This is a genomic window from Streptomyces sp. H27-H5, assembly GCF_026627505.1.
Classification (GTDB): domain Bacteria; phylum Actinomycetota; class Actinomycetes; order Streptomycetales; family Streptomycetaceae; genus Streptomyces.
On record NZ_JAPNLK010000001.1, the window covers coordinates 1 to 111,611 of the forward strand.

113 protein-coding genes and 2 pseudogenes (1 of these 115 running past the window's edge) are annotated in these 111,611 nt (G+C 72.9%); 47 read left to right on the plus strand and 68 right to left on the minus strand.

All coding sequences use genetic code 11. The annotated features are described in order from the left end of the window. Positions 1–127: 127 nt before the first annotated feature. A pseudogene (gene sbnA / locus OTB19_RS00005) lies at positions 128–1,030 on the plus strand (2,3-diaminopropionate biosynthesis protein SbnA); the annotation flags it as partial. A gap of 25 nt (positions 1,031–1,055) precedes the next feature. Here sbnA and OTB19_RS00010 read toward each other — a convergent pair. Further along, positions 1,056–2,255 carry a serine hydrolase domain-containing protein gene (locus tag OTB19_RS00010; protein ID WP_267795800.1) on the minus strand — a complete coding sequence of 400 codons (1,200 nt, stop codon included), beginning with the start codon at positions 2,253–2,255 and terminating at the stop codon, positions 1,056–1,058. Positions 2,256–2,411: 156 nt separating this feature from the next. On the opposite strand from OTB19_RS00010, the gene OTB19_RS00015 reads away from it, so the two are divergent. Next, a complete protein-coding gene (locus tag OTB19_RS00015; RefSeq protein WP_267795801.1) occupies positions 2,412–3,026 on the plus strand; it encodes a hypothetical protein in 615 nt (204 codons plus the stop codon). A 110-nt stretch (positions 3,027–3,136) separates the two neighbouring features. Then, positions 3,137–3,460: a DUF6225 family protein gene (locus OTB19_RS00020; protein ID WP_267795802.1), complete on the plus strand. Its 324-nt coding sequence runs from the start codon at positions 3,137–3,139 to the stop codon at positions 3,458–3,460. Positions 3,461–3,531: 71 nt separating this feature from the next. On the opposite strand, the gene OTB19_RS00025 is transcribed toward OTB19_RS00020, so the two are convergent. Together OTB19_RS00025 and OTB19_RS00030 are read right to left on the minus strand one after the other, a co-directional pair. Further along, positions 3,532–4,296: an SDR family NAD(P)-dependent oxidoreductase gene (locus OTB19_RS00025; protein ID WP_267795803.1), complete on the minus strand. Its 765-nt coding sequence runs from the start codon at positions 4,294–4,296 to the stop codon at positions 3,532–3,534. Between the two features lie 92 nt (positions 4,297–4,388). Continuing rightward, on the minus strand, positions 4,389–4,973 hold the full coding sequence (locus tag OTB19_RS00030) for a TetR/AcrR family transcriptional regulator (RefSeq protein ID WP_267795804.1): 585 nt from the start codon (positions 4,971–4,973) through the stop codon (positions 4,389–4,391). A 209-nt stretch (positions 4,974–5,182) separates the two neighbouring features. Here OTB19_RS00030 and OTB19_RS00035 point away from each other — a divergent pair, with 209 nt between their 5' ends. From OTB19_RS00035 to OTB19_RS00060, 6 genes are all read left to right on the plus strand, one after another. Next, a complete protein-coding gene (locus OTB19_RS00035) occupies positions 5,183–5,413 on the plus strand; it encodes a hypothetical protein (protein ID WP_267795805.1) in 231 nt (76 codons plus the stop codon). Further along, the gene (locus OTB19_RS00040) at positions 5,401–6,021 is read left to right on the plus strand and encodes a ribonuclease BN (RefSeq protein ID WP_267795806.1); all 621 of its coding nucleotides are present in this window, start codon (positions 5,401–5,403) and stop codon (positions 6,019–6,021) included. Before OTB19_RS00035 ends, OTB19_RS00040 begins: the two co-directional genes overlap by 13 nt. Continuing rightward, entirely contained in the window at positions 6,018–7,343 is a 1,326-nt protein-coding gene (locus OTB19_RS00045; protein ID WP_267795807.1) for a collagen-like triple helix repeat-containing protein, read from the plus strand. The genes OTB19_RS00040 and OTB19_RS00045 overlap by 4 nt, the downstream gene beginning before the upstream one ends. A gap of 168 nt (positions 7,344–7,511) precedes the next feature. Beyond that, positions 7,512–8,840 (plus strand): chloride channel protein, encoded by a 1,329-nt coding sequence (locus OTB19_RS00050; RefSeq protein ID WP_267795808.1) that lies wholly within the window; start codon positions 7,512–7,514, stop codon positions 8,838–8,840. A 350-nt stretch (positions 8,841–9,190) separates the two neighbouring features. Further along, entirely contained in the window at positions 9,191–9,817 is a 627-nt protein-coding gene (locus OTB19_RS00055; protein WP_267795809.1) for a TetR/AcrR family transcriptional regulator, read from the plus strand. Further along, entirely contained in the window at positions 9,814–10,581 is a 768-nt protein-coding gene (locus OTB19_RS00060) for an LmeA family phospholipid-binding protein (protein ID WP_267795810.1), read from the plus strand. The genes OTB19_RS00055 and OTB19_RS00060 overlap by 4 nt, the downstream gene beginning before the upstream one ends. A 69-nt stretch (positions 10,582–10,650) precedes the next feature. Here OTB19_RS00060 and OTB19_RS00065 read toward each other — a convergent pair whose 3' ends face one another. Next, entirely contained in the window at positions 10,651–11,181 is a 531-nt protein-coding gene (locus OTB19_RS00065; RefSeq protein WP_267795811.1) for a hypothetical protein, read from the minus strand. 401 nt (positions 11,182–11,582) lie between these two features. Between OTB19_RS00065 and OTB19_RS00070 the strand changes: the two genes are divergently transcribed. Next, positions 11,583–12,068, plus strand: coding sequence for a peroxiredoxin (locus tag OTB19_RS00070; protein WP_267795812.1), 486 nt, complete (start codon positions 11,583–11,585; stop codon positions 12,066–12,068). 111 nt (positions 12,069–12,179) lie between these two features. Here the strand turns inward: OTB19_RS00070 and OTB19_RS00075 are convergent, their stop codons facing one another. Continuing rightward, the gene (locus OTB19_RS00075) at positions 12,180–12,827 is read right to left on the minus strand and encodes a lysophospholipid acyltransferase family protein (RefSeq protein ID WP_267795981.1); all 648 of its coding nucleotides are present in this window, start codon (positions 12,825–12,827) and stop codon (positions 12,180–12,182) included. Positions 12,828–13,137: 310 nt separating this feature from the next. Between OTB19_RS00075 and OTB19_RS00080 the strand changes: the two genes are divergently transcribed. Together OTB19_RS00080 and OTB19_RS00085 are read left to right on the plus strand one after the other, a co-directional pair. After that, positions 13,138–13,602 carry an STAS domain-containing protein gene (locus OTB19_RS00080; RefSeq protein WP_267795813.1) on the plus strand — a complete coding sequence of 155 codons (465 nt, stop codon included), beginning with the start codon at positions 13,138–13,140 and terminating at the stop codon, positions 13,600–13,602. Next, entirely contained in the window at positions 13,599–13,757 is a 159-nt protein-coding gene (locus OTB19_RS00085) for a hypothetical protein (RefSeq protein WP_267795814.1), read from the plus strand. The genes OTB19_RS00080 and OTB19_RS00085 overlap by 4 nt, the downstream gene beginning before the upstream one ends. Positions 13,758–13,994: 237 nt before the next feature. On the opposite strand, the gene OTB19_RS00090 is transcribed toward OTB19_RS00085, so the two are convergent. From OTB19_RS00090 to OTB19_RS00105, 3 genes are all read right to left on the minus strand, one after another. Beyond that, the gene (locus tag OTB19_RS00090; RefSeq protein WP_267795815.1) at positions 13,995–14,264 is read right to left on the minus strand and encodes a hypothetical protein; all 270 of its coding nucleotides are present in this window, start codon (positions 14,262–14,264) and stop codon (positions 13,995–13,997) included. A gap of 648 nt (positions 14,265–14,912) precedes the next feature. After that, a complete protein-coding gene (locus OTB19_RS00100; RefSeq protein WP_267795816.1) occupies positions 14,913–15,173 on the minus strand; it encodes a hypothetical protein in 261 nt (86 codons plus the stop codon). Further along, positions 15,170–15,469, minus strand: coding sequence for a DUF6247 family protein (locus tag OTB19_RS00105; RefSeq protein ID WP_267795817.1), 300 nt, complete (start codon positions 15,467–15,469; stop codon positions 15,170–15,172). The genes OTB19_RS00100 and OTB19_RS00105 overlap by 4 nt, the downstream gene beginning before the upstream one ends. A gap of 264 nt (positions 15,470–15,733) precedes the next feature. Between OTB19_RS00105 and OTB19_RS00110 the strand changes: the two genes are divergently transcribed. Together OTB19_RS00110 and OTB19_RS00115 are read left to right on the plus strand one after the other, a co-directional pair. Further along, positions 15,734–16,510 carry an ATP-binding cassette domain-containing protein gene (locus OTB19_RS00110; RefSeq protein ID WP_267795818.1) on the plus strand — a complete coding sequence of 259 codons (777 nt, stop codon included), beginning with the start codon at positions 15,734–15,736 and terminating at the stop codon, positions 16,508–16,510. Positions 16,511–16,783: 273 nt separating this feature from the next. Then, positions 16,784–17,512, plus strand: coding sequence for a GAF domain-containing protein (locus tag OTB19_RS00115; RefSeq protein ID WP_267795819.1), 729 nt, complete (start codon positions 16,784–16,786; stop codon positions 17,510–17,512). 80 nt (positions 17,513–17,592) lie between these two features. On the opposite strand, the gene OTB19_RS00120 is transcribed toward OTB19_RS00115, so the two are convergent. Then, complete coding sequence (locus OTB19_RS00120; RefSeq protein ID WP_267795982.1) at positions 17,593–18,837, minus strand: serine hydrolase domain-containing protein; 1,245 nt, start codon at positions 18,835–18,837, stop codon at positions 17,593–17,595. A gap of 412 nt (positions 18,838–19,249) precedes the next feature. On the opposite strand from OTB19_RS00120, the gene OTB19_RS00125 reads away from it, so the two are divergent. Beyond that, positions 19,250–20,737 (plus strand): L,D-transpeptidase, encoded by a 1,488-nt coding sequence (locus OTB19_RS00125; RefSeq protein WP_267795820.1) that lies wholly within the window; start codon positions 19,250–19,252, stop codon positions 20,735–20,737. A gap of 47 nt (positions 20,738–20,784) precedes the next feature. Here OTB19_RS00125 and OTB19_RS00130 read toward each other — a convergent pair whose 3' ends face one another. Both OTB19_RS00130 and OTB19_RS00135 read right to left on the minus strand, forming a co-directional pair. Beyond that, on the minus strand, positions 20,785–21,102 hold the full coding sequence (locus tag OTB19_RS00130) for a UBP-type zinc finger domain-containing protein (RefSeq protein ID WP_267795821.1): 318 nt from the start codon (positions 21,100–21,102) through the stop codon (positions 20,785–20,787). Positions 21,103–21,145: 43 nt separating this feature from the next. Next, positions 21,146–22,027, minus strand: coding sequence for an oxygenase MpaB family protein (locus OTB19_RS00135; protein WP_267795822.1), 882 nt, complete (start codon positions 22,025–22,027; stop codon positions 21,146–21,148). 236 nt (positions 22,028–22,263) lie between these two features. On the opposite strand from OTB19_RS00135, the gene OTB19_RS00140 reads away from it, so the two are divergent. Continuing rightward, positions 22,264–23,517 carry an NAD(P)/FAD-dependent oxidoreductase gene (locus OTB19_RS00140; protein ID WP_267795823.1) on the plus strand — a complete coding sequence of 418 codons (1,254 nt, stop codon included), beginning with the start codon at positions 22,264–22,266 and terminating at the stop codon, positions 23,515–23,517. Between the two features lie 112 nt (positions 23,518–23,629). Here OTB19_RS00140 and bla read toward each other — a convergent pair whose 3' ends face one another. Further along, the gene (gene bla / locus OTB19_RS00145) at positions 23,630–24,565 is read right to left on the minus strand and encodes a class A beta-lactamase (protein WP_267795824.1); all 936 of its coding nucleotides are present in this window, start codon (positions 24,563–24,565) and stop codon (positions 23,630–23,632) included. Positions 24,566–24,829: 264 nt separating this feature from the next. On the opposite strand from bla, the gene OTB19_RS00150 reads away from it, so the two are divergent. Beyond that, a complete protein-coding gene (locus tag OTB19_RS00150) occupies positions 24,830–26,233 on the plus strand; it encodes an amidohydrolase family protein (protein WP_267795825.1) in 1,404 nt (467 codons plus the stop codon). A 94-nt stretch (positions 26,234–26,327) separates the two neighbouring features. On the opposite strand, the gene OTB19_RS00155 is transcribed toward OTB19_RS00150, so the two are convergent. From OTB19_RS00155 to OTB19_RS00185, 7 genes are all read right to left on the minus strand, one after another. Then, positions 26,328–26,660, minus strand: a complete 333-nt coding sequence (locus OTB19_RS00155; RefSeq protein WP_267795826.1) for a TcmI family type II polyketide cyclase — start codon at positions 26,658–26,660, stop codon at positions 26,328–26,330. Between the two features lie 20 nt (positions 26,661–26,680). Then, the gene (locus tag OTB19_RS00160) at positions 26,681–27,163 is read right to left on the minus strand and encodes an SRPBCC family protein (RefSeq protein ID WP_267795827.1); all 483 of its coding nucleotides are present in this window, start codon (positions 27,161–27,163) and stop codon (positions 26,681–26,683) included. Between the two features lies 1 nt (position 27,164). Next, a complete protein-coding gene (locus OTB19_RS00165) occupies positions 27,165–27,419 on the minus strand; it encodes an acyl carrier protein (RefSeq protein ID WP_267795828.1) in 255 nt (84 codons plus the stop codon). A gap of 57 nt (positions 27,420–27,476) precedes the next feature. After that, positions 27,477–28,727 (minus strand): ketosynthase chain-length factor, encoded by a 1,251-nt coding sequence (locus tag OTB19_RS00170; protein ID WP_267795829.1) that lies wholly within the window; start codon positions 28,725–28,727, stop codon positions 27,477–27,479. Next, the gene (locus OTB19_RS00175; protein WP_267795830.1) at positions 28,724–29,995 is read right to left on the minus strand and encodes a beta-ketoacyl-[acyl-carrier-protein] synthase family protein; all 1,272 of its coding nucleotides are present in this window, start codon (positions 29,993–29,995) and stop codon (positions 28,724–28,726) included. The genes OTB19_RS00170 and OTB19_RS00175 overlap by 4 nt, the downstream gene beginning before the upstream one ends. After that, on the minus strand, positions 29,992–30,438 hold the full coding sequence (locus OTB19_RS00180; RefSeq protein WP_267795831.1) for a cupin domain-containing protein: 447 nt from the start codon (positions 30,436–30,438) through the stop codon (positions 29,992–29,994). The genes OTB19_RS00175 and OTB19_RS00180 overlap by 4 nt, the downstream gene beginning before the upstream one ends. 97 nt (positions 30,439–30,535) lie before the next feature. After that, positions 30,536–31,636: a SchA/CurD-like domain-containing protein gene (locus tag OTB19_RS00185; RefSeq protein WP_267795832.1), complete on the minus strand. Its 1,101-nt coding sequence runs from the start codon at positions 31,634–31,636 to the stop codon at positions 30,536–30,538. Positions 31,637–31,931: 295 nt separating this feature from the next. Between OTB19_RS00185 and OTB19_RS00190 the strand changes: the two genes are divergently transcribed. Continuing rightward, positions 31,932–33,563 carry an FAD-dependent oxidoreductase gene (locus tag OTB19_RS00190; RefSeq protein WP_267795983.1) on the plus strand — a complete coding sequence of 544 codons (1,632 nt, stop codon included), beginning with the start codon at positions 31,932–31,934 and terminating at the stop codon, positions 33,561–33,563. 21 nt (positions 33,564–33,584) lie between these two features. Here OTB19_RS00190 and OTB19_RS00195 read toward each other — a convergent pair whose 3' ends face one another. Continuing rightward, positions 33,585–33,794: an acyl-CoA carboxylase subunit epsilon gene (locus OTB19_RS00195; RefSeq protein WP_267826426.1), complete on the minus strand. Its 210-nt coding sequence runs from the start codon at positions 33,792–33,794 to the stop codon at positions 33,585–33,587. Positions 33,795–33,964: 170 nt separating this feature from the next. Beyond that, a complete protein-coding gene (locus tag OTB19_RS00200; protein ID WP_267795834.1) occupies positions 33,965–35,491 on the minus strand; it encodes an MFS transporter in 1,527 nt (508 codons plus the stop codon). A gap of 156 nt (positions 35,492–35,647) precedes the next feature. Here OTB19_RS00200 and OTB19_RS00205 point away from each other — a divergent pair, with 156 nt between their 5' ends. From OTB19_RS00205 to OTB19_RS00215, 3 genes are all read left to right on the plus strand, one after another. Then, positions 35,648–36,784: an AI-2E family transporter gene (locus tag OTB19_RS00205; protein ID WP_267795835.1), complete on the plus strand. Its 1,137-nt coding sequence runs from the start codon at positions 35,648–35,650 to the stop codon at positions 36,782–36,784. A gap of 129 nt (positions 36,785–36,913) precedes the next feature. Then, positions 36,914–37,477 (plus strand): DoxX family protein, encoded by a 564-nt coding sequence (locus tag OTB19_RS00210; RefSeq protein WP_267795836.1) that lies wholly within the window; start codon positions 36,914–36,916, stop codon positions 37,475–37,477. Between the two features lie 100 nt (positions 37,478–37,577). Next, positions 37,578–37,916, plus strand: a complete 339-nt coding sequence (locus OTB19_RS00215) for a YciI family protein (protein ID WP_267795837.1) — start codon at positions 37,578–37,580, stop codon at positions 37,914–37,916. Between the two features lie 79 nt (positions 37,917–37,995). On the opposite strand, the gene OTB19_RS00220 is transcribed toward OTB19_RS00215, so the two are convergent. The 16 genes from OTB19_RS00220 to OTB19_RS00290 form a co-directional block, all read right to left on the minus strand. Continuing rightward, a complete protein-coding gene (locus tag OTB19_RS00220; protein ID WP_267795838.1) occupies positions 37,996–38,367 on the minus strand; it encodes a low affinity iron permease family protein in 372 nt (123 codons plus the stop codon). A gap of 54 nt (positions 38,368–38,421) precedes the next feature. Further along, the gene (hypE, locus tag OTB19_RS00225) at positions 38,422–39,411 is read right to left on the minus strand and encodes a hydrogenase expression/formation protein HypE (protein ID WP_324289497.1); all 990 of its coding nucleotides are present in this window, start codon (positions 39,409–39,411) and stop codon (positions 38,422–38,424) included. A gap of 67 nt (positions 39,412–39,478) precedes the next feature. Next, positions 39,479–40,633 (minus strand): hydrogenase formation protein HypD, encoded by a 1,155-nt coding sequence (gene hypD, locus OTB19_RS00230; protein WP_267795840.1) that lies wholly within the window; start codon positions 40,631–40,633, stop codon positions 39,479–39,481. Further along, complete coding sequence (locus tag OTB19_RS00235; protein WP_267795841.1) at positions 40,630–41,007, minus strand: HypC/HybG/HupF family hydrogenase formation chaperone; 378 nt, start codon at positions 41,005–41,007, stop codon at positions 40,630–40,632. Before OTB19_RS00235 ends, hypD begins: the two co-directional genes overlap by 4 nt. Then, positions 40,976–43,414, minus strand: coding sequence for a carbamoyltransferase HypF (gene hypF / locus OTB19_RS00240; RefSeq protein WP_267795842.1), 2,439 nt, complete (start codon positions 43,412–43,414; stop codon positions 40,976–40,978). The genes OTB19_RS00235 and hypF overlap by 32 nt, the downstream gene beginning before the upstream one ends. Then, positions 43,414–44,256 (minus strand): hydrogenase nickel incorporation protein HypB, encoded by an 843-nt coding sequence (gene hypB, locus OTB19_RS00245; protein ID WP_267795843.1) that lies wholly within the window; start codon positions 44,254–44,256, stop codon positions 43,414–43,416. Before hypB ends, hypF begins: the two co-directional genes overlap by 1 nt. A gap of 3 nt (positions 44,257–44,259) precedes the next feature. Beyond that, positions 44,260–44,661, minus strand: coding sequence for a hydrogenase maturation nickel metallochaperone HypA (gene hypA, locus OTB19_RS00250; RefSeq protein ID WP_267795844.1), 402 nt, complete (start codon positions 44,659–44,661; stop codon positions 44,260–44,262). A 127-nt stretch (positions 44,662–44,788) separates the two neighbouring features. Beyond that, positions 44,789–44,893, minus strand: coding sequence for a DUF6893 family small protein (locus tag OTB19_RS43540; RefSeq protein WP_371591520.1), 105 nt, complete (start codon positions 44,891–44,893; stop codon positions 44,789–44,791). Continuing rightward, positions 44,890–45,399: a hydrogenase maturation protease gene (locus tag OTB19_RS00255; RefSeq protein ID WP_267795845.1), complete on the minus strand. Its 510-nt coding sequence runs from the start codon at positions 45,397–45,399 to the stop codon at positions 44,890–44,892. The genes OTB19_RS43540 and OTB19_RS00255 overlap by 4 nt, the downstream gene beginning before the upstream one ends. Next, a complete protein-coding gene (locus tag OTB19_RS00260; RefSeq protein ID WP_267795846.1) occupies positions 45,396–46,901 on the minus strand; it encodes a hypothetical protein in 1,506 nt (501 codons plus the stop codon). The genes OTB19_RS00255 and OTB19_RS00260 overlap by 4 nt, the downstream gene beginning before the upstream one ends. Continuing rightward, positions 46,898–47,620: a DUF6084 family protein gene (locus tag OTB19_RS00265; protein ID WP_267795847.1), complete on the minus strand. Its 723-nt coding sequence runs from the start codon at positions 47,618–47,620 to the stop codon at positions 46,898–46,900. Before OTB19_RS00265 ends, OTB19_RS00260 begins: the two co-directional genes overlap by 4 nt. Further along, positions 47,617–48,285, minus strand: a complete 669-nt coding sequence (locus OTB19_RS00270; RefSeq protein ID WP_267795848.1) for a DUF5947 family protein — start codon at positions 48,283–48,285, stop codon at positions 47,617–47,619. Before OTB19_RS00270 ends, OTB19_RS00265 begins: the two co-directional genes overlap by 4 nt. Continuing rightward, positions 48,282–48,803, minus strand: a complete 522-nt coding sequence (locus OTB19_RS00275) for a hypothetical protein (RefSeq protein ID WP_267795849.1) — start codon at positions 48,801–48,803, stop codon at positions 48,282–48,284. Before OTB19_RS00275 ends, OTB19_RS00270 begins: the two co-directional genes overlap by 4 nt. Beyond that, positions 48,800–50,584 carry a nickel-dependent hydrogenase large subunit gene (locus OTB19_RS00280; RefSeq protein ID WP_266953004.1) on the minus strand — a complete coding sequence of 595 codons (1,785 nt, stop codon included), beginning with the start codon at positions 50,582–50,584 and terminating at the stop codon, positions 48,800–48,802. Before OTB19_RS00280 ends, OTB19_RS00275 begins: the two co-directional genes overlap by 4 nt. 110 nt (positions 50,585–50,694) lie before the next feature. After that, complete coding sequence (locus tag OTB19_RS00285) at positions 50,695–51,750, minus strand: hydrogenase expression protein HypE (protein WP_266953002.1); 1,056 nt, start codon at positions 51,748–51,750, stop codon at positions 50,695–50,697. Between the two features lie 64 nt (positions 51,751–51,814). Next, a complete protein-coding gene (locus OTB19_RS00290) occupies positions 51,815–53,587 on the minus strand; it encodes an enoyl-CoA hydratase-related protein (RefSeq protein WP_267795850.1) in 1,773 nt (590 codons plus the stop codon). A gap of 264 nt (positions 53,588–53,851) precedes the next feature. Between OTB19_RS00290 and OTB19_RS00295 the strand changes: the two genes are divergently transcribed. Next, positions 53,852–53,995: a hypothetical protein gene (locus OTB19_RS00295; protein WP_267795851.1), complete on the plus strand. Its 144-nt coding sequence runs from the start codon at positions 53,852–53,854 to the stop codon at positions 53,993–53,995. A gap of 65 nt (positions 53,996–54,060) precedes the next feature. On the opposite strand, the gene OTB19_RS00300 is transcribed toward OTB19_RS00295, so the two are convergent. Together OTB19_RS00300 and OTB19_RS00305 are read right to left on the minus strand one after the other, a co-directional pair. Further along, on the minus strand, positions 54,061–54,417 hold the full coding sequence (locus tag OTB19_RS00300) for a hypothetical protein (protein ID WP_267795852.1): 357 nt from the start codon (positions 54,415–54,417) through the stop codon (positions 54,061–54,063). A 77-nt stretch (positions 54,418–54,494) separates the two neighbouring features. Beyond that, the gene (locus OTB19_RS00305; RefSeq protein ID WP_267795853.1) at positions 54,495–55,985 is read right to left on the minus strand and encodes a glutamate synthase subunit beta; all 1,491 of its coding nucleotides are present in this window, start codon (positions 55,983–55,985) and stop codon (positions 54,495–54,497) included. 218 nt (positions 55,986–56,203) lie between these two features. On the opposite strand from OTB19_RS00305, the gene OTB19_RS00310 reads away from it, so the two are divergent. The 5 genes from OTB19_RS00310 to OTB19_RS00330 are packed head-to-tail and all read left to right on the plus strand — an operon-like array spanning position 56,204 to position 63,466. Then, entirely contained in the window at positions 56,204–57,688 is a 1,485-nt protein-coding gene (locus OTB19_RS00310) for an aldehyde dehydrogenase family protein (protein ID WP_267795854.1), read from the plus strand. Between the two features lie 14 nt (positions 57,689–57,702). Further along, positions 57,703–59,268, plus strand: coding sequence for a GMC family oxidoreductase (locus OTB19_RS00315; RefSeq protein ID WP_267795855.1), 1,566 nt, complete (start codon positions 57,703–57,705; stop codon positions 59,266–59,268). Continuing rightward, positions 59,265–60,374 (plus strand): quaternary amine ABC transporter ATP-binding protein, encoded by a 1,110-nt coding sequence (locus OTB19_RS00320; RefSeq protein ID WP_267795856.1) that lies wholly within the window; start codon positions 59,265–59,267, stop codon positions 60,372–60,374. The genes OTB19_RS00315 and OTB19_RS00320 overlap by 4 nt, the downstream gene beginning before the upstream one ends. A gap of 46 nt (positions 60,375–60,420) precedes the next feature. Beyond that, on the plus strand, positions 60,421–62,475 hold the full coding sequence (locus OTB19_RS00325; protein ID WP_267795857.1) for an ABC transporter permease subunit: 2,055 nt from the start codon (positions 60,421–60,423) through the stop codon (positions 62,473–62,475). Between the two features lies 1 nt (position 62,476). Continuing rightward, entirely contained in the window at positions 62,477–63,466 is a 990-nt protein-coding gene (locus OTB19_RS00330; protein ID WP_267795858.1) for an ABC transporter substrate-binding protein, read from the plus strand. Between the two features lie 77 nt (positions 63,467–63,543). Here OTB19_RS00330 and OTB19_RS00335 read toward each other — a convergent pair whose 3' ends face one another. The 7 genes from OTB19_RS00335 to OTB19_RS00370 form a co-directional block, all read right to left on the minus strand. Then, positions 63,544–63,795, minus strand: coding sequence for an EF-hand domain-containing protein (locus tag OTB19_RS00335; RefSeq protein WP_267795859.1), 252 nt, complete (start codon positions 63,793–63,795; stop codon positions 63,544–63,546). A gap of 150 nt (positions 63,796–63,945) precedes the next feature. After that, complete coding sequence (locus OTB19_RS00340) at positions 63,946–65,199, minus strand: hypothetical protein (RefSeq protein WP_324290490.1); 1,254 nt, start codon at positions 65,197–65,199, stop codon at positions 63,946–63,948. 89 nt (positions 65,200–65,288) lie between these two features. Then, positions 65,289–65,723, minus strand: coding sequence for a MerR family transcriptional regulator (locus tag OTB19_RS00345; RefSeq protein WP_267795860.1), 435 nt, complete (start codon positions 65,721–65,723; stop codon positions 65,289–65,291). Between the two features lie 277 nt (positions 65,724–66,000). Beyond that, positions 66,001–66,453 carry a hypothetical protein gene (locus OTB19_RS00350; protein ID WP_267795861.1) on the minus strand — a complete coding sequence of 151 codons (453 nt, stop codon included), beginning with the start codon at positions 66,451–66,453 and terminating at the stop codon, positions 66,001–66,003. 440 nt (positions 66,454–66,893) lie between these two features. Beyond that, positions 66,894–67,136 carry a hypothetical protein gene (locus tag OTB19_RS00355; protein WP_267795862.1) on the minus strand — a complete coding sequence of 81 codons (243 nt, stop codon included), beginning with the start codon at positions 67,134–67,136 and terminating at the stop codon, positions 66,894–66,896. A 421-nt stretch (positions 67,137–67,557) separates the two neighbouring features. Beyond that, entirely contained in the window at positions 67,558–69,051 is a 1,494-nt protein-coding gene (locus OTB19_RS00365; RefSeq protein WP_267795863.1) for a UDP-N-acetylmuramoyl-L-alanyl-D-glutamate--2,6-diaminopimelate ligase, read from the minus strand. Between the two features lie 356 nt (positions 69,052–69,407). Next, complete coding sequence (locus OTB19_RS00370) at positions 69,408–69,560, minus strand: hypothetical protein (protein ID WP_267795864.1); 153 nt, start codon at positions 69,558–69,560, stop codon at positions 69,408–69,410. 141 nt (positions 69,561–69,701) lie between these two features. Between OTB19_RS00370 and OTB19_RS00375 the strand changes: the two genes are divergently transcribed. Together OTB19_RS00375 and OTB19_RS00380 are read left to right on the plus strand one after the other, a co-directional pair. After that, positions 69,702–71,054: an MFS transporter gene (locus OTB19_RS00375; protein WP_267795865.1), complete on the plus strand. Its 1,353-nt coding sequence runs from the start codon at positions 69,702–69,704 to the stop codon at positions 71,052–71,054. Then, entirely contained in the window at positions 71,051–72,244 is a 1,194-nt protein-coding gene (locus OTB19_RS00380) for an anhydro-N-acetylmuramic acid kinase (RefSeq protein WP_267795866.1), read from the plus strand. The genes OTB19_RS00375 and OTB19_RS00380 overlap by 4 nt, the downstream gene beginning before the upstream one ends. 82 nt (positions 72,245–72,326) lie before the next feature. On the opposite strand, the gene OTB19_RS00385 is transcribed toward OTB19_RS00380, so the two are convergent. Beyond that, positions 72,327–73,793: an MFS transporter gene (locus OTB19_RS00385; protein WP_267795867.1), complete on the minus strand. Its 1,467-nt coding sequence runs from the start codon at positions 73,791–73,793 to the stop codon at positions 72,327–72,329. A 101-nt stretch (positions 73,794–73,894) separates the two neighbouring features. Between OTB19_RS00385 and OTB19_RS00390 the strand changes: the two genes are divergently transcribed. From OTB19_RS00390 to OTB19_RS00420, 7 genes are all read left to right on the plus strand, one after another. Beyond that, entirely contained in the window at positions 73,895–74,812 is a 918-nt protein-coding gene (locus OTB19_RS00390; RefSeq protein WP_267795868.1) for a helix-turn-helix transcriptional regulator, read from the plus strand. Between the two features lie 83 nt (positions 74,813–74,895). Further along, positions 74,896–75,963: a lipoate--protein ligase family protein gene (locus tag OTB19_RS00395; protein ID WP_267795869.1), complete on the plus strand. Its 1,068-nt coding sequence runs from the start codon at positions 74,896–74,898 to the stop codon at positions 75,961–75,963. Between the two features lie 79 nt (positions 75,964–76,042). Beyond that, positions 76,043–76,606 carry a YbaK/EbsC family protein gene (locus OTB19_RS00400; protein ID WP_267795870.1) on the plus strand — a complete coding sequence of 188 codons (564 nt, stop codon included), beginning with the start codon at positions 76,043–76,045 and terminating at the stop codon, positions 76,604–76,606. 202 nt (positions 76,607–76,808) lie between these two features. Then, a complete protein-coding gene (locus OTB19_RS00405; protein WP_267795871.1) occupies positions 76,809–77,981 on the plus strand; it encodes a GDSL-type esterase/lipase family protein in 1,173 nt (390 codons plus the stop codon). 40 nt (positions 77,982–78,021) lie between these two features. Next, positions 78,022–78,489 (plus strand): hypothetical protein, encoded by a 468-nt coding sequence (locus OTB19_RS00410; RefSeq protein WP_267795872.1) that lies wholly within the window; start codon positions 78,022–78,024, stop codon positions 78,487–78,489. After that, positions 78,486–78,731, plus strand: coding sequence for a helix-turn-helix transcriptional regulator (locus OTB19_RS00415; RefSeq protein ID WP_267795985.1), 246 nt, complete (start codon positions 78,486–78,488; stop codon positions 78,729–78,731). Before OTB19_RS00410 ends, OTB19_RS00415 begins: the two co-directional genes overlap by 4 nt. Continuing rightward, positions 78,728–79,699 carry an NAD(P)-dependent alcohol dehydrogenase gene (locus OTB19_RS00420; protein WP_267795873.1) on the plus strand — a complete coding sequence of 324 codons (972 nt, stop codon included), beginning with the start codon at positions 78,728–78,730 and terminating at the stop codon, positions 79,697–79,699. The genes OTB19_RS00415 and OTB19_RS00420 overlap by 4 nt, the downstream gene beginning before the upstream one ends. A 37-nt stretch (positions 79,700–79,736) precedes the next feature. Here the strand turns inward: OTB19_RS00420 and OTB19_RS00425 are convergent, their stop codons facing one another. The 5 genes and pseudogenes from OTB19_RS00425 to OTB19_RS00445 all read right to left on the minus strand — a co-directional run bounded on the left by OTB19_RS00425 (position 79,737) and on the right by OTB19_RS00445 (position 85,255). Next, the gene (locus OTB19_RS00425) at positions 79,737–80,603 is read right to left on the minus strand and encodes a S1 family peptidase (protein WP_267795874.1); all 867 of its coding nucleotides are present in this window, start codon (positions 80,601–80,603) and stop codon (positions 79,737–79,739) included. Positions 80,604–80,817: 214 nt separating this feature from the next. Continuing rightward, positions 80,818–82,263 carry a glyceraldehyde-3-phosphate dehydrogenase gene (locus OTB19_RS00430; RefSeq protein WP_267795875.1) on the minus strand — a complete coding sequence of 482 codons (1,446 nt, stop codon included), beginning with the start codon at positions 82,261–82,263 and terminating at the stop codon, positions 80,818–80,820. A 303-nt stretch (positions 82,264–82,566) separates the two neighbouring features. Further along, positions 82,567–83,127, minus strand: a pseudogene (locus OTB19_RS00435) (amidohydrolase family protein); the annotation flags it as partial. An 8-nt stretch (positions 83,128–83,135) separates the two neighbouring features. After that, on the minus strand, positions 83,136–84,092 hold the full coding sequence (locus OTB19_RS00440; protein ID WP_267795876.1) for an alpha/beta hydrolase: 957 nt from the start codon (positions 84,090–84,092) through the stop codon (positions 83,136–83,138). A 233-nt stretch (positions 84,093–84,325) separates the two neighbouring features. After that, complete coding sequence (locus OTB19_RS00445; protein WP_267795877.1) at positions 84,326–85,255, minus strand: isochorismatase family protein; 930 nt, start codon at positions 85,253–85,255, stop codon at positions 84,326–84,328. A 274-nt stretch (positions 85,256–85,529) separates the two neighbouring features. On the opposite strand from OTB19_RS00445, the gene OTB19_RS00450 reads away from it, so the two are divergent. Continuing rightward, positions 85,530–86,519, plus strand: coding sequence for a COX15/CtaA family protein (locus OTB19_RS00450; RefSeq protein ID WP_267795878.1), 990 nt, complete (start codon positions 85,530–85,532; stop codon positions 86,517–86,519). A 7-nt stretch (positions 86,520–86,526) separates the two neighbouring features. Here OTB19_RS00450 and OTB19_RS00455 read toward each other — a convergent pair whose 3' ends face one another. Further along, positions 86,527–86,772, minus strand: a complete 246-nt coding sequence (locus OTB19_RS00455) for a hypothetical protein (protein WP_267795879.1) — start codon at positions 86,770–86,772, stop codon at positions 86,527–86,529. 133 nt (positions 86,773–86,905) lie between these two features. Between OTB19_RS00455 and OTB19_RS00460 the strand changes: the two genes are divergently transcribed. Then, positions 86,906–87,472 (plus strand): YdeI/OmpD-associated family protein, encoded by a 567-nt coding sequence (locus OTB19_RS00460; RefSeq protein ID WP_267795880.1) that lies wholly within the window; start codon positions 86,906–86,908, stop codon positions 87,470–87,472. Here the strand turns inward: OTB19_RS00460 and OTB19_RS00465 are convergent. The 6 genes from OTB19_RS00465 to OTB19_RS00490 form a co-directional block, all read right to left on the minus strand. Beyond that, positions 87,469–89,325, minus strand: coding sequence for a galactose oxidase-like domain-containing protein (locus OTB19_RS00465; RefSeq protein ID WP_267795881.1), 1,857 nt, complete (start codon positions 89,323–89,325; stop codon positions 87,469–87,471). The two genes, OTB19_RS00460 and OTB19_RS00465, sit on opposite strands and share 4 nt — an antisense overlap. A gap of 202 nt (positions 89,326–89,527) precedes the next feature. Beyond that, entirely contained in the window at positions 89,528–90,340 is an 813-nt protein-coding gene (locus OTB19_RS00470) for a hypothetical protein (protein ID WP_267795882.1), read from the minus strand. After that, entirely contained in the window at positions 90,340–91,614 is a 1,275-nt protein-coding gene (locus tag OTB19_RS00475; protein ID WP_267795883.1) for a VWA domain-containing protein, read from the minus strand. Before OTB19_RS00475 ends, OTB19_RS00470 begins: the two co-directional genes overlap by 1 nt. A 122-nt stretch (positions 91,615–91,736) precedes the next feature. Beyond that, positions 91,737–92,132, minus strand: coding sequence for a GntR family transcriptional regulator (locus OTB19_RS00480; RefSeq protein WP_267795884.1), 396 nt, complete (start codon positions 92,130–92,132; stop codon positions 91,737–91,739). Positions 92,133–92,190: 58 nt separating this feature from the next. Then, positions 92,191–93,177 (minus strand): ABC transporter permease, encoded by a 987-nt coding sequence (locus tag OTB19_RS00485; protein ID WP_267795885.1) that lies wholly within the window; start codon positions 93,175–93,177, stop codon positions 92,191–92,193. After that, positions 93,174–94,121, minus strand: coding sequence for an ABC transporter ATP-binding protein (locus OTB19_RS00490; protein WP_267795886.1), 948 nt, complete (start codon positions 94,119–94,121; stop codon positions 93,174–93,176). Before OTB19_RS00490 ends, OTB19_RS00485 begins: the two co-directional genes overlap by 4 nt. A gap of 189 nt (positions 94,122–94,310) precedes the next feature. Here OTB19_RS00490 and OTB19_RS00495 point away from each other — a divergent pair, with 189 nt between their 5' ends. Genes OTB19_RS00495 through OTB19_RS00505 form a run of 3 tightly spaced genes read left to right on the plus strand, consistent with a single transcriptional unit; the run spans position 94,311 to position 96,582 of the window. Beyond that, a complete protein-coding gene (locus OTB19_RS00495; protein ID WP_267795887.1) occupies positions 94,311–94,946 on the plus strand; it encodes an ABC transporter ATP-binding protein in 636 nt (211 codons plus the stop codon). Further along, positions 94,943–95,809, plus strand: a complete 867-nt coding sequence (locus OTB19_RS00500; protein ID WP_267795888.1) for a metal ABC transporter permease — start codon at positions 94,943–94,945, stop codon at positions 95,807–95,809. Before OTB19_RS00495 ends, OTB19_RS00500 begins: the two co-directional genes overlap by 4 nt. Next, the gene (locus OTB19_RS00505) at positions 95,767–96,582 is read left to right on the plus strand and encodes a metal ABC transporter solute-binding protein, Zn/Mn family (protein WP_267795889.1); all 816 of its coding nucleotides are present in this window, start codon (positions 95,767–95,769) and stop codon (positions 96,580–96,582) included. Before OTB19_RS00500 ends, OTB19_RS00505 begins: the two co-directional genes overlap by 43 nt. Positions 96,583–96,728: 146 nt before the next feature. Here OTB19_RS00505 and OTB19_RS00510 read toward each other — a convergent pair whose 3' ends face one another. After that, positions 96,729–98,384, minus strand: coding sequence for an AMP-binding protein (locus OTB19_RS00510; RefSeq protein WP_267795890.1), 1,656 nt, complete (start codon positions 98,382–98,384; stop codon positions 96,729–96,731). Continuing rightward, positions 98,381–100,240 (minus strand): CoA transferase, encoded by a 1,860-nt coding sequence (locus OTB19_RS00515; RefSeq protein ID WP_267795891.1) that lies wholly within the window; start codon positions 100,238–100,240, stop codon positions 98,381–98,383. Before OTB19_RS00515 ends, OTB19_RS00510 begins: the two co-directional genes overlap by 4 nt. Positions 100,241–100,383: 143 nt before the next feature. Here OTB19_RS00515 and OTB19_RS00520 point away from each other — a divergent pair, with 143 nt between their 5' ends. Beyond that, positions 100,384–101,640, plus strand: a complete 1,257-nt coding sequence (locus OTB19_RS00520) for an acyl-CoA dehydrogenase family protein (protein ID WP_267795892.1) — start codon at positions 100,384–100,386, stop codon at positions 101,638–101,640. Between the two features lie 19 nt (positions 101,641–101,659). On the opposite strand, the gene OTB19_RS00525 is transcribed toward OTB19_RS00520, so the two are convergent. Further along, on the minus strand, positions 101,660–102,793 hold the full coding sequence (locus OTB19_RS00525) for a sugar ABC transporter permease (RefSeq protein WP_267795893.1): 1,134 nt from the start codon (positions 102,791–102,793) through the stop codon (positions 101,660–101,662). Next, a complete protein-coding gene (locus OTB19_RS00530; protein WP_267795894.1) occupies positions 102,790–104,004 on the minus strand; it encodes an MFS transporter in 1,215 nt (404 codons plus the stop codon). The genes OTB19_RS00525 and OTB19_RS00530 overlap by 4 nt, the downstream gene beginning before the upstream one ends. 234 nt (positions 104,005–104,238) lie before the next feature. Here OTB19_RS00530 and OTB19_RS00535 point away from each other — a divergent pair, with 234 nt between their 5' ends. The 4 genes from OTB19_RS00535 (at position 104,239) to OTB19_RS00550 (ending at position 107,364) form a co-directional block, all read left to right on the plus strand. Then, positions 104,239–104,919, plus strand: a complete 681-nt coding sequence (locus OTB19_RS00535) for a hypothetical protein (protein ID WP_324290491.1) — start codon at positions 104,239–104,241, stop codon at positions 104,917–104,919. Between the two features lie 144 nt (positions 104,920–105,063). Continuing rightward, positions 105,064–105,663, plus strand: a complete 600-nt coding sequence (locus OTB19_RS00540) for a sigma-70 family RNA polymerase sigma factor (RefSeq protein ID WP_267795896.1) — start codon at positions 105,064–105,066, stop codon at positions 105,661–105,663. A 273-nt stretch (positions 105,664–105,936) separates the two neighbouring features. Next, the gene (locus OTB19_RS00545) at positions 105,937–106,734 is read left to right on the plus strand and encodes a 3-hydroxybutyrate dehydrogenase (RefSeq protein ID WP_267795897.1); all 798 of its coding nucleotides are present in this window, start codon (positions 105,937–105,939) and stop codon (positions 106,732–106,734) included. A 243-nt stretch (positions 106,735–106,977) separates the two neighbouring features. Continuing rightward, a complete protein-coding gene (locus OTB19_RS00550) occupies positions 106,978–107,364 on the plus strand; it encodes a VOC family protein (RefSeq protein ID WP_267795898.1) in 387 nt (128 codons plus the stop codon). A 31-nt stretch (positions 107,365–107,395) separates the two neighbouring features. On the opposite strand, the gene OTB19_RS00555 is transcribed toward OTB19_RS00550, so the two are convergent. Both OTB19_RS00555 and OTB19_RS00560 read right to left on the minus strand, forming a co-directional pair. Then, positions 107,396–108,040 (minus strand): STAS domain-containing protein, encoded by a 645-nt coding sequence (locus tag OTB19_RS00555; RefSeq protein ID WP_267795899.1) that lies wholly within the window; start codon positions 108,038–108,040, stop codon positions 107,396–107,398. A gap of 341 nt (positions 108,041–108,381) precedes the next feature. Continuing rightward, complete coding sequence (locus tag OTB19_RS00560) at positions 108,382–108,675, minus strand: hypothetical protein (protein ID WP_267795900.1); 294 nt, start codon at positions 108,673–108,675, stop codon at positions 108,382–108,384. Positions 108,676–108,895: 220 nt separating this feature from the next. On the opposite strand from OTB19_RS00560, the gene OTB19_RS00565 reads away from it, so the two are divergent. Continuing rightward, entirely contained in the window at positions 108,896–109,129 is a 234-nt protein-coding gene (locus OTB19_RS00565; protein WP_267795901.1) for a hypothetical protein, read from the plus strand. 46 nt (positions 109,130–109,175) lie between these two features. Here the strand turns inward: OTB19_RS00565 and OTB19_RS00570 are convergent, their stop codons facing one another. From OTB19_RS00570 to OTB19_RS00580, 3 genes are all read right to left on the minus strand, one after another. After that, complete coding sequence (locus tag OTB19_RS00570; protein WP_267795902.1) at positions 109,176–110,366, minus strand: Gfo/Idh/MocA family protein; 1,191 nt, start codon at positions 110,364–110,366, stop codon at positions 109,176–109,178. 201 nt (positions 110,367–110,567) lie between these two features. Continuing rightward, positions 110,568–111,431: a class I SAM-dependent methyltransferase gene (locus OTB19_RS00575; RefSeq protein WP_267795903.1), complete on the minus strand. Its 864-nt coding sequence runs from the start codon at positions 111,429–111,431 to the stop codon at positions 110,568–110,570. Between the two features lie 168 nt (positions 111,432–111,599). Further along, positions 111,600–111,611 carry the end of a cytochrome P450 gene (locus OTB19_RS00580; RefSeq protein ID WP_267795904.1) on the minus strand. The gene runs 1,236 nt beyond the window's last position, so 12 of the gene's 1,248 nt are visible here — the last part of the coding sequence; its start codon lies beyond the right edge, outside the window — the gene reads right to left on this strand; the stop codon is at positions 111,600–111,602.

Consider the following 111,611-nt stretch of genomic DNA (forward strand, 5'->3'; position numbering starts at 1 on the left):
CGACCAGAAAGAACCTCGGAGAACCCGCCACCGGGACGGCCACCCGGGATACCGGCCTGCCCGAATCCGGAAACCCACCACAAAAGCAATCACACCGCGTGATCAAAGATCACGCGGTGGATCGAGGCTGAAGTGCGAGGGCTTCAACTTCGCCGGCTCGGTCAAATTGAAGGCCGCTGCCGAGATGGTGGAAACCGCCGAGCGAGAAGGAGTCCTGACCCCCGGTTCGACCCTCGTGGAGTCCTCGTCCGGAAACCTGGGCGTGGCGCTGAGCGTGATCGCGGCGAGCAAGGGTTACCGGTTCGTCTGTGTGACCGACTCGCGCTGCAATCTGGCGACCCGGTTGATGATGGAGGCGCTGGGCAGTGAGGTCCACGTCATCACCGGCCACGAGGACAACGGCAGCTTCCTCACGGCACGGCTCGACTACGTACGCCGGCTGTGCGCGGAGGACCCGCGGTACGTGTGGCTCAGCCAGTACACCAATCCGGCCAACTGGCGTGCCCACTACAACCGTACGGCTCCGGCCATCGCCCGCGCCTTCCCCCGGCTGGACGTCCTGTTCGTGGGGGCCGGAACCACCGGCACCCTCATGGGCTGTGCCCGCTGGTTCAGCCAGTGGCACCGTGCGGTGACCGTCGTCGCCGTGGACAGCGTCGGATCCGTGACGTTCGGCGGAGCGCCGGGGCGCCGCATGATCCCCGGCCTGGGCATGAGCGTTCGCCCTCCGCTGCTCGACGAGTCCTTCGTGGACGAGGCGGTGTGCGTCGAGGAGAAGGAAACCATCCGCACCTGCCGTCTCCTCGCCCGACGGGGTTTCCTGTTCGGCGGCTCGACCGGCACGGTGGTCGGCGGCGCGACGCAGTGGCTGGCCCGGCACGACACCACGGGCCTGACCGCGGTCGCCATCGCCCCGGACCTCGGCGAGCGCTACCTCGACACGATCTACCAGACCAACTGGGTGGAGGGCCTCTTCGGCGAGGACACGGGGCTCCAACTCCTCGGCCCCGACCCCCTCGACGCCCCGTAGAAGCCCCGGGCGGCACGTTCTCGTGTCAGTTGGCCTTGAGGGGGTGGGCGGGGGTGAGGGCTGCGGCGATGCGCTCGGCGATCTTCTCGGCCTGGTTGCCCTCGGGGCTCTTGGGGCCCTTCGTCGTCGAGACGGCGAGGGAGATCTGTTCGGCCGGCAGGTAGGCCTGGATCGCCGCGTAGCCCGAGAAGGACGGGTTCGTCAGGATCCAGCCGTTGATGACGAGGACGCCGAATCCGAAGTGTGTGGCGGGGGTGTTCGTCAGGCAGACCGTGGCCGGGCAGTCGGCCGTGGCGTGGCCCAGGCCGACCGTGCCCGGGTCGAGCTGGGTCTTGAAGGACTGCGCGGACAGCAGCGCGCCGGTGCCGAGGCCGCGGGCGGAGCGGGTCAGGTCGCAGATGTCGCCGGTGAGGACGGCGCCGCGGGCGGTGGTCCAGGACGGGTTCCAGAACGTGGATTCCTCGTACTTGCCGCGTTCGGAGGTGAAGGCGTGCAGGACGGGGGCCGGGATATCGGGGGTGTACTGGTTGCTGGTGTGGTTCAGGCCGAGCGGGCCGAAGACGCGTTCGGTGAGCAGTCGTTGCAACGGCATGCCGCTGATCTTCTCCAGTGCGGCGCCGAGGAGCTGGAAGTTGGCGTGGGAGTAGCTCCAGTTGGTGCCGGGCTTGTAGAGGAGGGGCTGTGAGGTGGCGTACGCGTTCACGTCGTTCGCCGTCCACTCGCGGAAGGGGGCGGCTTCGAGGGCGGCGAGGAACTTCGGGTCGGTGACGTAGTCGTGGAGGCCCGACGTGGAGGCGCCGAGCATCCGCAGGGTGATCTCCGAGCCGTGCGGAAGGTCGGGCAACCACCGGGAGACCGGATCGTCCAGTCCGACTCTGCCCTGCTCGACGAGTTGGAGCAGGACGGTCGCCATGTAGGCGATGCCCACGGATCCCGTGCGGAAGTGCATCGACGGGCGGGCGGGGACGCCCGTCATCGACTCGCCGAGGGCCGTGGTGAGCACGTCCTTGTCGCCGGAGGCGACGCTCAGGATCACCGAGTTCAGGTCGAACTCCCGCCGTGCCTGTTCGGCGATGTCGAGGACCTGGCGTGCTTGGCCCTGGGCGGGGCCCGGCGAGGCGGCGCAGCCCTGCGGCGCGGTGGGGACCGAGGTGGCGGTCCCGGCCGGAACGACCGCGGCGAGCAGGCCGGCGAGGGAGAGCAATACCGTCCGAGTACGCCTCATCCTCACAGTGTGGGCGCGCACCCGAACGGGCGCATTCCGCCTGGAAACGCCCTGGTCGCGCACGGTCCGCGAACGAATCGTACGGGCAGGGAGCGGCCGGCCGCCGCCTGGGGACCTGCCGTGCCGTCGCCCGGCGGATCCTGCGAGGGTGGGCGGGTGACGGAGATCGAGGGTGGCGGGCCGGGCCCGGTCGGGCAGGGTGGCGGGGACGGCCGGGGCGGGGGCGAACGGCTGTACGCGTACCGGGTGCGTGGACGTGAACGCGGCGCGGTGGTGCTGTGGGTCGGCGGGCGGGGCGACGCGCCCGACCGGGTGTTCGCGCTGCCGGCGGTCGGACACCGCTGTCTGCCGGTGTTCGTGACCGCCCGGCGGGCGAGGACGTACGCGGATCGGCGGGGGCGCGGGCTCGCCGCCCACGAGGTCGGTCTGCTGGACCTGGCCAGGGTCCAGCACTGGCTGGACGATCCGGTGGGTCGCGCGGTGCCGCCGGGTGCGGTGTTGGAGGCGTGGAACTTCTTCGAGGATCTGGCCCGCGGCCTGGCCGCCACCGCTCGACTGCCCCGGCAGGAGGCGACCCACGACAACGCCTACGAGAAGTTGTTCGCGGGCCAGTGCTCCACGTGGACCCCCGAAGAGGAACGGGCGGTACGGGAACTCCTGGCCGCCGGCGTGGACCTGTGGAACTCCTGCCCGGTGGTCGTGAACCCCCTCGCGACCCCCCGTACCCGGGCGGTCGTCCGGGGTGCGGCGGCCACTCCCGGGGCCGGGTGAGTCGTACGCCCGCCACCGTGGTGCGCCCGCCCGACCGGGAGGGCGCACCGCCCGGAGGGCTCGGCGCGGCGGTACCGGGGGCGCCGCGGCAGCGCCACTACCCTCGGCTCATGGCAGACACCTTCGAGCACACACCTCAGGTCTGGACCGCCGGGCGCCTCCGGTCCGTTCTCGCGGGACTCCCCGACGACACCCCGATCCACGTCGGCGTGGCGGACGCACCGGGCGACTTCGACGCCTACGGCGAGTTCGTCCTGGTCGACGCCGAACCCGTGGAGGTGGACCTCACGGACCTCACGGACCTCACCGACTTCTCGTACTCCGCCGACTCCTCGGACTCGGGCCTCTCCCGGGGCGGCGACGCGGCTCCCGAGGTGCGGTTCACCCTCTTCGCCGACGCCAAGGCGGGTGTGTACCACCTCGACGTGGACTGACCCCGTCGCGCGCACTCCCCCAACCGCCCCGCCAGGTACGAAGCACCCCACCCGGCGGGGCTCTGCGCAGCTCAGGCGGAGGCGCCGCCGTCGATCACCAGGTCGGCGCCGACTACGGTGGCGGCGTCCGGCGAGGCCAGGTACAGCACGGCTGCCGCGATAACCTCGGTGGAGGACACCCGGCCCAGGGGCGACTCGTCCTCCATGCGCAGCGCGCGGCCCTCGTCGCTCTCACCCGGCCGCAGGGACATCCCGGTGGCCGACGGGCCGGGACTGACCGCGTTGACGCGCACCCCGTCGGCGATGTGGTCCAGCGCGGCGGCACGGGTCAGGGCGGAGACGGCGGCCTTGGTCGCGATGTAGCCCGCCGCTCCCTGGATGCGGGTGTGTGCGCCCAGGTTGGAGGAGATGTTGACGATCGCCCCGCCGGTGGGCTGACGACGCATCTGCGCGACCTCGGCCTGGAGGCCGAGCAGCACACCGGTCACATTCACGTCGAGCATCGTGCGCCACTCCTCCTCGGGCAGGTCGGCGACGGGCGCGCCGCCCCGGAAGACGCCCGCGTTGTTGACGGCCACGTCGAGGCCGCCGAAGCGTTCGACCGCACGGTCGACCAGGGCCCGTACGTCCTCGGAGCGGGTCACGTCCGCGGTGACCGCGACAGCGGTGCCCCCCTCCTTCTCGATGAGCGCGACCGTCTCCTCCAACGAGGCGGCCGTGCGGCCGGCCGCGACCACGGCGGCCCCTTCGGTGGCGAAGGCGAGGGCGACGGTCCGGCCTATGCCGGAACCGGCGCCGGTGACGAGCACGGTCTTGCCGGTGAAGCGTGTGGACATGGGAGTGAGACTCCTTGTCGAGTGATCGGATGGCTGTTATTTGACCAAACGTTCCAGAATGAGGGCAAGGGGAAACCCCGCCCGGGGGGCGCTCAGTCGAGCAACTCCAGCGCCTGCTCGGCCGCGTCGCGCACCCGCGCGGGATCGCCGGAGGCCTTGCCGACGACGCGCAGGCCCTGCATCAGCACCAGCAGCATCCGCGCGAGCGCGCGCGGGTCACGTCCCTCGGGCAGCTCGCCCTGGGCGCGGGCCCGCGTGAGTGCCGAGTGCAGCAGGGTCTCGACGTGGCTCCAGCTCGCCTCGACCCGGCGGGCGGCTCCCGCGTCGTGCGCCCCCAACTCGGCGGCGGTATTGGTGATGAAGCATCCGTCGAGGCGTCCGTCGTCGGAACCGGCCTCGTCGGCGAAGCGGCGTACGACCGCGCGCACGGCCGGCAAGGCCGGTCCCGGCTGGGACAGTTCGCTCAGGAGCCCCGGGTCACGGTGCTCCGCGTACCGATCCAACGCCTTCATGTACAGGGTGCGCTTGTTCCCGAAGGTGGCGTAGATGCTGGCCCGCCCGACGCCGAGGTGTTCGACGAGGTCCGCCATCGACGTCGCCTCGTAGCCGCGCCGCCAGAACAGCTCCAGGGCTGCCTGCAACGCGACGTCCGGATCGAATTCCTTGGTTCTGGCCACGTCGGGGAGCCTAGATCATTCTGAAATGATCGGTCAAGTATGTTCCGTCCGGCTCGCTTTGCACGGGGAGGTACCCCGGATGGTGCGCCGGCCTCGTGCCGCCGACCCGACGGGCCACTCATTCGGCCCAGCAGAGCGCGCCCTCCCCCGCTGCCGGCGCTTGACTGGCTGTCGGGGTCGGCTCGTCCTGCGGCGTGATGGGAGGTGTCATGTCGTGGAAGGAACGACTGCGTGGCCTGCACGTCCGGATCGAGGGACGGTTCCCCGTCGTCACCGAACTGACGGGCCGCCTCCTGTCGACGAACCTCCTGGACGGGGCGACCCGGCTCGCTTCCCGGGCCTTCCTGGCGTCCGTGCCGCTCCTGTTCGCCGTGCCGCCTTCGCACCCCAGGGCGTACGCGATCAGTTGCGGGCGTCGTTGCGGACCATGTTCGGCCTGACCGGCCAGGCCGACGCGCAACTCCAGCAGGTGTTGGGCTCCTCCACCGGCAACAACCTGCGCGAGACCACGGGCGTCGTCGGCCTGCTGATGGCCCTGATCTCGGCCACCAGTTTCAGCCGGGCCATGGCCAGGGTCTGCGAACGCGCCTGGCAACTGCCGAAGTCGCGTACCCGGATCGCCGCCTGGCGCTGGTTCGCCTGGCTCCTCGCCCTGCTGCTCGTGGTCTTCATGGAGGGCCCGATTCGCGAGGGGTTCGGGGCGGGCCTGTGGATCGGCATCCCCCTGACCTTCCTCCTCGGCGTCGGCGTGGGGATGTGGACCCAGCACCTGTTCCTCGCCGGCCGGATCGGCTGGACGGCCCTGCCGCCCGGCGCCGTACTCGCCTCGATCGCCACGACCGTGCTGTCGCTGAGCGCCACCCTGTACATGCCGGCCGCCCTGAACCGGGCGCTGAACGAGTACGGCTCCCTCGGACTGGTGCTGACCCTCCTGTCCTGGCTCATCGCGATCTGCGCCGCCGTCACGTTCGCCTTGACCATCGGCGCGGTCCTGGCGCAGGAGCCGCCGCTGAATCGCTTTCTCACGACCGATCGGAGAAGTCCGTGACGCACGCCCAGGACGCGGAAGTCGCCCGCTTGCGGGCCCAGGTGGCGGAGTTGTCCCGTCCGCACCGGAAACTGCGTTCCGCCCTGTCCGCCATCCTCATGGTGCTCGTCCTCGTCCTCACTCCCCTGGCCGTCGTCGCCTCGTGGACGTCCTCACTGCTGGGCGACACCGACCGCTATGTCGCCACCATGGGCCCGCTCGTCGACGACCGGGCCGTCCAGGAGGCCGTGGGCGCTCGCGCGGCGCAGGCCGTGACCAAGCACCTGGACCTGGACACGCTGCTTCAGGAGGCGGCGCCGGAGGACCGGCCGATGCTCTCGAAGGCCCTGGGCAAACTGGGGTCGCCGATCGAGGGCGCCGTGGCGAGTTTCGTCGGCAAGGAGGCCACGAACGTCGTCGCCAGTTCCTGGTTCCAGACCTTCTGGACGGACGCCAACCGGCGCATCCACGCCGCCATGGTCAAGGCGCTCACGGGACAGGGCGGCGGCGCCGTGAAGGTGACCGACGACGCCGTGACCATCGACCTCGCCCCGGTGATCGACCAGCTGAAGCAGCGACTGGTCGACGCCGGTCTCGGCGTCGCGGCGAAGGTCCCGGAGATCCACACCGATTTCACCGTCGTCCAGTCGAAGGACGTCAAGAAGGCCCAGACCGGCTTCCGGCTGCTGCAGATCCTCGGTACCTGGCTGGCCGTGGTCGTGGTGCTGATCGCCGCCCTGGCCGTGTGGCTGGCCCGGCGCCGTCGGCGGGCGCTGACGACCGTCGCGCTGCTGATCGCCGCCGGCGCGCTGCTGCTGGGCCTGGGCCTGGTGATCGCCCGGGCCCTGTACCTGGACAAGCTGCCCGCGGGGGTCTCCGCCGACGCGGCGGCCGCCGTGTTCGACCAGCTCGTGCGCTTCCTGCGGACCGCCGTGCGGTCGGTCGCCGTGCTCGGTGTGGCGGTCGCCCTGGGGGCCTGGCTCAGCGGCCCCGGTCGCCGCGCCGCCCAGGTGCGCCACCTGTGGTCGGCGGGGATCGACGCCACGCGGGGAGCCGCCGAACAGATGGGGATGCGGCTGGGCCCGGTCGGGCCCTTCGTACACCGCTGGAAGCGCCGGCTGGTCCAGGCGGTCCTGGCGGTGGGCGCCCTGACGCTCGCCTTGTGGTCCTATCCCACCGGATGGGTCGTCGTCGGCATCGTCCTGGCGGTCCTGTTCGCCATCACGGTGATCGAGTTCCTCGACACGAGGCCGGTGTCCCCCGCGCATCGCGAGGCGGCGGGACGGACGGGACCTGCGGGGCCGGCGGGACCGGCGGAGGCACCGGGAGCACCGGGAGCTTAGGGATGTGTACGGTGGCGCGCCGGCGGAGCAGGCACGAGGCGGGTGGGCCGGTCGGTGGGCCGGTGAGCCTCACCCGTCCGGCCCGCCTGCCCTGCGGATGCCGTCGGGTGGACCGAACCTGATGAGGACCGTCACCGGCAGTGGCTACACGGAGGGGGCTCGGCAGTCTTGACAGAGTCGCAGCGACAACCGACCCTCCGTCAGGCCCTCACCGCACCGGGGACGATACGACTGCTCCTGGCGTCCGCGCTCGTCGGCATCCCCGTCTCGCTGATCGCCTTCGGCTTCATCAGCCTCGAACACAAGCTCCAGCACTGGGTGTGGGAGTCCGCGCCCGAGGCACTCGGCTATGTCGTGTCACCGTGGTGGTGGGGCCTGCCCACGCTGGCCCTCGCCGGACTGCTGGCCGCGCCCGTCATCACCAGGATGGCCGGCGCGGGTGGTCACGTACCCGTCTTCGGAATCGGCGGGGCGACGACCACGCCCCGCGAGCTGCCGAGCGTCGCCCTGGCCGCGCTGGTCTGCCTCCCCCTCGGTGTGATCCTCGGACCCGAGGCCCCCCTCATGGCACTGGGCAGCGGCATCGCGCTGATCTGCATCCGTGCCACACAGCGCGCCGCCCAGCCCCAATTGACGGCGGTGCTCGGCATGGCGGGTTCCACCGCCGCCATCAGCACCATCTTCGGCAGCCCGCTCATCCCGGCCGTGATGGTGCTGGAGGCCGCCGGGCTCGGCGGCGTACGGCTGGTCGTACTGATCCTGCCCGCCCTGGTCGCCAGCGGCGTCGGCGCCCTGGTGTTCACCGGATTCGGGCACTGGACCGGGCTCAGCATCGGTTCGCTGGCCCTCCCGTACAAGCCGCCCACGGGGCTGCTGGACGCCGCCGACTTTCTGTGGGGCATCCCCATGGCCGCCCTGATCGGAGCGCTCGTCGCCGCCGGGAAGCTCCTCGGTCTGCGGACCCACCGATGGGTGGGTGCCTCCGCGGTCCGGATCATTCTGTGCGCCCTGGCCGTCGGCGTCTCCATCACCGCCTACGCCCTGGCCACCGGGCGTTCCCCGGGCGAGGTGGCGCTGTCCGGCCAGATCGTGATCGGTGCGCTGGCGGCCGACCCGGGGGCCTGGGCGGTGGGCTCGCTGGTGGCCCTGGCCGTGTTCAAGCTGATCGGCTGGGGCATCGCGCTGGGCAGCCTCCGCGGCGGTCCCATCTTCCCGGCCATCACCATCGGGGCCGCGGTCGGTATCGCATGCGGCAGCCTTGCCGGCTTCGGCATGGCCCCCGCCCTGGCCGCCGGCATCTGCGCCGCGGGAGTCGCGGCCACCCGCCTGCCGGTCACCGGCGTCGTGCTGGCCGCCGCCCTGCTCGGCAAGGACGCGGCCACGCTGATGCCGCTGATGGTGATCAGCTCGGTCACGGCGTTGCTCATCGAGGTCATGCTGGACCGCCCGCGGGCGTCCGGTGTGGAGATCGACGTGGGCGGCGCGAAGACCGGATGAGGATCCGGCCGCCGCGCCGCCCCGCCGCCGACCGCGGACCACGGACCGCGGACCGCCAGCCGGCGACGACGGTTTCCGGCCCCGTGGCGGGCGTCCGGTGTCAGCCCGCGGGCGCCGAGGACGACGCGGCCGGCCAGCAGTACGAGCCAGGCGGCGATCACCCACACCGGGTGACGGGCGCAGAAGGCACCGAGCGCGCCCGGGCGGGAGGAGCGGGCTCGGGGCCGGGGACGCCGGGGGAACTGCACATCGACTCCAAGAGAGAAGTGGCAGGACTGACACGAACCAACCTTGTACCAAGTGGCAGAGCTGACAATTGACAGGGGTGCCGTCATTGCTAGGCTTCATACATGCCTCAAGACCCCGACGAGTCCGGACTGCGCGAGCGCAAGAAGGAACAGACCCGCCGCCTGTTGCGCGAGGGCGCCGCCACCCTGTTCGCCGCCCACGGCTTCGCGGGGACGACCGTCGCGGACATCGCCGCCCACGCGAACGTCTCCGAGCGGACCTTCTTCCGGTACTTCGACAGCAAGGAGGCCCTGCTCCTGCCCGACAGCGCCGACCTGTTCCGTCACGTCGAGTCGGAACTGACCGCCCGCCCCGCGGACGAGGAGCCGCTGGACGCGGTGTTCAACGCGCTGCTCTCGGCGGTGGCCCCGTTCGCGGCCTCAAGCCTCACCGCCCTGACCCACTCCATCGAGGGCGCCGAGGTGCTGGTGGCCGCCCGGCTCGTGCAGGCGTTCACCGAGTTCGAGGACCGGCTGACGCTCCTCGTGCTCCGACGGCTCCCCGACGGCACGCCGGACGCCGACCTGCGCGCCGCCGTGATCGCCGGCGCGGCCATGTCCACCGTGCGCGCCGTCCTGCGCACCCAACGCAGGCGGCGCCAGAGCGACGCCGTCGCCCCGACCCCTCCCTCCCCTCTCCTGCTCCAGGCCTTCGGGATGCTGAAACAGATCGGAACCGCCGCTTCATGAAGCTCCGCCGCACCCCAGTCCTCGTCACCGCCGGACTCACCGTGGTCCTCGCCGCGGCGACCGGAACGGCCAACGCCGTCGTGAAGCACTCCGCGCAGCAGCGCATCGAGGAGAAGGCGGCGTGCCGGCTCCAGGCCGACGGGGCCGTCAGCGCGGAGCTGACGGACTCGTTCGCGGGTCTGCGCTCGCTGACCGGCGACGTGGGGGCGGTCCACGTCTCGGCCCGGGGCGTACACCGCGCGGACACCGAGATGGACGTCGAGGCCGACCTCTACGACGTCACGACCGACGGGGCCGTCGGCGGCGGCCGCGCCACGGCGCGCGTCTCGTACGGGACCCTCCAGAAGCGCCTCGCGTCCACGGAGGCGGGCATGAAGGTGGGCGGCGACGCGAACGGTCTCACCCTCACCGGCAGTGTCGGGGACCTCGGCCTCCCGGTCACCGTTCACACGCGGCTCGCCACCACGGCGACCAGCCTGACCCTGACGCCGACCACGGTCTCCGTCCTGGGGCGCGACCTGCCCGTCGACACCCTGGGCTCGCTGCCCGTCGCGGGGGGCCTCGTGGACCGGATCGCCGAACGGCTCGCCCCCCGGACCATCGACATCGACGACCTGCCGGCGGGAGCCCGTCTCACCGCCGCCCGGCCGACCGCCTCGGGGCTGGAGCTGAACTTCTCGCTGTCCTCCGAGTCGATACAGGTGAAGTCCGCGGACGGCGACCGGGCGAGTTCCGCGGGGGCCGACCGCTGCTCGGAGAAGTAGCCCCGCGGCGCGGAGAAGTAGCCCCGCCGCGCGGGCGTCGGCGGCCGGCCGGCCGTGATCCGCGGCCGATCAGGGCGACGGCGGTTCGGAGGCCTTCGCCTTCGCTTCGAGCAGGTCGCCGTACCCGGCAGCCGTCCAGACGTGCCGGCGGAACCGCTCCGGTGACACCGGGTGCGGCCACGGGTCTCCGGAGGCCGAGAACACGCCCCGGCAGGTGGGGCAGTAGCGCGCGTCGTCGGTGAGCTCGGCCGCCCCGGCGGCGCCCGCCAGCACCCTGCGCGCGTCCCGGTTCTCGCCGCGGACGATCGCGATGGTCGCCGCGAGGATCAGCACCGCGGCGACGGCGCCCACGGCCGTGAGCCACGGCAGGTTCCGGTCGTCGGCCGCGTACGCGCCGGCCGCGGCGGCCATCCCGGCGATGACGATGCCCTCCGCGAGGTGCGTACAGCCCTCGCCCGTGTGCTCCGGTGCCGACGCGAGCCTCGTCGCCAGGTCCTCGCGCCGCCCGCTCCGGTCCGTGCGCGCCCGCTCGACCGGCACGTGCTCCGACGTCCCGCACCCCGGGCACGGCACCGGCCTGTTCGATTCTCCCCTTGTCATCCGGACATGATGACCCGCCGCACCACGACACCCGAAGGCCACCGGTCCCCCGCGCCCTCACGTGCGAGCCGACGGTCCGGCGCGGGCGACCGTGGGAGGTGGGGGTGCTCCCGGGGAGACGATCATGGGCGTTCGCGATCGCTTCGGTGCCCGCGGCTTCGGTGCCCGCTGTGTGGGGGTCCTCGCCGCCCTGACGGCGGACGGCCGCGTTCACCCTCGGGTACAACAGCGGGGACCCGCTCCGGTGCGCACGCCAGTACTGGGTCACCGAGACTTGGGAGTAGGACGCCACGAGGACGCCACGTACGATGCGGATCCGGCGGCGGCCGCCCGGCACGGGGCCGCGCTCCGGGTTCCGGGTGCCGTCACTCGCACCTTCCGCAACCGAGAGGACAGCGATCGTGGGCCGATCCCCAGCCGTGGGCCAAGTGGTGGACGACTTCCGGCTGCCGGGAGGTGAACTGACCGGGGAGGAGTTCGTCCGCACCGAGTACTCCTTGGGCGGCCACCGAGGGAGCCCGGTCGTCCTGGCCTTCTATCCCGGCGACAACACCCCCGTGTGCACGACCCAGTTGTGTTCCTACTCCGACGGACTGGAATCCCTGGGAGCCGGCGGGGCCAAGGTCTGGGGCATCAGCCCCCAAAGCGTCGACAGCCACGAGGACTTCGCGCGCTCCCGCGGACTGCGCCTGCCCCTGTTGGCCGACACCGACCGGACCGTCGCCCGCGCCTTCGGGATCACCGCACCCCTCATCGGCCTGCGCCGGGCCGTGTTCATCGTTGCCCCCGACGGCACCCTGCACTGGAAGCACGTCACCGCGGTCGGCGCCAGCTTCCCGCCGGCGGACACCATCACCGAACAGCTCTCCCGCATCGGGGCGAGCTGACGGACCCGTGAGGGCTCCGGTCCGGGCGGGTCCGGGATGCGCCGACCCCGCTTCGGCAGGCCTTGTTCGCGGGCGGTTACGTCCGCGGGCCGGACCCCCGCCATCCCGGGGTCAGACCTCGCAGAGGGCGCGCGTCGCCACTTCCCAGGCGGCCGTGACGGCGTGTCGGGCGTGGGCGGTGGCCTCGCCGGTGTCGGCGGGAAGGCTTCGCGGGGTGCCGACGTGGACGTGCAGGCGGGGTCGGCGGACCGGCGCGGTCAGCAGGCCGGCCAGTTGTTTGCCGGTGCTGCCCGAAGTGATCCGGCGGGCTCCGGCCTGGCCGAGCGGGACGAGCGGCACCCCGGCGGCTCGCGCCAGGCGGGCCGGGCCGCTGCGGAAGCCTTCCGGCGGCTCCTCCCCCGAGTCCGGGCGCAGCGGCAGGCGGCCTTCCCCGTAGACCAGGACGTGCCGGCCGGCGCGCAGTGCCTCGACCGCCGCTTCCAGGGCCTCCGAGGCCCGCGCCGTGCCCCGGCGTACGGGTACGTGTCCCTCGCGCGTCAGCGACCAGCCGAGCAGCGGGATCCGCCACAGGCCCGCCGTGGCGAGCACCACCGGTTCGGTGCCCAGGCGGCGCAGGGCCGCCATGACGACGGCGGGGTCGGCCAGGCTGGTGTGGTTGGCGACGATCACCGCTCCCCCGGCAGGCAGCGACGGAACGTCGGCCGTGACGGTCAGGCGTCCGAACACGGGCACGACGGCGGAGGCGAGGCGACTGAGCACGCTGGTGCCTTTCACGTGGGCTTCTTGCGGTGCTTCCATGGTCGGCCGCGGTGGGGCCCGCGTCGTGAGCGCGGGTACTCATCCTCGTCTGAGCACCACCGCTCCCCGGCAGCGCGTACCGGCGGCAGTCGCTCGACGAAGCGCCGGCGAACCTCAGGTCGGATGACCATCCGTCCATCCGACCGGCCGCGTGCGGGTCTGCCCCGAACGGGGGACCGTTTTCGCCCACACCGGGGATCTTGACCCCGACGAGGGGTGAAGCACCCTCCGGACGCGTTGCCTCCCCGGGGGGCCGGACCGTTGTCGGTTCGTGAGTACAGCAACGAGCAGCCCGATACTGGCCCACACGACCCCCCACGACGCCGGCGCCGACAGTGCGCCCTGCGCCATAACGGTCCACTCCCGGGGCAACGTCCTGACCATCGCCCCGACGGGCGAGATCGATCACCACACCGCCCGGCCCCTGCGCGTGACGCTCGCCCTGGCCGCCGCCCACGGCTACACCGGGCTCGTCCTGGACACCTCCCGCGTCACCTTCGCCGACTCCGGTCTCCTGCGCGTCCTGGACGAGTGGTGCAGGCACGGGCGTCGCCTGAGGATGGTGAACCAGTCCAAGGCCGTACAACGCCTCCTGGCCGCGGCGGCGGCGACGGGACCGGCGGTGCCCTCCCCGTACGGCGGCCTCCGCCGGAAACCGGGGGACGGCGCGGAGCGCGCGGCACCCTCCGGCCCGCCGGACCGACCAGGCCCCGCGGGGGAAGCGACACCGCGGTGACGTTCATACTCCTGACCGTCACCCCGATGCTCCTCGCCGTCCTCCTGCTGCGAGGGGAGCCCGGTCGGCAGCGGCGTCGACGTCGTACCGCCCTCGCACCACACCTCGACCGTACGGCCGGGCCGCGGAGGCAGCACCGACCCGCCCTGACCTGACCCCGAGCCGGTCCGCCCGCCCCGCGAGAACACGGGGCGGGCGGACCCGGGGGCCCGGCGGCGCGAGCCAGGGGATCTAGTGCTGTGGCCGGAAAGGTTTGCCGGGTCGCGGTGTCCGGTGCGGTGCATCGCAAGGCGGAGGACTGCCGCTTGTACTGGACGTACTCGGGCGGTTCGACAACGCGGCGAGGTGCCGTGCCGGGCGCCGTGACACGGTGAACCTTTCCGGTCACAGCACTAGGGGATCCGGCCGCCGCCCCGGACGCCGATCAGGTAGTCGGCCTCTTCCGCCAGCCGCGCCCGCCGCTCGTCCGTCCCGGCGCGTTCGAGTTCTCCCCGCAACGCCTGTTCGGTCCGCAGGACGGTCGCGCGCGGGATCGGGATCCGCTGTCCGGGCTTCTCCGTGAACGGCGCCAGTTCGGAAGCGAGGGTCTGCGCGTCCGGCGAGGAGCCCCGGCGCAGCGAGAGGAACACCCGGGCCAGCCAGTCGGCCGGAATCTTCACCATGAGATCTGTCATGCATGGGCAACGAACGGCCACCCGCCCCGTGACACCCCCTCCCTCGCACGGAGCAACGGGGCGAGCCGACCGGGGCGGCCCACCGGGCATCGCGAGGGCCGTCCACCGACCCCCTTCGAACGGTTGTTGCCTTGCGCGCAGGCCGGTCGGGTGAGTTCACCGTCTCCCATGGACACGAGCACGACGTCGATCGAGGCCTTCTGGCCGACTCGCCGTGTCCGCCTGTTCGACGAGGCTTGTCGGTAGGTCACGCGCGCGTGTTCCCGTCCGCGTGCGTGGCCGTTCCGCGTCCGAACCCGCCCGGTTCACGCGGTGGCCCGGGTGGGTCCCCCCCTCGGCACGACAAGGATCCGAACATGTCCGTCACGATCAGCTGCTCGCCAACAACGCCGTCTACGCGGGGAACTTCACCGGCCCGCTCCCGCTGCCTCCGGCCAAGCACGTGACCGTGGTCGCCTGCATGGACGCGCGGGCCAGTGAGGCGTTCACCGACCTCGACGTGGACGTGCGGCAGTCGGTGGGTCGGATCGAGGCCGATCCGTTCGTCGTGCACAAGGAGAACATCCGCGGGTTCGTCTTCGACGTCGCGACCGGAAGCTCAACACGACGGGCACAGGACGGGCGCGCGGCGGGCGTCTATCCGAACCAGACGAGGTCCAGGACCGAGAGGCGTCCGGCTTCCCGGTTGATCCGGTAGATGACGCTCAACCGTCCGATGGAGGCGGACCGGACGTCTTCCCCCGCGGGATCCCCCGCGTCCCACTGCGGCCAGCCCCAAGGGGTTCGGGCGGCGATGTCCAGCACGTCGCGCGCCATCTCGCGGGCGTGGGAGGGCAGTCCGGCGAGCACCGTCGCCGCCTGCGGGGAGAGCCGGGCCGGCCATGGCGCACCGATCACGGTCGGGCTCCGATGACGTCTTCGAGCGCGATGTGGTCGGAGTCGTCCATGCCGGACGCGATGAAGGCGTCGACGGCCGGGGCCGAGTCGAGCCGGCTGCGCCAGGCGCGCACGACATCGTGCAGCGGGGTGAGGGTGTAGCTGTGGCGGGAGTCCTCCAGCGCCTTGGCCCAGTCCCGTTCGAAGGCCGGCTCCCACCGTTGTGCCCGGTGGTCGGCGCGGATCCGGGCGAGGAGTTGGGCGGCCGCGGCCGGTGGGGGCGGTGGGACGGACACGTACTCGGGCTGTGCGCTCACGGTTCCTCCAGCGGTCTCTTCGCCACGGTACGCGGCCGGCCGGTCAAAGGAGGTGGGCATCCGGGGATCCGCCGAGCGGCGGGCGGTTCACCGGTCCGCGTACGCAAGGCGAAGAGAAGAGCGCGAAACCTTATATTCATTGCATGATCATGAACACCACCTTTCATCCATCGAGATGAACTCGCAAACGATCTACGATTCGGAGGCACGTTCGTTTCACCCCCTCGCCCGGATCCAGAAGCAGCTCAAGCGATAACCGCCGGCGTGGAACTGCGCGACGTGCACAAGGAGTTCCCCAGTGGGACGCGCGCCGTCGACGGCGTGAGCCTGTCGGTCGAGGCCGGCGCCGTGTTCGGGGTGGTCGGGCACAGCGGGGCGGGCAAGTCCACCCTGTTGCGGCTGGTCAACGGCCTGGAAGAGCCCACGTCCGGCAGCGTGCTGGTGGACGGCCAGGACCTCGCCACCCTCGGGGAGCGCCGACTGCGCCCCATCCGACGGGACATCGGCATGATCTTCCAGCAGTTCAACCTCTTCCGCTCCCGCGCCGTCCTCGGCAACGTGCTCTACCCGCTGCGTCGGCCGGTTCCGTTCATCATCGCGATCGTCGCCCTCGCGCCGGTCACCCGGGAGGTGGTCGGCACGATGATCGGCACGAACGCGGCGATCTTCCCGATGACGGTGGTCGCGACGTTCGGGGTCGCGCGGATCGTGGAGTCCAACCTGCTCTCCGTCGAGCCCGGGGTGATCGAGGCGGCCCGGTCCATGGGCGCGAGCCCCCTGCGCATCCTGCTCACGGTCCTCGTACCGGAAGCCCTGGGGCCGCTCGTCCTCGGCCTGACCTTCATGCTGGTCGCCCTGATCGACTTCTCGGCGGTGGGCGGGACCGTCGGCGGGGGCGGGGTGGGCAATCTGGCGATGACGTACGGCTACCTGCGCTTCGACACCTCGGTGATGGTCGTGACGGTGCTCGTGCTGATCGTGCTGGTCCAGTCGGCGCAGTTGCTCGGCAACCTGCTGTCGCGCAAGGTGCTGCGGCGCTGACGCGGTCCCGCCGGAATGCTCCCTGGCAGGGGCGTGCGCCTCGTACCGCGCTCCCGCCGTCTCGACCCGGAGTGTCGGGTCCCTGATCCGGCGACCGACGGCGCACCGGGCGACGACACGCACACCCCTTCGCCGCGGCCCGCGAGTGGCACCCGGCCTGTGACGTGATCGTACGCAAGGATGATCGTCGGGGCCCGCGAGGCCATGGCGGGACGCATCAGGTCTCATGACCAGGCCCGGTGACGGGCCGTACGAGGGAACGGTGACATCGGCATGACCCGCGACCAGCAGCTCGCCGAGGCCTTCGTCGGCCTGGGCGACACCCTCGCCGACGACGTCGACCCGCTGACCCTGCTGGACCGGCTCGTCCGGAACTGCGTGGCGCTGACCCCGGTCGACGCCGCGGCCGTGATACTCGCCAACGTACGCGGCCGGTTGCGCGCGGCGGCCGTCACCGACGACGGGGTCGAGGCGACCGAGCTCTTCCACCTCCACCCGGCACAGGGTCCCTGCGCCGACAGTTTCCGTCTGGGAGCGGCCGTTCACGCGCCCGATCTCGACGTCGACGCCGAGACCTGGCCGGAGGTGACACCGCTGGCCCGGAGGGCCGGGTATCGGGGAGCCCACGGACTGCCGTTGCGCGTGCGGGGCCAGAAGGTGGGCGCGTTGCACCTGTTGACGCGCGACACCACTGCGCTGACCGAGTCGGACGTCGCGCTGCTCCAGGCCATGGCCGACGTCACGCTCCACGCGGTGGCCATCTGGCGGGCGAATCCGCCGCGCCCGGCCGACGTGGTCACCAACACACAGGCCGCCCTCGCCACGAAGGCCGCCGTCGACACCGCGGCCGTGATGCTCGCCGCCGCCGGTTCCCTCGCCCCGCACGAGGCGCGCCAGGCGCTGCACACCTACAGTGCCCGTCGGGGCCAGCGCGCCGGCCGGGTGGCGCACGAGTTGATCCTGCGTGATCTGGACCCGCACGCCGTCGTCGCCGACACCTGAGCGGGCACCGGACACGGTCGGTGTCCCGGGCGCGGTACCGCGGAGAACGGGGTTCGTCGCGGTACCGCGCCCGGCCGGGGTCAGCGGCGCTCGGGCAGGTCCGCCTCGGCCGGAGTCATCGCGAGACCGCGCGCCTTGGCGGGCGGCGCGGTGGCCGGCTTTCCGCAGAACGCGGCTTCGAGCGTGCCGCCCAGCGCGGTGTTGGCGGCGCCCCTGTTCGAGGTGTTCGCCATCGCGGAGAGGCTGCGGCTGCCGTCCCGGGTGGTGAAGGCGTAGGTGTAGAAGCCCTGCACGGTGCCGGTGTGGCCGTACACGGAGGTCCCGCACGTGAGGTCGTAGCGGCGCAGGCCCAGCCCGTAGAAGCGGGTGTTGGTGGTGTCGGTCGGCGTCATGGTGATCATGGTGTCCAGCAGGGGCGCCGGCACCAGCTTGCCGCGCAGCAGGGCGGACATGAAGGTGCTCAGGTCGGCCTGGTTCGAGATCATCGCGCCGGCGGTCTGCGCCCAGGACACCGTCTGCTCGGTGGAGTCGACCAGCGGGGCCCCCTCCTGGTCCGGGTGGAGGTATCCGTGGGCGTGGGCGCCCTTGATCACCGTGGCGGGGTGGACGTAGGAGGTGTTGCGGAGCCCCAGCGGCTTGATGATGCGGCGCTGGTACTCCTTGGCCACCGGCTGTCCGGTGGCCTTCTCGATGAGCATCCCGACCACGACGAAGTTCGTGTTGGAGTACTTGTACGAGACGCCCGGTTCGGTCGTCCTGGGCTCGGCGAGGGAGAGGTCGACCAGCTCCTTGTACCCGAACACCTTGTTCCGGACGGACTCGAAGCCCGGCACGGTGTTCGCGAACATGACGTTCGTGTAGTCCGACAACCCGCTGCGGTGGGTGAGCAGGTGACGCACCGTGATCCGGTCGTCGGGGAGCAGGCCCGGCAGGTGGCGGTTGACCGGGTCGTCCAGGCCGATCCGTCCCTCGTTCACCAGTTGGAGGAGCACGACGGTGGAGAACGTCTTCGTGACGCTGCCGATCCGGAAGCGGGCCGCGGGGTCCATGGCCGCCCCGGTGGTCCGGTCCTGGACGCCCGCCACCCTGTTCACCACACCGGCCGGACCGGTGAAACGGGTCATCGCGCCGGGTGCGCCGGCGGCCAGGGTGTTGCGCAACACCTGCTCCAGGCCCGCCAGGTCGGGCGCCGGCGGCTGTGCGGCGGGGCGCGCGGCCGGGACGGCCGGTGCCGACGGGGCCGCGTGGGCGGTGGCCGCGGGCGCCAGACCCGCCACGACGGCAAGCAGGGCGGCACTGATGGTCAGGCGTCGATCAAGGGGCAGGCGCACGGGTTCCTCGACTCGTTCGTGATGGGAAAGCGGGCATGCGGGCATGCGAAGACGGACGTGCCGCGGGAGGGGGTCAACCTCCCTGACCGGCAACGGCTCTGAGCCTACGAAAGATCTTGGCTGGAGACAGCCACGAGAAGGGCCACAGCCCCGGGTTCGGAAGGCGATTTCCGGCCATGTCCGGGCGTCACCCTCCGGCGATCCCCACTCGGCCCGCGTTCCGCTTCGGACCGTTCACGGGCGGCGCCACCCTGTACGGGCACGGGACGACGGGCGCCAGTCGGGCTGCTCCGCACGGGTTCACTTTTCACCCCGTTCGGCCTCACATGCCCGAGTCATGATCATCATCCTGCCTTGAAATCGTTCTGATGCTGTCATCCGGCCGTGGGTGAAATGGGAGGGCTGCATGACGACGTCATCGACACACCGTGCGCGAGGACGACGCCGGAACAAGGTGTGGAGCCTGGTCGGCGGTGCGGTGGTCGGAACCGCCCTCGTGGCCGCCGCGGCCCCCGCGCCCGTTCCCGCGCGTCCCGGCGCCGACGGACCGGACGCCTCCCTCGCCCTGTTGGTGGGCCGGATCCTCGACACCGGCGAGCGCGACGAGGGCGACGAGCACGGGGACGAGCGCTGCGGGGGCAAGGCGTTCCGGGCGGGCCTGTGCGGCGCGTTGCAGCGCCAGCGGGTCCTGGCCACGGCGCACGGGGCCGGGTCGGTCGTACGCGACGCGACGGCCTCGGGTCCGGACGGCGGGGCGAAGGCCGTCTCGCTGCCCACGGACGCGGGCGGCCCGCTGGAGATCTCCCTCGCCGAACCGGGCCGGTTGACGCACGTGACCGTCCGGGACGGGCACGGCCGTCATGTCGGCGGCGCACTCGGCGCGGCGGACCACCGCTGGACCAACACCGAGCCGCTGCGGGCCGGCGAGCACTACACCGTGCGCGTGGCGGCGCAGGACGCCGCCGGCACCCCGGTCGGGGTCACGATGGCGTTCCGCACGGCGCCGCCGCGCGAACACGACCGGCTGACCGTCGAGTTCGGCCCGCGATCGGGGACGTACGGGGCGGGCCAGATCGTGACGGCCTCACTGAGCCACCCCGTCCCGGCCGGGGACCGGACGGCCAGGGCCCGCCTCGAAGGGGCGCTCCAGGTGACCTCGGAACCCGCCGTCGAGGGCTCCTGGCACTGGGTCGACGACTCGACCCTGCACTACCGGCCGCGCGGTTACTGGCCGGCCCACACCGAGGTACGCGTGCACAGCGGCCTCGACGGGGTCGAGATCGGCGACCTGCACGGCGGCCCGTCGGAGCCCTCGCACCTCACCATCGGGGAACGCGTCGAGGCGGTGACCGACTCCGCCGCCCACCGGATGACGGTCCGCCGCAACGACCGGGTCCTGCGCTCGATCCCGGTCACCACCGGGAAGGCCGGGTTCCTGACCCGCAGTGGCGTCAAGGTGGTCCTCGGCAAGGAGGCCAAGGTGCGGATGCGTGGGGACACCGTCGGCATCAAGCGCGGCACGACCGAGTTCTACGACCTGCCGGTGCTCTACGCGACCCGGGTGACCTGGAGCGGCGAGTATGTGCACGCCGCCCCCTGGTCGGTGGAGGCGCAGGGCGAGGAGAACGTCAGCCACGGCTGCACGGGCATGAGCACCGCCGACGCCGCCTGGTTCTTCGACCTGGTACGGGAGGGGGACATCGTGGAGGTGGTGAACAGCGGCGGCGAGCGGATGACGCCGTTCGACAACGGCTTCGGCGACTGGAACCTCGACTGGTCGGCCTGGCAGGCCGGCAGCGCACTGGCCGGCGCGACCGAACCCTCGCTGGGGCCGGCCGTGCCGCGGGCGTCGGCGGTGGGCCACACCCCGTCGCGGTTGCGCCCGCTCACCTGAGACGGAGGGGGCGGCGGGGCCCGTGACTTCGCGGCCGGCCTTGACGCTCAGGTCGGTTCGGGGAGCAGGAACAGCGAGTCCTGGTAGCACCAGGCCCAGGCCTCGCCCTTCTCGAACGAGCGCGCCAGCGCGTGGTCGGTGGTGTCGGCGTGCGCCCAGGCGTGCCGACCCGGGGAGCTGTCGCAGCAGCCGACGTGCCCGCAGATCAGGCATTTCCGCAGGTGGACCCATGTACCGCCGGCCGCGAGGCACTCCTCGCAGCCACGTACGGGCGCGGGCGGCTCCTCGTCGGGGGCCTGGTCGAGATGTCCGCAGCTCACCTCTTCGACGCGCCCGGCGTCGGGGGCGACGATCCATCCGGTCATCGGTAGTCCTCCGGTGTGAGGGTCCTGGGGGCAGGTCCGGTGGTCACCCCGGTGGTCCGGGCGGCGGCGGGGCCATCGCCCACCTGATGGAGCCGGTCAGGGCGTGTCCGGAGAGTCGTACGAGGCCACCGCTCACGCCGCCCCGCGCCCCGGACAGCCCCAGCAGTCCCGGGGCCCACGGCGGCAGCAGGGCGACCGCGTTCGCGGCGAGCACGGCATAGGGTCCGCGGGCCGCCCTGGGCAGGGGCGGGTGGCGCAGGACGAAGCGCGCCGCCTCCCGGGCCTGGGGCGTGGCGCGGAGTTCCGGTCGGTACTCCGCGAGCAGGCGGGCCAGCTCCGCCCGGCTTCGGGGCGGGTCCTGTACCCCGAGCGCGCGGGCCACCCGGGCGGTGTCCGCGAGGTACGCGTCGCAGCCGGCGGGGTCGAGGGGATGCGCGCCGAAGCGCTGGTGGGCGCGGAGGAAGCTGTCGACCTCCGCCGCGTGGACCCAGCCCAGCAGGTGCGGATCCGCCGCGTGGTAGGCCTGACCGTCGGACGTCCGGCCGCGGACCCGTTCGTGTACGGCCCGTACCCGGTCGACCGCCTGCTGCGCGTCCTCGGCGGTGCCGTAGGTGGTCACCGCGAGGAAGGTGCTGGTGCGTTGGAGCCGCCCCCACGGGTCGCCGCGGAATCCGGAGTGCGCCGCGACGGCGGCCATCGCCAGCGGGTGGAGCGATTGGAGCAGGAGGGCGCTGAGGCCGCCGACGAACATCGAGGCGTCCCCGTGCACGGTGCGGATGGGACGCTCGGGCCCGAACCAGCGGGGTCCGGGGGCGCCGTGGATGCGGGCGCGGTTCGCCCGGCCCTCGGGTCCGGCCACGCGGGCGAAGAGGCCGGCGCCGAGTCGCTCCCGTGGACCGCGTCTCGACGGCGCGGGCTGGTTCATGACGCCATCCTCCTCCGCGAACGCCGGCCCCACCAGGTGCGGGGCCGGTCGTGGGCCCTCACCTGGCCCTCGGCGGTGTCCCCCGTGGCGGCGGGGCCGACCGACAGCGGACGCCCGTGACGGCCCGGATCGAATGATCACCCGATTCCCGTAATCGACGCGTGGCGACGGTCCACCGCATCCGATCCGGTCCCGGCCGGCGAAACAGTGGGTGAAGCCGCCACCAGGAGGTACCCGTGAGCAGTCGTGACCGGCAGGGCAATGTGATCGTCGTGGGGGCCGGGCTCGCCGGTCTCACCTGCGCGCTCGACCTGGCACGGGCGGGGGTACGGGTGCGCGTGCTGGAGGCGTCCGACGGGGTCGGCGGAAGGATGCGCAGCGACCTTCGGGACGGGTTCGTACTGGATCGCGGGTTCCAGGTGTTCAACACCGCCTACCCGCAGGTCAAGCGCCGTGTGAACCTGCGCGACCTGCGACTGCGCCCCTTCACCCCGGGAGTCCTGAGCCACATGCCGGACGGCGGTCGGGTGCGGTTCGGGGACCCGACCAGGCGCCCGGGCGACGCGGCCGCGCTGCTCACCGGTCGACGCACCCCGCTCCGCGGACTGGCCGGACTCGGCGCGCTGACCGCGGTGGACACCTTGGCGCCCGTTCGGGCACTGCGGCGGCTTCCGGAACGTACGACCCGGCGGGAACTGGCGCGTTGGGGGGTGGACGACGCCCTCGTCGACGCCTTCATGCGTCCGTTCCTCGCGGGCGTCTTTCTGGAGGACGAGCTGGAGACGTCGAGCCGGATGTTCCACCTGACCTGGCGCAGCATGATCCGGGGAACCCTCACCCTGCCCTCCAACGGGATCGGGGCGGTGCCCGAGCAGTTGGCGGGCGGCCTGCCCGAGGGCTCCCTGGAGCTGGAGGCGCGTGTTTCCGCCGTGTCCGGCGCCGGAGTGGTCCTCGCGGACGGTACCGCCCTGGAGGCCACCGGCGTCGTGGTCGCCACCGACACGGCGTGCGCGTCCGCGCTCGTACCGGCACTGGGCGAGCCCGGCCCGACGCGCACGGTCACCACCTACTACCACGCGACCCCCCTCTCGCCGCTGCGCGAACCGACCCTGCTGGTCGACAGCCGGCGGCGGTTCCTCAACACGTGCGTGCTGACGGAGGTGGTCCCCGGTTACGCCGTCGACGGCCGCGCCCTGGTGTCGACCTCGGTGCTCGGGGACGACACCCCCGCGGGACGCTCGGCGCTGGTGTCCGTCCTGTCCGAGGTGTACGGGACGGACGCGACCCGGTGGCAGGCCGTGGCCGCCGTCACGGTGCCCGGCGCGCTGCCCGCGATGCCGCCGCCCTGGCCCCTCAGCCGGACCACGAGGGTGGAGGACGGTGTGTACGTGTGCGGCGACCACCGCGCGACGGGTTCCGTACAGGGGGCCATGGCCTCGGGCACGCGCGCCGCACGGGAACTCCTGACCGATCGCGCCACCCGCACCTGACCGCCGGGGCACGGCGTGCTTCGCCCCGAGCCGGTCGGTGCCGACCGCGCTGCCGACCGGCTCGACTTGGGGTTCGGCCGGTCGGTGGTGCGGGGGACGGGCGGGTCCGGGGCTACCTCGGGTGGCCGAGGGCGGACGCCGCCAGCGCGGCCGATTCGGCGACGAGCGGGTCGTCGGCCGGGGCATCGGGATCATGTTTGGTCGTCAGCACCGCGAGGACGATCGGGGGACGGCCGGGCGGCCAGGCGATGCCCGCGTCGTTGTTGGTCGCGTACTGCCCGCCTCCCGTCTTGTCCGCGATCGTCCATTCCGGGGGAAGCCCGGCGCGGAACCGCTTGGAGCTGGTCGTGTTGGCCAGCATCCAGCCGGTGAGCCGTTCACGGTCGGGGGCGGTGAGCGCGCCGCCGAGGGTGAGGCGTGCGTAGGTGTGCGCGATGGCACGGGGGGTGGTGGTGTCGGTGATCCGGTCGGGTTCGGCCGAGTTGAGTTCGGGCTCCCAGCGGTCGAGCCGGGTCGTCCCGTCCCCGAGGGAGCGGCAGAACCGGGTGATGGCGGTCGGCCCGCCGAGTTCGCGCAGCAGGAGGTTGCCGGCGGCGTTGTCGCTGAAGGCGATCGTCGCCGAACACAGTTCCTCGACGGTCATGCCGTGGGCGAGGTTCTCGGGCTTGGAGGTGATCGGCGTGTGTCCGGCCTCCTTGACGTCCTTCTCGGTGTAGTGAATGCGCTTGGCGAGGAACTCCCCGCGGCGGTCGAGGTCGCGCAGGACGGCTCCCGCGGCGAGCGTCTTGAACAGCGAGCACATCGGAAAGAGTTCGTCGGCCCGGTGGCTCACGGTCCGGCCGGTGGCGGTGTCGAGGGCGAACACGCCGACGCGGGCCGAGTGCTGTCGCTCCAGTTCCCCGAACCGGCGTGCCACGAGGTCGCCTTCCGGGTCCGAGGCGTACGCAGTCCCGCCCATCGGGAGGGCCGCGGTCAGTGCCGCCCCCGCCCCGAGCGCGAGGATCGCGCGTCGACGCGAGCCCGAAGCCGTCGATGTGGTGGTGTTCAAGGGGCGTCCTTTCCCGTGGTGTCAGGGTGCTTTCCTCCAGACACGCACCATAGGGGCGAATGGTTCCCCTGGGACGCGGGCTCCTGACGATCCTGACGGGCCTGGTGGTGCGGCACAACGGTGGCCCGCATCCCGGGGTGTGGCGCACCCGGGCTCGGTGGGGCCCGGTGCGGTGGAGCCTGGTTCGGAGGCGGGGGCGGTCACACGATGAGTGGGCCGGCTCGACCGAGACGGCCTCTCCTCCCCCGATCGGACCGCTCCCCCATGTACCTGAACGACGCCACCCGCGCGGCCCTGCTCGACCGGTTGCGCGTGCCCGACGCGCGGCGCCGTGTCCTGCTCACCGGCGCGACCGTGGTGACGATGGATCCCCGTACCGGTGTCCTGCCCGTGGGCGACCTCCTGATCGAGGGGAAGGTGATCGCAGCCGTCGGCCGGGACCTCGCCGCTCGGGGCGCGGCCGTCGACGCCGTGGTCGTCGACGCGACCGGTTGCGTGCTGACTCCCGGCTTCGTGGACACCCACCGGCACGCCTGGCAGGGCCAGTTGCGCCGGGTGATGCCCGACGTGGACGACCTGGGAGCCTACGTACGGACCACCCTGGCGGGGTACGCGCCGGTCTACCGGCCGCACGACATGTACGTCGGCACCAGGCTGGCGGCGCTGTCGGCGCTGGACTGCGGGATCACGACGATGCTCGACTTCTCGCACAACTCCCGCAGCGCGGAGCACTCGGACAGCGCCGTGCGCGCGTTGATCGACACGGGCATCCGCGGGGTGCACGCGGCCATGGGTCCGCACTTCGGCGACTGGGACGAGCAGTGGCCGGCCGACCTCGGTCGGCTTCGTGACACGTACGGAAGCGACCTGCTGACCTTCCGGCTCGCCGCCCTGGCAACGGACGAGATCGCCGGGCCGTGGCTTGCCTACGGTCCGGAACTGGCGCGCACCGCAGGGGATTTGGGTGTGGGTGTGAGCGTGGACGCGGTGTTCGGCGCGGCCTCCTCGCGGGCCGTGTCGCGGTGGGAACGTGCCGGACTGCTGGGGCCGGAGGTCACGCTGATCCACGCGACGGGCCTGACCCCCGACGCCTGGCGGGCCATCGGTGCGAGCGGGACAACCGTGGCGCTGGCCCCGACCTCGGACGCGCAGATCGGCCTGGAGAGCGCCGTCCCCGCGGTCGACGAGGCGCTCGGGGCCGGGGTCCGGCCGGGCCTGAGCATCGACGTGGAGGTGGCGCTGGCCGGCGACATGTTCACGCAGATGCGGACCTTGCACGCGATCCAACGCATGCGCGCCGTGGCCGCGGTGTACGGCACGGACCGGGAGCCGTCGCGGATCGGCACGCTCGACGTCCTGGACTTCGCGACCCTCCAGGGCGCGCGGACCAACGGGCTGGCGGACGTGACCGGTTCGCTGACGGTGGGCAAGCAGGCGGACGTGTTGGTCATCCGCGGCGAGGACGTCAACAACATGCCGCTCAACGACGCGGTGGGGACCGTCGTGCTGGGTGCGGACGCGCGCAACCTCGATGCCGTGTTCGTGGCGGGGCAGGTCCGCAAGTGGGACGGCCGGCTCCTCGACGTCGACCTGTCCGCGCTGCGGGAGGAGGCGCGGGCCTCGCGCGACCACGTCGTGGCGGCCGCCGACCGGGCGGGCCTCGGCTGATCGGCCGGGTGTGCGCACCGACGGCTCTGCCCCCTGGGAACGGGGCAGAGCCGTCGCGGTGTGGCGGGTGTCCGTGGCGTGGACGCCGGGTCGGCTACCGGCCGGCCGAGCGCTCCCAGCGGTAGAACTGCTGGGCCATGGCGTCCTTCGGGCTCCGCCAGGTCTGCGGGTCGTGGGGACTGATGAACACGGAGAGCCGGTCACTGAGGTCCCGGAACTCCGGGTGGTCGGTCACCTGGGCGATCGCCGGGGCCGGTGGCTTGTCGGACTCGATCAGGTGGAGGTACACGTCCCCGAACTGGAAGAGACTGCGGCTCTTGACCCCGACCAGGTGGGGCAGTTCGCCCGCGTCCGACGCGGCGAACAGGCCGGCGATGTCGGGCGCGGAACCGGGGGCCATGCGGGCCACGATGAGAGCCTGGTGCATGGTGCTGTGCCTTTCGTCCGTCAGCGCTGACTGGTCACGGGCTCGCGGCTCTCCCGCTCCAGCTGTTCGATCTTGTCCCGGATGAGGGCCATCTGGGTGCGGGAGTTGCGGTTGATGTTGTCGGTCATCCAAGCGTCGTCGACCGGCGCGTCGGGCTTCATCGCGAAGTCCTGGATCCAGCGCATCCGGGTGCCGCCGCCGGAGACCGGGTGGTACTCCCAGTGGATGTTCATGTGGGCGAACGGGCCGGTCTCGACCCGGCGCGCCTTGACCGTGAGGCCCTCGCGGTCGACGGTCCGCTCCGACACCCAGCTCCACACCACGCCGTTCTCGTCGGGGTGCATGGCCAGCCGGAACTTCGTGGTGTCCCCGACGCGGTCGAGGATCTCGATCGAGGCGTACTCGCTGAAGAGCTGCGGCCAGTTCTGGAGGTCGTTGGTCACCTCCCACACCACGTCGACGGGTGCGTTGACGGTGATCTCGTTGTCGGTGTGGCCGGGCATGTCAGGCTCCTGTCATGAGGCTGTTGTTGACGAGGTCGAGGAACTCGCGCGGGCTCGCGCAGCGGTCGGCGTCGGTGGGCAGTGCCCGGCCGCGCCGGTTCTCCAGCTCACCGACGATGCCGAGCAGGCCCAGCGAGTCGAGGCCGTACTCGTCGAACCGGGATTCCGGGCGACTCGTCAGCTCGACGGGGTCGACGGTGATGCCGGCGCCCTTCATCAGGGACGCCAGCTCTTCCATCGTGAGGCGGTCGGACATGGTGCCTTCTCTCTTCCTACGAGGGCGGGTGGGCCGGCGGCGCCGGCGTGGCGCGCCCTACACGGCGGATTCCGGTCCTCTGCGGAGGACGAGGGCCGAGTTCGAGCCCATCTGGCCCCGGCTGAGCACGAGCGCGGTCCGCAACCGTGCGGTGCGCGCGCCGCCGGTGACCACATCGAGGTCGTGGCAGACCTCGAAGACGTTCGGCGTCGGAGGGACGACGCCGTGTTCCAGTGCCATCACGGCCGCGGCCACGTCGAGGGTGCCGGCGGCGCAGTAGGCCCGCCCGGTCCCGGTCTTGGGCGCCGTGACGGGCACCCGGCTCGCGCGACTCCCGAGGGCGTCGGTGATGGCCCACGCCTCGGCCGTGTCGGCGGCGGGGATCCCGAGGGCGTCGGCGAAGACCACGTCGATCTCCTCGGGGGCGCAGTCCGCCTCGCGGAGGGCGCCTCGGATGGCGCGGGACAGGCCCTCGCCCGACTCCTCCCAGCGGTGCGGTCCGGTGAACGTCGCGCAGTGACCCGCCACGACGGCGCGGACCGTCGCACCGCGTCGTTCGGCGGACTCGGCGTCCTCGACGACGAACATCGCGCCGCCTTCGGCGGGTACGAAGCCCGACGCCTTCGCGGTGAAGGGGCGGTAGGCCCGCTCGGGGTCGTCGTCGGTGCTCAGACCCTCGTAGCCCAGCTGGCAGACGACCGAGTAGGGGGCGAGCGGTGCCTCCGTCGCGCCGACCAGCATCGCCCGGCTGCCCTGCCGGATGGCCCGGGCGGCGTGGGCGAAGGCGTCCAGCCCGCCGGCCTCGTCCCCGCAGACCACCCCGCACGGGCCCTTGAGCCCGCGTCGGATGGAGATCTGTCCGGTGCTGGCGGCGTAGAACCAGGCGATCGACTGGTACGGGCCGACGTAGCGGGGGCCCTGCCCCCACAGCCGTTGCAGTTCGCGCTGCCCGAACTCGCCGCCGCCCGAGCCGGCCGCCGTGACGACCCCGACCGAGAAGGCGTCGTCGGCGTAGTCGGCCTGCGCGAGCCGCGCGTCCTCCAGGGCGAGGTCGGCGGCGCCGAGCGCGTAGTGGCTGAACCGGTCGGTCTGTACGAGGAAGCGGTCCTCGACCAGGGTGCCGGGGTCGAAGCCCCGCACCTCCCCCGCGATGCGCAGCGGGAGGTGCTCGCAGCCCTGTCGGCTGACGCGGTCCAGGACGCTGTCGCCGGCCTGGGTCGCCTTCCAGAAGGCTTCGATCCCGATCCCGTTGGGCGCGACCACCCCGATGCCGGTGATGACCGAGGCTCCCTCGGAGCGACTGTTCACGCGCGCACCTCCTTCGGCTGGGTCATGACGACGGCGGACTGGAATCCGCCGAATCCGCTGCCGACGGAGAGCACGCTGCGCAGGGTGTGGCTGCGGGCCGTCTTCGGCACGTAGTCCAGGTCGCACTCCGGGTCGGGGGTCTCGTAGTTCGCCGTCGGCGGCACCACGTGATGGGTCATCGCGAGCACGCAGGCGGCGAGTTCGATGGCACCGATGGCACCGAGCGAGTGGCCGACCATCGACTTGATGGAGGTCATCGGCGTCCGGTAGGCGTGGTCGCCGAGCACCCGCTTGACGGCCGCGGTCTCGTGCCGGTCGTTCTGCTTGGTCCCGGAGCCGTGCGCGTTGACGTAGTCGATCTCCGCGGCGTTGACCCGGGCCTGCCCGAGGGCGGTCTCTATGGACCGGGCCATCTCCAGCCCCTCGGTGGTGAGGCCGGTCATGTGGTGGGCGTTGCCGAAGGTGGCGTACCCGCCGATCTCGCAGTGGACGGTCGCGCCGCGGGCTCGGGCGTGCTCCAGCTCCTCCAGGACGAGGACCGCTCCGCCCTCGCCGAGGACGAACCCGTCGCGGTCGGCGTCGAACGGCCTGGACGCGTGGGCGGGGTCGTCGTTGTTCGGCGAGGTCGCCTTGATGGCGTCGAAGCAGGCCACGGTGATCGGGGAGACGGGAGAGTCCGAGGCACCGGCGATACACACGTCCATCCGGCCCTCCTGAATGGCGTGGACCGCGTACCCGATCGCGTCGAGGCCCGAGGTGCAGCCCGTCGAGACGGTCTGTACGGGTCCGCGGGCGCCCGTCTGTTCCGCGACGGCGGAAGCCAGCGTCGCGGGGGTGAACGCCCGGTGCAGGAAGGGTGAGGAGAGCCGGTGGTCGACGTCCCACCAGGCGCCCTTGTCGCTGACGGCGACGTAGTCGTGCTCCAGGCGGGTGGTTCCGCCGACGGCGGTGCCCAGGGAGACTCCCGTGCGCCAGGCCTCGTCGGAGTCGAGGTGGAGGCCGGCGTCGGCCACCGCCTCGCGCGCCGCGACCAGGGCGAACTGGATGTACCGGTCGTGTCGCTCCGCCTCGCCGGGGGTGAACCCGTGGTCGGCGGGGTCGAAGTCGACCTCCGCGGCTATCCGGGAGCGGAACCCGGTCGGGTCGAAGAGGGTGATGCCCCGTGTCGCGGTGCGCCCGTTGGAGAGCAGGTCCCAGAAGGCGCGGGTGCCGATGCCACCGGGGGCGACGACGCCGACCCCGGTCACGGCCACCCGTCGGCGGGTCATGCGACGACCTCCGAGTGCTCGGGTGGCCGCTGGTCCCACGCGGACTCGTGCGGGTGCGGGGCCTCTTCTGTGTCGACATGGCCGAGTTCCGGCCGGGGGGCGAGCGGGCCCAGGTGGAAGACCATGCGGGCCTCGGTGTCGCCGACGTTGCGGAAACGGTGGCGGACGTTCAGCGGCACCAGCAGCCCCTGGTCGACGCGCAGCGGGTGGGCCTCCCCGTCGAGGTCGACCTCCAGGTTGCCGGCGACCACGTACACGAACTCCTCGGAGTACGGGTGGTAGTGCTCGGCGATCGACTCGCCCGGGGCCATGACGGCCAGACCCATGAACCCGCTGGTCGAGCCGACCGAGGTCGGGGTGAGCACCGCTCTCAGGTCGCCTCCGCGCCTGCGGTTGGGCTGGGTCTCGCTGAGGTCGACGATGCGTGGGCGATGTGTGCTCATGACTGACTTCCTCCAGGCGTGCGGGTTGCCTCGACAGGGGCGCGGGGCGGGGTGGTGGTGGCGGTGGCCCGGGCGGGCCGCGGATACCGGGCGGTCCTCAGGACCGTTCGGGTGCCCGGCGGTCGGTGACCGGGGTCATGGGGTGGGGAGCTGCCGGGCCGTCGGCCCCGGACGGCGCCGCGAGCAGCCGTTCGAGGGTCACCTCGGCGCGCGGTCCTTCGATCTCGAAGGCGGCGGCGAGTTCGGCGCCCGCGGGGAGCGACACGTCGAGGAGGCGCACGACGATGTCGTCGCGCTGGAAGATGCTGCTGCTGCGGACCGGGCCATCGGGCCGCGCCGCGGCCCGCTCGTCCTGCTGGGACAGGAACTCGGCGAGCTCGGCGCCGCGGCCTTCCCGTGCCGGGTAGAACAGCGCGTGCCGGGTCACTGGGGCGTCGTCGGCGCCGTGCTCGGCCACGTGGTGGACGGCCGGGAGCGCCGCCTTCATGAAGAACAGGCGGGCGGACTCGGGGTCGGCCAGGTCGCGGTCCTGTTCGAGGTAGGGGTTGATGGCCTGCTCGACGGCGCGGACCTCCGGCTGCTCGGACACGTGGCGCAGGGCCGCGGTGAGGTCGCCTTCGACCTCGACGGCCCGGACCACCCGGTTGCCGTGCATGAAGAGGGAGGTGCGGCACAGGCGGGTGTGCGCGTCGACCTCGGCCGCCGGGGAGTCGTAGGAGGACAGGAGGTCGGCGACGGCCTTCTCGCTGCCCGGCTTGACCGTGAAGGTCAGGGCGTGGCGGACGATCCCGGCGCCGAGGCGGGGCGTGGGCTGGAGCCGTACGGAGGGCGTCAGCTCGGGCCGGTCGTAGCGCTTGCCGGTCTCCCGCAGCACGGTGAACTTCAGCGGTCGCATGCTGCGGGCGCAGGCGCCGAGCGGCTTCACCTGTTCGGCGTGGTGCTCGCTGTTGACCCAGGCGAGGTACTGGGGCGCGCTCTCCCACTCACTGGTGATGAGCCATTGGGAGGGGTTCTCGAACGACTGGCACAGCTGGTCGCCGAGGTGCCCCGGAACCGAGGCGATGTCGTGGCGGAGCTGCTCGTAGGCGTCGAAGAACTGCTGCTGGACGCCTTCGTGCAGGTCCATCAGCAGGACGACCCGGAGCATGGATCCGTCGAAGGCCGATTGGGACACCCTCTCGGACAGGGCGGTTGTCATCTGCTCACTCCTTCGTGAGGGTCTCGGTCGTGGGACGTGGTCGCCGGGGACGTGTTCCCGGGGTGCGCCGCGTCCGCTGCGCCGGTCGGAACGGTCCGGGCCGCTTCCCTCTTTGCCAGGGTGGACGAAGAGGGGCATATGCGTGGATCCGCTGTCGCTCATCGTCATCCAGCAGTGGGCAGAACGCCAGATCTCAGGATCGTCCGGGTGAGAAGTGGCGAATCGCCCGGGCCCGCCGGCTGATCGGGGCATAAGAAAGTGCACCGCCCCGCACAGAAACAGGAGCCCTCAGTTGATCGAAGACAAAGTCGACGTCCGTGTACCGGTCCTTGTGGTGGGCGGCTCACTCGTGGGCCTGTCCACCTCCCTGTTCCTGAGCCGTCACGGCGTCAGGCACATGGTGGTCGAGAAGCACGCCGGTACGTCCGTCCACCCGCGCGGCCGTGGCATCAACGCACGCACGATGGAGCTCTTCCGGACGGCTCAGGCCGAGCCGGCGATCCGCAGCGCGGCGGCCGTGCTGGAGGAGAATCACGGCATCCTGCAAGCCCAGTCCCTGGTCGGGGGCGAGTTCAACTGGCTGATCAAGGGCGTTGACCCGTCCGGGGCACTCGCCCGCTTCAGCCCCACCGGCTGGTGCCTGTGCAGCCAGAACAACATCGAGCCGGAGCTGGCCAAGCAGAGCCGCGCACAGGGCGCGGACGTGCGGTTCTCCACCGAGCTGATGAGCTTCGACCAGGACGAGGAAGGCGTCACCGCCCTGGTGAAGGACCGGGAGACGGGCGAGCACCTCACCGTGCGCGCCGACTTCCTCATCGCCGCGGACGGCCCGCGCAGTCCCGTCCGCGAGGCGCTGCGCATCCCCCAGACGGGCAGCGGTGAACTGTTCCACAACGTGAGCATCACGTTCCGTTCCGAGCAGCTCATCGAGGTCCTCGGGGACGTCCGGTTCATCGTGTGCTACCTGATGCGCCCGGGCGCGGACGGGGCCCTGCTGCCGGTCGACAACGAGACCCAGTGGGTCTTCCACGCCCCCTGGCACCCCGAGAACGGGGAGACGCTGGAGGACTTCACGGACGAACGCTGCGCGCGCCAGATCCGCGCGGCGGTCGGCGTGCCCGACCTGGACGTGGAGATCGGCGGCCGGGCCCCATGGCACGCGGCCGAACGGGTGGCGGAGTGGTACTCGTCGGGCCGGGCCTTCCTGGTCGGCGACGCGGCCCACGAGATGTCCCCGACCGGGGCGTTCGGTTCGAACACCGGCATCCAGGACGCGCACAACCTCGCCTGGAAGATCGCGGCGGTGCTCCAGGGAGCGGCCGGCCAGGAACTGCTCGACACGTACGAGGCCGAGCGGCTGCCGGTGGCCCGGGCCACGAGCCTGCGGGCCTCGGCGCGTTCCGCGGAACACAGCCACCCGGGGTACACCCCGCCGCCGACCATGGGCGGGGGCCCCGGCAGCGGGGTCCTGACCACGGCGATGGGCTACTGCTACCCGCAGGGCGCGGTCGTCGGCGGTGACCCGGGCCGGCCGATCATCCCCGAGGCGTTGCGCCTGAAGGGTGACGTGGGCACCAGGGCCCCGCACATGTGGGTGAGCAGGGCCGGGGAGCGCATCTCGCTGCTCGACCTGTACGAGCGGTCCTTCGTGCTGCTGAGCGCGGCGGGAACCCCGTGGCGGGCGGCGGCGGCGCAGGTGGCCGAGCAGCTGTCCGCGCGCCTGGCCGGGTACACGATCGGCTCCGCGGCCGACGCCGACCTGGTCCAGCCGGCCGACGCCGACTGGACGGAGGTCCACGAGATCGGCGCCGGGGGCGCGGTGCTCGTGCGGCCTGACGGGTTCGTGGCCTGGCGCTGCGAGGACGCGGTCGCCGACCCCCAGGAGACGCTCCTGACGGCCATGATGACCGTCCTCAGGCGGGACTGAGGTCCGTGCGGCCTGCCGGTGTCACCGGCAGGCCCAGCACCCCGCCCAGCATCCGTGCCCTCCGGGGCGCGGATGCCGGCGGTGGTGCCTCGCTTCCTGAGGGGGGCTCGCCGCCCGGGACAGGCGCCCGGCGAGGCAGGCGACCACGACGGCGATCGCCGCCAGTTCCTCGGGTTCGGCGGAGCCTCGGTGGACGCGCAGCAGGCTGGACACGGAAGCGTCTTCCGGCATCGGCATGCCCTCCCGTCAGGAGAGTTCGCCCTTCGGGGCACCAGGCCCCCTGATGCCGACGACGCTACGAGCACGGCGCGGACCTGTCGTGTTCGAAGGACTTGTCCACAGCCGTCCGGGTCACGCCCGGGCCGTTCGCCCGGGCGTGAGGTCCTGGCCGGGGACGGCCGTCACCCGAGTGGGGTGCGGCTCTCAGCACGGTCCGCCGCCCGCGGCCCGCCCTCGGTACCGCCCTGCTCCCCGGTGGCGCGGGCGGAGAGGGGGGTGGCGATCGATTCGAGGGACTTGCCCTCCGCCGCCACCGCGAAGAAGACCGCGACCAGGCCGGCCGCCACCATCAGCGAGGCCCCGATGCAGAACGCGAGCACGGCGTCGGCGACCACTCCGCTGGAGGTGAGGTCCGCGAAGACCAGCGGACCCGAGATGCCGCCGGCGGCGGTGCCCACCGCGTAGAAGAAGGCGATCGCCATCGCGCGTGTCTCCATCGGGAAGATCTCGCTGACGGTCAGGTACGCCGAACGCGCCCCGGCGGAGGCGAAGAACAGCACCACGCACCAGCAGGCGGTCATCGTGAAGGCCGTGAGCATGCCGGCTCCGAAGAGCCAGGCGGTGCCGAAGAGCAGCAGGCCGGACAGGACGTAGGTGCCGGCGATCATCGGCCGGCGGCCGATGGTGTCGAAGAACCGGCCCAGGAACAGCGGTCCGAGGAAGTTGCCGAAGGCGATGACGGCGAAGTAGTAGCCGGTGACCGAGCTGGAGACGTCGAAGAACCGGACCAGGATCGTGCCGAAGCCGAAGGTGATCGCGTTGTAGAGGAACGCCTGGCCGACGAAGAGGGAGAGGCCGAGCACGGCCCGCCGCGGGTAGGACCGGAAGACGGTCCTGGCGATCTCCCCGAATCCGATGCTGCCGCGCTGCTCGATGGTGATGGCCTCCCCCGGTTCGGGGAGCGGGGCGCCCTTCTCGCGCTCCACCTGGCGTTCGACGTCGGCGACGAGTTTCTCCGCCTCCTCGCCCTGGCCGTGGATGAACATCCACCGGGGGCTTTCGGGCACGTGCCGGCGGACGAGCAGGATCACCAGGCCGAGGACGACGCCGAGCGCGAACGTGAGCCGCCAACCGAGCCAGGCCGGGAAGATGTCGGTGTCGAGCGCGAGGACGGACAGCAGTGCGCCGGCGACCGCGCCGAGCCAGAAGCTGCCGTTGATGATGAGGTCGACGCGCCCGCGGTATTTGCTGGGGATCAGTTCGTCGATCGCGGAGTTGATGGCCGCGTACTCGCCGCCGATGCCGAAACCGGTGAGGAAGCGGAAGACGAAGAACCACCAGGGCGAGAAGGACACGGCGGTGAGCGCGGTCGCCGCCAGGTAGACGCCGAGGGTGATCAGGAAGAGCTTCTTGCGGCCGAACAGGTCGGTGAGGCGTCCGAAGAACAGCGCCCCGGCGCAGGCCCCGGCCACGTACAGGGCCGCCGCGACACCGGTGACCTGGGCGTCCGTGATGCTGAGGCCGCTGCCGTCCTCGGAGAGCCGACCGGCGATGTTGCCGACGATCGTGACTTCCAGGCCGTCGAGGATCCACACGGTCCCCAGCCCGATCACGATCATCCAGTGCCACCGCGACCACGGCAGCCGGTCCAGTCTCGCGGGGACGCTGGTCGTGATCGTCCCCTGGTTCCCACCCGTGAGCTCAGCCATGACGCACCGTCTGCCCGACCTCCCTCGCGGACAAACGCCCGCGGGTGAAACGGGGGTATCCGCCGGTTCGTTCGGGCGAATGTGACGTCGCGCCCGCAGGGGACGCGGCGTGCCGTGGAACCTGTCGAGGAACACTTCCGGAGGTGGGGCACTGCCATGACCAGACGATCCGCGGCGCGGTCGGCACCCCGGCCGGCCCGCCCGCGCGCGACCGGCCGCCCCCGGCGTCCGCGACCTCCGCTGCCGGCGGGCACGCCCCACGTCTCGCCGCTGCTGCGCACGGTCGCCGCGTACTCCTGGCGGCTGCTGGCCGTGGGGGCCGTGACGTACGCGGTGTTCGCGGTCCTGGGCCGGTTTCACGAGGTCGGCGTGGCCGTCTTCCTCGGCCTCGTGGTCACCGCCGTGCTCCGTCCCCTGACGGGTCTCCTGGCCCGGTGGATGCCCCGCCCGCTCGCCGTCGCGTGCGCCCTGGTCGGCAGCATCCTGCTGTTGCTCGGCGCGTTCGCGTTCGTCGGCGAGACGATCGCCTCCGAGTGGACCAATCTGCTCGCGGAGTTCAAGGACGGCCTGGGTCGGATCCAGCGTTGGCTGGAGCAGCCGCCGCTGCGCCTGGACCCGCACGCCCTGAACGACGTGCAGGCGCGCATCACCTCCTACCTGTCGAGCCACCGGTCGACCCTGCTGAGCACCGCGGTCAGTGGCGCCGGCCGGCTCGTGGAGATCTTCACCGTGATCGCCCTGGCCCTGTTCTGCTCGGTCTTCTTCATCCACTCGGGCGATCGGCAGTGGGCCTGGTTCTGCACGCAGCTCCCGCCGACCGCCGAGGACCGGGTGGCGACCGCCGGACGGGCGGCGTGGCGGACGTTCACCGGCTACACCCACGGCATCCTGCTCGTCGCCGGGACGAACGCCATCCTCGTCGGCGTCGCGCTGTTCGCGTTGGGGGTGCCGCTCGCCGTGCCGCTCGCCCTGTTGGAGTTCTTCGCCGCGTTCATCCCGCTGATCGGTTCCCCGGTCGCCCTCGCGGTGGCCGCCGTCGTCGCCCTGGCCGCGAAGGGGCCGCTGGTGGCGTGCCTGGTGGTCGCGCTGATCGTGGTCATCGGGCAGATCGAGGGCCATCTGCTGCATCCGCTCGTGATGAGTTGGGCGGTGCGGCTGCATCCGGTGGTCGTGGCCCTGTCGGTGGTGGCCGGCGCCATCGCCGCGGGCGTCGTCGGCGCGGTGGTCGCGGTGCCCCTGGTGTCGGTGGCCTGGGCCGTCCGGCAATCACTGCGGCCGCCCGCCCCCGTGTGAGGCCGGGACCTCTTCCGGCGTACGCATCGGGTGCGCGGGCCCCGTGCCACCGTCAAGCTGGGACCCGGTACGACCGATCCCGAACGCTCCCCCCGCACACCGTCACGCCCACGGAAAGGCCTCGGCCCCATGGACATCCACCGCCGCAAGGACCTCGGACTGCTCGCCCTGCGACTGGGGGCGGGCGGGGTGCTGATGGCACACGGCACGCAGAAGCTCTTCGGCTGGTTCGGCGGTGGCGGCCTCGACGGCACCGCGAAGGCCATGGAACACATGGGCTTCGCCCCCGGGCGGCCGAGCGCGCTCGCGGCGGGGCTCGGCGAGGCGGGTGGTGGCGCCCTGTTGGCGCTCGGGCTCGCGACCCCGGCGGCGGGCGCCGCCGCCGCGGGCGCGATGGCGGGCGCCGTGTCGGTGCACGCGCCGGCGGGGTTCTTCGCGCAGGGCGGGGGCTTCGAGTACCCGGCCTTCCTCGGCTACGTGGCGGCCGGACTGGGACTCGCCGGGCCGGGCCGCTACTCCGTCGACCACTTCACCCGGCACCGGCTCGACCGGCCGGCCGTGCTGGCGCTGGCGTTCGCGCTCAGCGCGGCAGCGGCGACCGTCGTCGTCGGTCGCCGCAACGCCGCCCTGGCCGCCGCGGCGGCCCCCGACTCCGCCTCGGGCGAGGACCCGCTCTCGGGCGTCGACGCCTGAGGTCTCTCCTTCGGAAGCCGGCTGAACGCCGGTCCTGAGCGGAGGCGTCGTCGTAGGGTGAGAGGCGGCCCAAGGAGGCCGAAGGCCGAGGGAGCCACGTATGCCGCGGTACCTGATCTCGTTCGACGACGGCGCCATGACCTTCCCCGACGAGGACCTGCCCGCGCTGGTCGAGGCCTCGCACAGGGTGGTGCGGGAGGCTCGGGACGCCGGCGTGTGGGTCTTCGGCGGTGGGCTGGAAAGTCAGCGGGCGAGCGTCGTGGCCCCCGACGGGACCGTCACCGACGGCCCGTACCCGGAGACCAAGGCGGTTCTCGGCGGGTTCTCGATCATCGATGTGCCCGCGCGTGGGGACGCGCTGGAGTGGGCTGCCCGGATCGCCGCCGCGTGCCGCTGCGCGCAGGAGGTCCGGGAGATCATGCCCGACTCGACCGACTGAGCGAAGACCGACTGAGCGAAGGCGGCCCCTCCCGTCCGGCGGCCGGGAGGGCCGCCCACGCGTGGCGACCGGACCGGCCCTACTGGCGCTCCTCGATGCCGATCGCCTTCTCCAGCTCCGCGTGCGCCGTGCCCGGCCTGCCCGAGTGCTGTTCCAGCAGCGCGGCGGCGATGGCGTCCAGCTTGCGCTGGATGGCGTGCTCGGCCCGCCGTTCGGAGTTCTTGAGCAGGGCCAGCAGGAGCAGGGCGACGGAGGCCACGGCGTCGCCCGCGAGGTGTTGCCAGCTCGTGGACAGGTGCAGGACGTGCACGACCACGACGTTGACCACCAGGGCCACGCACACCACGAAGAAGGCCGCCGAACTCGTGAAGTTGGAAGCCAGCTCGGCCAGCTTCTCGAACGGGCCGACGTGGCCGTCCTCGTTCTTCTCGGCGGGATGTTCGAATGTCATGTCGAACATCATCCCTTCTTCCGGCGCCACGGGGGGACCGGGCCTCCCCCGGGATCAGCAGATCCGCGGCAGCTGCTCCCCCAGTGGCAGGTCCACCACGCGCGTCCCGCCCAGGCCCGTGCGGGCGACGACGAGACCGGGGTGGGACTCCACCGCCTCCCCGATCACCGCGGCGCGGCGTCCCAGCGGGTGGGCGCGCATCGCGTCGAGGACCGCTTCGGCGTGCTCGCGCGGTACGAACGCGACCAGCTTCCCCTCGTTCGCCACGTACAGGGGGTCGAGGCCGAGGATCGCGCAGGCGTTGGCGACCGGGTCCGGGATCGGGACCTTGCCCTCCTGGAGGACCACACCGGTCCCGGAGGCGGCGGCGATCTCGTTGAGGGCGGCCGCGACCCCGCCCCGGGTGGGGTCGCGGAGCACGTGCAGGTCCGAGGTGACCGCGAGCATGGCCTCGACGAGGCCGCCGAGCGCCGCGCAGTCGCTCTCGATGTCCACCCCGAATTCCAGGCCCTCGCGCACGCTCATGATGGCCACGCCGTGCAGTCCGATCTCCCCGCTGACGATGACCACGTCGCCGGGCACGACGCGCTGTGCGCGCAGGTCCACCCCGTCCGGGATGAGGCCGATGCCGGCCGTGTTCACGTAGATGCCGTCGCCGTGGCCCGCCTCGACGACCTTGGTGTCGCCCGTGGCGATCTCGACGCCGGCGGTGCGGGCGGCCGCGCCCATGGACCGCGCCACCCGGGCCACCGCGGACATCTCGACGCCTTCTTCGAGGATGAATCCGCAGGACAGGTACGCGGCGCGGGCGCCGCTCATCGCCAGGTCGTTGACGGTGCCGTTGACGGCGAGGTCGCCGATGTCGCCGCCGGGGAAGAACAGCGGCCGGACCACGTACGAGTCGGTGGAGAAGGCCAGTCGGGCGCCGCCGAGGGTGATCGCGGCGGCGTCGCCCATCTGGGCCAGCACCTCACCGCCGAACGCCGGGGCGAAGAGGTGTTGCACCAGTTCGGCGGAGAGGGCGCCGCCGCCGCCGTGGCCCATCACCACGCGGGGGCGGTCCCGCAGGGGGGCCGGGCAGGTCCAGCCGGTGACGTCGAGGGTGGTGGTCTCAGGCAACGGGGCTCGCCTCCAGCGGTGTGGTCCGTGCTGTGGGGTCGGCGCCGCGCACCGGGGTGAGGTCGAGGCGCCGGTAGAGGTAGTACGCGGCGCAGGCGCCCTCGCTGGACACCATGGTGGCGCCGAGGGGGTTGCGCGGGGTGCAGGTGGTGCCGAAGGCCTCGCACTGGTTCGGCTTGATGAGGCCTTGGAGGACCTCGCCGCTGCGGCACTCCGCGGGCTCGCGGGTGGTGATGCCGGTGACGGAGAAGCGGTGTTCGGCGTCGTGGTCCCGGTAGCGCTCGGAGAGCCGCCAGCCGCTGTCGGGGATGACGCCGATGCCGCGCCAGGCGCGGTCGGTGACCTCGAAGACGTCCTCCAGCATGGCGATGGCCGCCGGGTTGCCCTCGGGGCGGACCGCGCGCGCGTAGGCGTTGTCCACGGTGTGTTCGCCGCGTTCGAGCTGGCGTACGGCGCGCCGTACGCCTTCGAGGATGTCCAGCGGCTCGAAGCCCGTGACCACGATCGGGACCCGGTGTCTGGCGGCCAGCTCGGGGTACTCCCCCATGCCCATCACGCTGCACACGTGCCCGGCGGCCAGGAAGCCCTGGACGCGGCAGCTCGGCGACTGCATGATCGCCTCGATGGCCGGGGGGACGCGCACGTGGGAGACGAGCAGGCTGAAGTTGCGGATGCCGAGCTTGCGGGCCTGGTGGACCGTCATGGCGTTGGGCGGGGCGGTGGTCTCGAAGCCGATCCCGAAGAAGACGACTTCCTTGTTCGGGTTCTGCCGGGCGATCTTCAGTGCGTCGAGCGGGGAGTAGACGACGCGTACGTCGCCGCCCTCGCTGCGGACCTGGAAGAGGTCGCGGCCGGTCCCGGGGACGCGGAGCATGTCCCCGAAGGAGCAGAAGATCACGTCGGGCCGGGAGGCGATCTCCAGGGCCTTGTCGATGACCTCCAGCGGGGTGACGCACACCGGACAGCCGGGGCCGTGAATCAACTCGACCTGTTCGGGAAGAAGTTGGTCGATCCCGTGCCGGATGATGGTGTGGGTCTGCCCTCCGCACACCTCCATCAGCGCCCAGGGGCGGGTGACGGTGGCGTGGATGTCGTCCAGGAGCCGGCGGGCGAGCTCGGGGTCCTGGAACTCCTCGATGTACTTCACTGCTGCCGTGCCTCCTGCGATGCGTGCCCACCGTCGGCCGGTCCCACGACCGCCGGGTCGGCGACGGTGTCCGACTCGTCGTCCTCGAACGGCCAGGGCGCTCCGCCCGCCTCCGCCGCCTGCTCCCAGGGGTCGCCGAACTCTTCTTGCAGCATGCCGAGTTGGGCGAAGAGTTCCAGGGTCTGCTTGGCCGACTCCTCGTCCAGGCGCTGGAGCGCGAAACCGACGTGGACGATGGCGTACTCGCCCACCTGGAGGTCCGGCAGGTACTCCAGGCACACTTCCTTGACCACTCCGCCGAAGTCGACGGTGGCCATGCGGGTGCCGTTCTCCTCCGCGATCTCAACCACTCTGCCGGGTACCGCCAGGCACATGGGCTTCTCCTCGCTGTGGGTGTTCGGTGGTGCGGGCCGCCGCCACCATGAGTTGCCCGAGGGCCAGTCCCCCGTCGTTCGGGGGTACTCGGTGGTGACGCAGTACCGTGAAGCCGTGCCCCCGCAGTGCCTCGGCGCAGGCCGAGGAGAGGAGGGTGTTGGCGAACACCCCGCCGGTGAGGGCGACGGTGTCCAGGCCGTGCCGCTCCCGGGCGGCGACGCAGACCTCGGCCACCAGGTCCGTGACGGCGCGGTGGAAGCGCGCGCCGATCAGCGAGGCCGATGTTCCCGCGCGCACGTCGGCCACCACGGCCGCGAGCACGGGGGCCGGGTCGACGGTCATCGGGGGATCGGGGTGAGCGGCGGCATCGGGGTGGACCCGGGCGTCGGGAACGGCGCCGGCCTGGGGGACGGCGGGCCGCAGGGCGAAGGCGTACCCCTCGTCCGCGACGCCGGCCTCCCGGGCCGTGCGCGCCGCCGCCTCCAGCTCGATCGCCGCCTGGGCCTCGTAGCCCGCGTGGTGACAGATGCCCGCCAGTGAGGAGACGGCGTCGAAGAGACGGCCCATGGAGGAGGTCGGCAGGCAGTTGAGGTTGGTCCTCAACTGGGTTTCCAGGACGTGTAGTTCGTCCGGCGGGCAGGCCGCGACGCATGGCAGGTCCGGCGACCGGTCCAGGCCCGCCGCCCGCAGGTGGGACAGCGCCATGCGGTACGGGCGCCGTACGGCGGCGTCGCCGCCGGGCAGCGGGACGTACGCGAGGTGCGCGAACCGGGTGTGACCGGCGTAGTCGGCGAGGAGGAACTCCCCGCCCCACACGGCCCCGTCGTCTCCGTGGCCCGTGCCGTCGAACGCGACGCCGATCACCCGGCGGTCCGCGCCCAGACCGTGTTCGGCCATGGTGGCGGCGACGTGCGCGTGGTGGTGCTGGACCCGGATCACGGGCCGGTCCGCGGCGTTGCGGGCGGCCCAGTGCGCCGAGCGGTAGCCGGGGTGCCGGTCGGCCGCGAGCAGGGCGGGTGTGACGCCGGTGATGCCCTCCAGTTGGCGCACCGCGCCGGCGAAGGCGTCCTGGGTGGCGAGGTCGTCCATGTCGCCGATGTGGGCGGACAGCCAGGCCCGCCGGCCCTCGCCGAGGCAGAAGGTGTTCTTCAGGTCTCCCCCGACGGCCAGCGTCGCGGGTACCGGGAGCGGGAGGTCCAGGGGCAGGGGTGCGTGCCCGCGCGAGCGCCGCACGATCAGCGGCTCCCCGTCCAGGACCCGCACCACCGAGTCGTCGCAGGGGACGTGGATGGGGCGGTCGTGGGTGAGCCAGGCGTCGGCCAGCCGGCCGAGCCGTTCCAGGGCCTCGGCGTCGTCGGTCACGATCGGTTCGCCGGCCAGGTTGCCGCTGGTCATGACGAGCAGGCGGGGGCCGGGAGGGTCACCGGGGAGCCCGAGCAGCAGGTGGTGCAGCGGCGTGTAGGGGAGCATCACGCCGAGGTCCGGGTTGCCCGGGGCGACACCGACGAGTTCGGCGGCGGGGCGACGGCGCAGCAGCACGATGGGACGTACGGCGCCGGTGAGCAGGCTCCGTTCCCGCGGGCCGATGTGGACGTGGGCCTCGACGTCGTCGAGGTCGCGGGCCATCAGGGCGAAGGGCTTGTCGCCCCGGCCCTTGCGGCGGCGCAGTTCGGCCACCGCCGCGGGCCGCGTCGCGTCGCAGGCGAGGTGGTATCCGCCCAGTCCCTTGACCGCGAGGATCGCCCCGTCGGCCAGGAGCCGGCGCGCGGCGGCCACCGGGTCCGCGGCCGCCGGTTCGTCGGCGGCGGGTTCGCGGGGCGGTGTGCCGACGAGGAGCCGCAACCGGGGCCCGCAGGCGGGGCAGGCGACCGGCTGGGCGTGGAACCGGCGGTCGGCGGGGTCGGTGTACTCCCGGGCGCAGTCCGGGCACATCGGGAAGCGGGCCATCGTGGTGTGCGCCCGGTCGTACGGCAGCCCGGTGACGATCGTGAACCGGGGCCCGCAGTGCGTGCAGGTGATGAAGGGGTGGCGGTGTCGTCGGTCGGCCGGATCGGCCAGCTCCGCGAGGCAGTCCGCGCAGGTCGCCACGTCGGGCGAGACCAGCGTGCGGGCGGGACCGCCGCCCCTGGAGGCGACGATGGTGAAGCCGGTGCCGCCCGCGACGGGTACCTCGCAGTGGTCGACGGCGTCCACGACGGCCAACGGCGGGGCGCAGGCGGCGAGCCGCTCACAGAACTCCGAGACCGCCGCCGAGGCGCCCTCGACCTCGGCGACGACACCTTCCGGGGTGTTGGTGACGTGCCCGGCCAGTCCGAGCGCGATGGCCCGGGTGTAGACGTACGGACGGAATCCGACGCCCTGGACCACGCCCCGGACGACGACCCGTCGCCGTTGCACCGCTTCCATCAGCGGCTCTGCGTCGTTGCCGCGTCGGCGTGCCGATGCGGAGGCAGGTGACCGTGGCCGTGGTCCTGGTCGTGGTCGTGGCTGTGGTCGTGATCGTGGTCGGCCCCGTGATCGTGGTCGTGCGCACCGTGGTGGTGGTCGAGGTGTCCCCCGTCCCGTCCCGCCATGACCGGCGCGTGGACCGTCGCGCCCGCCCCGACGGCCAGGGCCCGGTCCAGCAGGAGGCCCACGCCCTCGTCCGCGCGGGCGGACGTGAGGACCACCTCCACGCCCGGGTTGACCTGCTGCACATGGGCGCGGAAGGCGTCCTCGTCGAACTCGACGGCCTTCGCGATGTCGGTCTTGGTGACGATCACCAGGTGGGCGAGCCCGAAGGCGGTGGGGTACTTGAGCGGCTTGTCCTCGCCCTCGGTCACGGAGGCGAGGACGACCCGCAGGGACTCCCCGAGGTCGTAGGAGGCCGGGCAGACCAGGTTGCCGACGTTCTCCACGAACAGCAGCCGGGTGTCGTCGGGCATCCAGCCGTCCAGGTGTCGGCCCAGCATCCCGGCCTCCAGGTGGCACAGCCCGTCGGTGAGCACCTGCTTGACGGGGACGCCGGAACGGGCCAGCCGCGCCGCGTCGTTCTCGGTGGCGAGGTCGGCGGTGAGGGCGGCGACGGCCACTCCCCGCTCACGGGCGAGCAGCAGCTCGCGTTCCAGCAACGCCGTCTTGCCGCTGCCCGGGCTGGAGAGCAGGTTGACGACCGTGGTGCCGCGGGCGGTGAGTTCGGCGCGCAGGGCCCGGGCGGCTTCGTCGTTCTTGGCCAGCACCGCCTGCTTGAGGTCGACGACTCGGCACATGGTTCAGCGCTCCTCGGGGATCGGTTGGCGGTGGCGCGCGGGGGCGGGGTCGGGGCAGTCCTCCCAGTTCACGGAGAGGATCCGCAGCTCACGACCGGCGGTGAGTTCGACGTCCGTGGCCTTGCCGCATCCGGGACAACAGAGCTCGGGCGGCATGCCGACCGCCCAGTCGTCCGTACAGGAGTGGCAGCGCGCGCGGGCCGGCACGGGCTCGGTGACGAGTTCGGCTCCCTCCAGAACCGTTCCGGCACAGGCCAGTTCGAAACAGAAGGCGAGTGCGTCGGGTACCACTCCGGCCAGCTCGCCGACTTCGAGTCGGACCGAGGTCACCACGCGCGCCCCGCCGGCCTGGGCTGCTTCTTCCACCTGGCTCACCACGGCCATGGCGATCGACATCTCGTGCATCGGGGCTCCGTCCTGCCGGGGCTCATTAGACCGGCAGGCGGGGGATGACACCGGCGGGCACGCCGACGCGCCGCACGCCCCGTACGCCATTCGGGCGCCGGGGCGTGCGAGGGGGTGCGGAAAGGTGTCACATCCTGCGCATGCGCAGGTAACGCTTGATGTCGGGGGCGACCAGTACGGCCACCGTGAACAGGGCGGCCAGGGCCACGCCGCAGAGGACTTCCTTCTTCATGGGGTTCTCTCCTCCGTTGTCACCAGGTCTTCCCGGGCCAGTCCCACGAGCGTCCGCACGGCCTCCGGGACCGCGGCGGCCACGGGGCCGCTGAGGCCCATGCCCTCCTCCACGGAGGCGGGTTCGCAGCCGAGCACCAGCGTGCGTCGGGGCGGGGTGCCGCCCGTGCCCGCGCACAGGGTGCCGAGCAGCGCGAGGACCGCGTCGGGCGACATGTGGTGGCCGTCGAGCACGGCGCCGCCGATCGGGGCGCCGGCGCACTCGTCGACCTCGATGAGGTACAGCGTGCCGGGCTCGCCGCCGCGCGCGGTGGCGTCCACCAGGACGAGGGTGTCGTAGCCGTCGAGCAGTTGGTAGGCGAGGTGGACGCCGCGCACACCGAAGTCCACCACCTCCACGTGGTCCGGCAGGTGGTGCGCGGACAGGGCGCGCACCACCTCGACACCGAATCCGTCGTCACCGAGGAACACGTTGCCGATCCCCGCGATCAGGGTCCCGCCGCTCACGTGTCCTCCGGGGGGCTCACGTCGTCCGAGGGTTCCGTCTCGTCCAGGGCGGTCACCTCGTCGGGTTGGAAGTAGAGGAAGCGGCCCTGTTCGCGCCGGATGTCGGCGCCGGGATCGCCCTCCACCGTGACGGCGAGGTGCACTCCCCCGTCCACGTCGTGCAGCACGGCCTCGATGCGGGCGGAGCGGCCGTGGAGGAACAGGTCCTGCGCGTCGCTGCGCCGCAGGCCCGGGCGCAGCAGCACGCGGCTGCCGACGCCCACCGGGGCGCCGTCCACGAGGACGGGCTCCCGGGCGTGGTCGACGGGGTCCGCGTGGGCGGGGTCCCACCAGGGGGTGTCGGGGCGGAACACGGCCTGGCTGTCGAAGGGTTCGAGGCCGGTCGGGGCGTCCACCGGGATGTCGGGGTCGGTGATCTCCCGTAGTCCCCGGACCGCGCCGTGCAGCCGTTCCAGGACCTCGGGCGGCATGGATTCGGCGAGGTCGATCACGGCGGCGGCCCTCGGGTCGGTGCCGCGTGCCTCGCGCTTCTCCTGATCGGTCAGGGCGGCGGTGCGCAGCGCGAGGATCTCGTCGATCTCGGTGGCGTCGTACATGGCGCCGATGCTCTCGGGGGCGATGCCGGGGTGGTCCTCCAGGATGATCGGGGAGGAGAGCACCACGTCGGCGCGGCCGGGCTCGCCGGCCAGCACGGGCCAGGTCTGTCGGTTGACGCAGTCGGCGACGGCGCCCTTGGCCCATTCGGGCGGGTCGGTCATCGACAGGAAGGAGCCCTTGTCGAGGCCGAGGAGGAGGTGCGCGGCGACCAGGGAACGGGGCAGCGCGGCGTCGCGGTCGGCCCCGCTCTCGTCGGGTGTCCACGCGCTGGTGTTCTCCACCACCGCGGTCAGCTTCCACGCCCGGTAGGCGCAGTCGAGTTCGCTCGCCCGCAGTCGGACGACGGCGTCGATGTTCTCGGTGCGGCGCAGCAGCCGCCCGACGGTCCGGCCGTCCGCGTCGTGGACGTCCTCGGTCTCCTCGCGTGCGGGCCGGGTGACCGGGACCCGGACGCCCTCCCCCGCGAGGTCGGCCACGTCCACGGTCATCTCGACGCGTTCTTCGGTCCCCTCGTCCCAGGGGACGAGGACCCGGTCGTCTAGGTGCAGCTCCGTCACCTCGGTGAACGATCCGTCCGGTCGGGCCTGTTGGACGGTCCGCCGTTGGGTGTGCAGGAAGCGGAGCTCGACGGCGAGCGTCGCGTTCCCCTTCGGCTCCATCAGGATCTCGGTCTGTTGGAGGCAGTGCTCCTCGTGCGCGGGAGCCCAGGCGGGCGGCACGAGGACGCCGAACTGCCACCGCAACCGGTTCTTGGCCGCCGAGGCCCGGTAGGGGTAGAGCACGTACCCCTCGAAGAGCACGGCGTCGGCCACCTGCCGGGCGATCGCGAAGCGGGCTTCGAGGGCGGTCGTTCCCGCCGCGCCGGCCGTCGTCGTGGTGACGGTCGTTCCGGTGGTCGTGGTCATGGCGCGGCCGTCCTCTCCGCGGGGCGCGGCGGCAGGGCGCCCGCCCGGAAGCGTTCCTGCGGTGAGGGTTTCGCGTCCGGGGCGGCGGTGGGGAGCGCCGCCGCGTCCAGGAGGGCCCGTACGGTGGCCTCCCAGGAGGCGAGGGCGTGCCGGGAGCGGTAGGCGAGCAGTGCGTCCATGGTGTCGCGGGGCAGTCTGAGCCATCCACAGCCGGGGAAGTGCTGCTCGATCATCTCCTGCCAGACCGCGACCGGCATGCGGTACGAGGCTTCGCGGTCCCACGGGACGGGCTCGACGTGGAAGCCGCCGGCGCCGGTGAACGCGGTGCCGGAGAACAGCATGAGCAGGGGTGCCTCGCCGTCCTCCAGGGCGCCGAGGTAGCGGCTCGCCGCGATGTCCATGTCGTAGGTGCAGGGCACGACCAGGTCGATCTCGGTGGACCCGGTGAAGCTGGGCACCATGAGGGTGACCTGCGCGAACTGGACGGGCAGGAGGGTGTTGCCCCACCGGGAGCGTTCCCCGAACAGGTCGGCGAGGCCCTCGGCCTCGGTCGGTCCGTAGCCGCGTCGGGCCGGTTCGATCCGGATCTGGCAGCGCAGGGCGAGGGCGTGGATCCGGGTCTGTTCGGTGGCGGTGATGGCCAGCCGGAAGACGAGGGTGGGGCCGGCGGCGTACGGGTCGGCCCGTACGCCGGTGCAGGTGAAGCCGAACTCCGTCACGGCCGCACCTCCTTCGCCGGGGTCTTGGCGCGGCGCTCGACCTGTTCGAAGAAGGCCGCCAGGGCGGCGCGTGCCTCGGACCCGCCGTCGAAGCCCTGCCACAACAGGCGCATACGGCCGACGAGTTCGTAGCAGATGTCGATGGGCACCAGGTAGCAGTCGGTCCGGCCCTCGGCGCGCCGCAGCAGGAGCGCCTCGACGTCCGGTTCGAGCAGTGCGGACAGGGGGTTGCCTCCGAGTGCGGTCTGCCAGGTGGCGGGGTCGAGTTCGCTCTCGGTGGCGCCGGCGGGGCTGGGGTACAGCGCGACGAGGCGGTCGAGTGCCGCGTTGCGGAAGAAGAACGCGACGCTGACCGGGATCTGGAGCTGTTCCCACACCCCGTCTTCGAGCGGGTGATCGGGGTCGGTGAGGTACCGGTTCGGGACGGCGCGGTAGCGTCCGGTCGCCGCGCCGGGCCGGTCGAACAGCAGGGCGCAGGCCGTGCAGGCGCACGCCAGGGCGCGCTTCTCGATCTCGACCAGGTGGCGGTGGCCGTCCTCGGCGACCGCGACCCCGCACAGTTCACAGGTCTCGGGGCGGGGGGCGCGCGGTCCGGCGAACCGGCGCAGGCCGCGCGGTCCGCCGGTCCGTGCGGCGGGCGGTGCCCAGCCCTGTGACGCGCTCACGAGACCCGCGCCGGGCTGGTGTTCGGGCGGACGCCGATCTGCAGCAGCGGCTGCTGGGGCGCGGCCGCCTCCATCCGGACCTCGGTCACCTCGGGTGCGAAGGAGGCCAGCGCGTCCTCGACGGCCTGTCGACCGCCGTCGTCGCCGCCTCCGCAGCCGCAGCCGGAACTCGGGGCGGAGCGCAGGCGCAGCACGCCCGTGTTCTCGTCGAAGCCGACCAGTTCCACCGGTTCCCGTACGGCCGCCAGGGCGCGGGCGATCCGGGTGTGCGCGTCCTCGGGGTGCAGGTCGTGCAGGGCCAGCAGCCCGGAGACGAGCTCGTCGTCGAGGAGCGTGGCGAGGGCCTCGTCGTCGAGGCGGGTGGTGATGCTCGCGAGCCCCGCGCCGTAGAGGTCCATGAGCACGCGCACCAGTTCCTCGGCCGCCGCGCACACCTCGCGGTCGCCGGTGGCCGCGAGCCGGTCGAGGACCTCCTCGACGCGCAGGCCCGCCCGGCGGGCGTCGGTGGGGGCGCTCATCCGCCCAGTCCGCTCAGCCCGGTGGGGACGTGCATCTGCTTGATCGTCTTGCCGCCGCCGACGTACATGTGGACGCCGCACGGCAGACAGGGGTCGAAGCTGCGCACGGCACGCATGATGTCGATGCCCTTGAAGTTCTCCGGGGTGTTCTCCTCGAAGATGGGCGTGTTCTGCACGGCGTCCTCGTACGGTCCGGGGGTGCCGTAGGTGTCGCGGGTGCTGGCGTTCCACGGGGTCGGCGGGTAGGGGTGGTAGTTGGCGATCTTGCCGTCGCGGATCACCATGTGGTGCGAGAGGACGCCGCGCACGGCCTCGGTGAAGCCGACGCCCAGGCCCTCGTCGGGGACCTCGAATTTCTCCCAGGTCTGGGTGCGTCCGGCGCGGACCTCGGCGAGGCCCTTCTCGGCGCAGTGCAGCGCGATGGCTGCGGCGTACGCCTGGAAGTACGTGCGGGCGCGGTTGCGCTCCAGCGCGTTGCTCCACTTCGGGATCTTCCACTCGAAGCGGGTCTCGGGCTTGGTCATGGTGCGCGGCAGGGTGATGACCACGCTGTGGCCGGTGGCCTGGACGTAGTCGGTGTTCACCAGGCCGGACAGGGCGGTGGACCACAGGCGGGCGAGGGGGCCGCCGCCGGTGTCGAGGGGGAGGTGGTCCTTGCCGTCGAACCAGCGGGGGGACATCACCCAGCTGTACTTGTCGTCGAAGTCGCGCTTCTGCGGCGCGGGAATGGTGTGCTGGTTCCAGGGGTGGCGGGCGTCGACCGGGTTGCCGAGCGGGTCGTGGGTGACGAACTTCTCCTGGCCCTGCCAGTCGTCGTAGTACGAGCTGCCGAGCAGGATGCGGATGCCGAGGTTGATCTCGGTGAGGTCGTTGGTGACCAGTTTGCCGTCCACGACCACGCCCGGGGTGACGAACATCTTCCGTCCCCAGTCGGTCATGTTGGCGTACGTGAAGTCGCAGTGCTCGGGGTCGTTGAGCGCGCCCCAGCAGCCCAGCAGCACGCGCCGGCGGCCGACTTCCTCGTAGCCGGGGAGGGCTTCGTAGAAGAAGTCGAACAGGTCGTCGTGGAGCGGGACGACGCGCTTCATGAACTCGCAGTACCGCATGAGGCGGCTCATGTAGTCCGTGAAGAGCTGGACGGAGGCGATGGTGCCGACGCCGCCCGGGTAGAGGGTGGAGGGGTGCACGTGGCGCCCTTCCATCAGGCAGAACATCTCGCGCGTGTACCGGCTGACCTGGAGGGCCTCGCGGTAGAACTCGCCCTCCAGGGGGTTGAGGGAGCGCATGATGTCGGCGATGGTCTTGAAGCCGTGTTCCCCGGCGTGCGGGGCGGGCGTGCGCTCGGCCAGCTCCAGGACGCCGGGGTTGGTCTCGCGGACCATCTTCTCGCAGTAGTCGACCCCGACCAGGTTCTCCTGGAAGATGTTGTGGTCGAACATGTACTCTGCGGCCTCGCCGAGGTTGATGATCCACTCGGCGAGGTGGGGCGGCTTCACCCCGTAGGCCATGTTCTGCGCGTACACGGAACACGTGGCGTGGTTGTCGCCGCAGATCCCGCAGATGCGGCTGGTGATGAAGTGCGCGTCGCGGGGGTCCTTGCCGCGCATGAAGACGCTGTAGCCGCGGAAGACCGACGAGGTGCTGTAGCACTCCGCCACGCGCTTCTGCTTGAAGTCGATCTTCGTGTGGATGCCGAGGCTGCCCACGATCCGGGTGATCGGATCCCAGGACATCTCCACCAGGCCGCTGCCGTCTCCGGCCGCCTTCGTCTTCGGTGCCATTGTGTCTGCCGTGACCCTTCTTGGGTGGGGGTACTGAGGGTTCTCGCGGGTGCTGAGGGTTCTCGCGGGGTTCGGACCCGCGGCTTACGGGTGGAGTGCGTGGGGAGGTGTCACCACGGCGGCCGGTAGCCGGTGGTCAGCCGCTCCCCCGGGTTGCGCCACTTCGGTTCCTGGTCGACGGTGTGCGCCGTCACCGCGCGGAGCTTTCGGATCACCGCGCCGTAGATCCCGCTGGCGGTGGCGGACACCTTGCCGCCGGGAGGCTCGTCCATGAAGGGCATGAACTTGTCGGGGAAGCCCGGCATGGTGCAGGCGATGCAGATGCCGCCGACGTTGGGACAGCCTCCGATGCCGTTCATCCAGCCGCGCTTGGGCACGTTGCACTTGACGACCGGACCCCAACACCCCAGCTTGACCAGGCACTTCGGGGAGTCGTAGGTCTCCGCGAACTGGCCCTGCTCGTAGTAGCCGGCCCGGTCGCAGCCCTCGTGGACGGTGGCGCCGAACAGCCAGGTGGGGCGCAGCTTGTCGTCGAGCGGGATCATCGGGGCCGAGCCGGCCGCCTGGTACAGCAGGTAGGTGAGGGTCTCGGAGAAGTTGTCCGGCTGGATGGGGCAGCCCGGAACGCACACGATGGGGATCCCCGCCTTGGACTTCCAGTCCCAGCCGAGGTAGTCGGGCACGCCCATGGCGCCGGTCGGGTTGCCCTCCATCGCGTGGATGCCGCCGTAGGTGGCGCACGTGCCGATGGCGACGACGGCGAGGGCCTTGGGAGCCAGCCGGTCGAGCCACTCGCTGGTGGTGATGGGCTGGCCGGTCAGCGGATCGTCGCCGAAGCCGCACCAGTAGCCCTCGGGCTTGATCTTCTCGTTGGGGATGGATCCTTCGACGACCAGGACGAAGGGGTCGATCTCACCGCGCTCGCCCTTGAAGAACCACTCGATGAAGGTGTCGGCGCCGCCGACGGGTCCGCACTCGAAGTCGATGAGCGGCCAGTGCACGGCGATCTTCGGCAGACCGGGCAGGACGCCCATCACGATCTCTTCGATGCTGGGCTGCATCGCTGCCGTCAGGGACACCGAGTCGCCGTCGCAGCTCAGTCCCGCGTTGATCCAGAGGATGTGGATCGGGGGGTCCTCTACCGTGGTCGGCGTTGCTGCATCCATGAGGATGCCTCCTTGGGGAGGTGGGCGGGAGGTGGGGGAAGCGTCCGCGTGTGGGCCGACGCCCTCACCCTTCTTGGTAACAGGGCCCCGATCCGGGTGGGCTGTCATGCGCGGCCATTGCGGTGACGTCGCCGCGCCGGCTTGACGCCGGGTCGGCGAGGTGCGGCGGGGTCCCGGTCGCGGGTTCCTTGCGTACGAAGGCCCTGCGCAGTGCGTGGTACGGGGCTTTCGGGTCGTGGAAGGTGGCCCGCATCAGGGCCAGCTCGGCCTCCCGGTGGGCGGCGAGCGGTCTGACGGCCTCGTCGCGGTCGCGGGCCGCCTTCTTTCCCGCGATCCGGGACGCCGTGGCGGGTGAGTCCGCCAGCAGTCCCGCGAGGCGGGTCGTCTCGGCGGCGAACGCGTCGGGGGCACAGGGCACCGTACGGTCGATCAGGCCGAGGCCTTCGGCGGCGGCGGCGCTCAGCGGCAGTGCGTCGGTGGTGAGTCGCTCCGCGACGGCGGCGCCCACGCGGCGGGGCAGGGTGTACGTCCAGTACTCGGATCCGTACAGGCCCATCAGCCGGTAGTGCGGGTTCAGGACGACGCCGGTACGACACCAGACCTCGTCGGCGGCGAGGGCCAGCATCGCCCCTCCGGCGGCGGCGTTCCCACCGAGGGCGGCCACGACCAGGCGGTCGGTGGTGGTCAGGACGGCCTCCACCAGGTCGTCCATGGCCTGGATGTTCGCCCAGGACTCGGCGGCGGGGTCGTCGGCCGCCTCGATGACGCCGAGGTGGATCCCGTTGGAGAAGAAGTCCCGGCCGCCGCCGAGCACCAGGACGGACGTGGGGCGCGAGCAGGCCTCGCGGTAGGCGTGCAGCAGGCGACGGCAGTGAGCGGTGGCCATGGCGCCGCCGGGGAAGGAGAACGACAGGACGCCGACCCGGCCCTCCTCCCGGTATTCGATGTCGCCCGGGGCTCCGGCGCCGTGCGGCCCGTTCGATCCGTCGCATGCGGGCGGGGCGGGCAGTTCGGGCAGGGGCGGCAGGCGATCGGCGAGGGCCAGGGTGGCGGGCAGTTTGACCGGAGCGGGTTGCCCGGGCCGGCGTCGGGCCCGGAGTTCGGGGATCCAGACGGCGCCGTCGGTCGTCGCCCGGCAGACGGCACCGTCGCGGGTGGCGAGCAGTTCGCCGGGGCGGCCGCGCAGCTCGTACTCGGGGCGACCGCCGTGCAGGTACCAGGCGTCGCCGAGGAGTTCGTCCAGTACGCCGGGCCGGGAGTCGGCCGCGCGGAGCGTGCGCAGGACCCGCTCGGTCGAATCCGCCTCCCAGTCGATCCGGCGGTCCTCCTGGCCCAGGTAGGGCCGGGTGCGGTGCGTGGTCTGGGGCCGCGGGGAGTACGTACCGGAGGCGAAGCGTTCCACGGCGGTCAGCACCGCCCGCAGGGCGGCGTCCGCGATCTCGCCCCGGTAGAGGTCGCTCTTGGCCACCTCGGGCAGGGGGCAGTCGGCGAACGCCCAGACGTCGCCGGCGTCCATCTCGCCGGTGGCCTGGAGGACGGTGACGCCCCACCGGTCCGCCCGGTCGAGGATCGCCCGGTCCAGGGAGGACGGGCCCCGGTCCCCGACCGGTCCCGGGTGCACGATGAGGCAGGTGTGGGCCTCCCAGACCTCCCGCGGCAGGGCCGTCGTCAGCATCGGCGCGATGATCAGGTCGGGTCGGTGGCGGCGCACCGCGTCGGCGAGGGGGACGCCGGGCGCGGCCAGCTCGACGGCGACGCGGTGACCGTGGTCCCGCAGCTCCGCGTGGACGCGCTGGGTCAGACTGTTGAACGCGCTCGCCACCAGCAGGATGTGCACACCGTCTCCCCGCTACCAGCCGCCGTCGGCGGACCGTGACCGGGCATCCCCGGCCGCCTGCGATCGTCGGGCACGCCGGAGCGGATGACGCGGCACGAAGCGCCGACGTCACTCGAAAGCGGGCCGAGCGCGCCGCCACCTGGCGGCCGGCCCGCCGCCCGTCGTTCGGCGCCCCGCCAAACCCGGCCGGGATCGGCGACGAATCATCAGTGGGTACGGCGGACCGACCACGGGGCCGGGGGCCGGCCCGGGACGGTGAGGATCATGACGGACGAGGCGTTCGAGAAGCTCCTGGTCGAGGCGCGCGCGGAGGCGCGGCGGGTGTGTCTGCCGCCTGCCGAACCGACCGGGGAACCGGACTTCGCGCTCAGGACGCAGCACGCCGAGTTCGGGGCGTCGGAGCACTGAAGGCGTCCGCCGGCCGGCCCGTCAGCCCGTCAAGCCGGTCAAGCCGGTCAAGCCGGTCAAGCCGGTCAAGGGGAGACTTCGGTGTGGCCGCACACCCATGCCAGGGCGTCGTGCACGCCCTGGGTGTAGTCGCGCGGCAGGGTCGTCAGCGGGCCCGCCTCCAGTTGCACCGTGGCGGCGTCCACCTCGGCCGTCAGCAGGTCCATGTCGGGCGTGCTCTCGGCCACGGCGCCGGTGACGGGGGCACCGTCGCCCCGTCCCAAGGCCCACTGGTAGCCGGTCAGGGCCCCGCGGGAGAGCTGGGTCCCCCCGTTCGGCCCGAAGGCGTCGGCCTCCAACGCGTCGTGGCGCTGTTCGACCTCGGCGCGGGGCCGGGTCCCGATACGGTCCGAATCGAACTGATCTGTTCGCTGCGTGGTCATACCACTACGTCTGTCCGTCGGGCATGCATTGATGTGCATGCGTGCACACCACACATGCGTGCGCAGCCCCACCCGGCTCACGTCAGCAGCGGCCGGTCCCGCGCGCGGATCGGGGCCTGGAGGGCGGTGCCGCCCGTCAGGTAGCGGTCGACCGCGGCGGCGACGGAGCGGCCCTCCGCGATCGCCCACACCACGAGGGACTGCCCGCGCCCGGCGTCGCCCGCCACGAACACCCCGTCCGTCGGCCGGGACGGACCGGCGAGCGCCGCGAAGTCGTCGTCCCGCGCGAAGTTGCCCTGCTCGTCCCGGATGAGCCCGAGCTGCCCGCCCAGGCCGCAGGCCCGTTCGGGCCCCGAGAAGCCGAGCGCCAGCAGCACCAGCCCGGCCTCGATCAGCCGCTCGGTGCCGGGCAGGGCGCCGCGCCGCGCGGGTTCCACGGCGGTCAGGTGCAGGGCCCGTACCCGGCCGGTCGCATCGCCTTCGAAGTGCAGGGTCGCGCAGGAGAAGGCTCGGGGATCGGCGCCGTGGCGGCCGCGGGCCTCCTCGTGGGCGTGGGAGATCCGGTAGACCTTCGGGTACACGGGCCAGGGCTGGGTGTCGGGCCGGGTGGGGCCGGGCTCGGGGTTGATGTCGAGCTGGACCACCGACAGGGCGCGCTGGCGCAGGGCCGTGCCCAGGCAGTCGGAGCCGGTGTCCCCGCCCCCGACGATGACCACGTGCCGTCCCGCGGCGGTGACCTCGGGTTCCGCGATGTCGCCCTCCGCGACCCTGTTCGCGCCGGTCAGGTAGTCCATGGCCTGGTGGATGCCGCGCAGCTCCCGACCCGGTACGGTCAGCTCCCTGCGCTCCATGGCGCCGACCGCGACGACGACGGCGTCGTACCGCCTGCGGAGGTCGGCCGCGTCGACCCGACCGCCGATGTCGCTGTCCGTACGGAAGACGGTGCCCTCGGCCCGCATCTGTTCGACGCGGCGGTCCAGGTGCGACTTCTCCATCTTGAACGCCGGGATGCCGTAGCGGAGCAGTCCGCCGATCCGGTCGGCCCGCTCGTGGACGACGACGGTGTGTCCGGCGCGGGTGAGCTGCTGGGCCGCGGCGAGGCCGGCGGGGCCGGACCCTATGACCGCGACGGTCTTGCCGCTGAGCCGGCCGGGCGGCGCCGGGACGGTGTAGGCGTGCTCCCACGCCTGGTCGGCGATGGTCTGCTCGACGTTCTTGATGGTCACCGCGTCGGCGTTGATCGTCAGGACGCAGGCGTCCTCGCAGGGGGCCGGGCAGAGCCGGCCGGTGAACTCGGGGAAGTTGTTCGTCGCGTGCAACCGGTCGGAGGCGGCCCGCCAGGCACCGTGGGCGGCGTACGCGTTCCATTCGGGGATCAGGTTCCCGAGGGGGCAGCCGGCGTGGCAGAACGGGATCCCGCAGTCCATGCACCGGTTCGCCTGCTCGGACACCAGGGGCAGCAGCGCCTGCCCGGCGTGGACCTCGCGCCAGTCGCCGAGCCGCTCGTCCGCGGGGCGCGCCGGAACGGGGCTGCGGGGCGTCCTGAGGAAGCCGAACGGATCGGTCATGCGCCGCCTCCAGGATTCACGCGCGGATACGGCGGTTCGACCAGGTTACGCCGCCTTTGTCAGTGTTTCCCGGGAGCCGGAAACGGGTGCTCCCGAACGTGACACCGGTCACTTCCCGTGACGCACGGGACATGACCTCGCCGCCCGGGGGCAGGCGGGCCCCACTGCACCATCACCGCGGGTCCGCCGCGGTGCGGAAATCGGAGGTACAGCGCGTCGTGTCGGAGCAACTGAGCATTCACACAGCCGGAAAGTGGCGGTCCGCGTCGACCGGCGCCACGAGGGAGATCCTGGATCCCGCCGACGGCACCGTGCTCGCGGTGGTCGCCGAGGGCAGCGCCGCCGATGCCGACGCGGCCGTCGGCGCCGCCCGCGCCGCCTTCGACGGCGGCGAGTGGCCGCAGACCCCGGTGGCCGAGCGCGCCGAGGTGCTGCGCCGCACGGCCGACCTGCTCCAGCGCGACCGGGAGCGGATCGCGCTCCTGGAGAGCCTGGACGCGGGCAAGACCCTCGAAGAGGGTCGCGTGGACGTGGACTGCGTCAGCGCCGCCTTCCGCTACTTCGCCGACCTCGTCATCGGCGAGGGCGGCGGCCGGGTCGTCGACGCCGGCTCCGCCGACATCCACAGCGTGGTCGTGCACGAGCCGGTCGGCGTGTGCGCCCTGATCACACCGTGGAACTATCCGCTGCTCCAGGCGAGCTGGAAGGTGGCCCCGGCGCTGGCCGCGGGCAACACCTTCGTCATCAAGCCCAGCGAGCTGACCCCGCTGAGCACGGTCGTCCTCGTCGAGCTGCTGGTGGAGGCCGGACTGCCCGCGGGCGTCGCCAACCTGGTGACCGGCGCCGGGGACCCGGTCGGCGCCCGTCTCTCGGCCCACCCCGACGTCGATCTCGTGTCGTTCACCGGCGGACTCGCCAGCGGTACGAAGGTCGCGCACGCCGCGGCCGACACCGTCAAGAAGGTCGCCCTCGAACTCGGCGGCAAGAACCCCAACGTCGTCTTCGCCGACGCCTGCGCCACCGCCGACGGCTTCGACACCGCCGTCGACCAGGCCCTGAACGCCGCCTTCATCCACAGCGGTCAGGTCTGCTCGGCCGGATCACGGCTGATCATCGAGGAGTCGGTGCGGGACCGCTTCGTCACCGAACTCGCCCGTCGCGCCGAGAAGATCCGTCTCGGTCGGGGCACCGACGCGGGCGTCGAGTGCGGCCCGATGGTCTCGGCCGCGCAGCGGGAACGGACCGAGTCGTTCGTCGCCTCCGCCCTCGCCGAGGGTGCCGTGCTGCGCGCCGGCGGCGAGCGCCCCGAGGGGCCGGGCAACTTCTACCGTCCGACCGTGCTGGACCGCTGCGACCGCCGGATGCGCGTGGTGCGCGAGGAGGTCTTCGGGCCGGTCCTGACCGTGGAGACGTTCCGCACCGAGGACGAGGCCGTGGCCCTGGCCAACGACACCGAGTACGGGCTCGCCGGCGCCGTGTGGACCTCCGACCAGGGCCGCGCCCGCCGGGTGGCGGGCCGACTGCGCCACGGCACCGTCTGGATCAACGACTTCCACCCCTACCTCCCGCAGGCGGAGTGGGGCGGTTTCGGGAAGTCCGGTGTCGGGCGCGAGCTCGGACCGTCGGGTCTCGCCGAGTACCGCGAGACGAAGCACGTCTACCAGAACCTGGCGCCGCGTCCCGTGCGCTGGTTCGCGGGCTGAAAGGGAGCATCTTCATGACGACGCACACGGACCTCGGCCAGAACGTCGCCGAGGAAACCATTCAGGAGTACGACTACGTCATCGTCGGCGGCGGCACCGCCGGCTCGGTGATCGCCGCCCGGCTGACGCAGGACCCGAACGTCACGGTCGCCGTCATCGAGGGCGGGCCGAGCGACGTCGACCGTCCGGACGTCCTCACCCTGCGCCGCTGGATGGGCCTGCTCGGCGGGGAACTCGACTACGACTACCCCACCACCGAGCAGCCGCGCGGCAACTCGCACATCAGACACAGCCGCGCCCGCGTCCTCGGCGGCTGCTCCTCGCACAACACCCTGATCGCGTTCAAGCCGCTGCCGTCCGACTGGGACGAGTGGTCGGACGCGGGCGCCGAGGGCTGGCACTCCGCCGCCATGGACCCGTACTTCGACCGGCTGCTGAACAACATCGTCCCCGTCGGCGAGGCCGACCGGAACGCCATCGCCCGCGACTTCGTCGACGCGGCCGAGCACGCGCTGGGCGTCCCCCGCGTCGAGGGCTTCAACGCGAAGCCGTTCCACGAGGGCGCCGGTTTCTTCGACCTCGCCTACCACCCGGAGACCAACAAGCGTTCCTCCGCCTCGGTGGCCTACCTGCACCCGATCATGGACGTGCGGGCGAACCTGACCCTGCTGCTGGAGACCTGGGCGTACCGGCTGGAGCTGGAGGGGACCCGGGCGCGCGGGGTCCACGTACGGTCCCAGGACGGCACCCGGTCGCTGCTGCGGGCCCGCCGCGAGGTCGTGGTGTGCGCGGGCGCGGTCGACACCCCCCGCCTGCTGCTGCACTCCGGCATCGGCCCGCGCGCGGACCTGGAGGCGCTCGGCATTCCCCCGGTCCACGACCTGCCCGGTGTCGGCGAGAACCTCCTCGACCACCCGGAGTCGGTGATCGTGTGGGAGACGGACGGTCCGATCCCCGAGAACTCGGCGATGGACAGCGACGCGGGCCTGTTCGTGCGGCGCGACCCCGCGGCCGCGGGCCCGGACCTGATGTTCCACTTCTACCAGGTCCCCTTCACCGACAACCCGGAGCGCATCGGCTACGAACGCCCCGCGCACGGCGTGTCGTTGACCCCGAACATCCCGAAGCCGCGCAGCCGCGGCCGGCTGTACCTGACCAGCGCGGACCCCGAGGTGAAACCCGCCCTGGACTTCCGGTACTTCACGGACGACGAGGACTACGACGCCCGCACGCTGGTCGACGGCATCAAGATCGCCCGCGAGATCGCGGCGACGGAGCCGCTGGCCGGATGGCTCAAGCGCGAGGTGTGCCCCGGTCCGGACATCACCGGCGACGAGGAGCTCAGCGCGTACGCCCGCTCCGTCGCCCACACCGTCTACCACCCCGCGGGCACCTGCCGCATGGGCGCGGCGGACGACCCCGGGGCCGTCGTGGGCCCGGACCTGAGGGTCCGGGGCCTGGACGGGATCCGGATCGCGGACGCGTCGGTCTTCCCGACGATGCCCGCGGTCAATCCGATGATCGGAGTGCTCATGGTCGGCGAGAAAGCCGCCGAGCTGCTGGGAGGCGCCACGCGATGAACCCGAAGACGCACACGACCGACGAGAGCTCCAACGGATCGACTCCCGACACCCGACCGCCGGTGTTCGCTGTCGACGGCCTCTGGAAGGTCTTCGGCCCCCGCGCCGCGGCCGCCAAGGTGCCCGGATCCGCCCACGCCGGCCTGTCCACCGCCGAGTTGCGCGAACGCACCGGCTGTACCGCGGCCGTCCGAGACGTCAGCTTCGACGTCCGCAGGGGCGAAGCCTTCGTCGTGATGGGCCTGTCCGGCTCCGGCAAGTCCACGCTCGTCCGCTGTCTGACCCGCCTGATCGAGCCCACCGCGGGCTCCCTCTCCATCGACGGCGAGGACGTGCTGGCCATGGACCGGGCCAGGCTGCGTGAGCTGCGCCGGCACCGCGCCGCCATGGTCTTCCAGCACTTCGGCCTGCTGCCCCACCGCTCGGTGCTGGACAACGTCGCCTACGGCCTGGAGATCCAGGGAATGGGCCGCGCCGAGCGGCGCGCCAAGGCCGCCGAGATGACCGTCAAGGTCGGGCTCGAAGGCCTGGAGGAGCGCCGCCCCGGCGAGCTGTCCGGCGGCCAGCAGCAGCGCGTCGGCCTCGCCCGGGCCCTCGCCGCCGACCCCGAGGTCCTGCTGTTCGACGAACCGTTCAGCGCCCTGGACCCGCTGATCCGCCGGGAGATGCAGGAGGAGGTGGCCCGCCTGCACCACGAGGAGGGCCGCACCATGGTCTTCATCACCCACGACCTGTCCGAGGCCCTGCGCCTCGGTGACCGGATCGCCCTCATGCGCGACGGTGAGATCGTGCAGCTCGGCACGCCCGAGGAGATCGTCGGCTCCCCCGCCGACGACTACGTGCGGGACTTCGTCCGCGACGTGCCCCGCGAGCAGGTGCTCACCGTGCGCAGCGCCATGCGTCCCGCGTCCGCCGCCGAGGCCGAACAGGGCCCGGCGCTGAACCCGACCACCACCGTCGTCGACGCCATCGAGGCCGTCGCCCGCAGCGGTGGCCCTGCGCGGGTCGTCGACCAGGGCCGCTGTCTCGGCGTGGTCGACGACGCGGCGCTGCTCGCCGTCGTCGCCGGGATACCCGCCCCCCGGACCGGGGAGGTGGCCGCATGAGAACCGGCGCCGTCCGCAACGTCCCCGCGCCCCGGCGGTGGTGGCGATGACCTCCACCACGACGCCCGTGCGCGAGCCCGCCTCGTCGTCCGCGCCGCAGGACACGAAGCCGCCCACCGGCGGTTCGTCCCCCTCCCCCGACGGCTCCTCGTCCCGTCGCCCCGGGTCCCGGCTCCCCTTCCGTGTCGGTCGCAGGGTCCTGCCCCTCGCCGTCGCCGCGGCCGTGGTGGTCACGCTCGGAGTCCTCTTCCCCGGCGCGGGCAGTTGGCCCGGCGCCCTTGCCGTGGACCTGTCGGGTCCCCTCGGCCGGGCCGGCGACTGGATCATCGACCACCGTGACAGCCACCCGCTGTTCCTCTACTTCTTCGGGCACGTCAGCAACGTGGTCGTGGTGTCCGTCCGCGCCGTGTACGTGATCCTGCTCGCCGCCGGCTGGACCGGTGTCACCGCGCTGGCCGGTCTCGTCGCCTGGCGCCTCGCCGGTGTCCGGCTCGCCCTGACCTCGATGGCCGCCTTCGCGGTCTGCGGCCTGCTCGGCATGTGGATCCCCACCATGCAGACCCTGGCCCTGATGGTCGTGGCGGTCGCCGCCTCGGTCGTCGTCGGCGGGCTGCTCGGCCTGGCCGCCGGGTTGTCGCCGCGCACCGAGCGCGTCCTGCGCCCCGTGCTCGACACCATGCAGATCCTGCCCGCGTTCGCGTACCTGCTGCCGATGGTGCTGGTCTTCGGCATCGGCGTGCCCGCCGCCGTGCTCGCCACCGTCGTCTACGCCGCCCCGCCCATGGCGCGCCTGACGGCGCTCGGGCTGCGCGATGCCGACGCGGGAGTCCTGGAGGCCGCCGCCTCGCTCGGCGCGACCGGCCGCCAGCGGCTGCTGACCGCGCGCCTTCCGCTGGCGCGCCGGCAGATCCTGCTCGGCGTCAACCAGGCCATCATGATGGGCCTGTCCATGGCCGTGATCGCCTCCGTGATCGGTGCGGGCGGCCTCGGCGACCGGGTCTACCAGGCCCTCGCCTCCGTCGACGTCGGCGCGGCGCTCGCCGCGGGCATCCCGATCGTGCTGCTGGCCGTCGTCCTCGACCGCACGGCCGACGCGGCGGGTGCCCGGCTCGGCTCCAACCCGCCCCAGGCCGCCGAGCAGCACTTCCTGCGCCGCGTCTTCGCGGGCTGGTACGGGCGTCTGCTCTGCCTCCTCGCGGTCGTCGCGGTGGCCGTGGCCGGCCGGATGCTGGGCACCTCGCAGTGGCCCGACTCCTGGAAGGTGTCCCTCGCCGAACCCGTCAACCGGGCCGTGGCCTGGATGACCGACCACCTCTACTCCGGGGTTCCCGTCGTCGGCGGCACCGCCGACTGGGCGGCCCGCTTCACCGGGTGGCTCCTGGACCCGCTGCGCTCCGGACTCCAGGCCTCCCCGTGGTGGCTGCTCCTGCTGCTGGTCGGCGCGATCGGCGTCCTCGTCGGTACCCGGCGCACCGCGCTGACCGCCGTGCTCGCCCTGGCCGCCATCGGCGTGCTCGGGGTGTGGGAGCCCGCGCTGGACACGCTCTCGCAGGTGCTCGCCGCCGTCGCGGTGACCCTGATGCTCGGCTTCGCGATCTCCATCGGCGCCGCCCGCAGCGCCCGCGCGGAGCGGCTGCTGCGGCCCGTGCTCGACGTGTGCCAGACGATGCCCCAGTTCGTGTACCTCATCCCGGTCGTCGCCCTCTTCGGAGTGGGCCGCGCCCCGGCGGCGGCCGCCGCCGTCGTGTACGCGCTGCCCGCCGTCGTCCGCATCACCACGCAGGGGCTGCGCGAGGTCAACCCGGCCGCGATGGAGTCCGCCCGCTCCCTCGGGGCGACCGGCTCCCAGCAGCTGCGGCAGGTACAGCTTCCCCTGGCCCGGCCGGCGCTGCTGCTGGCCGTCAACCAGGCCGTCGTGCTGGTCCTCGCCGTCGTCATCATCGGCGGTCTGGTCGGCGGTGGCGCCCTCGGCTACGACGTCGTCCTGGGCCTGGCCCAGGGTGACCTGGCCACCGGACTGGTCGCGGGTGCAGCGATCGTCTGCCTGGGCCTGATGCTCGACCGTGTCACCCAGCCCGCGACGAAGACGAAGGAGGCCTGAGATGCCCGAGACGCGAACCCTTCCCGTGAGACGTACCCGCCGACGGATCGTCGCCGCGCTCGCCGCGGCGAGCACCCTGGCCGTCGTCACCGGCTGCGGAGCGGCCGACATGACCCGCCAGGCGTCCCCGTACGCGGACGCCCAGGGCGCGAAGACGGTCACGCTCTCCGTGCAGTCGTGGGTCGGCGCGCAGGCCAACACGGCCGTGGCGGGCTACCTGCTCGAACACGAGCTGGGCTACCGGGTCGACACCGTCCAGGTGGACGAGGTGCCCGCGTGGGACGCCCTCAGCCAGGGCCGGGTCGACGCGATCCTGGAGGACTGGGGCCACCCCGAGCAGCAGAAGCGGTACGTCGAGGACAAGAAGACCATCGTCAACGGCGGTGACCTCGGGGTGACCGGCCACATCGGCTGGTTCGTCCCGACCTACTTCGCGAAGCAGCACCCGGACGTCACCGACTGGAAGAACCTCGGCAAGTACACCGACCAGCTGCGCACGCCCGAGAGCCGCGGCAAGGGTCAGCTGATGGACGGCTCGCCTTCGTACGTGACGAACGACAAGGCGCTGGTGAAGAACCTGAAGCTGGACCTGGAGGTGGTCTTCGCCGGTTCCGAGGCCGCCCAGATCACCCAGATCAAGCAGTTCGCCAAGGAGAAGAAGCCCTTCCTGACGTACTGGTACAAGCCCCAGTGGCTCTTCGAGCGGGTTCCGATGACCGAGGTGAAGCTGCCCGAGTACGAGGAGGGCTGCGACGCCGACCCCGAGAAGGTGGCCTGCGCCTACCCGCACACGCCGTTGCAGAAGTACCTGAACGCGCGGTTCGCGGACGACGGCGGGAAGGCCGCCGGGTTCCTGAAGAAGTTCCACTGGACCGTGGCGGAACAGAACGAGGTCGCCCTGATGATCGCCGAGGAGAAGCTGTCGCCTCAGCAGGCGGCGAAGAAGTGGGTGGAGCGGAACGAGGACGTCTGGCGTCCCTGGATCCGCTGACCCCTCCCGGGTTCGCGACGGCGCCCCGCCACCGGAGTTCCGGTGGCGGGGCGCCGTCGTGTCCGCGCTGCGCTCGGCTACCAGCCGAAGCGGCGGTCGGCCTCCCGCTCGAACTCCTCGAACGTCAGCACCCCGTCGCCGTCGAGGTTGGCCCGGTCGAAGAGGGCCGACGAGGCGTCGACGTCGCTGACGCCCCAGAAGGGCAGGATGCCGGTGGAGGCGAGGGTGGGCCCCTTCGTCCGCAGGGCCGAGATCACCTCGACGCGCGTCAGGACGCCGTCGCTGTCGAGATCGAGTGCGTCGAAGAGCTTGCGGGCCTTCTCGCTCATGACGTCGTCCTTTCCGCAGGAGGGGGCGGGTTCGGAGGTCCGGTCCGCCGGACCGACAGCCTATGACCCCCTCGGCGGGCCGTGCGGCCCGGTCTCCCGTATCCCGGTATCCGCGTGGGCCCGGTCGACGCGGGCGGTGCGCGCGGGCGGTCAGTGCGGGCGGGCGGCCCGTACGGTGCCCGGGGCGGCGGCCGGCGCGTGGGTCGGGGATCCGTCGAACCGTGCCAGGTAGCCGTGGCGCAGCAGGTTCTCGTAGAGGTGGTCCAGTACGCCGGCCGGCCCGTTGATCGCGGCGTCGCAGCGTGCCGTGCCGCGGCTGTCGGTGACGGCCGTGCACAGCGTGCGCTCGCGCCGGGCGTCGCTGAAGACCACCGTCCGACCGGGTACGGGGGTGCCGTGGGCGGTGGTGAGGGTGCCCGACAGGCCCTTGACCGTCAGGACCTGCGGGTGGGATTCCCGCCGGGCGGTGGCGTCGGTCGTTCGCAGACGGGTCGGCGCGGGCGGGATCGCCAGGCCGGTGGGGGTGTTCAGGCCGGTGACGGGCAGGGTGCTCTGGCCGCCGCCGTTCGGGGCGAGGCGCACGACCCGGTTGTTGAAGGCGTCCGCGACGTACAGGTTTCCGCGCCAGTCGAGGGCCAGTCCCAGCGGGTCGTTGAGCCCGACGGCGGGAACCGTGCTCTGGCCGCCGCCGGCCGCCACCCGCACGACCCGGTTGTTGCCGGTGTCGGACACGTACAGGTTGCCGCCGGGGTCCAGGACGATCCCGGCGGGCTGGGAGAGACCGGTGGTGGGGACGGTGCTCTGGCCTCCGCCGGCCGCGGCCAGCTTCACGACGCGGTCGTTGACGAAGTCGGATACGTACAGGGCACCTTCGGCATCGAAGGCCAGGCCCCACGGGTGCAGCAGCCCACTGGTGGGGACGGTGCTCTGGCCGCTGCCGTCGGCGTGCACCTTGACGACGCGGTCGTTGAAGCTGTCGGCGATGTACAGGTCGCCCGCGTCGTCCAGGGCCAGCCCGAGGGGGCGGGACAGTCCGTCGGTCGCCACCGTGGTCTGCGGCCCGCCGTCGGAGGGGATCCGTACGACCCGGTTGTTGCCGGTGTCGGAGACGTACAGGTCGCCCGCCGCGTCGGCGACCATGCCGGTGGGGCGGACCAGGTCGGTGGTGGGGACCGTGCTCTGACCGCCGCTGCCGTCGACGGGCGTCTTCACGACCCGGTTGTTGCCGTAGTCGGAGATGTACAGGGGGGTCGGGGCGGCCCCGGGGCCGGGCTCGGAGGCGGCCGCCGTGCCGACCGGGCCGAGCCCGAACGCGCACAGGGACACCAACACGAGCACGGAGCCGAGCCGCCGGCCGGCGCCCCCCGGCCTGCGCAGGGTCTCGGGAACTGCGGAACGGGGCACGGTCCACCTACCTGTCATGATCGTCCGGCCGCCGAGGCTAGACCCCGGGCCGTGCCCGTTCCCCGGCACCACGCCACGGCCCGACGGGCTTACACACGGACGGCAGGCGTACCCGCTTCCGTGCCCGCTCTCGTGCCCGCTCCCGCACCCGATGCCGCGCCGGCTCCCGCGCCCGACGCCGCGTCGATCGCCTCGTCCAGGACCTCTCGGGTACGCAGCAGGTCGGTGATGAGCCCGTCGATGCGCTGCCGCTCGGTACGGAGCTCGGCCACCAGCTTCGGCGTCGCGTTCCCGGACGGCCCGCCGTCCGCGTCGCGCAGGCACGGGAGCAGCTCCGCGATCTTCCTGCTGTGGAGGCCGGCCGCGAAGAGCGCCTGGATGCGGATGAGGCGGTCGACCGCCCAGTCCCCGTAGTCGCGATGGCCGCCGGGAGTTCGGCCGGGGGTGAGCAGCCCTTGCGTCTCGTAGTAGCGCAGCGATCTCTCGCTCACGCCGGTGGCCCCTGCCAGTTCACCGGTCCGCATGTCCCATCTCCTCCATCTCCGCACGGACTTGAACCTGACACTGATGGCAACTCCTACGTATGTGGGAGGCGCGTCCGGGTACACCGACTACCCCGCCCTGGCCGACGCCTGAGCGGCGAGGCGGGGCGGGGGCGGAGTCGTCCGGGCTGGTTCGTCCGGGCTGTCGGGTCCGGGCCGTTTCGTCCTGGCCGTTTCGTCTGGGTGGGGTCTGCCGGGTCCTGGCGGGTTCACGCGGGCACGCTTGTCCAGGCGGGTCCCGTCGGTCGGGTCCCGCCGGTCAGATCCTGCCGGTCGCTCGTGCCACGTAGAACCCGAGGACGGCGACCAGTCCGATGACGACCAGCCAGGACGCGGGGCTGGTGTGCCTGCCTCTCCGCGCGGGCCGCTGCCGTCGCTTCGAGCGCCCCGGGCGACGCTGCGCCGATCCGGCCGTCGAGGGGCCGGCCGCGGTCTCCGCGAGGAGCCGGCGGCACACCGCGGCGAGTTCCCCCGTACCGGCGGAGAGGCTGGCGACGGCCTCGCTGCGCGCGGGGGCCGTCGTACCGCCTTCGAGTATCCGACCGGCCCGCAGCAGCACCTCGTCGCGTCCGGCGCTGGGGGCCAGGCTGATCCAGCGCTGGACGTGCTCCCCCCGGATGACGACGCCGCCGGCGCGGTCCCGGTAGACGGTGTGTTCCCGCCACAGAACCTCGGCCAACTCCGTCGCGGTCTCTTTCAGTTGCCCGCTCATCCCCGCCCCCGTCACTTCACTGATCGAACAAACACGGCACATTAGCGGCAGGCACCGACAACGCCCTCGGCGGGGTGCCTGAGCCGATCAGCCGCAAGGCCTCCGACCGCAGGCCACGGGCCTCGGTCGAGGGCATCGCGTCTTGGGGCCCCCTCACCGGCGGTTCCGGCGCCGCATCCTGCCAGTCACTCCAACAGGGCGGCCGTGAAGGTCTCGTGGTGAGCCACCAGCCACTGCTGGATGCGGTCCCCACGCTGCCAACCACCACGCCCGGACAGCGCCTGGGTATAGCAGGTCGAAATCGATCAGGCCTACGGCGCGGCCGTCGCGAATGACGACGTTCTCCGGGCACACGCCGGCTTCCGAGGCCGGGGCACACATCCAACGGCCGACCGAAGCACCGGGGTGATGGGCGCGCGCCTGTGGTACGGACGTGGGTGTCAGTGCCGGAGCCGGGCCTTCGGCGCCCATCCCTTCGAGGTCCGGGTGGCTTCGTCCGGGCCTTCCCCGTCGCGGCGTTGCCGCTCCGTGGTGCAGAGGATCGTCCCGGTGACGGCGAGCGGCATGGAGAGCACGAGGGCTGCGAGAAGTTCGGCGAGGTCGCGTGCGACGGCCCTCGCCCCGGACGGCCCGCGCGAGGTGGGCGGCTTCCGCCTCGTCGCCCGGCACGGCGCAGGCGGCATGGGCCGCGTCTACCTCTCCCACACCCCCGGCGGGCGGCCCGTGGCCCTCAAGGTGGTCCGGCCGGAACTGGCGGCGGACCACGAATTCCACCGTCGTTTCGCCCAGGAGGTCGCCAGCGCCCGGCGCATCCACGGCCTCTACACCGCGCAGGTCGTCGGCTCGGGCACCGAGGAGGCCGGCCCCTGGCCGGCCACCGCCTACGTACCGGGCCCCTCGCTCCAGCAGGTCATCGACGAGCACCGCATCCTGCCGCTGCGCACCGCGCGGGGGTCCGATCCCTCGTCACGCCGGCGCGCTGCGCCGCGGAGCCACCGCTCCGGCCGTACCGTCCTGGCCGTGGCGGCGGCCCTGGTCCTCGGTGCGTGCGGACACGCGCCGAACCGCCCACCCGCCGAACCCCCGCACCGCCCCACCCGCCGGTCAGCCGACCGGGCGGGCGAGGTCGCGCACGGTGGCCATGTCGCTGAAGGGCAGGAGCGCTTCGCCGACGATCTGGTGCGGTTCGCTGCCCTTGCCGGCGATCAGTACGACGTCCTGCGGCCCCGCGGCGGACAGGGCGAGGCCGATCGCCCGGCGGCGGTCGGCCGACCGCTCGTACGGTGTGCCGGTGGACTCGATGCCCGGGGCGATCTGGTCGAGGATCGCCTCGGGGTCCTCGTTGCGGGGATTGTCCGAGGTGAGGACGCACAGGTCGGAATGGGTTCCGGCGATCCGGCCCATTTCCACCCGCTTGGTGGTGTCCCGGTCGCCGCCGCAGCCGAAGACGGTGATGACCCGGCCGCGCGCGAAGCCGCGGATGGCCGTGAGCACCTTGTCCAGGGAGTCGGGCGAGTGCGCGTAGTCCACGATGACGGACGTGCCGGCGGGGGTCACGAAGCGTTCGAAGCGCCCGGGGACGGCCGGCATCAGGGCGAGCGCGGCGATCAATCCGTCCAGGTCGTGTCCCAGGACGTGGCAGGCCGCCACCGCGGCCAGCGCGTTGGAGACGGAGAACCGACCCGGGACCGGGATCGCCGCCGCGTACTCCCGGCCGGCGTGACGCAGGGTGAAGCGGGTCCCGGAGGCGTCCGCCACCAGATCCGAGGCCCGGTAGTCGGCCTCGGTGTCGACGGCGTACGTGGTGACCGCGCCCGGCATCATCGCCTGGATCCCCGCCCCCACCGGGTCGTCGAGGTTGACCACGGCCTGCCGGCACAGGCCTTGGAACAGGCGCAGTTTGGCGTCCGTGTAGCGCGCCATCGTGCCGTGGTCGTCCAGGTGGTCCTGGGTCAGGTTGGTGAAGACTCCGACGTCGATGAACGTCCGGTCCACCCGGTACGTCTGCAGGGCCATGGAGGTGGCTTCCAACACCACGGTGCCGGTGCCCCGGTCCCGCATGTGGCCCAGGAGGTACTGGAGGTCCGGCGATTCCGGTGTGGTCAGCACCGACGGGGGCATCGGGATCATCTCGTCGCCGATCCGGCTGCCCGCGGTCCCGATCACCCCCACCGCGGCGCCCTCGGAGATCCTCAGCAGCGACTCGACCATGTACGAGATGGAGGTCTTCCCGTTGGTCCCGGTGACGGCCACCATGTCCATCTGCCGGCCGGGCTCGGTGAAGTAGCGGGAGGAGACGACCGCCGCCGCCTTCCGGGTGTCGGACACCCGTACGACGCACACTCCGGGAGTCGCCGCCGGGCCCCGGTGCGGGGCGGCCGCCCCGTCGTCGTCGACGAGAACCGCCACCGCACCTCGGGCGAGGGCCGCGCCGATGGCGGCGGGGCCGCCGGCGTCGTGGCCGGGCACGGCGATGAAGAGGGAGCCCGGTGTCACCCGGTCCACGTCGAAGGTGGTGCCCGCGGTGATCAGCGTGGCCTCTGTGTCGCCCTGGAGGACGTGGTGGTCGTGGCCTGTCAGCAACCCGCTCAACTTCACGGTGGTCCCTTCGAAGGTGGCGGGGGCCGGGGTGCGGCCGCCGCCGGGCGGCAGCCCCGACGGCGTGTCGGAACCGCGGTGATGGCGGGAGGTGCGATGGTGCGCGCCCGAACCCCCGGGTCCCGTGGCGCGTGTCCCGTGGCGCATGGGTTCGACCGGGTGCGAGGTGCGGGGAGGGTGCGGAATGCGAGGTGCGGCGTGATGAAGACGGGCCACGAGGTGCGGCGTACGGAGTGCGAGCCGCGGAGTCCGGTGCCGGGCACGCCTGTCAGGGCGCGGCGGTCGGGTCCGGAGGGCGGCTCCGGGGCGCTGCCCGACGGCAGGGACGCGCCGGGCCGGGAGCGGTGGGGCTTTCGCTAGCCGTGACCGTGCAGGGCGCCGCGGCCGACCGTGGGGGCCTGGCCTTCGGCCGCGGTCCGGGGGTTCACGCCCGTACGGTTCGCGGCGGCCGCACGCGCGGCGGACCCGGCGCGGTGCCGGTACTCCCCCGTGATGCGTGTGCGGTCCATGGGCCGAGTCTACGGCCGCCCGCCCCGCCCCGGATGCCACACGGACCTCTCGGTCGGCGCGGTCGCCGCGCCGCGCCGCCGATCGGTTGAACCGGGGTGCCGCGAGGCGTCGGGGCGGCGTCCGGGGGGCACGCAGCTCGGGTGACCTCGACCGACCTGCGGCCGGCCCCGCCCCCGCGCTCCACCGCCCGCCGCGCGCTGCTCGCCGGTTCGGTCGGAAACCTCGTCGAGTGGTACGAGTTCGGCGTGTACGGCGCCTTCGCCACCGTCATCGCCGCCAACTTCTTCACCCCGGACCCGGGCGCCGGAGCCGGTCCGGGGACGGGCGGGGCCGCAGCGCTGATGGCGACCTATGCCTCGTTCGCGCTCGCGCTCTTCTTCCGCCCGGTGGGTGCCCTCCTCTTCGGGCGGCTGGGGGACCGCCTGGGACGGCGCCCCACCCTGATCCTGGTCGTCGGCCTGATGACGCTCGCCACCACCCTGATCGGGCTGCTGCCCACGCAGGCCACCGTCGGCGCCGCCGCGCCCTGGCTGCTCACGTTCCTGCGGGTGCTGCAAGGGATCTCCGCGGGCGGGGAGTTCGGCGGGGCGGTGGCCCTGATGACGGAGTCCGCCCCGGTCGGCCGTCGCGGTCTCCACGGGGCGTGGCAGTCGTTCACCGTCGCACTGGGTCTGCTCGCCGGCGCCGGCACGGCCGCCGGCCTGGCTGCGGTGCTGTCCCCGTCCGCACTGTACGCGTGGGGCTGGCGGATCCCGTTCCTGCTGGCCCTGCCGCTCGGTGTCGTCGCGCTGTGGTTGCGTACCGCGCTGGAGGAGCCCCCCGGCACTCCCCCGGGCCCTGCCCCCGGCCGGCACCCGGAAGGGGCCTTCGCCCCCGGTACCGGGGAGCCGCGGCGACGGGGCGAGCAGGCCCGCGCCGTCGTCCTCGGTGTCGGGCGGGTCATGGGCTGGTCGGCGGCCGGGTACACCTTCCTCGTGGTCCTGCCGTCCCACCTCCAGTCCGCCCTGGGCGTCTCCTTCCGCGAGGCCCTGCCGGCCGCCGTGCTCGCCAACCTGGGCTTCGCCGCCTCGATCCTTCCCGCCGGGATACTCAGCGACCGGATCGGCCGGCGGCCCGTCATGCTCGCGGGGGCGCTCGGTGTCGTCGTGTTCTCCCTCCCCGTCCTGCGGGTCCTCCAGTCGCCCGGGGCCGCGCCCGGGGTGAAGGTGGCGGCCCTCCTGTTCGCGGGGGCGTTGATCGGGCTGATGGCGGGCCCGGGACCGGCGATGCTCGCCGAGATGTTCCCGCGCCGTGTGCGCTGCACCGGGCTCGGGTTGGCGTACGCGCTGGCCAACGCCGTGTTCTCCGGCTGTGCGGGTCTGGTCATCACCGCCCTGACCGCCCGGACGGGGAACACGGCCGTCCCCGCCTACTACGCCGCCGGTGTCTGCGCCCTGAGCTGCGTGGCTCTGCTGAGCCTGCGCGGCGACGACCATCGGGAGCCCCTGCGATGAGAGTGATCGGCCTGATGTCGGGCACCTCGTACGACGCCGTCGACGCCGCCGCCTGCGACCTCGAACGGGGGCACGGTGACGCGGCCGGGGAACTGCGCCTCACACCCCTGGGCATGATCGGCGAACCGTACCCGGCCGATCTGCGGGAGGCGCTCGCGGCGGCCCTGCCGCCGGCGGGCACGAGCCTGGCCGAGGTCTGTCGGCTGGACACCGGCATCGGGCGGGCCTTCGCCCGGCTGGCCGCCCGCGCCGACCGTGAACTCTGTTCAGGTGGCGCGGAGTTGATCGCATCCCACGGCCAGACCGTGTACCACTGGGTGGCGGACGGGCGGGTACACGGCACGCTCCAGCTCGGCGAGCCCGCCTGGATCGCGGAGAAGACGGGCCGTCCGGTGGTGTCGGGATTCCGGCCGCGCGACGTCGCGGCCGGCGGCCAGGGCGCACCGCTGGTGAGCCTGATCGACCTGATGCTGTTGCGGGGGCGGCCCGGTGTGTCCGCGGCCCTGAACATCGGCGGCATCGCGAACGTGACGGTCTCGGCGCCGACCGGCGACCCGGTGGCGTTCGACACCGGCCCCGGCAACGCGCTGATGGACGCGACGGTGCGCGAACTGACCTCCGGGCGCCTCGCGTACGACGAGGACGGCGCGCTCGCCGCGGCCGGGCGGGTGCACGAGGGCTTGCTGGAGCGGCTGTTGGCGGAGCCCTACTACCGTCTGCCCCCGCCGAAGACCACGGGCAAGGAGTTGTTCCACGCCGGCTACGCGGGCTCCCGGCCCGCGGGGTTCGAGCGGCTGCCCGGGCCGGACGTGATCGCCACGCTGACCCGGCTGACGGCCCGGACCGTGGCCGACGCGCTGCGACCGTTCGGGGTGGGGGAGGTCTTCGCCTCGGGAGGGGGCGTCCGCAATCCGACGCTCATGGGCATGCTGCGCGAGGAGCTGGGCTCCGGCGTGCTGCGGACCTCCGAGGAGCTGGGGTTGCCCGCGGCGGCGAAGGAGGCGTACGCGTTCGCGGTCCTCGGGTACCTCACCCTGCACGGCCTCCCGGGCAACGCCCCGCCGTGCACGGGCGCGGTCGGGCCCCGCGTCCTGGGGTCGATCACCCCGGGTGCCCGCCCCCTGCGCCTGCCGGCGGGCCCGTCGGAGGCCCCGTACGCACTGGTCGTACGGAGCCCGGACCCGCGATGAGACAGGTGCTCCCGGGACCGACGGGCGGCCCCGGGGACCCGATCGGGCACCCGGGACCGACTCCGCGCCACCCGCCGCCGGCTCACCGCATGACGCGCGGCAGGCGCAGGCTGAGCAGGGCCGTCAGCGCGATCAGACCCAACTGGACGATCAGGGTCACGACGAGGGCGTCCCGCATGCCCGTCGACGCGGCCAGGGCGAGGAAGAGACTGCCGACGGTCGCGACACCGAGGGCGAGGGCGGACTGCTGGGTGGTGACCATGACCCCGCCGCCCACGCCGGCCCGGTCGGCCGGTACGTCGGAGAGCATCAGCCGCATCAGGACGGGGAGTTGCAGACCTTGGCCGAGTCCGGCGACGGCGACGCCGGGAGCCAGGGCGAGGATTCCGAGATCGGGCCAGTCCCGTCGCACCGCGAGGAGCATCAGGCAGACGCCGATCGCCTGGAGCAGGCCGCCCGCCGTGACCACCCGGGTGCCGTACCGTCCGACCAGTCGAGGACCGGCGAGGGACGCGGCGAAGAAGGCCACCGCCATCGGCACCAGGGTCAGTCCGGCCGCCACGGGTCCCATGTGCAGGGCCTGTTGGAGGACGACCGCGATCACGAACATGAAGCCGCTGAAGCCGATGGAGAACGGCACCAGCATCACCAGTCCGCGCCGCAGCGAGTCCAGGCGCAGCAGGCTCGGCGGTACGAGGGGGCTCTGTCCGAGGCGGTCGGCGCGCCGTTCCGTCAGGTAGAAGGCGGTGGCGGAGAAGGGGAAGACCGCCAGCGAGAGCCAGGTCCACAGCGGCCAGCCGGCGGCCCGTCCCTCGGTCAGCGGCAGCAGCAGGGACACCAGGGTCAGGGCCAGCAGCAGGGTTCCCGGCACGTCGACCGACGCGGGGCGTTCGGACCGGGTCTCCGGGACGGCGCGGACCGCCAGGACCAGGCCGACGATCACCACGGGGACGTTCACGAGGAAGACCGAGCGCCAGCCGGTGCCGGCCACGTCGGCGGCGACGAGGACTCCGCCGAGGATCTGCCCGGCGACCATGGACAGCCCGGCCGTGGCCCCGTACAGGCTCATCGCGCGGGCCCGGTGGGCGCCCTGGGTGGTGGCCTGGATGGTGGCGAGCACCTGCGGGAGCATCAGCGCGGCGGCGACTCCCTGGGCCACGCGGGCCGCGACGAGCGTCCAGGCCGTGGGGGCGAGGCCGCAGGCGAGCGAGGTGAACCCGAAGGCGGCCATGCCGATCAGGAAGAGCCGGCGCCGCCCGGCCATGTCGCCGAGCCGGCCGCCGAGGACCAGCAGGACGGCGTACGTGACCCCGTAGCCGGCGACGATCAGTTCCAGCAGCGCCGGGCCGGCGGCCAGGTCCCGGTCGATGGTGGGCAGCGCGACGTTGACGATGAAGAAGTCGATCAGCGGCAGGGCCGCTCCGAGGAGGACCGTGAACAGGCCGAGCGGGGTGATGCCCGCGGCGGTCCGGGGGGCCGGTTCCGTGCGGCCGGCGGCCGGGGGGACGGCCGGAGTCGGATGGGTCGTGCGTACCGTTGTCTCAGTCACGTCCCCGACGATCCTCCCCTTCGGAGCCGGGTACCAGAGTCTCCTTATCCTGGTACCAGCAGTACCTGGCAACCGGCTGAGCGGTGAGGCACCCTGGACCCATGACCACTGTGGCCCCCGAGAGCGACGTCCGCCGGCACGAGCTGGCCGAGTTCCTGCGCAGCCGGCGGGAGCGGATCACGCCCGAGCAGGTGGGGCTGCCGCCCGGGCGGCGCCGGCGTACGCCCGGGCTGCGCCGCGAGGAGGTGGCGCAGTTGTCGGCGGTCGGCGTCACCTGGTACACGTGGCTGGAGCAGGCCCGGGAGATCCAGGTGTCCCCGCAGGTGCTGGACGCCGTGGCGCGCGCCCTGCTGCTGCTGGACCCCACCGAGCGCGCGCACCTCTTCTCGCTGGCCGGCAGCCTCGACCCGGCGCCGAACACCCCCTGCCCGAGCGTGACGCCCGCGCTGCGGGCGATGCTCGACCAACTGGGGCCGATCCCGGCGTGCGTGCAGAACAGCCGGTACGACATCCTCGCGTACAACGCCACCTACGGGCGGCTGCTGTGCGATCTGGACAGCCTGCCGCCCGAGGACCGGAACTGCATGTGGTTGGCGTTCACCGATCCGCAGTGGCGGGCGGCCATGGTCGACGTGCCCGACGTGAACCGGGTGATGGCGGCCAAGTTCCGCGCGTCGATGGCGGAGCACCTGGCCGAGCCGGCCTGGAAGACGCTGCTCGCCCGGCTGGACGCGGCCTCGGCGGAGTTCCGGGAGATCTGGGCGCGGCACGAGGTGGTCGGCCTGGGCGGCAAGTCCAAGTACATCCGCAACCCGCACGTGGGGCTGCTCCACGTCGAGCAGACCAATCTGTGGTTGGGCCCGACGGCGGGGCCGCGCCTGATGACGTACGTACCGCTGGACGAGGAGACGCGCTCGCGGCTGGAACGCCTGTCGCGCATGGAGCACCTCGACCGCCCGGGCCTCCCGGGCAGCCCGGGCCGCCCGGGCCGCCCGGGAGAAGATCGCGATGCCGCTTGACGGTATGTACGGTATGTACGGCCATGACGACCGTCGACCGACAGCGGGCGGGCAGCAGGTGGACAGCAAGGGGAGGCGTACCGGTGCACGGTGAATTCAAGGTGCCGGGTGGCAAGCTCGTCGTCGTGGACCTGGACGTCGAATCCGCCGGGAGCGGCGACGTACTGTGCGACGTGCGGGTGGCCGGCGACTTCTTCCTCGAACCGGACGAGGCCATCCTCGCCATCGACCGTGCGTTGACCGGCGCACCCGCCGACGCCCCCGCCGAACAGCTCGCGGCCCGCGTCGAGGCGGCGCTCCCCCCGGGCACGGTGATGTTCGGGTTCTCGGCGGAGGCCGTGGGGATCGCCGTCCGGCGGGCCGTGGCGCACGCCACCGACTGGACGGACTACGACTGGCAGCTGATCCACGACGCCCCCCAGTCCCCCGCCCTGCACATGGCCCTGGACGAGGTGCTGACGGCCGAGGTCGCCGCCGGACGGCGACCGCCGACGCTTCGGATGTGGGAGTGGGGAGCGCCGGCGGTGGTGATCGGGAGCTTCCAGTCGCTGCGCAACGAGGTGGACTCGCGGGCGTTGGAGGAGCACGGGATGACGGTGGTGCGCCGGATCAGCGGCGGCGGCGCCATGTTCATCGAGCCGGGCAACACCATCACGTACTCCCTGAGCGTGCCGGACGCGCTCGTGCGGGGACTGTCGTTCGCCGACAGCTATGCCTACCTCGACGACTGGGTGTTGGGGGCCCTGGACGGCATGGGTGTGAAGGCCTGGTACCAGCCCCTCAACGACATCGCCACCGAGTCGGGGAAGATCGCGGGCGCCGCGCAGAAGCGCCTGGCCGGGGCGCACGGCGCGGTCCTGCACCACGTGACCATGGCGTACGACATCGACGCGGACAAGATGCTCGACGTGCTCCGCATCGGCAGGGAGAAGCTGTCGGACAAGGGGACGAAGAGCGCGAAGAAGCGGGTGGACCCGCTGCGCCGCCAGACCGGGCTGCCGCGGGACGCGGTCATGCGGCGGATGATCGAGTCCTTCCGGGGCCGGTACGGGCTGTCGGAGGGCTCGGTCACGCCCGAGGAGATGGCGCGGGCGCGGGAGTTGGCGGCCGACAAGTTCGGCTCCGAGGAGTGGACCGCGCGCGTTCCGTGACCCGCCCGGTGGCGGGCGGCGCGGCTGCGCCCGAGGGCCGGCGCCGTCCTCCGAGGGTACGGTTCGCTAGAGTCCGCCCATGAACGATCAAGTACGCGCCCCCTTCGGAGACTTCACCGACGTCCAGCCCGCCCTGGACGTGTCCGACCGGCTCGCGCGGCCGGTCGCCGACGCTCTGAGGGACTGGGCCTCGCGGGAGGCGGCGCGGTCCGTGCTGTACGTGGACACCGACCCCGCCAAGGCCGACACCGCCGCGTTCTGCGAGGCGTACGACGTCCCCCTCGACGCGTCCGCGAACTGCGTGGTCGTCGCCGCGAAGCGCGGCGGGGAGACCACCCTGGCCGCCTGCCTCGCCCTCGCCGACACCCGGGTGGACGTGAACACCGCGGTGCGCAAGCACCTTTCGGCGCGGAAGGTGTCGTTCGCTGCCATGGACACCGCCGTCGAGGAGACTGGCATGGAGTACGGCGGGATCACCCCGCTCGGGCTGCCCGCCACCTGGTCGCTGCTGATCGACGCGGCCGTGGCCGAGGCCCCGTTCGTCCTCGTCGGCAGCGGACGACGGCGCGGCAAGCTGATCCTGCCGGGATGGGCACTGGCCGAACTCCCGGGCGTCTCGGTACTGGCGGGCCTCGCGGCCTGACGCCGGCCCCACGTCGGCCCGCACGCCCGGCGGCGGAACCCTGGGAGGCCTCGGAACCGGGACCGGGTGCGGGACCGAGTGCAGGTACGGGTGCGGGTGCGGGTGCGCACGGTGTTGCACGCTGGATGTCACGTGCCGTCACGATCACGGCGGTGCGTGGACGTTCACCGAGCCCGTGCCTGACCACATCCGAGGACCCGACATGACCGACTGGACCACCACCCCCGTCGAGCCCGCCTTCGTGCGCGGCGCCATCGACCTGGAACGCACCGCCCGGGGCATCCTGCCGCACCGGCTGCCCGCCTGGGTCCGCGAGCAGTTCCCCGATCCGGGCCTGGCCATGGCCGAGGCCCAGACCTCCGGCGTACGGGTCGCCTTCCGCACCCGCGCCACCGTCGTGGAGCTGGAGACCATCCCCACCCGGATGGCCTACCAGGGCGCTCCGCCCCGGCCCGCCGGGGTGTACGACCTGCTCGTGGACGGGGAACTCGCCGGGCGGGCGACCGTGACCGGCGGGAACGTCCACACCGTCGACATGGCCGCCGGGACCGCGGTCACCACCGCGGGACCGGCCGGCGTCGCACGGTTCGCCGGGCTGTCCGACGTGATGAAGGACGTCGAGATCTGGCTGCCTCACACGGAGACGACCGAGCTGATCGCCCTGCGCACCGACGCGCCCGTCGAGGCGGCGCCCGCCGACGGCCGCCGCGTGTGGGTGCACCACGGCAGTTCGATCAGCCACGGTTCCAACGCCGAGCGTCCGCGCTCGACCTGGCCGGCGCTGGCCGCCGCCCGCGGCGGGGTCGAGTTGATCAACCTGGGCTTCGGCGGCAACGCCCTGCTCGACCCTTTCGTCGCGCGGGTCCTGCGCGACACGGCCGCAGACCTGATCAGCGTCAAGATCGGCATCAACCTGGTCAACACCGACCTGATGCGGCTGCGCGCCTTCACGCCTGCGGTCCACGGCTTCCTCGACACCATCCGCGAGGGCCACCCGGACACACCCCTGCTGGTGGTCTCCCCCGTGCTCTGCCCGCTCCAGGAGGACACCCCGGGTCCGCTCGCGCCGGAGTTCGACGGGCAGAGGCTGCGCTTTCGGGCGACGGGCGACCCGGCGGACGTCGCCGCGGGCCGGCTGACGCTGACCGTCATCCGCGAGGAACTGTCCCGCATCACCGCGCGGCGGGCGGCCTCGGACCCGAACCTGCACCACCTCGACGGTCGCGCCCTGTACGGAGAGGCCGACTTCGCGGAACTGCCGCTGCCCGACGATCTGCACCCGGACGCCGCGGGACACCGTCGCATCGGCGAGCGCTTCGGCGAGCTGGTCTTCGGTTCCGGCGGCCCATTCGAGGCCACCCGAGGCACCGTGTAAGAAATTATTGACACCATGTACGAATGACTTTACATTCCTCGTGTCAAAGTTCTTTTACACGGGAGTGGGTACGGACGTGGCCTTCGAGGAGAAGCGCGCGTGGATCGCGGCGGTGGTGGCCGTCGCCGGGTACTCCGTCTACCTGGCCGTCGTGCTGGGACGGGCCGGCGACGGCGTGCCGCTCGCGAAGGTCGCGTACACGGCCCCGCTGCTGTGGACGGTCGGGGGCGCGATCGCCGCCGCGATCGCCCTGAACATCGCCGTCGCGCTGGCCTCGCCCCGCGAGGGCGACGTCAAGGACCAGCGGGACAAGGAGATCGGCCGCCTCGGCGATCACGCCGGACAGTCCTTCCTCGTCATCGGCGCCGTGGGCGCACTGGCCCTCTCGATGGCCGAGGCGGACCACTTCTGGATCTCCAACGTGATCTACCTGGGGTTCGTCCTCTCGGCGCTGCTCGGCTCCGCCGTGAAGCTCGCCGCCTACAGGTGGGGGTTCCAGTCGTGGTGAAGGCGACCGGCATCACGAACCGGATCCGGGCCCTGCGCTTCGCACACGCGGAGATGACGCAGGCGGAGCTGGCGGAACGCGTCGGCGTGACCCGGCAGACCGTCATCGCGATCGAGAAGGGCCGCTACTCGCCCTCCCTCGAAACGGCGTTCCGGATCGCCCGCGTTTTCGCGGTCCCGCTCGAACAGGTCTTCCAGTACACGGACGAGCAGTACACGAATGAGGAAGGGACGGCGCCGTGAAGGCGATCGCACAGGACACGTACGGCTCCAGCGAGGTACTGGAGCTCCGGGACGTCGAGACTCCCACACCGGGCGACGGCGAGGTGCTGATCGCGGTCCGGGCCGCCGCCCTGGATGCCGGGGTCTGGCACCTCATGACCGGCCGGCCCCACCTGGTCCGCCTGATGGGGTACGGGCTGCGCCGGCCCAAGGTGCCCGTGCGCGGCCGGGAGGTGGCGGGGCGGATCGAGGCCGTTGGCGAGGGGGTGACCGCCTTCCGGGTGGGCGACGAGGTGTTCGGCGTCTGCGAGGGTTCGTTCGCCGAGTACGCGACGGCCCGACAGGACGAGATCGCCTCCGTGCCCGCAGGCATTCCGCCGGAACACGCGGCCGCCCTCCCCGTCTCCGGCCTCACCGCGCTCCAGGCCCTGCGCGACGCGGGCCGTGTCCGGCCCGGACAGCGGGTCCTGGTCATCGGCGCGGCGGGCGGGGTGGGCACGTACGCCGTACAGCTGGCCAAGGCGTACGGCGCTCACGTCACCGGCGTGTGCAGCACCTCGAAGACGGAGCTGGTGCGCTCGCTCGGCGCGGACGAGGTCGTCGACTACACCCGCGAGGAGTTCGCCGACGGCGCCCGCGCCTACGACCTCATACTCGACACCGCCGGCAACCGCACGCTCTCCCACCTGAGACGGGCCCTGACCCCTCGGGGGACGCTCGTCCTCGTCGGCGGCGAGGGCGGCGGTCGATGGATCGGCACGATGGCCCGGGTGCTGCGCGCCGCGCTGCTGAACCCCTTCGTGCGGCACGACCTCAAACCGTTCATGGCCGCGGAACGCCAGGCCGACCTGGACGTCCTGAGGCGGCACGTCGAGGCGGGCGAGCTGACCCCGACCATTCACGCCGTCCGCCCCCTCGCCGAGGCACCGGATGCGATCGACGGAATGCACCGGGGCGAGGCCCGCGGCAAGACCCTGATCGTTCCCTAGGCCCTGGCGAGGCAGGGGGCGAAACGCCCGGGCGTGCTCAGTGGTGCGCGGCGATGGTCTTGGTGATCCAGCCCTTGTGCGCGGGTACGGAGGTCCAGATCCCGGGACCGCCGGCACAGTGCGGGTCGGCCGCGTGGTCGCCGTCCCCGGAGGTGGCCCCGACGAGCTGCCAGCGGCCGGCGAGGCGCTGGATCTGCGGCCCTCCGGAGTCCCCGGAGCAGGCCATCGCCCCGGGGGTGCGGGCGGCCGTGCACAGCTCGCTCTTCCCGTTGATCTCGGCGCACTCGCCGGTGGCGATGCTGCGGGTGTCGAGTTCCTGGAGGCGCTCGGGGAAGACCCAGTGTTCGGAGTCCAGGGCGTCGACGACGGTTCCGAAGCCGATGACCCGGGTGGACGCGCCCACCTTCGGCGCGTGGTCGGCCATGGCGACGGGCTTCTGCCGGACGGGGCGGTCGAGCTTCAGCAGGGCGATGTCATTGGTCGAACGCTCCTCGCCCAGGCCGTGGTACCCCGGGTGGACCACCTTCTGGACGATCTTGGCGACCGTGCCGCCCGAATGCCGGGCGGCGCTGCCGATCCGGGCCGTGCCGGCCGGGTGGGTGGCCCCGACGTCCTGGGCGCAGTGTGCGGCCGTCACCACCCACTGGGGGGCGATCAGGGCGCCTCCGCAGACTCCGTCGAGGGAGGCCGGGCCCTCGTCCAGCGTCATCGGGATCGAGGCCATGAACGGATACGCCTCGGTGGAGTCCTTCCCGTGGACGATCGCCCGGGCGCCGGTGGTCGATGCCACCAGGCACAGGACGGCTGCCGCCCCGACCGCGGTGGCTCTGGCCGGGAGACGGCGGACCGTCCGGGAGCGGGCGGTCGGACGGTGCGGGCCGGGAGGCGGAGTGGAAACGCTCATGAGGTTGTCCTTCCCAGCGGCGCCCGGCTGATGCGCCCGGGAAGCGGGAGGCTTCGCGGCACGTGAAGGGCGCCCGGGGCGGGAGGGGCCACGTCCGCCGGGCCCGGACACGCCGACGGGGCGGCGGTGGGGCCGGGGACCGGATGCCGTCGGCATAGGTCGCCGGCCCGCCGCCGCCCCGCCGGGCGGGACACCGGGTCGGTCGTACGGCGGATCAGACCGCCGGGGCCGGGAAGGTCGGGTACTCCACCCCGGAGACGTGCTGGACGACGCGGATGACCTGGCAGGAGTAGCCGAACTCGTTGTCGTACCAGAGGTACAGGATCGCGTTGTCACCGTCGACCTTGGTGGCGCCGGCGTCGACGATCGAGGCGTGGCGCGAGCCGATGAAGTCGCTCGACACCGCGTCGGGGGCGGTGGTGAAGTCGATCTGCCGCTTGAGCGGCGAGGTCAGCGACACGTTCCGCAGGTAGTCGAGGACGTCCTCGCGGGTGGTCTCGCGACCGAGCCGCAGGCTGAGGATCGCGATCGACACGTCCGGCACCGGGACGCGGATCGAGCTGCCGGTGATCGGCGCCTTGAGTTCGGGCAGCGCCTTGGCGACGGCGGAGGCGGCGCCGGTCTCGGTGATGACCATGTTGAGCGGCGCGGAGCGGCCTCGACGGTCGGCCGGGTGGTAGTTGTCCAGCAAATTCTGGTCGTTGGTGAACGAGTGGACGGTCTCCACGTGGCCCCGCAGGACGCCGTACTCGTCCGCCATCGCCTTCAGCGGCGGGACGATCGCGTTGGTGGTGCAGGAGGCGCAGGACAGGATCTGCTCGTCCGGCTTGATCATGTCGTGGTTGACGCCGTGGACGATGTTCGGGACGTCGCCCTTGCCCGGCGCCGTCAGAACGACCTTGTCGATACCGGGGCGCAGGTGCTTGGAGAGGCCCTCGCGGTCGCGCCACTTGCCGGTGTTGTCGATGAGGATGGCGTCCTTGATGCCGTACGCCGTGTAGTCGATCTCCGACGGGTCCCCGGCGTAGATCACCTTGATCTCGTTGCCGTTGGCGATGATCTTGCTGTTCGCCTCGTCGACGGTGATCGTGCCCTGGAACTGCCCGTGGATGGAGTCGCGGCGCAGCAGCGAGGCGCGCTTGACGATGTCCTGCTCGCCGCCCTGGCGGACGACGATGGCGCGCAGGCGCAGACCGTTGCCGGAACCGGCCTTCTCGATCAGCAGACGGGCGACGAGGCGGCCGATGCGACCGAAGCCGTACAGGACGACGTCACGCGACTCGCGGCACGCGATCTTGTTGTCGCCGGTGGCGCCGGACACGGCCTCGGCCGTGAACTCGCCCACCGAGAGACCTCGGGTGTCGCTCTTGTAGGTCGCGGCGAGCATCCCGATGTCGATCTGGGACGGACCGAGGTCGAGCGGGGTGAGCGCCTCCAGGAACGGCAGGGTCTCGGTGACCGAGAGCTCCTCGCCGGCGATCTGACGGGCGAATCGGTGGGTCTTGAGGATGCTGACCACCGACTTGTTCACCAAGGAGCGGCTGTGCAGCAGGACGGTGACGTCCCGCTCGCGGTGCAGCTTCCCGATGATCGGGATCATCGATTCCGCGATCTCCTCGCGGTTTTTCCAGTTGGTGAACGAGTCGTCATTGACAGTCACAGGTTTATCTTTCGAGCTAGGCGGCGCTCATATGCTAACCCGACACCAGTTTGATCTTTCAAGGGGTCCCGCCTGACGCGGTCTCCCCGGCGGTCCGGCCACCCGGGCCGCGCGGGCGCGATGCCACCCGCACTTCGGTGACCTGCGACATCGCACGCGCACGACGGGTTCAGAGCGTGCGCCGCACACCCGCCTGCCGTTCGAGATTTCGGAGCTGCACCGCGAGGTCTCCCTCGACGGCCGTGTGGGCGGGCCCGCTGCGGCCGATGGGGAGCACCTCCTCGCTGCGCATGTCCTCCAACATCCCCCGGGGTCGGGGGTGTCGCGGTCGAAGCCCGCGGCCCGCACCGCGGCGCGGTTCATCAGGGCCGACTGGTAGAGGTGGAGCACGAACACCGGGGTGTCGGGCGCGGCGGCGTTCAGCTCGGCCACCGTCGGCATCCGCCGTTCGGCGAACTGCTCCGCGGTCCAGCCGCCGACGACCCGTATCCACTGCCCCTTGGGGGTCCGGCCGGCCTGTTCGCGGAGCATCGCGAGGGCTTGGCGCAGCGAGCGCACCCCGTCCCAGCGCAGTTCCAGCACGTAGTTCAGGCCGCCCCGGATGACGTGCAGGTGCGAGTCGTTCAGGCCGGGGACGACCCGGCGCCCGAGGGCGTCGATCACCCTGGTCGCCGGGCCCACGAGGCCCACGAGGCCCCCGAGCTCGTGGTCGTCGCCGATGCCCACGATCCGGCCGTCGCGGATTGCGACGCCCCGGGCCGCCGGCCTGTCCGGGTCTCCGGTGAACACCTTGGCGTTGCGTACGAGCAGGTCAGCGGCCGGTTGCCGCCCGTCGGGGGCCGGGGCTATGCCCGCGACCGGCATGCCGGCCGTCACGCGAGGGCCTCGCGCAGGGTGTCGACGGCGAGGCCGATGGCGAGTTCCGCCGCCCGGGTCTCCCGGAGCGCGTTCAGCATGACGAAGTCGTGGATCGTCCCCTGGACGCGCAGCGCGGTGACCGGCACTCCGGCGGAGCGCAGCTTGGCCGCGTACGCCTCGCCCTCGTCGCGCAGGACGTCGGCCTCGGCGGTGATGATCAGGGCGGGGGGCAGTCCGGTGAGCTCGTCGAGGGAGGCGCGCACCGGCGAGGCGGTGATCCGGGCGCGGTCGGATTCGTCGGTCGTGTACTGGTCCCAGAACCACTGCATCGCCTCGCGGCGCAGGAAGTAGCCGGTGGCGAACTGCTCGTAGGACTCGGTGTCGAAGGCAGCGTCGGTGACCGGGTAGAAGAGCACCTGGTGGATGACGGTGACGTCGCCGCGCTCCTTGGCCATGAGGGTGAGGGCGGCGCTCATGTTGCCGCCGACCGAGTCGCCGGCGACGGCGAGGCGCGTGCCGTCGAGGTCCTTGTCCCGTCCCTCGCGGCCGATCCACCGGGCGACGGCGTAGTTCTGCTCGATGGCGACGGGGTAGCGCGCCTCGGGCGAGAGGTCGTACTCGGGGAAGACGACGGCCGCGCCGGCGCCGACGGCGAGTTCGCGGACCAGCCGGTCGTGGGTGTGCGCGTTGCCGAAGACCCAGCCGGCTCCGTGGATGTAGAGGATGACGGGGAGGGGGCCGGTGAGGCCCCGGGGGCGGACGATCCGGGTGCGGACCTCCCCGGTGGGACCGCCCTGGACGGTGATCCACTCCTCGTCGACGGCGGGCAGGGAGACGCCTTCGCCGTTCTGTACGTCGTCCACGGCCTTGCGGCCGTCGACGGGCGGGATCTGGTAGAGGTACGGCGGCTGCGCGGTGGCGTTGGCGAAGGCCTGCGCGGCGGTTTCCAGTACGGGCTGACGGTTGGTCATGACGGTGCTCCTTCGGGAGGTCGGGGGTGCGGGCGTGGCCGGGGTGATCGCGGCGTTCAGGATCACACCGGGGACCGCTCCGGGCCGGGAGACCGCCCGGCGTGTGGCGTGATTGGCCCGACCGGGTGGGCGCCGCGGGCGCGGGGTGGGCGCGGCGGCGGGAGGTGCGCACGGGGACGCCGCACGAGAGGGGTCGGCGGTGTCCCCGTGCGCGGTTCGGGGGTCGGGTCCGGTCAGCCGATGAAGGCGAGCAGGGCGGCGTTGACCTCGTCCGCGTGGGTCCAGGTGAGCCCGTGCGGACCGCCCTCGACGACGTGCAGTTCGGCGCCGGCGATCGCCTTCGACAGCGGGATCGCGGTGGCGTCGACGGGCAGGGTCCGGTCGGCGTCGCCGTGGATGATCAGGGTGGGGACGTCGATGCGGGGCAGGTCGGCGCGGAAGTCCGTCAGCCAGGCCTGGACGCAGTCGAGGGTGCCCTGGGCGGAGGCGCCGGCGGCCACGTTCCAACTCGCCCGCACGGCCTCCTCGCTGATCCGTTCGCCGCCCAGCACGTCCACGTTGTAGAAGTCGGCGAGGAAGGCGGTCAGGAACGCGAAGCGGTCGGCCCTGATCGCCTCCTCGATGCCCCGGAAGACACCGGCGTCGACTCCGCCGGGGTTGTCCTCGGTCTTGAGCAGGAAGGGCGGCATGACCCCGATCATGACGGCCTTGGCGATGCGCTCCGAGCCGTACGTCCCGAGATAACGGGTCACCTCGCCGCTGCCCATAGACAGTGCGGGCAGGACCAGGCAGACCTCGGTCCACAGCCCCGACAGGATGACCTTCTTGCGGCCGGTGGCCTTGACCGCCTCGACGAGCGCCTCGTCCTCCCACGCGTTCACGGAGGTGCGGTCGATGGCGCCCTGCTCGGGGAACACGGCGGCAAGTTGCGGCAGGAGCGGGCCGGAGAAGGACGCGGCGGCGACCGTGGTGAGCACGGCGGGGACGTCGAAGGCACGGGCGGCCTTGGCGAGACCCACGGTGCTGTTGATGATCGCCGCGCGGTCGCCGCTGCCGACGCCGAAGAACATCTGCGGCTGGTGGTCGACGAAGAGCATGACCGAGTTCTCGGGCGTCAGCAGGTCCCGGCCGCCGGCGGCCCGGACCTTGGTGATGTCGAACATGAGGGGTCCTTGTCTGAGGGGGAGGTGATGAGGGCCGACCGCCGCGGCTCCCGCGGCTCGGCACTTCCCGAACGTACGGTCGCGGCGCCCCGCGTCTTTCCCCGCCGTGCGCACGGGATGGCCCGAGAACGCACAACCCGCGGACACGTGTGGGGCCCGCCCGCCCGGCCCGGGTCCGATACCCCGTCAAGAACGCCCCGGCACACGGTCGTAGGCTGAGCCTTCCGGATCAACGCGCGCTCCCCCGCGGCGGCGCCCTCACGGAAGGTCGATCGTGCGCACTCCTCTCTCCTGGGCGGCGGGCAGGTTCACGCTCGGTCCCCGCAGCGTCCGGTGGGCCGCGACGACGTCCGTGGTGGCGGCCATCGCGATCGTCGTGGGCGGCGGGATCGTCCGGGTCACCGGCTCCGGCCTGGGTTGCCCCGAATGGCCGATGTGCACGACGGGAACACTCGCCCCCACCGCCGAGATGGGACTGCACGGCGCGATCGAGTTCGGCAACAGGCTGCTCACCGGGGTGCTGTGCGTGATCGTGGGATGGGTCGTCGTCACCGCGCGCCTCCAGCGCCGTCCGATGCCCGCCGTACTGCGCGGCGCCTGGGCGCAGTTCTGGGTCGTCGTCCTGAACGCCCTGGTGGGCGGGGTCACCGTGTGGATGCGGCTGAGCCCCTACGTGGTCGCCGCACACTTCCTCGCCGCGACCCTTCTGTTGACCGCCGCCGTGTGGACCCGGCACGCGGTGCCCGCCGGGGACGGCGGGCCCCCCTCGGACCTCTCCCCCGGCCGCCGGCCCGCGGGCCGGCACCGCACGCTGTCGTGGGCGCTGGTGGCCACGACGGCGCTGCTGGTCGTGGCGGGCACCGTGACCACCGGTTCCGGTCCGCACGCCGGTGACTCCTCCGACGTGCGCCGGATGCCCTTCGACTGGGCCACCGTGACGGTGGCGCACGGCGTGCTGGCCGCCGCGGTACTGGTGCTCGCCGTGCGGCTGCTCGCCGTGCTGCCGCGGGTGGGGTACGGCGCGGCGCGGCGCACGACGGTGCTCTTCGTCTTCGTGCTGGTGGCCCAGGGCGCGGTGGGCGTGTTCCAGTCCCGGACGGGGCTGCCGGCGCTCGCCGTGATCCTGCACCTGCTGGGGTCGGCCCTGGTGTGGGTCGGTGTGCTGCGGGTCCACCTGACGCTCCGGGCGGCGGACACGGCTCTGTCCGGCCTGTACGCGGGTGCGGTCCGCCGGGAGGCGGTCGGCGGCGCGGCACGCGGTTGACGCGGACTCAGACGAGCGACAGGCGGTCCGCGTCGACGGGTTCGACATCGGCGAGGTCGGCGATGCGCTCCACTCCGCCGCCGCGCGGGCGGATGTACGCGCGGCGGATCCAGCGGGGGGTGCCGGTGTGGCTGGGGAGCTCCTCGCGGACCACGGCCATCAGCCGTCCCTCGATACCGGAGGCGGTGTCCCGCACGAGCCGTCCGACGAGCGGATGCCGTTCATGGCCGTCGGGATTGTGGTGGTTGCTCATCGCGGCCTCGCTCACCTCGGGGCGACATGGGTCGACCGGTATTCGGGGCCGGTTCCGCTGCGGATGGGTCTGCCGGCGAAACCGGGGCGGCTGGGATGGCCGAGGCTGCCGGGACGGCGATAGCCTGCCGGGCATGGACGAGTTGAACGGGGTGGAGATCATCGCCTTCGCGGACGCCGGGGCGTTCGAGGGCTGGCTGTCGGAGCACCACGGGCGCGAGGCGGGCGTCTGGGTGAAGGTGGCCAAGAAGCGGAGCGGTGTCCCGTCGGTGACCGACGACGAACTGGTGGACATCGGGCTCTGCTACGGCTGGATCTCCGGGCAGCGCAGGTCCCTCGACGACGTGTACTACCTCCAGAAGTACGTGCCGCGCCGCCCCCGGAGCCTGTGGTCGCGGGTCAACGTCGACAAGGTGGCGCTGTTGACGGCTGCCGGGCGGATGCGCGAGCCCGGCTTGGCGGAGGTGCGCAGGGCGCGCGAGGACGGTCGCTGGGAGGCGGCGTACGCGTCGCAGAAGAACGCGGAGGTCCCGCCGGACCTCGCCGCCGCGCTGGCGGGCGATCCGCGGGCGTGCTCGGCGTTCGAGGCGCTCGACCGGACCGGGCGCTACCAGGTGATCCTGCCGTTGCTCCAGGCGCTCACCCCGAAGGCCCGACAGGATCGTCTCGACCGGGCCCTGCGTACCCTGCGCGGGGACTAACGGACGCCCAGCTTGACCCACTTCGCCGCGCTGGGGACGCCCCGGGAGTTCAGCAGGAACAGCATGTAGTAACCGGGCGGGGCGTCGGCGGCGGAGGGCGGGGTCCGCAGGTCGAGGGTGTCGCCGCGGGTGCCGGTGCGGCGCAGCTCCAGGTGCCGTTGGCTGGTGTTGATCGAGTGCGTGACGGTCGTCGGCGCGAGCAGCACGGCCCGCGCCACGTCGTCGGGCGTGGAGGTGCGCACCTGGAAGTCGGTGTCGTGGGCGAGGGTGTGGCCGGGAACCGCGTCGAGGGCGGGTCGGGCACCCCGGTGGAGGTAGGCAGGTTCGTACAGTTCGATGCTGCCGTCCATGCCGTCCGCGATGTCGGGGTCGTTGGCGATCTGTTGGAGTTCGTCGCCGGTGACCAGGACCCGCCCGTCGGGCAGGACGAGCGCGTTGGAGTGGTAGCCCCGGGGCAGGCGTTGGGCCGGCCCCAGGCTCCAGTGGCCCCGGGCGTCACGGAGTTCGATCTGGCGGTACTTGAGGTCGGCCTTGGGGTTGAACGGCCCGAAGCCGTAGTCGCGGGTGTCCAGGGCTCCGTTGACCGTGAGCAGGGTCGCGTCCGGCAGGATCAGGGTGTCGTCCTGGGTGCGGCCGAACGCGCGCGGGCCGTCCGTGGTCCAGGCGCCGCCGGACAGCCGGTACGTGAGCGGGTCGCGCGGGTCGCCGCCGAGGACCAGCACGGAGTCGGGGCCCCGGAAACCGGCCGGGAGCGGCACCGCGGATCCGTAGCCCCGGAAGTCCGCGGGCCGCCGGGGCAGGTCGACGCGGGTCTCCTTGGCCGGGTCGAACAGCCATTGCTGGTCGGCGTCGCGGCCGAGGCCGTAGATCATGCCGTCGCGGAGCGAGAAGAGGTGCGGGTAGTCGTTGCGGAAGGGGGCGTCGGCCCCGAACCGCTCCGCCGGGAGGCCCACCGGGATGTCGTACGGGCGCCAGGGCACGGGGCGGCTGCGGGCCGGGAACCGTTCCACGAGCGGGGTGGGGTGTCCCGTGCCGCGTTCGTCCTGCCCGGACATGACGAGTTGGCGGCCGTCCGCGCCGGTGACGACGGACGGGTACCAGCGGCCGACCGCCATGTCGCGGTTGCGGAACCAGGTCTCGGTCCACGGGTCGAACACGAAGGACAGCCGGGCGCCGGTGCCGCCCTTGCCGCCGCCGTTCCCGCCGAACACGCCGACCATGCCGTTGGGCAGGAAGGAGTGGCCCGCGCAGAAGAATGGGGCCGGGCGCGGGACGTACGTGCCGTCGGGCATCAGCACGGTGGGCGGCGGCACGTTCTTGAAGGCGCGGGCGCCCGTGCCCTTGGCGGGATCCCAGAGGTAGGCGCGGCCCGCGTTGGTGCCGCCGATCCGGTCGGTGGGCCCGGTCTCCTTGGTGGGGTCCGCCTCGACCCGCTCGAAGGAGAAGAAGAGCACCTTGCCCGTGGGGAGTTGGGCGAGATGGACCCCGAAGTCGGGGGCGGGGAAGTAGTCGGTGAAGCGCCCGGACCGCGCCGCGGTGAAGCCGGCGTTGACCCGCCGCTGGGAGGCGCCCAGCGCGTCCAGGCTCTGCGTGCGCTTCACCTGGGGGTAGCCCTGCGCACCCCGGGCGGCCGCTCGCCGGCCGACGTGGGCCCGGGCGTGGTCCTCGCCGAGGGAGGCCGCTTCGCCGGGTCGGGTCCCGGCGGCGGTCCTCCGGTGGGAGGAACCGGCGCTCGCGGGGCCGTCGCCGTCGTGCCCGGGAACGGTCGCGAAGGCCGGCAGCGCGGTGGCGAGCACGGCGGAGGCGACCAGGGGCAGGGTGGCCAGCACGGCGGACCAGGGGGATCGGGACACGGCACTCCTCGATGCGACCGCCGACGGGGGCCGCCATCGTAGGAGAAGAACGATCTTTGCCACGTCGACTCGGCCGGCGACGGTCCGGATCCGCCCGGACAGCCGTCGCGCGGTCACGCGCACGGACGAGCGGGGATCGTGCGCGGGGGCCGACCGGCGGAGCGGCCACCCCCCCGCGCCGGGGTGGTGGCCGCTCCCCCGGTCATCCGCCGGAGGTGGTCCGTGCGGGACGTCCGGAACCGCGGGTCAGGGAGTACCCCCCGATGCCCGCGAGGGCGGCGAGCAGTCCGCCGGCCACGGTCCAGATCCAGCGGTCGGACCACCGGCCGCCGGCCCAGCCGCCTTCCGGCTCGATGCCGGCCGCCGGCTGCTTCCCGTCGGCTTCCGCGGCCCGCGCCGCCGTGATGCCGGGTACCAGGGGGGCCGACAGGGCGCCGTCCACCGCGTAGGCGCCGCCCGTGTCCGTCGCGTCGGCCCGGACCTGCGCCCGGACCGGCTGCCCCAGGTCCTCCGGGGCCAGGTCGACCACGGTGAGGCGGACGTAGTAGCTGCCCGGCAGCGGGTCGTTGGCCCACGTGTCCGCGCCGGTCCGCACCGGTCGCAGGGTGCAGGACAGCTCGACGGCGCCGGCTTCCTTGGCCGCCGGGGCGGCCTGCTTGCCGTACATGCAGGGTTGGCGGCGGCGCAGCCCGTCGTAGACGTCGAGCCGCCAGTTGGCGGCGCCGTGCCGGGAGGCCGCGGCCGGCAGTGTCACCGTGGCCTTGACGGTGGCCCGTTGGCCGGCGTCCAGCGGGAGCACCCAGTACAGGTAGTCACCGGTGGACGCGTCGGCCGTGGCCTCCTGGCCCACCTTGACCGCGGTGGCGGTACGGAAGCTCGTGCCCGCCTCCGTCGGCCCGGCGGCGGCGCTCGCCGACGGGGACGGGGACGGGGTGTCGGCGGTGGCCGTCGCGGCGAGGCCGAGGACGGCGCCGCCGGCGAGGGCGGCGGCCGTCAGGGTGCGTACGGTACGCATCAGTTGGTCCTCCAGACGGAGATGCGCCAGCGGGAGATCCAGCCCCAGACCACACCGACCACGAGGCCGGTGAGCACGAGCACGCCCAGGAGCCACCAGCCGCGCCCGAGGCCGAAGGACGCCACGTCGGAGGTGCCGTCGGGGCCGTCGACCACGTCGATGGTCAGTTCGACGGGCATGCCCGGGGTGGTCTTGACCGAGGCGGGCGCCGAGAAGGAGTTGCTGACCTGGAGGCAGACGGTCTCCGGCTCCGTCACCTCGTTGCCGTCGGCGTCGTCGAGGACGGCCTTGGGGTACCGCAGGCCCGTGGAGACGAGGTCGGTGCGACCGTCACCGGCCTCCGAGCCCCGGACGATCTCCCGACCGTGGACGGTCGAGGCGCGGAGCATGACGCCGTAGTCGTTGTTGACGGCGCGGTCGGCGCCGATGCTCACCGAGGCGCGCAGTTCCTGGCCGGGCTTGACGGCCACCTTGTACCAGCGGTGTTCGCCGAACGTCTCGCGGTCGGTGTAGAGGCCGGCCCCCAGCACGGGGGCGTTCTGGCACTGCGCGGTTCCCGTGGTGGCCACGGGCGTGACCACGGGCGCGGCGGCCCGGTCGACGAGCTGTTTGACGCGGCCCGAGAGTTGGTCGGTGTGCTGGACCGAGGTGTAGGTGCCGCCCGTGGCCTCGGCGATGCAGATGAGCTGCTCGCGCGTCTTGGCGTCGGGTACGAGGCCGAGCGTGTCGATGGTCAGGTGGATGCCCCGGGCGGCGATGTCGCGGGCGACCTCGCAGGGGTCGAGCGGGGCGCAGGTGTCCTCGCCGTCCGTGATGAGCACGATCCTGCGGGTGGCGTCACCGCCCTTGAGGTCGTCGGCCGCACCGAGCAGGGCCGGGCCGATCGGGGTCCAGCCGGTGGGGGCGAGGGTGGCCACGGCCGTCTTCGCCTCGGTCCGGTTCAGCGGACCGACGGGGTAGAGCGGCCGGGTGTCCTTGCAGCCGAGTTTCCTGTCGTCACCGGGATAGTTGGCGCCGAGGGTCCGTATGCCCAGGAGGACGTCGTCCGGTACCGCGTCGAGCACGTCGTTGAAGGCCTGCTTCGCCGCGGACATCCGGGACTTCCCGTCGATGTCGGTCGCCCGCATCGAACCGCTGACGTCCAGGACCAGTTCGACCTTGGGCGGCTCTTTCGCCGCCGGCTCGCCCGCCGAGGCCTGTGCCGGGAACAGCCCGACGGCCAGTGTGGCCAGCAGGCCGCACGCCGCGGCCGCCACCCTTTTTCTTGTGATCATCGCCGGATCGTATTGAGGATCGTCGGCCAATCCAAAAGCCGCCCGGCGTGCGGACGTCCGGCGGCGCCCCCGCGGGCTCCGCGCGCCGGGGTCGTCCCGCGCACGCTCGGGACGACCCCGGCCTACACGGTGCCGACCGTCGGGAACGTCTCGGCGTGCACGGTGTCGAAGAGAGTGGTGACGTCCGAGGGTGTGAGCCCGTCCTCGCGGGCCTGCCGCATCCAGGCGCCGAGTTGGGCGCGCAGGGGGGACTCGGGATCGGTCAGGGGGCCCGATGACGACTGGAGGACGAAGGTGCCCGCGCCCTGCCGCACCTCGACGAGTCCGGCGCGTTCCAGTTCGCGGTACGCCTTGAGGGTGGTGTTCGGGTTGACCTTGGTGCTGGCCGCCACCTGTGCGGCGGTGGGGAGTTTGTCTCCCTCGACCAGGGCGCCCATGCGCAGCGCCTGCTCCACTTGTTGGACGATCTGGAGGTAGGCGGGCAGGCCGCTTCGGCGTTCGATGCGAAACACGACCACGGTGCCCGCCTCCTTCTTTGCTTGTCGTGGATGGTCAGACTAGGTCGTCTCTCGCGGATCAGAAGGGTCCGCGCCGGGTGCGCCAGAGCAGGAGGGCGACGAGGAGGCCGGCCAGTGCGAGGAGGAGGCCGGACGCGGCCCACTGCATGCCCGCCATCTGGTCCTTGCCGAAGTAGTCCCACACCGAGTTGACGATGCCCAGCTTGGCGCGGCAGGCCTCCGGGACCGCTTCCGGGACGCAGGTGCCCCACCCGTGGAGTTCCCCCGAGGCCGTGCCGACCCAGTTGTCGACCAGCACGGCGTGGTCGAGCGCGGCCGGCCGTGTCCCTTCGAGCGGGAAGGCGATCCGGCGCGGGGTGGCGAGCCGGTCCTTGACGATGTCCAGGGCGATCGTGGCCGCGTACCCGATGAGGAAGGTGAGGACCATGGCGGGCACCGTGCGGCGGATCAGGGCTCCGATGGTGATGCCCAGGACCACGGAAAACAGTCCGAAGGAGACGAATACGGGGAGGGTGGTGTCGAACGTGGGGTCGTGCAGCCAGTCGTGGGGGACGAAGGGGTCGACGGCGCCGCGCCACCACGCGAAGAGTCCGCCGAGCGCGGCCGTGGTGAGGGTGACGAGCAGGAGGGCGAAGCCGAGCTTCGCGAGGAGCCAACGTCCCCGGGTGACGGACTGGGTGGTGGCCAGTCGTGCGGTGCCGTTCTCCATGTCGGAGGCCAGCAGGGGCGCTCCGACGAAGACGGCGAGGACGGTGGTGAGGAAGGACAGGTTGCCGGCGAAGGAGTTGAGGGTCTCCGACGCGTTGCCGGCGACGTTGTCGCCGAGGGCGTCCGCCGGTTTGCCGGGCCAGCCCGCCGCGTGCAGGGTGTCGAGCATCGCGCCGCGCTCGTAGACGATCCAGGCGCCTCCGAGGACAACCAGCGCGAGGCAGGTGAGCAGGGCCGGGCGGTGCCGGCGGAACATCAGCCAGGCCAGTCCGCGCAGCCGGCGTGCCTTGGCGGGCGCGGCGCTCTCGGTGGCGCCGGGTCGGGTGAGCGTGCTCATGCCGCGAAGTCCTCTCGGTGGCCGGGCGCGGCGGTCGGGGAGACCAGCGCGGGCGCCTGGGGCGAACGGAGGTAGGCCAGCAGCACTTCCTCCATGCCGGGGTGCGATTGCTGCCAGTCGGGGCTCAACGGTCCCTGGCGCAGCAGGAGGGCGGTGAACTGCCGCCCGGAGGTGCGGACCTCGACGACGGTGTGATCGTCGAGCGCCGCGGGCAGGGCGCCGCCCTCGGCGACGAGTCCGGTCACCAGGGTGTGCATGGGCAGGAGTTCGTCGGCCTCGCCCGCCATGCGGACCTGTCCGTCCGCGAGGACGAGCAGGTAGTCGCACATGTTCTCCAGTTCGCCGAGCATGTGGGAGGACATCAGGACGGTGGTGCCGTGTGTGGCGGCCTCGGACATCAGCAGGGAGCTCAGCTCGTCCCGGGCGACGGGGTCGAGGTCGGCCATCGGCTCGTCCAGCAGGAGGAGTTCGGGGCGCTTGCCGAAGGCGAGCGCGAAGGCCACCCGGGTCCGCTGGCCGCCCGACAGGTCCCCCACCCGGGCTCGGAAGGGGATGTTGCCGGCCCGCACGATCCGTTCGGCCACGGCCGGGTCCCAGTCCGGGTTGAGCTCCTGACCCATGCGCAGCGTGTCGGCGACGCTGAACTGCCTGAACAGCGGCTTGTCCTGGCCGAGGTAGGCCCAGCGTCGCATCACGGCGGGATCCCCGGCGGGGGCACCGAAGACCCGGAGCTCGCCGGCCGTGGGCTCGATCAGTCGGGTCGCCAGGTTGAGCAGGGTGCTCTTCCCGGCGCCGTTGGGCCCCACGAGGGCGCAGACGCGGCCCGCCGGGATCCGGAAGGAGCAGTCTCGAAGCGCCCACCCTCGCCGGTATTTCTTGCCCAGCCCCCGGGCCACCAGGGCCCACCGGGTGTCGGACGTGCCGGGAACGGTCAGATCGCGCACGCCTCCCCCTTTCCATGATTCCACTACTTCATTAATGGAATCATGGTCCGCGTGCGGGGCGGGTGTCAACCGCCACCCAACCCGTCACGAGCGATCCGCCGCGCTCCGGAACCGGACGGGCCCCCCGTCCGACTCCTGTGCCGAAGGCGGCGCCGGCACGAGGACGGCACGAGGACGGGAAGGCACGGGATGGGCGGACTGGATGTGCGGATGCGGGGAGTCGGGTGCCGGCACGGGCGGGTCGAGGCCGTCACCGGGGTGGACCTGGAGATCTCGGCCGGTGAACGGATCGCGCTGACCGGGACCAACGGCTCGGGCAAGACCACCCTGCTGCGCGCCGTCCTCGGGCTGCACCGCCAGATGACCGGGTCCATCCTGGTCGGCGGCCGGGGCACCGGTTCCGCGGCCGAGTGGGCCTGGCGGCGGCGGTCCTGCGCCTGGATCCCCCAGAAACCGGCGGCGGGCCGGTTCCCCCTGCTGGGAGCCGAGTTGCTCGGCAGCTCGGGCGCCCCGGCCGAGGCCTGCGAGGCGGCCGAGAGACTGGGCGTGGGGCCGCTGACGAGCCGGCCGCTGCACAGCCTCTCGGGCGGCCAGCTCCAGCGCATGTACCTCGCCCGCGCCATCGGCGGGGTCGCCGCCGGCGCCATGGTGCTGCTCGCCGACGAGCCGACCGCGGCCCTCGACTTCGAGGGCCAGGAGGAAGCGGCCGAGGTCCTGACCTCCCTGCCCGTGACCCTCGTCGTCGTGACCCACGACCGGGCGCTCGCGGACCGCTGCGACCGGGTGCTGGAGATGGCGGCGGGCCGGCTGCGGGAGGTCCGGTGATCCTCGCCGCGGCCGATCTCGGCGAACTCCTCGGGCTCCTGCCGGTGCAACGGGCCGGGCTCGCCCTGCTGCTGGCCGCGATCGGACTGCCGATCATCGGCGTGATCATCGTCGGCCTCGACATCATGCCGGTGCGCTTCGCCATGATGCACGTGGCCCTGTTCGGCATCGCCGTCGGCCTGCTCACCGGGCTCGACCCGATGCTGTGCGCGCTGGTCGCGTGCGCCCTGGCGGGGGCGGGTGTCGCACCGCTCGCCCGGACCCCGGACGGCCTCTCCGGCGCCATGGGCCTGCTGATGAGCCTGGCGATCGCCGCCGCGCTGCTGTTGCTGGCCGTCTCCGGCGTCAACGCCTCCGGGGCCTTCGCCCTGCTGTGGGGGTCGATTCTGTCCGTGGGCACCGCCGATCTGGTGGTGCTCGGCGTACTGGCCTTGGTGGTGCCGGCGCTCTTCCGGTGGCGGCGGCGGGACGTGGCCCTGCTGCTGTACGACCGGGAACTCGCCCACTGCTCCGGCGTCCCCGTCCGCGCGCTGACCGCCGTGCTGCTGGTACTGGTCGCGGTCGCGGTCGCCGGGGCGATCAAGCTCACCGGCGCCCTGCTGGTCGACGCCCTGACCCTGCTGCCCGCCCTCGCCGCCCGCCGGCTGGGCACCTCGCTGCGGTCCATCACCCTCTGGGCGGTCGCCATCGGGGTCGTCGTGAACCTCACCGGGTTCCTCGTCGCCCTCCGATTGGACTGGCCGCCCGGCCCGGTCCTCGTCCTCACCGCGGGGGCAGTCGTCCTCGCGGTCCATTTCCTCCCCGAACGGAGAATCAGCTCATGGCGCGTACCCGCGTCCGATTCGCTTCCCTCCTCGCACTGAGCGCGGCCCTGGCCCTGGTCACCGGCTGCGGCAACGGCGCGGATCCCGCTCCCGCCGCCGACGGCGCGAGCGGCGCGCCCGCGCGATCCGGGACACCGGTGGTCGTCGTCACCACGACGTGGGAGGGAGCCTTCGCCAAGGCGGCCGGGGTCGCGGACCCGAAGGTGATCGTTCCGCAGTCGGTGCACCACGCCCCGGACTACGACCCGAAGCCCTCCGACCTCGCGGCCGTGGCCAAGGCCGACTTCGTGCTGTACGCGCCGTTCGAACCGTACGCGGCCAAGATCAAGGAGGCCGCCGACTCCCGGGCGAAACTCGTCGAGGTCAACCTCGACAACGACCCGGAGAAGGCCAAGGCCGAGGTGGCGCGGCTGGCCGGGCTGTTCGGCACCCAGAGCGCGGCCGCCAAGTGGACCGCCTCCTTCGACACCGAGTACGCGGCGCTCGTGAAGGACGTCCAGGGCGCCCGGCCCGAGGGGAAGAGCCCCTCCGTCGTCAGCCAGGTCTTCACCACCTGGGCCGCCGAACTGTCCGGAGCGGCCCCGGTCGGCACCTACGGCCCCGAGGCGGTCACGCCGGCCCAACTGGCCGACCTGTCCGCGAAGAAGCCCGCACTGGTCCTGGACAACGCGCACATGACAACCGGTGTCGTGCTGCCCGGCTCGGGCGCGAAGCAGGTCGAGATCGTGAACTACCCCGGCCCGGACCTGGAACTGCTGCCGGTCTACCGCAACGCGGCCGCCGCACTGAAGAAGGCCATGTCCCCCTCCTGAACCCACCCCGCCCCGACCTTTGAGCCCGGCCCGCGAACGTACGGCGGGCCGGGCTCGGGCCTGCCCGCCGTACGTTCGCGGGCCGGGCAGGGCGGTGGTGAGGGCGGCGGCAGGGTGGGGCGAGGCCGCCCCACCCTGCCGTCGGGCTACGCGTCGGCCGTGACCCTGCCGAAGCGTTCGCGCACCGCCGTGCGATCGGGCTTGCCCGCGGGGGTCAGCGGGAGTTCGCCCACCACCAGCAGGCGTTCGGGGTGCTTGCGCCGCTCCAGGCCGCGCCGCGCGAGGTGGCCGGCGAGCGAGGCGAGGGTGAGGTCCTGCGGACCGCGGGCGACGACGCATGCCGCGAGCCGCTCCCCCATCACCTCGTCCGGCACGCCGACGCACACCACGTCCCGTACCCGGGGGTGGGAGGCCAGTTCCCGTTCGACCTCGGCCGGGCTGATGTTGGCGCCGCCGCGGATCACGATGTCCTTGAGACGACCGACGACGTGCAGGACGCCGTCGTCGTCGATCAGCCCGAGGTCGCCGGTGCGGACCCAGCCGTCCGGGGTGCGGTAGCGGGCGTCGAGTTCGGGCGAGGCCACGTAGCACATCGGCGTCATCGGACCGCGCGCGATGATCTCGCCGACCTGTCCGTCGGGGAGCCGATCGCGGGTCTCGGTGTCGATGATGCGGATGTCGGCGACGCGGGGGTCGGGCCGCCCGGCCGCCACTCCCGCCTCGTCGGCCTCCGGGGTTCCCTCGCCGAGTCCGGTGTGGCAGTTGACGCCGTCGGCCGATCCGTACAGGTTGACGACGGGGCAGCCGAAGGCCCTGCCGGCGCTCTCGGCCGTGGTCTCGTCCAGGGCCGCGCCGCCGAGGACCAGGGCCGTGGGTGAGGGCAGTGCGCCGGCGTCGGGGGCTTCCTTGTCGAGGTGTTCCAGCATCATCCGCACCATCGTGGGCACCCCCAGGACGTGGGTGGGCCGGTGCTCGCGCACGGCCGCCACGGCGGTCGCGGCGGTGAAGCGGTCGAGCAGGATGAGCGTCCCGCCGTGGCGGGCAAGGGTCACCGCGGTGCCGTTGGAGCCGAACGCCGACGCCAGCGGTACGAGGAACAGACAGCGGGGCGTCGCGGCGTCGGGCATCAACGAGGCCAGGAAGTTGCCGCGACCGCCCGCGAGCGCGTTGTGCGAGTACGCGATCATCTTGGGCTCCGCCTCGGACCCGGAGGACACCAGGATGCGGGCCGCGCTGTCGGGGTCCGGGCGGGCCGCCACGAACGCGGTCGCGTCCGCGCGCAGCAGACCGGTGAGCGCCACGGTGCCCTCGGGGGCGGTACCGGGCCCGGCGGCGATGACGTGGCGCAGCGCGGGCAGCGTCGCGAGCAGGGCGCGCAGGTCGGCGGCGTGCCGGTTGCCCTGGTGTTCGACGGAGGCGATGACCGCGACGGCCTCGGCTCTGCGCAGCAGGCTCTCCGCCTCCAGACCGCCCCGGCCGGCGGGGAAGGGCAGCGCGACCGCGCCGAGGGCGGCGAGGGCCAGGTCGGCCATGACGGCATGGCGTCCGTTGGGGAGTTGGACGCCGACGACGTCGCCGGGGCGGATGCCGAGCTCCCGCAGGCCGGTGGCGAGGGAGCGCACCTTGCGGTCGAGCGCGGTGTAACAGAGAGCGCCCTTGGCGTCGATGACGGCGGTGTGGTGCAGGTCGGCGATCTGGCGGGCTCGGAAGAGGCTGTAGAGGTCGAGGTCGGGGCAGGTTCCGTCCACCGCCCAGGAGCGGCGGAGGTCGGCGGGCAGCAGGTCGTGCAGGATGACGGTCATGCGTGGCTCCAGGGGTCGGGAACGGCGGGGGCACCGTGCGCGTCCCGGCTGATCGAGCCGGCGAAGCGCGGGTCGTGGTGCAGGTCGGCCAGGTCGGTGGTGACCGCGGTCGCGGACAGGCCGTGGTCGCGCAGTTGCGCGAGCGCCTCTCCGGTGGACAGTTCTCTGAGGTCGTAGGCCCCGGCCGCCGCCGCGCAGACGTCGGCGGGGACGATCCAGCCGTCGGCGGTCCGCAGGGGTGCGCGGAATCCGGCGGGCCGGCGCATCGGTCCGCCGTTTCGGGCCCGGCTCAGGGCGGGGCCGGTGAGGATGTCGGCCGCGCCGAGCAGCGAGGAGTCGACGCGGACGCCCTGTCCGCCGCGTTCGCGGGTCAGCAGCCCCGCGAGGACGGCCTGCGCCCCGAGCAGTCCGCCCAGGACGTCGAGCAGGGTCATCAGCGAGGGCGCCGGAGGTTCGTCGCGGGGGCGGGCCGCCTCTCCGATGCCGGTACGGGCCTGGACCATGAAGTCCGTGCCCATGGGGGCGTCTTCGATCCGGCCCGTTCCCCAGCCGCCGGTGTACGCGTAGACGAGCGCGGGGTTCACGGCGGCCAGGTCGCCGCCGTCCAGACCGAGTTCGGCCGCTTTGCCGGGGCCCCAGTTGTGGAGGAACACGTCGGCTCCGGCGGCCATCTCGCGCAGCCGGGCCCGGTCGCCGGGTGACTTGATGTCCACCTCGACGGCCTTCTTGCCCCGGTTCAGGGCGAGCCAGCGGGCGGAGAGCCCGGAGCTGGTGGGGGGCATGCCGCGCAGCGGGTCCCCGCCCGGCGGTTCGATCCGGACGACCTCGGCGCCGAGCAGGCCGAGCAGGTGCGCGGCGAGCGGGGCCTGGATGCGACGTCCCGCTTCGAGCACCGTGATGCCGGCCAGTGGCTTCCCGAACTCCGCCGGCCGCGTGGGCAGGTGGCGCGGGGTGGCGCCGGAGCCGTACGGGGTGAGGGTCCAGGGTGCGGCGCCGTCGTGTTCGGCGGCGCGCTCGGCGAGGGTCCGCAGCCGGCACACCTCGGCGCCGGAGCGCGCGGCGGCCTGCCGCAGCCGCGCCCAGGTGTGGGCGCTCGCGGTGCGGTGCAGGGCCTCGGGGAAGGGCGCGCACGCGGTGGCGTACCGGAACTGGAAGGGCCGCCAGCCGGCCCGGATCGCGTCGGCGGGGGCGTCGAGGGCCCGCCAGAAGGCCGCCCAGGCCCCCGGATCCAGGGTCTCCAGCTCGAAGAGCGTGCCGTCGGCGGAGGTGAAGGGCGGCCCTCCGGGGGCGAGTTCGGCGGCCTCGCCCTCGTCGGCCCCGGCTGCCGCGAGGTACTGCGAGACGGTGAGCAGCCCGGCCCGGTCCACGCTCGTCCCGATCCGCTGGGCCGGGCCTCCCCTGGCCTGGCCCAGCAGACCGGCGAGGAGTCCCTGGGTGGTGAGCAGGGCGGTCGCGGTGGTCGCGTAGTCGACGGCGAGGGCGCGCGGGGTGCCCTCGCGGCGGCCGTGCACGGCCATGATGCCGGTGGCGGCCTGGGCGGTGGCCTCGTCGGTGATGCCGTGCGCGGGGTTCGCGGACCAGCGCGCGTGGGCCTCCTGTGGGGCGAAGTCGCCGCCGGTGAGGGCGAGTCGGGCGCCCCGGTCGTCGTGCCGGCCGGTGCCGGTCTCGGCGCCGAGGAGGCGCAGGTGTCCGGCGACCAGCACGGTCAGCGCGGTCATCCCGGCAGGGCCCGTCGCTCCGGTCGGCCCGACGGGGCTCTTGGGCCGGTCCGGCCCCTTCGGCCTCGGCGGTCCGCAGACGTCGAGTCGCAGCCCTTCGAGTGGCCGGACGATCTGTGCGGTGACTGGTGAGGCCATGCCTCTCCTCTTGTCCTGGCGCGGTGGTGGCCGGCCCCGGTGTACGGAACGCGGGAACCGGGTCGGGTGCGCACCCGACCAGTTCCTCGGGAAGAGAGTCGGACTGCTGTTCGCTCGGGTTCCCGGTCGAATGAAGGAAAGCGGTGCGGAGCGACGTGGTGGACGACATGACGGGAGACGTGGTGGACGACGTGGTCGGCGGCTCGATCGGCGACTCGGTCGGCGACGAACACGGCTCGGGGCCTCTCGAACCCGACGCGGACACCGAGCGGTTGAGGCAGCGGGTCACAGAGTTCGTCCGGGGCCGGGTGTACCCGCAGGAGGCCGTACTGGACGCCGGCGGCCCGGCGGCCGCGGCCTCGCTGCGGAAGCTGAACGACCTGGCCAGGGCGGAGGGGTTGTGGGCGCTGCCCCTGCCGGTCGCGGCGGGGGGCCAGGGGCTCCCCCTGGCCCGCTACGCCCGGATCGCCGAGGCCGAGGGGGCGAGCGATCACGGGCCGGCCGCGCTGGGTTCCGCGTCGTTGCTCGACGTGACGATGCTCCTGCGGCACGGCTCGGAGCGAGTGCGCGCGCTGTACCCGGAGCGGCTCACCGCCGGCCGGTCGCGGGCCTGTTACGCCATGACCGAGCCGGACACCCCCGGCACCGACCCGTCGCTCACCGCGACCCGCGCCGTGCGGGAGGAGGGCGGCTGGGTCGTGACCGGCCGCAAGTGGTTCACGTCGGGCGCCGCGGAGGCCGGGCTCGTCACGGTCCTGGCCCGTACGGGCGGAGAGCCGGGCGACCGCGAGGGCCTCTCGCTGTTGGTGGTTCCGACGGCCTCGCCGGGCTTCCGCGTGGTGCGCGAGCTGCCCGTGTTCGGTGCGTCCGGCCAGTGGGAGATCGAGTTCGACCGGGTCCGGGTGCCGGACGACCACCTGCTCGGCGCGCCCGGCCAGGCCCTGGTCATCGCGGCGGAACGGCTGCTGCTCGGCCGTACCCTGCGCTGTCTGCGCTGGCTCGGTCAGGGCCGGCGGGCCTTCGACCTGATGTGCGCGCGGGCGGCCTCCCGCACCGGGTCACGGGGACCGCTCGGCGCGCAACAGCTGGTCCAATCGCATGTGTTCGAGGCGCTGCTGGCCCTGCGCGGCACCCGTCCGCTGGTGTACGAGGCCGCCGACAGGATCGCCGCCGGGCTGGACGCGCACGTGGAGGTCGGGCTGGCCAAGGTGGCCGCCGCCCGCATGCTCCAGCAGGTGACGGACTCGGCCATCCAGGTGCACGGCGCGGCGGGGCTCGGTCCCGACACCCCGCTGCCCGCCCTCTTCCGCAGCGGGCGCGCCGCCCGGATCCTGGACGGCCCGGACGAGCTCCACATCGGCTCGGTGGCACGCCGGGTGCTGCGCGACCACCGCGCCTGAGCGGGCCCGACCGGGCGGGTCACGGCTCCCGGATGTCGAGCCGCCCGGTCAGCTCGGCCAAGCCCACCGCGAGGAAGAAGTCGCCCCAGATCAGCTCGTGCCGGGTCGCAACGCCCCGCCCCGCGTCGTAGCAGCCGTCCAGCAGCATGCCCCCGGGGCGGCTTCCACCGGTCCGGGTCAGGTGCGCGTCGGTCAACCGGCGCAGGAGGGCGACGGCCCGCTCCCGGTGGCGCCCGGCCCGGGGCCCGGGGGCGTGACCCAGTTTCAGCAGGGCGACGGCCGTGATGGCGGCGGCGGAGGTGTCCAACGGGCCGCCGGACACGGTCCCCACCCCGGGACCGGCACCGATGCCAACACCGGACCCGGGCACGGGCACGGACTCACGGTCGTACGGTACGAGGGGCGGTGCGGCTCCCGTGGTCCCGCCGGCCAGGTGCTCCGCCGCGGCGGAGCACCGCTCCCTGATCCCCTGCGGGACGGCGGGTCGGTGCACGGCGTCGGCCGCGGCGAGCAGCAGCCAGGCCCGGCCCCGACTCCAGCCGACCGGCGGTTCCTCGCACCGCTGCGGGCCCCGCTCCCTCTCGAACTGCCAGGCGGGGATCACGGTGCCGTCCTCGCCCAGGCAGAGGTCCAGGTGCCGTTCGAGGTGTGCCGCGGCCACCCGCTCCCCGGCGGGGCCGGCGCCGGCCAGCAGCGGCGCCATGCCGGGCACCCCGTCGACCCGGAGCAGCATGCGGGGCCCGCCGAAGGCCGACCCCCAGGGCACCGCACCGAGTTCGGGGTCGAAGGCGGCCGTGCAGGCCCGGGCCGCCCGGATCCGCAGGTCCCGTGCCACGGGGTCGTCGCCGGCGAGGGCGGTGCCGTACCAGAAGGTCAGCCCGCGGGCCGCGGTGTCGTCGTCCACCCGGTCGGCGAGTCGCGCGGTGCACGCGGAGGCGGCGGCCCGGTCCTCCTCGGCCCCGGTGTGCCGGGCCAGGAGCCACAGCGACCCGGCCCAGAAGCCGCCGGTCCACGCGCCCCGGCCGGTGGTGGCCCACCGGCCGGTGTCCGGGTCGGCGTACAGCGGAAACCGCTCGCCGACCTCGGCGCGGGTGCGGGCCACCCGGTCGAGCACGCCGTCGAGCGCCGCGTCGGCCCAGGGCGCCGCGCTCATGTCGTCACCGCGGCCGGGTTTCGCGCACCGCGCTCCCGTACCGCCCAGGTCGTGGCGACGGCGCAGGCGAACGCGAACTCCGCGGCGACGAGCAGCCATCCGGCGCCGTACCGGCCGGTCTCCGCGAGCACGCCGAACAGCGGCGGGCCCACCGCGAACCCGGCGAAGAACCCGGCCGAGACGAGCGCCGAGTCCTGTCCGGCCCGCCCGGGGCCGACCCGCTGCATCACCAGCACCATGGACACGGCGTTGCCCGAGACGGCGAACACCCCGACGGCCACCACGGCCGGCCAGACCAGCGGCGGCGCCCACAGGGACGCGGCCAGCAGCCCGGCCGCCGCCACCGCGCCGGCCGCCAGCAGCCCGGGCAGCCACTCGGCCCGGCCGGGTCGGGCCGCCTTGGCCCAGCAGATGCGGCCGACGATGCCCGCGACCCCGAGGACGGCGACGAGGGCGGCGGCCGTCGTGGCGCCCAGGTCGAGCCGCCGGGCGCCGAACAGGGCGACGTACGTGTTCACGGAGGCGATCCCGGAGCCCAGGAAGACGGAGAAGACGGTGAGCCAGGCGATGGCGCCCCGGGGTACCGGGGAGAAGCGCGAAGGGGCGTTCCGTACGGGAGGGTCGGCGGGCAGCGCGCGCCAGGCCCACAGCGCCACGATCACGGCGCTCGCGGCGGCGGTCCACACCGCGGCCCGCCACCCGACCCCGCCGGCGAGCGCCGCCAGCGGCAGCCCCGCCGCGAAGGCCCCCGCCTGGACCCCGGATTGCTTCGTCCCGGTGACCGCTCCGCGCCGGGCCGGGGAGACGGCCGCCAGGATCGCCTTGTTGGTGGCCGGGTTGGCCAGTGCCTGGGGCAGTCCGCCCAGGGCCACGGCCGCGAGCAGGAACCCTGGTCCGGGCGCGGAGCCGATCAGCGTGAGCGCCCCGCCGGAGACGAGCAGCAGGAGGACGAGGGACCGGCGGGGCCCGATCCGGTCGACGAGCCGACCGCCGAACGGCGACAGCACGGCCGCCGTTCCGAAACCGATGGTGGCGGTCAGGCCCAAGACGGCCGTCGGCACGTGCAGTTCGTCCACCAGCCTCGGTCCGAACGCGCCGAGCAGGAACAACTGGAGCATGGAGAACGCCATGGCGCAGGTCAGGAGGACGGTCAACCGACGCTCGCCCCGGGGCGGTCCCGCCTCCCGCGCCGACTGCTCTCGATCCGCCACCCGTTGCCCCGTTCCTCGGTCGGTCGACCGGTCGGCCCTTCGGGCGGGCCCGTCGTTCGGCCCTCGGTCGGGACAGGAGTCGAAGGAGCCGACTCCGTGGTTCCGGAGCCCTGTTGTGGCGTGCGACACACCACTTTTTGTCAGGTCGGGGCAAGTTTGGGCGCCCCTCTGGGGATGCCGTGAAGGGAATGCGACGATGAGCCCGCCATGACACCGGGTCGATGTTGCCGAGCGTTGCGGGCTGCGATGTTCGCGGCCACCTGCGTGCTGCTCGCGGCCGTCGGACACGTCCTCATGTCGGACAAGTCCGTCCCCTGGTGGGCCATGGCGGCCGGGTTCGCCGGCGTCGGGGCGAGCGCCTGGATCCTCGCCGGCCACGAACGGGGCCTGTTCTCCGTCACCTCGGCGGCGATCGTCGTCCAAGGCGCCCTGCACTACGGGTTCTCCCTGGTCCAGGCGCGAACCGGCACCGCCGGCGGCAACCTCACCCACCCGCCGGGGACGTTGGCCCACGGCGCCGTCATGGCCCACACCGGGCACCACATGGGAGGCGCGGCCACCCCGGGCTCCGTGACCGCGATGAACGGGGCGACGGGAACCCCCGCGCCCGGCGACACCGCCGGGATGGCCGCGATGGCCGACATGTCGTCGACCGGCATGCTCAGCGCCCACCTGCTCGCCGCACTGCTCTGCGGCCTCTGGCTCGCCTACGGCGAACAGGGCGCGTTCCGCGTCCTGCGCGCGGTGGTCGGCCGGATCCGACTCCCCCTCGGGCTCCTCTTCCGCCTTCCCCCGCCCGCGCACCGGCCCCGGGTCCGGACCCTTCGGGACCACCGGCCCCGACCGTTGCGCGGTCTGCTCCTCGTCCACGCCATCACCTCACGGGGCCCGCCTCAGGGGATCGCTGTCAACTGACAGCCGGCCCCCCGGACGGCGACGGCACTCGGCCGCGCGCACCGGGCATCGGTCCTGCCGTTCGGCGGGCCGTACCCCCTCACCGGCGCCGCCGCACCCGATCGGCGCGGCGGCGATCCCGGATTCCCGGAAGGACATCAGGCGATGACCCCTGCCCTGCTCCCCCGTCCGATCACCGCCGAGACGGCGCCCGCGCGACACACCGCCGGATCGGACGAGCCCACCACGCAGCTGGCGCTCGCCGCCCGTGACGGCGACCCCGACGCGGTGGACCGCTTCGTCCGCGCCCTGCAGCGCGACGTCTGGCGCTACGTCACCTACCTCAGCGCGGACCCGCAGGCCGCAGACGATCTCACCCAGGAGACGTTCCTGCGGGCCCTGGGCAGCCTGCACCGCTTCGAGGGGCGCTCCTCCGCCCGTACCTGGCTGTTGTCGATAGCGCGGCGCACGGTGGTCGACAGCCTCCGGCACAAGGCCGCCCGGCCCAGGCTCTCCGGCCGGGACGACTGGCAGACCGCCGCCGAGCAGACCCAGCCGTTGGGTCTGCCGGGGTTCGAGGACGGCATCGCGCTGGCGGAGCTCCTCGCCACGATCCCCGCCGAACGCCGTGACGTCTTCGTCCTCACCCAGGTGCTGGGGCTTCCCTACGCGGAGGCCGCCGTCGCCCTGGGGTGTCCGATCGGCACGGTCCGTTCCCGGGTGGCGCGGGCCCGTACATCGCTGATCGCGCTGCTGCGCGCGTGATCGGCGCGGGCCGGTGACCACCCGGTCGCCGGCCCGGGGCGTGCACCGGTACACGGCGCGGGGCGGGCAGGGAACGCGCGCCCGTACCTGCGGGTCGTCCGCACCGCCGAACCACCCCTTCTCCAGGGGATCGAGAGGGCGTGACGGTGCGTCGGGCCTGTGGGACGCGCGCCAGGCCCGGCTCGGGCATGGGGGCTCACACCATGTCGGGGGCCCGGACTGTGTGGTGCCGCGCCATGGGCGGGCGGCGGGCGCCGTCCCTAGTGTTCCCGCATGACGAGCAGACTCCCCCTCCCCCATCCCCCACCGGCCCCGGACCCGGCCGGCGCGGATCAGCGGGGGCGGGTCGCGCTGGTGACCGGCGCCGGCAGCGGTATCGGCCGGGCCTGCGCCCTCGCCCTCGCCGAGGCCGGCGCGACCGTGCACGTCGTCGACATCGCGCGGGAGCCGGCCCGCGAGGTCGCGGCGGCGATCGGCGGCCGGGCCCATGTCGTCGACCTGGCGGACCCGGCGGCCATCTCCGCCCTGCCCACGCGCGTCGACATTCTCGTCAACAGCGCGGGCCTCCAGCACGTCGCCCCGATCACCGAGTTCCCCCCGGAGCGCTTCGCCCTGATCCAGCAGGTGATGGTCACGGCGCCCTTCCTGCTCCTGCGTCACCTGCTGCCGCACATGTACGCGGGCGGTTGGGGCCGGGTGGTCAACATCTCCAGCGTGCACGGGCTGCGGGCCAGCGCGTACAAGTCCGCCTACGTCGCGGCCAAACACGCCCTGGAGGGGTTGAGCAAGGTCACCGCGATCGAGGCCGCCGCCCACGGGGTGACCAGCAACTGCGTCAGCCCCGGCTACGTCCGTACTCCCCTCGTGGAGGGCCAGGTCCAGGACCAGGCGGCGGCGCACGGGGTGAGCCCCGAGGACGTCCTGTCCGACGTGCTGCTCGCCCGTTCGCCGATCAAGCGGCTCATCGAGCCGGAGGAGGTGGCGGCGGCGGTCCTCTGGCTCTGCGGCCCCCACACCGGTTACGTCACCGGCACCTCGATCTCCCTGGACGGCGGTTGGGGCGCGAACTGAGCGCGGCGATCGTGGCCGGCGGCTCCGCCCGGGTCGTGTCGAGACCCCGCGCGTGGGCCCGACACGCCAAACGGACCCTCGGATCTCGGGGTCCGGGGGTCCGTTCTCGCGCCATCATGTGTCATGGCTCCTCGCCCGGTCGGGACTCCCGCCGGACCGGCTGCGATTCTCACCCCTTCGGCCACCCCACGGCGGGCCGGCCGCGCCCGGCGGACCGCCCCGAACAGGACTGGACGCTTCCGCATGGTGCACGTACTCGGCAGCAGGATCCTCCTGACACCCACGGATCCCGAACGGTCCCGCGCCTTCTACGGCGAGGCCCTGGGGCTCGCCGTCCACCGCGAGTTCGGCACCGGACCCGAGCGGGGGACGGTCTACTTCCTGGGCGGCGGCTTCCTGGAGCTCTCGGGTCGCGCCGACACCCCGCCGGCGCCCGGGCTGCGCCTGTGGCTCCAGGTCGCGGACACGCAGGAGGCCCACGAGGAGCTGCTCGGGCGGGGCGTCGAGGTGCTGCGTCCGCCGCTGCGCGAGCCGTGGGGCCTGATCGAGATGTGGATCGCGGATCCGGACGGCGTGCGGATCGCCGTGGTGGAGGTACCCGCCGACCATCCGCTGCGGTTCCGCCCCTGAGGCTCCCCGCCCGAGTACGCCGCCGGCGCCGTCAGCTCTGCGCCGGCACACCGCCCGGGGGCGACGGCGACGGCGCCCCCTCGCCCCTGTCGTCGAAGTTCCGCCCGGCGGTGTCCCCGGCGTCGGCCCGAAGGCGCCGCGTGGCCCGGGGGCCGCTCGCGCGCGCGTGCCGGATCGCGGGGACCAGGCGCAGCTCGGTCGCCAGGGTGAACAGGTCCCCGGCCTGGCCCCGCAGCCCGAGGATCACCAGGTCGCCGCCGTGCCGCTCGGCACGGGCGTGCAGCCGGACGAGGAACCGCAGGCCCGCGAGGTCCATGAACGTGACCCCGGCCAGGTCCAGGACAACCGCCACCGGGGCCGGCAGGGCGCCCGTGATCCGGTCGAGGCCTTCCACGGCCCCGAGGTCGATCTCACCGCAGGCCGTGATGACCACGGTGGCGCCGGCGAGGACGGCGGTGACCTCGAAGGCGTAGCCCTTGGCGGCCGCCCGCGCGGCGGCCGGCGAACCGGTGTCGCGCGGGGTCTGCCCGGTGTCGCGCGGGACCTGACGGCCGTCCCGGAACCATTGTGCGACGAGCATGTCGTAGATCGGCGTGTCCCCCGACGGCCCTCCGGTCTGCCGGAGCGGCGCGGGCGACCGGACGGACGTGGTTGCCGCGGGGCGCGTGGGCGTCATACCGGGGTGAACGATCCTTCCCGAGGGGAGGTCGCGCCGCGTTATCAGGCTGTGTCCCGGCGCGCGTCACCCTCGGCCGCCCCGGTCACCGGATCGTGGGCGTGGTGAGCGCCCCCGCGCGGGGCCGCGGGCGGCGCACGGAGCCCGCTGGGGACGCTTCCCAGCCTCCGCGCCCTCACGGGGCGGCGCAGCGTCCACCTGGCGCTGCGGGCGGCGCAGGGCGGGTCACGGCCGACCCCGACCCGGCTCACCCGTTCGGCCCCTGAGCCGGCCGGGAGGATCACCCGCGGGGCGACCCGTACGGCGGCCGGGCCTGCGAGAGGCTCGGCCGCGGGCGGGGATCACGCGACGCGTCTGGCCCAGTGGAGAGGAACCTCGGCTCCTCCACCTGCGCGTACCGTCTCGACCACAGCCTGATGGAGGTCCCGGCTCTCTCCTTCCGAGATGCACTCCACCGGGCTGCCGGACAGGGTGAACCAGTCCGACGAACCGCTGTACTGAACCGCCACCTGTGCCAGTGCACCCGTCCAGGTCGTGTGCACGGTCAGGTTCCCGGAGATGACGCCCACCTCGGTGGTGCGGACACCGCCGGCCTCCGGGTAGATCCCCGTGGTCGTCCATGAAGCCCAGGCCATTCGGCATCCACCTCCTTCCTGCAGCGATCGGCGAGACGCAGGAGACGTGACACGGGGCCCGCGCCGGCCGGCAGTAGTCGCCACCCGCGCCCCCGCTCAAACCTCCTCCACCTCATTTCCCTCCTCTTGGTCTACCCCCATTGGCCCCATCGCTCACAGGGGGCTCTCATGGAAACCACGCCGGTCCCGCTGCCCGCGTCGAGCACGGAAGGGTACGCCCATGTACGAAATGCGCGCCGAGTCCACCTCCGACCGCCACCAACTGTTGTGGCACGTGATCGCGAAGGAAGCGACCCTCAACACCCTGTGCGGCTTCCAGCTCGGCCCTGACCAGGCCGCGAAGTCGATGACCGAGTCCGGATCGGAGCGCTACTGCGCTCCCTGCATGGACGCCTTCGGCAAGGCCGTGCACACCTCCACGAAGCCCCTGTCCCCCACGAGCGCGGGCGACTGAGCCCGGTCGGACCGCGCGCACCGGGGGCCGACTCCGGTGCACGCGGTCAGTCGGCGTCGGGGCACTGGCCCTGTTCGAAGTACGCCATCAGCCCGGGGTCGAGCGGGGGGACCCGTCGCGGGGTGCCCCCGTCCCGCAGTGAGGTGGTCGCGAGGCAGCCCGCGGCGACCGCCATGCGGGCCGCGACGGGCGAGGTGTCGGTGGCTCCCCCGTGGCGGACGAAGCGCAGGAACTCGTCGATCAGGAGCGGATCGGCGCCACCGTGTCCGCCGCCCGAGGCGGCGGGGATGGCGTGGGAGGCGTCCGGAGCGGCCCGGTAGCCGGACCGCCGACCGTTCCAGACCCGTACCTCGCCACCCGGGCCGTCACCGAAGTTCTCCAGTCGGCCGGCGTCCCCGATGACCGTGTAGTTGCGCCAGTAGTCGGGCGTGAAGTGGCACTGCTGGTAGGCGGCCAGGACCCCGTTGGCGAGCCTCAGGTTCAGCAGCGAGACGTCCTCCACGTCGATGACCGGATTGAGGCCCCGCTGGGTGTGCGGCGGCCAGTGCCCGTCCTCGGTGTACCAGTCCTCGTGCTTGGGTTCGCCGTGGGCGCGGCGGTGCGGGTTCTCCCCGTAGACCATCAGGTCGCCCATCGCCTGCACGTCACGGGTGTAGGAGCCGGCGAGCCAGTGCAGGACGTCGATGTCGTGCGCGGCCTTCTGGAGCAACAGGCCGGTGGTGTAACGGCGTTCGGCGTGCCAGTCCTTGAAGTACCAGTCGCCGCCGAAGCCCACGAAGTGGCGGACCCAGATCGTCCTGACGCGGCCGACGGCGCCGCGCTCGATGAGTTCCCGCATCAGCCGCACCACGGGCATGTGCCGCATGTTGTGTCCGACGTACAGGCGCGTGCCGGTCTCCCGGGCGGTGCGCAGGATCGTGTCGCAGGCGGCCACGGAGATGTCGAGGGGCTTCTCGACGAACACCGGTGTGCGGGCCCTGAGGGTCCGACAGGCCAGGTCGGCGTGCGTGTGGTCGGGGGTGAGGACGAGGACGGCGTCGATGCCGGGGTCCTCGATCACCTCGACGTGGTCGGCGGTGACGCGCGCGTCCGGGAAGGCGGCCGCCGCCGCGGCGCGGGCGCGTGGATCGGGGTCCGCGACGGCCGTGACCGCCGCTCCCCGGCCGGGGCGGTGGGCGGTGCGCGCGAGGCTTCCGCGCAGGCCGTATCCGAGGACACCGATACGGATGTCGGTCAAGGTCGACTTCCTTCGCGTCGAACGTGGTCACCGGCGAGGGCGCCGGCAGGCCTCGTGACGCTTCCCCTCCCCGGGGCACCGCAATCGGGCGCCGTCGCGGCGGGCCCTCACCCCGGGGCGCGCACTCCGGCGCCCCCACCGGGCGTGCTCAGCGGGCGTGCTCACCCTGCGCGCCTCGACTCGGCGCGTTCGCAGGCGCGTTCATTCGGGCAAGGGAGCGCGCCAACCCCAGGCGGTGATCATGCCGGCCGACAGATCGGCACAGTCGGGCGAGTCGAGGTACGCGATCGCCGCGTCGACGGTCGCGTCGTCCACCTGTCCCGTCGCCACGATCGCCGCTCTCGCCCGGTGCCACGTGTCCGCCCAGAAGCGGCTGATGGGGCTTGCGGGGAGCAGGGGAGGCACCCGGACCTCGGCGCCCACGCGGACGAGTCCGGCGGCGCGCAGCAGGTGCGGATGGTCCGTGATCCGGGAGACGTCGGTGCCGATGGTGTCCCGAAGTCCCTGCCACATGGCCCGCATGACCCGGGTGTACGGCGTCGCGTCCGCGCCGGCGTCGTGGTTCGGGTCTACGGCGTGGTTCGGGTCGACGGCGTCGCTGATGACCAACACCCCTCCCGGGACCAGGAGTCGGGAGAACGAGGAGATCAGGCGTGGGCGGTCGGGCAGGTGCATGAGGACGAACCGGGCGTGGACCAGGTGGAATCGGCGGCCGGGGTCGAAGTCCGGGGCGGTGATGTCCGCTTCCATGACGTCGAGTCCGGGGACGGGGTGGGCGGTCAGGAAGCGCACGTCACGGTCGACGGCGAGGACGGAGTCGACGTGCTCCTCCCGCAGCAGTCGCCGGCTGACCGTTCCCGTTCCGGCGCCCAGGTCCAGGCAGTGCCGTCCCGGCCCGATTCCGAGGTCGCGCAGGCGGGCCATCGTGACGTCGTCGTAGGCGAGCGCGCCGAGGTCGATGCGGTCGCCCTCGCCGACCAGGTCGGGCGGGAAGACGTCCTCGCCGTACCGGCCCGCGGCGCGGGGCCCTGGTGTCGGCCCGTCGGAGCCGGCGTGTGCGCACATCTCACGTCACATCCTTCACAGGGGGGGTCGGCGTGGGTCCGGCGGGAGCCACCGGTGGTCCCGACGGCTCTCCTCGGTTCGGGCTCCCGCTCCCGCGCTCGCCCGGGCATGCCGAGAGCGCCGGTGACCTGGGCGGACCGGCGCGGTCGACGGACGGGTGGGGCGCCGTCAGGGGCGGAT

Coding starts and splice junctions, on each gene's coding strand:
- OTB19_RS00010 (WP_267795800.1), bottom strand. CDS start 2,255: ATGAGGCGTACTCGGACGGTATTGCTCTCCCTCGCCGGCCTGCTCGCC.
- OTB19_RS00020 (WP_267795802.1), top strand. CDS start 3,137: ATGGCAGACACCTTCGAGCACACACCTCAGGTCTGGACCGCCGGGCGC.
- OTB19_RS00025 (WP_267795803.1), bottom strand. CDS start 4,296: ATGTCCACACGCTTCACCGGCAAGACCGTGCTCGTCACCGGCGCCGGT.
- OTB19_RS00035 (WP_267795805.1), top strand. CDS start 5,183: ATGTCGTGGAAGGAACGACTGCGTGGCCTGCACGTCCGGATCGAGGGA.
- OTB19_RS00040 (WP_267795806.1), top strand. CDS start 5,401: ATGTTCGGCCTGACCGGCCAGGCCGACGCGCAACTCCAGCAGGTGTTG.
- OTB19_RS00055 (WP_267795809.1), top strand. CDS start 9,191: ATGCCTCAAGACCCCGACGAGTCCGGACTGCGCGAGCGCAAGAAGGAA.
- OTB19_RS00060 (WP_267795810.1), top strand. CDS start 9,814: ATGAAGCTCCGCCGCACCCCAGTCCTCGTCACCGCCGGACTCACCGTG.
- OTB19_RS00065 (WP_267795811.1), bottom strand. CDS start 11,181: ATGACAAGGGGAGAATCGAACAGGCCGGTGCCGTGCCCGGGGTGCGGG.
- OTB19_RS00090 (WP_267795815.1), bottom strand. CDS start 14,264: ATGGTGAAGATTCCGGCCGACTGGCTGGCCCGGGTGTTCCTCTCGCTG.
- OTB19_RS00115 (WP_267795819.1), top strand. CDS start 16,784: ATGACCCGCGACCAGCAGCTCGCCGAGGCCTTCGTCGGCCTGGGCGAC.
- OTB19_RS00125 (WP_267795820.1), top strand. CDS start 19,250: ATGACGACGTCATCGACACACCGTGCGCGAGGACGACGCCGGAACAAG.
- OTB19_RS00130 (WP_267795821.1), bottom strand. CDS start 21,102: ATGACCGGATGGATCGTCGCCCCCGACGCCGGGCGCGTCGAAGAGGTG.
- OTB19_RS00135 (WP_267795822.1), bottom strand. CDS start 22,027: ATGAACCAGCCCGCGCCGTCGAGACGCGGTCCACGGGAGCGACTCGGC.
- OTB19_RS00150 (WP_267795825.1), top strand. CDS start 24,830: ATGTACCTGAACGACGCCACCCGCGCGGCCCTGCTCGACCGGTTGCGC.
- OTB19_RS00155 (WP_267795826.1), bottom strand. CDS start 26,660: ATGCACCAGGCTCTCATCGTGGCCCGCATGGCCCCCGGTTCCGCGCCC.
- OTB19_RS00160 (WP_267795827.1), bottom strand. CDS start 27,163: ATGCCCGGCCACACCGACAACGAGATCACCGTCAACGCACCCGTCGAC.
- OTB19_RS00165 (WP_267795828.1), bottom strand. CDS start 27,419: ATGTCCGACCGCCTCACGATGGAAGAGCTGGCGTCCCTGATGAAGGGC.
- OTB19_RS00175 (WP_267795830.1), bottom strand. CDS start 29,995: ATGACCCGCCGACGGGTGGCCGTGACCGGGGTCGGCGTCGTCGCCCCC.
- OTB19_RS00180 (WP_267795831.1), bottom strand. CDS start 30,438: ATGAGCACACATCGCCCACGCATCGTCGACCTCAGCGAGACCCAGCCC.
- OTB19_RS00185 (WP_267795832.1), bottom strand. CDS start 31,636: ATGACAACCGCCCTGTCCGAGAGGGTGTCCCAATCGGCCTTCGACGGA.
- OTB19_RS00195 (WP_267826426.1), bottom strand. CDS start 33,794: ATGCCGGAAGACGCTTCCGTGTCCAGCCTGCTGCGCGTCCACCGAGGC.
- OTB19_RS00200 (WP_267795834.1), bottom strand. CDS start 35,491: ATGGCTGAGCTCACGGGTGGGAACCAGGGGACGATCACGACCAGCGTC.
- OTB19_RS00205 (WP_267795835.1), top strand. CDS start 35,648: ATGACCAGACGATCCGCGGCGCGGTCGGCACCCCGGCCGGCCCGCCCG.
- OTB19_RS00210 (WP_267795836.1), top strand. CDS start 36,914: ATGGACATCCACCGCCGCAAGGACCTCGGACTGCTCGCCCTGCGACTG.
- OTB19_RS00215 (WP_267795837.1), top strand. CDS start 37,578: ATGCCGCGGTACCTGATCTCGTTCGACGACGGCGCCATGACCTTCCCC.
- OTB19_RS00220 (WP_267795838.1), bottom strand. CDS start 38,367: ATGACATTCGAACATCCCGCCGAGAAGAACGAGGACGGCCACGTCGGC.
- hypE (WP_324289497.1), bottom strand. CDS start 39,411: ATGGGCCACGGCGGCGGCGGCGCCCTCTCCGCCGAACTGGTGCAACAC.
- OTB19_RS00235 (WP_267795841.1), bottom strand. CDS start 41,007: ATGTGCCTGGCGGTACCCGGCAGAGTGGTTGAGATCGCGGAGGAGAAC.
- hypF (WP_267795842.1), bottom strand. CDS start 43,414: ATGGAAGCGGTGCAACGGCGACGGGTCGTCGTCCGGGGCGTGGTCCAG.
- hypB (WP_267795843.1), bottom strand. CDS start 44,256: ATGTGCCGAGTCGTCGACCTCAAGCAGGCGGTGCTGGCCAAGAACGAC.
- hypA (WP_267795844.1), bottom strand. CDS start 44,661: ATGCACGAGATGTCGATCGCCATGGCCGTGGTGAGCCAGGTGGAAGAA.
- OTB19_RS43540 (WP_371591520.1), bottom strand. CDS start 44,893: ATGAAGAAGGAAGTCCTCTGCGGCGTGGCCCTGGCCGCCCTGTTCACG.
- OTB19_RS00260 (WP_267795846.1), bottom strand. CDS start 46,901: ATGACCACGACCACCGGAACGACCGTCACCACGACGACGGCCGGCGCG.
- OTB19_RS00275 (WP_267795849.1), bottom strand. CDS start 48,803: ATGAGCGCCCCCACCGACGCCCGCCGGGCGGGCCTGCGCGTCGAGGAG.
- OTB19_RS00280 (WP_266953004.1), bottom strand. CDS start 50,584: ATGGCACCGAAGACGAAGGCGGCCGGAGACGGCAGCGGCCTGGTGGAG.
- OTB19_RS00285 (WP_266953002.1), bottom strand. CDS start 51,750: ATGGATGCAGCAACGCCGACCACGGTAGAGGACCCCCCGATCCACATC.
- OTB19_RS00295 (WP_267795851.1), top strand. CDS start 53,852: ATGACGGACGAGGCGTTCGAGAAGCTCCTGGTCGAGGCGCGCGCGGAG.
- OTB19_RS00300 (WP_267795852.1), bottom strand. CDS start 54,417: ATGACCACGCAGCGAACAGATCAGTTCGATTCGGACCGTATCGGGACC.
- OTB19_RS00305 (WP_267795853.1), bottom strand. CDS start 55,985: ATGACCGATCCGTTCGGCTTCCTCAGGACGCCCCGCAGCCCCGTTCCG.
- OTB19_RS00315 (WP_267795855.1), top strand. CDS start 57,703: ATGACGACGCACACGGACCTCGGCCAGAACGTCGCCGAGGAAACCATT.
- OTB19_RS00320 (WP_267795856.1), top strand. CDS start 59,265: ATGAACCCGAAGACGCACACGACCGACGAGAGCTCCAACGGATCGACT.
- OTB19_RS00325 (WP_267795857.1), top strand. CDS start 60,421: ATGACCTCCACCACGACGCCCGTGCGCGAGCCCGCCTCGTCGTCCGCG.
- OTB19_RS00330 (WP_267795858.1), top strand. CDS start 62,477: ATGCCCGAGACGCGAACCCTTCCCGTGAGACGTACCCGCCGACGGATC.
- OTB19_RS00335 (WP_267795859.1), bottom strand. CDS start 63,795: ATGAGCGAGAAGGCCCGCAAGCTCTTCGACGCACTCGATCTCGACAGC.
- OTB19_RS00345 (WP_267795860.1), bottom strand. CDS start 65,723: ATGCGGACCGGTGAACTGGCAGGGGCCACCGGCGTGAGCGAGAGATCG.
- OTB19_RS00350 (WP_267795861.1), bottom strand. CDS start 66,453: ATGAGCGGGCAACTGAAAGAGACCGCGACGGAGTTGGCCGAGGTTCTG.
- OTB19_RS00355 (WP_267795862.1), bottom strand. CDS start 67,136: ATGCCGCCTGCGCCGTGCCGGGCGACGAGGCGGAAGCCGCCCACCTCG.
- OTB19_RS00370 (WP_267795864.1), bottom strand. CDS start 69,560: ATGGACCGCACACGCATCACGGGGGAGTACCGGCACCGCGCCGGGTCC.
- OTB19_RS00380 (WP_267795866.1), top strand. CDS start 71,051: ATGAGAGTGATCGGCCTGATGTCGGGCACCTCGTACGACGCCGTCGAC.
- OTB19_RS00390 (WP_267795868.1), top strand. CDS start 73,895: ATGACCACTGTGGCCCCCGAGAGCGACGTCCGCCGGCACGAGCTGGCC.
- OTB19_RS00400 (WP_267795870.1), top strand. CDS start 76,043: ATGAACGATCAAGTACGCGCCCCCTTCGGAGACTTCACCGACGTCCAG.
- OTB19_RS00405 (WP_267795871.1), top strand. CDS start 76,809: ATGACCGACTGGACCACCACCCCCGTCGAGCCCGCCTTCGTGCGCGGC.
- OTB19_RS00425 (WP_267795874.1), bottom strand. CDS start 80,603: ATGAGCGTTTCCACTCCGCCTCCCGGCCCGCACCGTCCGACCGCCCGC.
- OTB19_RS00440 (WP_267795876.1), bottom strand. CDS start 84,092: ATGACCAACCGTCAGCCCGTACTGGAAACCGCCGCGCAGGCCTTCGCC.
- OTB19_RS00445 (WP_267795877.1), bottom strand. CDS start 85,255: ATGTTCGACATCACCAAGGTCCGGGCCGCCGGCGGCCGGGACCTGCTG.
- OTB19_RS00455 (WP_267795879.1), bottom strand. CDS start 86,772: ATGAGCAACCACCACAATCCCGACGGCCATGAACGGCATCCGCTCGTC.
- OTB19_RS00460 (WP_267795880.1), top strand. CDS start 86,906: ATGGACGAGTTGAACGGGGTGGAGATCATCGCCTTCGCGGACGCCGGG.
- OTB19_RS00470 (WP_267795882.1), bottom strand. CDS start 90,340: ATGCGTACCGTACGCACCCTGACGGCCGCCGCCCTCGCCGGCGGCGCC.
- OTB19_RS00475 (WP_267795883.1), bottom strand. CDS start 91,614: ATGATCACAAGAAAAAGGGTGGCGGCCGCGGCGTGCGGCCTGCTGGCC.
- OTB19_RS00485 (WP_267795885.1), bottom strand. CDS start 93,177: ATGAGCACGCTCACCCGACCCGGCGCCACCGAGAGCGCCGCGCCCGCC.
- OTB19_RS00495 (WP_267795887.1), top strand. CDS start 94,311: ATGGGCGGACTGGATGTGCGGATGCGGGGAGTCGGGTGCCGGCACGGG.
- OTB19_RS00505 (WP_267795889.1), top strand. CDS start 95,767: ATGGCGCGTACCCGCGTCCGATTCGCTTCCCTCCTCGCACTGAGCGCG.
- OTB19_RS00510 (WP_267795890.1), bottom strand. CDS start 98,384: ATGACCGTCATCCTGCACGACCTGCTGCCCGCCGACCTCCGCCGCTCC.
- OTB19_RS00515 (WP_267795891.1), bottom strand. CDS start 100,240: ATGGCCTCACCAGTCACCGCACAGATCGTCCGGCCACTCGAAGGGCTG.
- OTB19_RS00525 (WP_267795893.1), bottom strand. CDS start 102,793: ATGAGCGCGGCGCCCTGGGCCGACGCGGCGCTCGACGGCGTGCTCGAC.
- OTB19_RS00540 (WP_267795896.1), top strand. CDS start 105,064: ATGACCCCTGCCCTGCTCCCCCGTCCGATCACCGCCGAGACGGCGCCC.
- OTB19_RS00545 (WP_267795897.1), top strand. CDS start 105,937: ATGACGAGCAGACTCCCCCTCCCCCATCCCCCACCGGCCCCGGACCCG.
- OTB19_RS00550 (WP_267795898.1), top strand. CDS start 106,978: ATGGTGCACGTACTCGGCAGCAGGATCCTCCTGACACCCACGGATCCC.
- OTB19_RS00555 (WP_267795899.1), bottom strand. CDS start 108,040: ATGACGCCCACGCGCCCCGCGGCAACCACGTCCGTCCGGTCGCCCGCG.
- OTB19_RS00560 (WP_267795900.1), bottom strand. CDS start 108,675: ATGGCCTGGGCTTCATGGACGACCACGGGGATCTACCCGGAGGCCGGC.
- OTB19_RS00565 (WP_267795901.1), top strand. CDS start 108,896: ATGTACGAAATGCGCGCCGAGTCCACCTCCGACCGCCACCAACTGTTG.
- OTB19_RS00575 (WP_267795903.1), bottom strand. CDS start 111,431: ATGTGCGCACACGCCGGCTCCGACGGGCCGACACCAGGGCCCCGCGCC.